98 protein-coding genes and 1 riboswitch (2 of these 99 running past the window's edge) are annotated in these 115,343 nt (G+C 67.6%); of the genes, 56 read left to right on the top strand and 42 right to left on the bottom strand.

Annotated features, from left to right (window positions below):
• The 4 genes in view from NRB20_RS03695 to NRB20_RS03680 are tightly spaced (at most 2 nt apart) and all read left to right on the top strand, a layout consistent with a single transcriptional unit that may run on beyond the window.
• A protein-coding gene (locus tag NRB20_RS03695) for an SCO2524 family protein (RefSeq protein WP_319944410.1) crosses the window boundary here: on the top strand, positions 1–275 show its 3' end. It extends 1,612 nt beyond the left edge of the window; the window shows 275 of its 1,887 coding nt (coding positions 1,613–1,887); the start codon falls outside the window, past its left edge; its stop codon occupies positions 273–275.
• On the top strand, positions 214–1,218 hold the full coding sequence (locus NRB20_RS03690; RefSeq protein WP_153407673.1) for an SCO2523 family variant P-loop protein: 1,005 nt from the start codon (positions 214–216) through the stop codon (positions 1,216–1,218). Before NRB20_RS03695 ends, NRB20_RS03690 begins: the two co-directional genes overlap by 62 nt.
• A gap of 2 nt (positions 1,219–1,220) precedes the next feature.
• The gene (locus NRB20_RS03685; RefSeq protein WP_153407672.1) at positions 1,221–2,246 is read left to right on the top strand and encodes an SCO2522 family protein; all 1,026 of its coding nucleotides are present in this window, start codon (positions 1,221–1,223) and stop codon (positions 2,244–2,246) included.
• Between the two features lies 1 nt (position 2,247).
• Complete coding sequence (locus tag NRB20_RS03680) at positions 2,248–3,261, top strand: SCO2521 family protein (protein ID WP_153407671.1); 1,014 nt, start codon at positions 2,248–2,250, stop codon at positions 3,259–3,261.
• Between the two features lie 79 nt (positions 3,262–3,340).
• Here NRB20_RS03680 and NRB20_RS03675 read toward each other — a convergent pair whose 3' ends face one another.
• Entirely contained in the window at positions 3,341–3,712 is a 372-nt protein-coding gene (locus tag NRB20_RS03675) for a PNPOx family protein (protein ID WP_227833121.1), read from the bottom strand.
• 134 nt (positions 3,713–3,846) lie between these two features.
• Here NRB20_RS03675 and NRB20_RS03670 point away from each other — a divergent pair, with 134 nt between their 5' ends.
• The 6 genes from NRB20_RS03670 (at position 3,847) to NRB20_RS03645 (ending at position 11,493) form a co-directional block, all read left to right on the top strand.
• Entirely contained in the window at positions 3,847–4,935 is a 1,089-nt protein-coding gene (locus tag NRB20_RS03670; RefSeq protein ID WP_153407670.1) for an LLM class flavin-dependent oxidoreductase, read from the top strand.
• Complete coding sequence (locus NRB20_RS03665) at positions 4,932–6,296, top strand: NtaA/DmoA family FMN-dependent monooxygenase (RefSeq protein ID WP_319944409.1); 1,365 nt, start codon at positions 4,932–4,934, stop codon at positions 6,294–6,296. Before NRB20_RS03670 ends, NRB20_RS03665 begins: the two co-directional genes overlap by 4 nt.
• Positions 6,297–6,606: 310 nt before the next feature.
• Positions 6,607–8,493, top strand: coding sequence for an SCO2524 family protein (locus NRB20_RS03660; protein WP_153407669.1), 1,887 nt, complete (start codon positions 6,607–6,609; stop codon positions 8,491–8,493).
• Between the two features lie 10 nt (positions 8,494–8,503).
• Positions 8,504–9,415 (top strand): SCO2523 family variant P-loop protein, encoded by a 912-nt coding sequence (locus NRB20_RS03655; protein ID WP_319944408.1) that lies wholly within the window; start codon positions 8,504–8,506, stop codon positions 9,413–9,415.
• A 4-nt stretch (positions 9,416–9,419) separates the two neighbouring features.
• Complete coding sequence (locus NRB20_RS03650) at positions 9,420–10,499, top strand: SCO2522 family protein (protein WP_194289705.1); 1,080 nt, start codon at positions 9,420–9,422, stop codon at positions 10,497–10,499.
• 1 nt (position 10,500) lies between these two features.
• Positions 10,501–11,493, top strand: a complete 993-nt coding sequence (locus NRB20_RS03645; protein WP_153407668.1) for an SCO2521 family protein — start codon at positions 10,501–10,503, stop codon at positions 11,491–11,493.
• A gap of 22 nt (positions 11,494–11,515) precedes the next feature.
• On the opposite strand, the gene NRB20_RS03640 is transcribed toward NRB20_RS03645, so the two are convergent.
• The 4 genes from NRB20_RS03640 to NRB20_RS03625 all read right to left on the bottom strand — a co-directional run bounded on the left by NRB20_RS03640 (position 11,516) and on the right by NRB20_RS03625 (position 14,453).
• Positions 11,516–11,794, bottom strand: coding sequence for a LysR family transcriptional regulator (locus NRB20_RS03640; protein WP_153407667.1), 279 nt, complete (start codon positions 11,792–11,794; stop codon positions 11,516–11,518).
• A 276-nt stretch (positions 11,795–12,070) separates the two neighbouring features.
• On the bottom strand, positions 12,071–12,469 hold the full coding sequence (locus NRB20_RS03635; RefSeq protein ID WP_153407666.1) for a hypothetical protein: 399 nt from the start codon (positions 12,467–12,469) through the stop codon (positions 12,071–12,073).
• A gap of 71 nt (positions 12,470–12,540) precedes the next feature.
• Positions 12,541–13,365 carry an SAM-dependent methyltransferase gene (locus NRB20_RS03630; RefSeq protein ID WP_153407665.1) on the bottom strand — a complete coding sequence of 275 codons (825 nt, stop codon included), beginning with the start codon at positions 13,363–13,365 and terminating at the stop codon, positions 12,541–12,543.
• 185 nt (positions 13,366–13,550) lie between these two features.
• Positions 13,551–14,453, bottom strand: a complete 903-nt coding sequence (locus NRB20_RS03625; protein ID WP_153407664.1) for a helix-turn-helix domain-containing protein — start codon at positions 14,451–14,453, stop codon at positions 13,551–13,553.
• 193 nt (positions 14,454–14,646) lie between these two features.
• Here NRB20_RS03625 and NRB20_RS03620 point away from each other — a divergent pair, with 193 nt between their 5' ends.
• Complete coding sequence (locus tag NRB20_RS03620; protein ID WP_153407663.1) at positions 14,647–14,832, top strand: hypothetical protein; 186 nt, start codon at positions 14,647–14,649, stop codon at positions 14,830–14,832.
• A 1-nt stretch (position 14,833) separates the two neighbouring features.
• Positions 14,834–15,025, top strand: coding sequence for a hypothetical protein (locus NRB20_RS03615; protein WP_153407662.1), 192 nt, complete (start codon positions 14,834–14,836; stop codon positions 15,023–15,025).
• A 115-nt stretch (positions 15,026–15,140) separates the two neighbouring features.
• Here NRB20_RS03615 and NRB20_RS03610 read toward each other — a convergent pair whose 3' ends face one another.
• Entirely contained in the window at positions 15,141–16,424 is a 1,284-nt protein-coding gene (locus NRB20_RS03610) for a PucR family transcriptional regulator (protein ID WP_153407661.1), read from the bottom strand.
• 310 nt (positions 16,425–16,734) lie between these two features.
• Here NRB20_RS03610 and NRB20_RS03605 point away from each other — a divergent pair, with 310 nt between their 5' ends.
• On the top strand, positions 16,735–17,772 hold the full coding sequence (locus tag NRB20_RS03605) for an alpha/beta hydrolase (protein WP_153407660.1): 1,038 nt from the start codon (positions 16,735–16,737) through the stop codon (positions 17,770–17,772).
• A gap of 200 nt (positions 17,773–17,972) precedes the next feature.
• Here NRB20_RS03605 and NRB20_RS03600 read toward each other — a convergent pair whose 3' ends face one another.
• The 4 genes from NRB20_RS03600 to NRB20_RS37465 all read right to left on the bottom strand — a co-directional run bounded on the left by NRB20_RS03600 (position 17,973) and on the right by NRB20_RS37465 (position 22,186).
• Positions 17,973–19,283, bottom strand: a complete 1,311-nt coding sequence (locus NRB20_RS03600; RefSeq protein ID WP_153407659.1) for a diguanylate cyclase domain-containing protein — start codon at positions 19,281–19,283, stop codon at positions 17,973–17,975.
• Positions 19,284–19,411: 128 nt separating this feature from the next.
• Positions 19,412–19,747 carry a histone-like nucleoid-structuring protein Lsr2 gene (locus NRB20_RS03595; RefSeq protein ID WP_153407658.1) on the bottom strand — a complete coding sequence of 112 codons (336 nt, stop codon included), beginning with the start codon at positions 19,745–19,747 and terminating at the stop codon, positions 19,412–19,414.
• Between the two features lie 330 nt (positions 19,748–20,077).
• The gene (locus NRB20_RS03590; RefSeq protein ID WP_153407657.1) at positions 20,078–21,820 is read right to left on the bottom strand and encodes an NRAMP family divalent metal transporter; all 1,743 of its coding nucleotides are present in this window, start codon (positions 21,818–21,820) and stop codon (positions 20,078–20,080) included.
• 189 nt (positions 21,821–22,009) lie between these two features.
• Positions 22,010–22,186 (bottom strand): hypothetical protein, encoded by a 177-nt coding sequence (locus NRB20_RS37465; RefSeq protein WP_194289704.1) that lies wholly within the window; start codon positions 22,184–22,186, stop codon positions 22,010–22,012.
• Positions 22,187–22,498: 312 nt separating this feature from the next.
• Positions 22,499–22,667: riboswitch (M-box (ykoK) riboswitch) on the bottom strand.
• Between the two features lie 247 nt (positions 22,668–22,914).
• Between NRB20_RS37465 and NRB20_RS03585 the strand changes: the two genes are divergently transcribed.
• Together NRB20_RS03585 and NRB20_RS03580 are read left to right on the top strand one after the other, a co-directional pair.
• A complete protein-coding gene (locus NRB20_RS03585) occupies positions 22,915–23,904 on the top strand; it encodes a cation diffusion facilitator family transporter (RefSeq protein WP_153407656.1) in 990 nt (329 codons plus the stop codon).
• Between the two features lie 168 nt (positions 23,905–24,072).
• Positions 24,073–25,065 (top strand): cytochrome c oxidase assembly protein, encoded by a 993-nt coding sequence (locus NRB20_RS03580; protein ID WP_153407863.1) that lies wholly within the window; start codon positions 24,073–24,075, stop codon positions 25,063–25,065.
• A gap of 77 nt (positions 25,066–25,142) precedes the next feature.
• Here the strand turns inward: NRB20_RS03580 and lexA are convergent, their stop codons facing one another.
• Positions 25,143–25,892: a transcriptional repressor LexA gene (gene lexA / locus NRB20_RS03575; RefSeq protein ID WP_319944407.1), complete on the bottom strand. Its 750-nt coding sequence runs from the start codon at positions 25,890–25,892 to the stop codon at positions 25,143–25,145.
• A gap of 347 nt (positions 25,893–26,239) precedes the next feature.
• On the opposite strand from lexA, the gene NRB20_RS03570 reads away from it, so the two are divergent.
• A complete protein-coding gene (locus NRB20_RS03570) occupies positions 26,240–26,737 on the top strand; it encodes a LysM peptidoglycan-binding domain-containing protein (protein ID WP_153407655.1) in 498 nt (165 codons plus the stop codon).
• A 126-nt stretch (positions 26,738–26,863) separates the two neighbouring features.
• Positions 26,864–27,355, top strand: coding sequence for a transcriptional regulator NrdR (gene nrdR / locus NRB20_RS03565; protein ID WP_153407654.1), 492 nt, complete (start codon positions 26,864–26,866; stop codon positions 27,353–27,355).
• Positions 27,356–27,506: 151 nt separating this feature from the next.
• Here the strand turns inward: nrdR and NRB20_RS03560 are convergent, their stop codons facing one another.
• Both NRB20_RS03560 and hrpA read right to left on the bottom strand, forming a co-directional pair.
• Positions 27,507–28,049, bottom strand: coding sequence for a hypothetical protein (locus tag NRB20_RS03560; protein ID WP_319944406.1), 543 nt, complete (start codon positions 28,047–28,049; stop codon positions 27,507–27,509).
• An 89-nt stretch (positions 28,050–28,138) separates the two neighbouring features.
• Positions 28,139–33,298 carry an ATP-dependent RNA helicase HrpA gene (gene hrpA, locus NRB20_RS03555; protein ID WP_227833120.1) on the bottom strand — a complete coding sequence of 1,720 codons (5,160 nt, stop codon included), beginning with the start codon at positions 33,296–33,298 and terminating at the stop codon, positions 28,139–28,141.
• 186 nt (positions 33,299–33,484) lie between these two features.
• On the opposite strand from hrpA, the gene NRB20_RS03545 reads away from it, so the two are divergent.
• The 3 genes from NRB20_RS03545 to NRB20_RS03535 all read left to right on the top strand — a co-directional run bounded on the left by NRB20_RS03545 (position 33,485) and on the right by NRB20_RS03535 (position 37,070).
• Positions 33,485–34,708: an aminotransferase family protein gene (locus NRB20_RS03545; protein ID WP_153407653.1), complete on the top strand. Its 1,224-nt coding sequence runs from the start codon at positions 33,485–33,487 to the stop codon at positions 34,706–34,708.
• 100 nt (positions 34,709–34,808) lie between these two features.
• Positions 34,809–35,417, top strand: coding sequence for a DUF5134 domain-containing protein (locus NRB20_RS03540; protein WP_194289703.1), 609 nt, complete (start codon positions 34,809–34,811; stop codon positions 35,415–35,417).
• A 171-nt stretch (positions 35,418–35,588) separates the two neighbouring features.
• Positions 35,589–37,070, top strand: a complete 1,482-nt coding sequence (locus NRB20_RS03535; protein ID WP_319944405.1) for an FAD-dependent monooxygenase — start codon at positions 35,589–35,591, stop codon at positions 37,068–37,070.
• Between the two features lie 86 nt (positions 37,071–37,156).
• Here NRB20_RS03535 and NRB20_RS03530 read toward each other — a convergent pair whose 3' ends face one another.
• Positions 37,157–37,696 (bottom strand): alkyl hydroperoxide reductase, encoded by a 540-nt coding sequence (locus tag NRB20_RS03530; protein WP_319944404.1) that lies wholly within the window; start codon positions 37,694–37,696, stop codon positions 37,157–37,159.
• 23 nt (positions 37,697–37,719) lie between these two features.
• Complete coding sequence (locus tag NRB20_RS03525; RefSeq protein ID WP_153407650.1) at positions 37,720–38,307, bottom strand: peroxiredoxin; 588 nt, start codon at positions 38,305–38,307, stop codon at positions 37,720–37,722.
• Positions 38,308–38,425: 118 nt separating this feature from the next.
• Between NRB20_RS03525 and NRB20_RS03520 the strand changes: the two genes are divergently transcribed.
• From NRB20_RS03520 to eccCb, 7 genes are all read left to right on the top strand, one after another.
• Positions 38,426–39,334, top strand: coding sequence for a hydrogen peroxide-inducible genes activator (locus NRB20_RS03520; RefSeq protein ID WP_319944403.1), 909 nt, complete (start codon positions 38,426–38,428; stop codon positions 39,332–39,334).
• Between the two features lie 72 nt (positions 39,335–39,406).
• Positions 39,407–40,225, top strand: a complete 819-nt coding sequence (locus tag NRB20_RS03515) for an MBL fold metallo-hydrolase (RefSeq protein WP_319944402.1) — start codon at positions 39,407–39,409, stop codon at positions 40,223–40,225.
• 58 nt (positions 40,226–40,283) lie between these two features.
• Positions 40,284–40,478, top strand: coding sequence for a hypothetical protein (locus NRB20_RS03510; RefSeq protein ID WP_153407649.1), 195 nt, complete (start codon positions 40,284–40,286; stop codon positions 40,476–40,478).
• The gene (locus NRB20_RS03505; protein WP_153407648.1) at positions 40,475–40,972 is read left to right on the top strand and encodes a gamma-glutamylcyclotransferase family protein; all 498 of its coding nucleotides are present in this window, start codon (positions 40,475–40,477) and stop codon (positions 40,970–40,972) included. The genes NRB20_RS03510 and NRB20_RS03505 overlap by 4 nt, the downstream gene beginning before the upstream one ends.
• 234 nt (positions 40,973–41,206) lie before the next feature.
• Positions 41,207–44,692, top strand: a complete 3,486-nt coding sequence (locus NRB20_RS03500) for an indolepyruvate ferredoxin oxidoreductase family protein (protein WP_153407647.1) — start codon at positions 41,207–41,209, stop codon at positions 44,690–44,692.
• A 100-nt stretch (positions 44,693–44,792) separates the two neighbouring features.
• Positions 44,793–45,161 (top strand): hypothetical protein, encoded by a 369-nt coding sequence (locus NRB20_RS03495; protein WP_153407646.1) that lies wholly within the window; start codon positions 44,793–44,795, stop codon positions 45,159–45,161.
• Positions 45,154–49,536, top strand: coding sequence for a type VII secretion protein EccCb (eccCb, locus tag NRB20_RS03490; protein ID WP_153407645.1), 4,383 nt, complete (start codon positions 45,154–45,156; stop codon positions 49,534–49,536). Before NRB20_RS03495 ends, eccCb begins: the two co-directional genes overlap by 8 nt.
• A gap of 21 nt (positions 49,537–49,557) precedes the next feature.
• Here the strand turns inward: eccCb and NRB20_RS03485 are convergent, their stop codons facing one another.
• The 5 genes from NRB20_RS03485 to NRB20_RS03465 all read right to left on the bottom strand — a co-directional run bounded on the left by NRB20_RS03485 (position 49,558) and on the right by NRB20_RS03465 (position 56,281).
• The gene (locus tag NRB20_RS03485; RefSeq protein WP_153407644.1) at positions 49,558–50,004 is read right to left on the bottom strand and encodes a hypothetical protein; all 447 of its coding nucleotides are present in this window, start codon (positions 50,002–50,004) and stop codon (positions 49,558–49,560) included.
• A 189-nt stretch (positions 50,005–50,193) separates the two neighbouring features.
• On the bottom strand, positions 50,194–51,411 hold the full coding sequence (gene speD / locus NRB20_RS03480) for an adenosylmethionine decarboxylase (protein ID WP_153407643.1): 1,218 nt from the start codon (positions 51,409–51,411) through the stop codon (positions 50,194–50,196).
• 8 nt (positions 51,412–51,419) lie between these two features.
• Entirely contained in the window at positions 51,420–52,553 is a 1,134-nt protein-coding gene (locus tag NRB20_RS03475) for a type III PLP-dependent enzyme (RefSeq protein WP_153407642.1), read from the bottom strand.
• Positions 52,554–52,684: 131 nt separating this feature from the next.
• Positions 52,685–55,201, bottom strand: coding sequence for a DEAD/DEAH box helicase (locus NRB20_RS03470; RefSeq protein WP_153407641.1), 2,517 nt, complete (start codon positions 55,199–55,201; stop codon positions 52,685–52,687).
• Between the two features lie 123 nt (positions 55,202–55,324).
• A complete protein-coding gene (locus NRB20_RS03465) occupies positions 55,325–56,281 on the bottom strand; it encodes a proteasome assembly chaperone family protein (protein WP_153407640.1) in 957 nt (318 codons plus the stop codon).
• Positions 56,282–56,568: 287 nt separating this feature from the next.
• Between NRB20_RS03465 and NRB20_RS03460 the strand changes: the two genes are divergently transcribed.
• Both NRB20_RS03460 and NRB20_RS03455 read left to right on the top strand, forming a co-directional pair.
• Complete coding sequence (locus tag NRB20_RS03460) at positions 56,569–57,285, top strand: sensor domain-containing protein (protein WP_319944401.1); 717 nt, start codon at positions 56,569–56,571, stop codon at positions 57,283–57,285.
• Positions 57,286–57,484: 199 nt separating this feature from the next.
• Positions 57,485–58,681: a DUF4192 domain-containing protein gene (locus NRB20_RS03455; protein WP_194289702.1), complete on the top strand. Its 1,197-nt coding sequence runs from the start codon at positions 57,485–57,487 to the stop codon at positions 58,679–58,681.
• Positions 58,682–58,707: 26 nt separating this feature from the next.
• On the opposite strand, the gene galE is transcribed toward NRB20_RS03455, so the two are convergent.
• Positions 58,708–59,688: a UDP-glucose 4-epimerase GalE gene (gene galE / locus NRB20_RS03450; RefSeq protein ID WP_153407637.1), complete on the bottom strand. Its 981-nt coding sequence runs from the start codon at positions 59,686–59,688 to the stop codon at positions 58,708–58,710.
• 3 nt (positions 59,689–59,691) lie between these two features.
• A complete protein-coding gene (locus NRB20_RS03445) occupies positions 59,692–60,378 on the bottom strand; it encodes a metal-dependent transcriptional regulator (protein ID WP_319944400.1) in 687 nt (228 codons plus the stop codon).
• A 246-nt stretch (positions 60,379–60,624) separates the two neighbouring features.
• Here NRB20_RS03445 and NRB20_RS03440 point away from each other — a divergent pair, with 246 nt between their 5' ends.
• The gene (locus tag NRB20_RS03440; protein WP_153407636.1) at positions 60,625–61,869 is read left to right on the top strand and encodes an acetoin utilization protein AcuC; all 1,245 of its coding nucleotides are present in this window, start codon (positions 60,625–60,627) and stop codon (positions 61,867–61,869) included.
• A 106-nt stretch (positions 61,870–61,975) separates the two neighbouring features.
• The gene (locus NRB20_RS03435; protein ID WP_319944439.1) at positions 61,976–64,594 is read left to right on the top strand and encodes a bifunctional acetate--CoA ligase family protein/GNAT family N-acetyltransferase; all 2,619 of its coding nucleotides are present in this window, start codon (positions 61,976–61,978) and stop codon (positions 64,592–64,594) included.
• A 92-nt stretch (positions 64,595–64,686) separates the two neighbouring features.
• Here NRB20_RS03435 and NRB20_RS03430 read toward each other — a convergent pair whose 3' ends face one another.
• Positions 64,687–65,196, bottom strand: coding sequence for a DUF3291 domain-containing protein (locus NRB20_RS03430; protein WP_153407635.1), 510 nt, complete (start codon positions 65,194–65,196; stop codon positions 64,687–64,689).
• Between the two features lie 108 nt (positions 65,197–65,304).
• Between NRB20_RS03430 and ppc the strand changes: the two genes are divergently transcribed.
• Positions 65,305–68,082 carry a phosphoenolpyruvate carboxylase gene (ppc, locus tag NRB20_RS03425; protein WP_153407856.1) on the top strand — a complete coding sequence of 926 codons (2,778 nt, stop codon included), beginning with the start codon at positions 65,305–65,307 and terminating at the stop codon, positions 68,080–68,082.
• A 24-nt stretch (positions 68,083–68,106) separates the two neighbouring features.
• Here the strand turns inward: ppc and NRB20_RS03420 are convergent, their stop codons facing one another.
• Positions 68,107–69,156, bottom strand: a complete 1,050-nt coding sequence (locus NRB20_RS03420) for a threonine synthase (RefSeq protein WP_153407634.1) — start codon at positions 69,154–69,156, stop codon at positions 68,107–68,109.
• A gap of 194 nt (positions 69,157–69,350) precedes the next feature.
• On the opposite strand from NRB20_RS03420, the gene NRB20_RS03415 reads away from it, so the two are divergent.
• Together NRB20_RS03415 and NRB20_RS03410 are read left to right on the top strand one after the other, a co-directional pair.
• The gene (locus NRB20_RS03415) at positions 69,351–69,731 is read left to right on the top strand and encodes an ArsR/SmtB family transcription factor (RefSeq protein ID WP_153407633.1); all 381 of its coding nucleotides are present in this window, start codon (positions 69,351–69,353) and stop codon (positions 69,729–69,731) included.
• Positions 69,707–70,153, top strand: a complete 447-nt coding sequence (locus NRB20_RS03410) for an SRPBCC family protein (protein WP_153407632.1) — start codon at positions 69,707–69,709, stop codon at positions 70,151–70,153. Before NRB20_RS03415 ends, NRB20_RS03410 begins: the two co-directional genes overlap by 25 nt.
• A gap of 180 nt (positions 70,154–70,333) precedes the next feature.
• On the opposite strand, the gene NRB20_RS03405 is transcribed toward NRB20_RS03410, so the two are convergent.
• From NRB20_RS03405 to NRB20_RS03390, 4 genes are all read right to left on the bottom strand, one after another.
• Entirely contained in the window at positions 70,334–70,768 is a 435-nt protein-coding gene (locus NRB20_RS03405) for a hypothetical protein (RefSeq protein WP_153407631.1), read from the bottom strand.
• Between the two features lie 46 nt (positions 70,769–70,814).
• Positions 70,815–71,102: a DUF427 domain-containing protein gene (locus NRB20_RS03400; RefSeq protein WP_153407630.1), complete on the bottom strand. Its 288-nt coding sequence runs from the start codon at positions 71,100–71,102 to the stop codon at positions 70,815–70,817.
• Positions 71,103–71,340: 238 nt separating this feature from the next.
• Positions 71,341–72,309 carry a sigma-70 family RNA polymerase sigma factor gene (locus tag NRB20_RS03395; protein ID WP_153407629.1) on the bottom strand — a complete coding sequence of 323 codons (969 nt, stop codon included), beginning with the start codon at positions 72,307–72,309 and terminating at the stop codon, positions 71,341–71,343.
• A gap of 163 nt (positions 72,310–72,472) precedes the next feature.
• Positions 72,473–73,990: a DUF7782 domain-containing protein gene (locus NRB20_RS03390; protein ID WP_153407628.1), complete on the bottom strand. Its 1,518-nt coding sequence runs from the start codon at positions 73,988–73,990 to the stop codon at positions 72,473–72,475.
• A 235-nt stretch (positions 73,991–74,225) separates the two neighbouring features.
• On the opposite strand from NRB20_RS03390, the gene NRB20_RS03385 reads away from it, so the two are divergent.
• The gene (locus tag NRB20_RS03385; RefSeq protein WP_153407627.1) at positions 74,226–75,302 is read left to right on the top strand and encodes an NAD(P)/FAD-dependent oxidoreductase; all 1,077 of its coding nucleotides are present in this window, start codon (positions 74,226–74,228) and stop codon (positions 75,300–75,302) included.
• Complete coding sequence (locus tag NRB20_RS03380; RefSeq protein ID WP_319944399.1) at positions 75,299–76,192, top strand: RNA polymerase sigma-70 factor; 894 nt, start codon at positions 75,299–75,301, stop codon at positions 76,190–76,192. Before NRB20_RS03385 ends, NRB20_RS03380 begins: the two co-directional genes overlap by 4 nt.
• 81 nt (positions 76,193–76,273) lie before the next feature.
• Here the strand turns inward: NRB20_RS03380 and NRB20_RS03375 are convergent, their stop codons facing one another.
• The 3 genes from NRB20_RS03375 to NRB20_RS37460 all read right to left on the bottom strand — a co-directional run bounded on the left by NRB20_RS03375 (position 76,274) and on the right by NRB20_RS37460 (position 80,182).
• The gene (locus NRB20_RS03375) at positions 76,274–77,530 is read right to left on the bottom strand and encodes an acyltransferase (protein WP_194289701.1); all 1,257 of its coding nucleotides are present in this window, start codon (positions 77,528–77,530) and stop codon (positions 76,274–76,276) included.
• A 483-nt stretch (positions 77,531–78,013) separates the two neighbouring features.
• Positions 78,014–79,570 (bottom strand): acyl-CoA carboxylase subunit beta, encoded by a 1,557-nt coding sequence (locus NRB20_RS03370; protein WP_153407624.1) that lies wholly within the window; start codon positions 79,568–79,570, stop codon positions 78,014–78,016.
• 75 nt (positions 79,571–79,645) lie between these two features.
• The gene (locus NRB20_RS37460; protein ID WP_194289700.1) at positions 79,646–80,182 is read right to left on the bottom strand and encodes a hypothetical protein; all 537 of its coding nucleotides are present in this window, start codon (positions 80,180–80,182) and stop codon (positions 79,646–79,648) included.
• A 329-nt stretch (positions 80,183–80,511) separates the two neighbouring features.
• On the opposite strand from NRB20_RS37460, the gene NRB20_RS37455 reads away from it, so the two are divergent.
• Complete coding sequence (locus NRB20_RS37455) at positions 80,512–81,330, top strand: hypothetical protein (RefSeq protein WP_194289699.1); 819 nt, start codon at positions 80,512–80,514, stop codon at positions 81,328–81,330.
• A 242-nt stretch (positions 81,331–81,572) separates the two neighbouring features.
• Here the strand turns inward: NRB20_RS37455 and NRB20_RS03360 are convergent, their stop codons facing one another.
• Positions 81,573–82,853 carry an MFS transporter gene (locus NRB20_RS03360; protein WP_319944398.1) on the bottom strand — a complete coding sequence of 427 codons (1,281 nt, stop codon included), beginning with the start codon at positions 82,851–82,853 and terminating at the stop codon, positions 81,573–81,575.
• Positions 82,854–83,017: 164 nt separating this feature from the next.
• Between NRB20_RS03360 and NRB20_RS03355 the strand changes: the two genes are divergently transcribed.
• Both NRB20_RS03355 and NRB20_RS03350 read left to right on the top strand, forming a co-directional pair.
• On the top strand, positions 83,018–84,517 hold the full coding sequence (locus NRB20_RS03355) for an aldehyde dehydrogenase family protein (protein ID WP_153407854.1): 1,500 nt from the start codon (positions 83,018–83,020) through the stop codon (positions 84,515–84,517).
• Positions 84,518–84,576: 59 nt separating this feature from the next.
• The gene (locus NRB20_RS03350; protein ID WP_153407622.1) at positions 84,577–85,530 is read left to right on the top strand and encodes an alpha/beta hydrolase; all 954 of its coding nucleotides are present in this window, start codon (positions 84,577–84,579) and stop codon (positions 85,528–85,530) included.
• Here NRB20_RS03350 and NRB20_RS03345 read toward each other — a convergent pair whose 3' ends face one another.
• The 4 genes from NRB20_RS03345 to NRB20_RS03330 form a co-directional block, all read right to left on the bottom strand.
• Positions 85,531–86,208, bottom strand: coding sequence for an HNH endonuclease family protein (locus NRB20_RS03345; RefSeq protein ID WP_319944396.1), 678 nt, complete (start codon positions 86,206–86,208; stop codon positions 85,531–85,533).
• 271 nt (positions 86,209–86,479) lie between these two features.
• Positions 86,480–91,945, bottom strand: coding sequence for an ATP-binding protein (locus NRB20_RS03340; protein WP_319944395.1), 5,466 nt, complete (start codon positions 91,943–91,945; stop codon positions 86,480–86,482).
• A 192-nt stretch (positions 91,946–92,137) separates the two neighbouring features.
• Positions 92,138–92,752 carry a DedA family protein gene (locus NRB20_RS03335; RefSeq protein ID WP_194289698.1) on the bottom strand — a complete coding sequence of 205 codons (615 nt, stop codon included), beginning with the start codon at positions 92,750–92,752 and terminating at the stop codon, positions 92,138–92,140.
• Between the two features lie 99 nt (positions 92,753–92,851).
• Entirely contained in the window at positions 92,852–93,472 is a 621-nt protein-coding gene (locus tag NRB20_RS03330; protein ID WP_319944394.1) for a TetR/AcrR family transcriptional regulator, read from the bottom strand.
• A gap of 205 nt (positions 93,473–93,677) precedes the next feature.
• On the opposite strand from NRB20_RS03330, the gene NRB20_RS03325 reads away from it, so the two are divergent.
• From NRB20_RS03325 to NRB20_RS03310, 4 genes are all read left to right on the top strand, one after another.
• Positions 93,678–94,607: a metal-dependent hydrolase gene (locus NRB20_RS03325; protein ID WP_319944393.1), complete on the top strand. Its 930-nt coding sequence runs from the start codon at positions 93,678–93,680 to the stop codon at positions 94,605–94,607.
• 9 nt (positions 94,608–94,616) lie between these two features.
• On the top strand, positions 94,617–95,765 hold the full coding sequence (locus NRB20_RS03320) for a hypothetical protein (protein WP_227833119.1): 1,149 nt from the start codon (positions 94,617–94,619) through the stop codon (positions 95,763–95,765).
• A gap of 106 nt (positions 95,766–95,871) precedes the next feature.
• On the top strand, positions 95,872–96,696 hold the full coding sequence (locus NRB20_RS03315; protein ID WP_153407618.1) for an SAM-dependent methyltransferase: 825 nt from the start codon (positions 95,872–95,874) through the stop codon (positions 96,694–96,696).
• A gap of 52 nt (positions 96,697–96,748) precedes the next feature.
• The gene (locus tag NRB20_RS03310) at positions 96,749–97,135 is read left to right on the top strand and encodes a VOC family protein (protein ID WP_319944392.1); all 387 of its coding nucleotides are present in this window, start codon (positions 96,749–96,751) and stop codon (positions 97,133–97,135) included.
• Between the two features lie 16 nt (positions 97,136–97,151).
• Here NRB20_RS03310 and NRB20_RS03305 read toward each other — a convergent pair whose 3' ends face one another.
• Complete coding sequence (locus tag NRB20_RS03305; RefSeq protein ID WP_319944391.1) at positions 97,152–98,510, bottom strand: SGNH/GDSL hydrolase family protein; 1,359 nt, start codon at positions 98,508–98,510, stop codon at positions 97,152–97,154.
• A 340-nt stretch (positions 98,511–98,850) separates the two neighbouring features.
• Here NRB20_RS03305 and NRB20_RS03300 point away from each other — a divergent pair, with 340 nt between their 5' ends.
• The 7 genes from NRB20_RS03300 to NRB20_RS03270 all read left to right on the top strand — a co-directional run bounded on the left by NRB20_RS03300 (position 98,851) and on the right by NRB20_RS03270 (position 105,267).
• The gene (locus NRB20_RS03300; protein WP_153407616.1) at positions 98,851–99,726 is read left to right on the top strand and encodes an oxygenase MpaB family protein; all 876 of its coding nucleotides are present in this window, start codon (positions 98,851–98,853) and stop codon (positions 99,724–99,726) included.
• 40 nt (positions 99,727–99,766) lie between these two features.
• Positions 99,767–100,642: an oxygenase MpaB family protein gene (locus tag NRB20_RS03295; RefSeq protein WP_153407615.1), complete on the top strand. Its 876-nt coding sequence runs from the start codon at positions 99,767–99,769 to the stop codon at positions 100,640–100,642.
• Between the two features lie 42 nt (positions 100,643–100,684).
• A complete protein-coding gene (locus NRB20_RS03290) occupies positions 100,685–101,650 on the top strand; it encodes an oxygenase MpaB family protein (RefSeq protein ID WP_406603772.1) in 966 nt (321 codons plus the stop codon).
• 3 nt (positions 101,651–101,653) lie between these two features.
• Positions 101,654–102,286 carry a TetR/AcrR family transcriptional regulator gene (locus NRB20_RS03285; protein ID WP_153407614.1) on the top strand — a complete coding sequence of 211 codons (633 nt, stop codon included), beginning with the start codon at positions 101,654–101,656 and terminating at the stop codon, positions 102,284–102,286.
• 156 nt (positions 102,287–102,442) lie between these two features.
• Positions 102,443–103,009 (top strand): hypothetical protein, encoded by a 567-nt coding sequence (locus tag NRB20_RS03280; RefSeq protein WP_153407613.1) that lies wholly within the window; start codon positions 102,443–102,445, stop codon positions 103,007–103,009.
• Between the two features lie 194 nt (positions 103,010–103,203).
• Entirely contained in the window at positions 103,204–104,046 is an 843-nt protein-coding gene (locus NRB20_RS03275; RefSeq protein WP_153407612.1) for an SDR family oxidoreductase, read from the top strand.
• A gap of 24 nt (positions 104,047–104,070) precedes the next feature.
• A complete protein-coding gene (locus NRB20_RS03270; RefSeq protein ID WP_153407611.1) occupies positions 104,071–105,267 on the top strand; it encodes a cytochrome P450 in 1,197 nt (398 codons plus the stop codon).
• 65 nt (positions 105,268–105,332) lie between these two features.
• Here NRB20_RS03270 and NRB20_RS03265 read toward each other — a convergent pair whose 3' ends face one another.
• Positions 105,333–106,115, bottom strand: a complete 783-nt coding sequence (locus tag NRB20_RS03265) for a spirocyclase AveC family protein (protein ID WP_153407610.1) — start codon at positions 106,113–106,115, stop codon at positions 105,333–105,335.
• Between the two features lie 236 nt (positions 106,116–106,351).
• On the opposite strand from NRB20_RS03265, the gene NRB20_RS03260 reads away from it, so the two are divergent.
• Both NRB20_RS03260 and NRB20_RS39490 read left to right on the top strand, forming a co-directional pair.
• A complete protein-coding gene (locus NRB20_RS03260; protein WP_153407609.1) occupies positions 106,352–106,993 on the top strand; it encodes a TetR/AcrR family transcriptional regulator in 642 nt (213 codons plus the stop codon).
• Positions 106,990–107,394 carry a helix-turn-helix domain-containing protein gene (locus NRB20_RS39490; protein WP_153407850.1) on the top strand — a complete coding sequence of 135 codons (405 nt, stop codon included), beginning with the start codon at positions 106,990–106,992 and terminating at the stop codon, positions 107,392–107,394. Before NRB20_RS03260 ends, NRB20_RS39490 begins: the two co-directional genes overlap by 4 nt.
• Before the next feature lie 131 nt (positions 107,395–107,525).
• Here the strand turns inward: NRB20_RS39490 and NRB20_RS03250 are convergent, their stop codons facing one another.
• Positions 107,526–107,759, bottom strand: coding sequence for a DUF3039 domain-containing protein (locus tag NRB20_RS03250; protein WP_319944390.1), 234 nt, complete (start codon positions 107,757–107,759; stop codon positions 107,526–107,528).
• 334 nt (positions 107,760–108,093) lie between these two features.
• Between NRB20_RS03250 and NRB20_RS37870 the strand changes: the two genes are divergently transcribed.
• The gene (locus NRB20_RS37870; RefSeq protein ID WP_227833196.1) at positions 108,094–108,393 is read left to right on the top strand and encodes a DUF3099 domain-containing protein; all 300 of its coding nucleotides are present in this window, start codon (positions 108,094–108,096) and stop codon (positions 108,391–108,393) included.
• A gap of 58 nt (positions 108,394–108,451) precedes the next feature.
• Here the strand turns inward: NRB20_RS37870 and NRB20_RS03240 are convergent, their stop codons facing one another.
• The gene (locus NRB20_RS03240) at positions 108,452–109,702 is read right to left on the bottom strand and encodes an MFS transporter (protein ID WP_153407849.1); all 1,251 of its coding nucleotides are present in this window, start codon (positions 109,700–109,702) and stop codon (positions 108,452–108,454) included.
• Between the two features lie 211 nt (positions 109,703–109,913).
• Here NRB20_RS03240 and NRB20_RS03235 point away from each other — a divergent pair, with 211 nt between their 5' ends.
• Both NRB20_RS03235 and NRB20_RS03230 read left to right on the top strand, forming a co-directional pair.
• Entirely contained in the window at positions 109,914–110,960 is a 1,047-nt protein-coding gene (locus tag NRB20_RS03235) for a GlxA family transcriptional regulator (protein WP_319944389.1), read from the top strand.
• Positions 110,961–111,033: 73 nt separating this feature from the next.
• Complete coding sequence (locus NRB20_RS03230) at positions 111,034–111,786, top strand: hypothetical protein (protein ID WP_153407606.1); 753 nt, start codon at positions 111,034–111,036, stop codon at positions 111,784–111,786.
• Between the two features lie 6 nt (positions 111,787–111,792).
• On the opposite strand, the gene NRB20_RS03225 is transcribed toward NRB20_RS03230, so the two are convergent.
• Positions 111,793–112,899 (bottom strand): YihY/virulence factor BrkB family protein, encoded by a 1,107-nt coding sequence (locus tag NRB20_RS03225; protein ID WP_153407605.1) that lies wholly within the window; start codon positions 112,897–112,899, stop codon positions 111,793–111,795.
• A 574-nt stretch (positions 112,900–113,473) separates the two neighbouring features.
• Between NRB20_RS03225 and NRB20_RS03220 the strand changes: the two genes are divergently transcribed.
• A complete protein-coding gene (locus NRB20_RS03220; RefSeq protein WP_319944388.1) occupies positions 113,474–115,186 on the top strand; it encodes a DEAD/DEAH box helicase in 1,713 nt (570 codons plus the stop codon).
• A 118-nt stretch (positions 115,187–115,304) separates the two neighbouring features.
• On the opposite strand, the gene bfr is transcribed toward NRB20_RS03220, so the two are convergent.
• Positions 115,305–115,343 carry the end of a bacterioferritin gene (gene bfr, locus NRB20_RS03215; protein ID WP_153407603.1) on the bottom strand. It continues 444 nt past the right edge of the window, so 39 of the gene's 483 nt are visible here — the last part of the coding sequence; its start codon lies off the right edge, out of view; it ends in the stop codon at positions 115,305–115,307.

The following is a 115,343-nucleotide window of genomic DNA, read 5'->3' as shown; positions in this document are numbered from 1 at the left end:
ATCGTGATCCGCCGCTGCGGTCACCTACTTCGGCTTCCCGCTCGCTCGACTTACTCAACGAGGCGGACCACCTGCTGAATCAGCGATTTCTCGAGTTAAGTGAGAAAGATCATACTCCAAATAGGAGGGCTTTGGAAAATATAGAGAAGAAATTGCTGCGTGCCAGGGCGTTCGTCGAGGAGCGTCCCGGCACCGCGCACAGCCTGTGCGCCGATGCACTACGTGAGCTGGACGAGCTCGATTTTGCCACTCGCGACGCGATGCGGGGAGAATGATTTGGGTTACAGCGGTCCGATACTTGTTGTCTCCACGTCCGACAAGGGTGGTGCCGGTCGTTCCGTGACGAGCTGCAATATTGCCTACCGGCTCAGTGTTCAGGGGTACAACGTCGCCTATCTGGATTTCGACTTCGGTTCCCCGACCGCTGGTGCTCTGTTCGAGATCGATCGAATGGATCGAGGCTCCACGGATGGTAACGGTTTGCATAAATTTCTGACCGGAAATAAATCTTTACCGGCACAGTGTGATATTCGGTCGGAGACCCGGCGTCCTGACCTCCGTGCGCCGCGTCACCCATACCGGCTCACGCTGTATCCGGGCGACCGCGGCGGCGGTGAATTCGGTACAACCGCCGATGTGGTGAAGCGTTGCGCCGAACTGCTGACGATTTGCAGGCAAGAATTCGACGTCACGTTCCTGGACCTGAGTGCTGGCAGGTCGGCGGCATTGGAGATCGTGCTCAGTGCCATGGCGACTCGGACGTTGCGGGATGCGGTGGTGCGGTGGCTCGTATTTCATCGCTGGACTCGGCAACATATTCTCGCGGCGAACGGACTGGTACACGGACCGAACGGCTTGCTCGACAACGGCGCGAAACTCGGTCACGACCCGGGACAGCTTCTCGATTCGATGCGTTATGTTCGTACCGCAGTTCCTTCCACCAGTGAGGTGCTGCAGGGGACCGGCGGCAGTGGCCCGCAGTGGGCGTGGCTCCGAAAGCAGAACGAAGCGTTGGATCAGCTCGCTCAGGCGAATCAGATGGGCCTGAGTGTGACTCTGGGGACGACTCCGGTCGAGCCCGTTCTGCAGTGGCGTGAACAGGTGATCCTGGACATCGACGTCGATGCGAAAATCGCCAATCAGGAGACCGTAGCAGCTTTCACGTTTTTGGCAGACGAACTCGTCAACGAGGAGACCTGGTCGAAGGAAGGCTTCTGATCATGGATTTCGGTGCCGTGTACAGCGAGACGGCCGAGCAGGTCAAGATCGCCAACATCGAGTTGTCACACCTTTCGATCGAAGCTGGGCACTTCTATATGAAGGACCTGGCCGGTGGCCTGGATTTGGTCCGGAACCAATTCCGGCGTGTGAAGAATTTGGTTGATCTCTACTCCGAAGCTGCCCGAGCTGAGTTCGGCGCCTCTGCGCGGGTGAGTACCTGCTTCTTGGTCGATGACTATTTCGGAGCGAAAACAGATCCGGTCGATGTGTTGACGAAAATTCTTGGCACGGCAGAGGAATTCGGCTTGGAGATCGATTATATTGCACGTGAGTCTGCTTGTTGGGAGTCGCCGCAATACGTGGATGGGCAGCCGACCGGGCATTCGCTTCCGCTTGCGGAGATAATTGGGTCGTCGATTGTGTCCGAGCCGGTGCCCGCGACCACGGGCGGGCGACCGCCGGACATCGAATCCGGCTGGCTGTGCAATGGTCGGCGATCCTCGGAATACGATTCGAAGCAAGCCATGCAATTGACGAAGTATCGTCCGCCGGAAGAGCTCGGTCGTCGCGAGCATTCGATCTTCCTGGATGTCGAACTGTGGGCCGAGAGTGTCGGAGGCGATGGGGAGAGACACATTCGTTGGTCGTGTCCTTATCTGGCATCGATATGGCAACTTCTGCGTCTGGGCATGGTTCGTTACGATGGTCGCCCGGTGGTGCAGCCCCAGCCGGTTGGTGACAAGTGGCCCGAAAGGTGGTGGGAGATGCCGGCGGTGATTCAGCTGAATCCGAGAGCTGCGCCGTTCGCCGCCTATCAGGCGTTGTCGATCCTTCCACAGAGCTACCTGAAGATTGAACACGCGGTTCGAACGATTCTCGACCACGTGCACCTTGACGAGGAGCTCGTGCGGCAGACGCTCGCACGTGGTGCGCGCGAAGGGGTCGAGATCCCCCGTGAGGTCACCAAGCGTCTACAGCATGTCTTCCTCAGTGAAGTCTCGGCCGCACCGGGCAATGGAGTGTGAGATGCCCGCTACAGACTTGGATTCGGACGAACCGGTCCTGTCCGTACTCGGGCAGATCCAGACCTGTCTGTTGCCGTCCCGTCAGGTGCTCGACGCCCCGGCGAGCGTCGAATTGCTCAGTGCGATGAAGTTCGGCAGACCAGTCGTCTCCCGGGAACGTCCTGTATCCCTTGCGATCTCGCCGGACAGGCTCGAAGGTGTCGACTGCAGTCTGGCTCAGTATCGCGCGGACCGGGCCGAGGGTAAGCGAGTGCACGTGATCGGCACCGTAGCCTCGCGGATGGTAGTGATCGGCGGCCGGATCCTGCAGAGCTCGTCGCAGACCACGGTGATTCGCGCGCGCAGATCCGATCGGCGGCTGTGGGCGCACTATCTGAGCAAGCCGGGAACGATCGAGGCGGTGAGTGGGGCCGCGTCCGGCGGTTCGCTGGTGGACGGATATCTGCGGCCGCCCGCCGAGGATCTACTGGATCTAACTTCGATCTGTGGACGCATGTCGAATTTGACCCGGGTGGATTTCAGGCTCGATCAGCGTGTTCCGATTCGCCGCACCGGCACCACGCGGTTGCGTTGGGCTGTCGAGGTGGGGGAACCCTCGAAGTGTCCGCTGTCCTTCTCCTTCCGGCTCGATGACGATACGACACGTTCGGTTCGAATCATATTGCCGCAGCAGCACATTGCCGCAGCACAACGCTTCTGCGAAGATCTCGCAACCCATGATTGGCTGCTGACTGCCGTCGGCAGAGTAGCCGAGAGCTTCCGTGCATTCGAGACCCAGCCGGATGCCGTACTGGACGAATTGTCCCCGGTGCTCGACGAGTTGGTACCGCTGTGGATGCCGGGCGCACACGCCTCGCCGCTGCTGCGGCCGATCTGGGAGGGACTGGAATTCGATCCCGGCTTCAGTCGGCAGTGGACCGCGCGAGTAGGCCAGCTGCGCGACCGGATGACGACCACGACGCTGAAAGCGTTGCAGCACTCCAAGGCTCGACATGCCGGGTCCGGCGGGCTCTAACGGTTTCACCGGTCGATCTCACCGCGCAGATCGGCACGGACTGAGTTGCCGGATCTGCTGAGCGCCCCGAAACTGCGACTCAGGCGAGCTGGTCGAACCGGACGGTCACCGTGACCGCACCCTTCTCATCACGGGAGGCGACCGCGTGCCCGGTCCGGTCGCCCTCCCGCAGATGGATGGTCAGCGGTGCGCCCTCACCGAGGAAGTTGCGCCACCAGCTCTTCTTGTCCGGCATGGCCACACCGATCACGATGTCGTCCCCGTCGCGGCGGTAGGCGATGGGGGTGCGGAAGGTTTTGCCCGACCGGCGGCCGACGTAGCTGATCTCGGCCATGGTGCCGCTCATCCGCTCGCCCAGCACGGGCAGCCGCATCAGGGCGACCATCCCGTTGTTGAATCCTCGAACCAGCCCCTTGAGCAGGCCGTTACCACCAAGGCCGGTGGAGCTCATCGCTGTCCTCCCGAATCGACGGATGATCCAGTGGCCACAGTAGCCGCTGACGCGCGGGATGGCTCTTCCCGGTGTTGCGATCACGGGGAGGGAAATGATGGTCGTCAGGGCGTACTGCGGTCATCGTCGTAGGTATGAGTCGCTTCGCTGTGGGGATCGAACTCGACGGTGCCGGATATCATCCCGCCGCGTGGCGCAGATCGCGGGGCGAGCCCGCCGGGCTGTTGTCCGCGCGGACGTTACAGGCGCGGGTGAGTGCCGCGGAGAACGCCGGATTCACCCTGGCGACCTTCGATGATTCGATACTGCCGCCCGTCGCGGGCCCGGCGGGGCGTATCGACGCACCGACTCGCGCGTCCTTCGTCGCCGCGACGACCAGCACCCTCGGGCTGGTGCCAGCCGTGGCGACCACGTACGCCGAGCCGTTTCATACCGCGTCCGCCCTTGCGACACTGGACTATTCCTCGCGCGGTCGCGCCGGATGGCTGGCCACCGTGGATCCCGGTGCGGCGGCCGCGTGGGGACGGGAACCACGGGTCACCGGGCCCGAAGTGCTTCGCGAGCAGCGGGATTCGATCGAGGTGGCCCGTCGGCTCTGGGACTCCTGGGAGGACGACGCGGTGATCCGGGACTGGCGTAGCGGTCGGTTCCTGGATCGAGATCGGTTGCACTACATAGATTTCGAGGGGGAGACGTTCTCGGTGAAGGGGCCGGCGATCGTGCCGCGGCCGCCGCAGGGACAGGTCGTGGTGTTCGCCGACGTCACGTCGGTATCCGACTCGGGCGCAAGCTCTTTCGGATCGGCCGATGTCGTGCTGGTGACCGGAGTCGATTCCGACGCCGCGATCTCGGCGGCCGAACGGGTGGCAGGGGATGCGCTGGTCTTCATCGATCTCGAAGTCGCCCTGGATACTCCGGATCACCGCGCCGCCGAACGCATTGCTGATCTGGAATCTCATATCGAGCTCGAACCCCCTGGCCGCCTGCACTTCTCGGGCTCACCGGACGATCTGGTGAGTCTGTTGACCCGTTTGTCCCGACACGTCGACGGTGTCCGCCTGCACCCCGCCGTGATCGACGAGGATCTGCCGGTGCTGGCCCGCGCGGTACTTCCGGTGTTGTTCCGCACCGGTGTCGCACACCGTCCCGTCCCCGGTGCGAGTCTGCGAGCCAATCTCGGCCTGACCCGCCCGGCCAACCGATACGCGCAGGAGCAGCTGTGAGTCAGGATCGATTCCCGGACAAGAAGATTCACCTCGGCATCTTCTTCCAGGGCGTCAACCACACGACGATCTGGTCCGATCCGAGCAGCGGTCCGCAGATCGATTTCGAGACCTTCCGGCGCATGGTCACGACCGCCGAACGCGGACTGTTCGACGCCTTCTTCCTCGGCGAGGGTCTGCGGCTGCGCGAACAGGACGGCCGGATCCTGGATCTGGACATCGCCGGACGCCCCGACGCGATCACCCAGCTCGCCGCGCTGGCCGGGATCACCCGCCACATCGGTCTGGTGGCGACCCAGAACATCACCTACAACGAGCCCGCCGATCTGGCCCGCAAACTGGCCGGACTGGATCTGCTCTCGGGTGGACGCGCCGGATGGAACGCCGTCACCACCGACAACGCCTGGACGGGCGCGAATTTCCGGCGCGGCGGATTCGCCGATCACGCGCTGCGCTACGAGCGCGCCGGTGAATTCCTCACTCTCGCAAGGCAGATCTGGGATTCCTGGTCCGACGACGCGATCGCCCTGTCGGCACACGGCTCCACCTGGCTCGCACCTGATTCGGTGCGGCCGGTACAAGCCGACAGCGACCACTTCCGCGTATCGATCACCCCGACCCTTCCACGCAGCCCGCAGGAACATCCGGTGATCTTCCAGGCCGGTGATTCTCCGGCGGGCCGGGATTTCGCCGCCGCGCACGCGGAGGTCATCTTCTCCAGGCACGGAACGGATTTCGACGAAGCCTCGGAGTTCGCCGACGACATCCGGGCCCGGTTGCGTGCGGCCGGACGTCCCGAGGACGACATCAGGATCCTGCCCGGAACCCAGATCGTATTGGCGGAGCAGGAATCCGAGGTCGAGGACAAGGTGCGCTGGGTGCTGGAGAACCAGATCACCGGCCCGACGGCGTTGTCCTTGGTCGGCCAGGTCTGGGGGATCGATCTGTCCGACCGCGATCCCGACGGCCCGCTGCCCGCGGAAGATCCCGCGCCGTCACCGATTTCGGGCACCCGCGGCGCCCAGCGTGACGGCCAGGACCGGATCGAGATCGCCCACGCCTGGCGCGCGCTGGCCGAGGCGAAGCACCTCACCCTGCGTCAGGTCGCCGTGGAAACCTCACACCGCTCCGGCTTCGCGGGCACCCCCGGCCGGGTCGCCGACGAACTCACCCGCTGGGTCCGTCGAGGGGCGAGTGACGGATTCAACATCTCGCCCTATCTGGTGCCGACCGGTCTGGACGACATCGTCGACCTGCTGATACCCGAACTGCAGGAACGCAATTCGTATCGCACCGAATACACCGGCAGCACCCTGCGTGAACATCTCGGACTGCGGCCGCCGCTCACCCGGCGGGGATGAGCGCCGACACGGTTATCGGAGAGCGGCGCAGTGGTAATGACAACCGTCCGGTTCGGGAAATTGTCCGAATCACGTGGTCCACTCCGGGTTTTCCAGGCACACTCTAGGTAGCGATCTATAGCGGTGACCGGATGCGGGGGCATGGGCGAGTGCGAAGATTCAACCGTAGGGTGCGACCGAACCTGCTTGCGCACACAGCCGTTGGACGCCGACGAGGGTGCGGCGGTCGGGTACGTGACGACCGATCGAGTCGTCGGCCCGGTCTCGTCAGCATGCGGACCGCGGTCGGCCGCGGCGCGGGAGTGATGTCATGAGAATCCGCCCGCGACAACAACTTCTGGACCTGTGGCGTTCGGTACTCGCTTACTGTTATCGCGAGGGCGAGGACGGCAAGAAAGAGTGGGTGTGGGGCGGGCGCGACGGTTCCAACTCGATCAGTGACGCCGAACAACTGCTCTGCCTGCTGTATCCGGCTACCACCCTGGACACCTTCGGAGTGGACAGGCCCGACAACGTGGCAACCGATGTGGCGACTGCACTCGCCCCGCTGGGCACCGATACCCGGATCGGCAGTTTTCTGGTCGATCGCATCGAGGAATATCTGGCCAGGCACTCCGACGCGGAGAACGACAACGAGCCGGTCTTTGCCATGGGCAGTTATCTGCGGGCCTTCGAGGACTACACGCCCACCGACAAAGCGCAATCGATCGAGATCGTCGATTCGTATTCGATGTCACTGAGTCTGTGTATCGCGGCGCTGCGTTTCGTCAGGGGGTATGAGCAGTCGATGTCCGGGCTGCTGCGGGACGAGGCCAAGGCGCAGTTCCAGGACCGGATGACGGCGGTGCGGCAGCAGCTCGGCAGGCGGCTGACCGCGGCGATGACGGGACTGGTGCGCAGTTTTGTCATTCACATCACCGAGCCGGAATCACCTGCGGGACAGGCGATCCTGGGTATGGTGAATCAGTCCGACGTCCCTGACGCGGAGATCGTGCGGTCGTTGTCGGCCCGGCTGGGACGGCTGCGTGTACGGGCGGCGAACGAGATGAAACTCGCCCCGCACGAGATGCGCGAGATCGCCAACGACCGAAGATTGTTCGAATGCGGCTGGGGCTGGGGCGTCGTACGTGATTCTGAGAAACTGAAAGATGTCGGCGGCGGGCATGTGGCCATCGCTGAGGGCCACGCCGAACCACGTCCCTACCTCTACTTCACGATGGTCGCGCTGGATGGTGTGCTGGATCTGTATTCACAGCGGACCATCGAGTTGGATCTGCTCGACGCCACCCAACTCGAACTCGCCAACGAACTGCAATTGCGGATGGAACTCGCGCAGCAGTACTGGTCCACCGTGGCGCGCTTCGTCAACGAGAAGTGGCCGCTCGAGGACATACCGTGGCGCACCTCCGATGGTGAGGAATCGGACTACTACAGCCTCGTCGTCACCGCGATCCTGATCCAGGATCTGGTCCGCCGCGACAGCACGGACGATCTGGAGCGGACGGTCGGGGTACTCGATCAGCTCGCTCGCCGTGGGCGAATCACCAGCCGGCCGACCGTGGAGGACCAGGCCGCGCGGCTGCATTTCCCGGGTGTCCGGCTGCGTCTGGCGGGCAGTGAGGATATCGACGGCGGTCAGCAATTGGCCTGGTACGTACCGGATTTCGCGACACTGCTGCTGAAGCGGACCATGCAGGCCGCGAGCGTCGCGGTGGAAGTGTCCGTGCGCGATCAGCTGATAGGGCTGGCCGAGACCACGATGGACCATATCGACAAGCGGGCCATGCAGGGCGGACCCGCGGCCGGTCTCTGGGACGACAGCGGACCGGTGCTGGGCCTACCTTCGCCGCTGCCGACCGATAAGCCGTCCTGGTTCCTCACCGAGCGCGTGATGGAATTCCTGGTCGGCGCCTACGACACGTTCCGGCGTCCGCCGCCCGCGCCGCAGCCGATGATCAACCGTGCCCAGGAATTGCTGCGCGAGGCCGATGACCTCCTCAACCAGGAACGTCTCGAGGTGAGTGAGGACGACCAGTCGGCCAAGCGCGCCGAACTGGACCGGATCGAACAGTCCCTCGACCGGGCACGGCAGCTGTGGCGGCTGCGTCCAGGTACGGCGTTCAGCCTCGCGGTGGGTGCGCTGGAACAGCTCGACGAGCTGGCCAACGCCCGCGAGGACGCGATCCGGATTCGGTGAGGGCGGCACAGTGCTGGTGTTCTCGACCTCCGACAAGGGTGGCACGGGACGGTCGGTGACGAGCTGCAATCTCGCCTACCGGCTGGGGTTGTCCGGCCGCACCGTAGCCTATGTGGACTTCGACTTCGGCTCGCCGACCGCGGGAGCGTTGTTCGAGATCAGCGGGGTGGAACGGGGTGTGCAGCACAACGGGGTGCACTCGTACCTGCTCGGCGAACACGATGCGGTGACCCGGGTCGACGTAGCCGCGACCACCGATCGACGGGGACTGCGGCGCGGACCCCGCCTGAGCCGGCTCGTGCTGTTGCCCGGTGATGAGGGCGGGGCGGAATTCCTCAGCCGTGACGAGGCCATCGTGGATCGCTGCGCCCGGCTGTTGCTCGAGCTGGAGCAGGAGTTCAAGGTCGTCATCGTCGATCTGAGCGCGGGACGTTCGGCGGCGCTGGAAGTGGCACTGCAGGCAACCGCGATCGCGTCGTTCGCCTCTCTCGAGGTGCGCTGGCTGGTGTTTCATCGCTGGACCCGTCAGCACATCATCGCGGCATCCGGTCTGGTGCACGGTAAGCACGGACTGCTCGAAATGGGTGCGGCGTACGGGCACAATCCCGATGAGCTGCTCGAATCCGTACGTTATGTGCGTACCGCGGTGTCCGGTAAGGAAACCCGCAACTCGCACCAGTTCCCCGCACAGTCCGCCTGGCTGGACGAGCAGGACAGGGCATTGCGGCAGCTCGCCAACGACAAGCAACTGGGTCTGACCGTCGTACTCGGCCAGACTCCGATGGAGCCGGTCCTGCAATGGCGTGAGCAGATCATTCTCGACGCGGATGTGAACGCCCATATCGCCAATTCGGAGACCGGGAAGGCATACGCCGATCTGGCTGAACGGCTGATCGAGCCGGCAACCTGGAGAAGGCTGTGATCGTGTGGTCGATGGGTACACCGAGGCTACCGAGCAGCCGAAGATCGCGCGGGTTCCGTTCTCGCACTTGTCGATCGAGGTCGGGCACTTCCAACTGAAGATGATCGCCGACAGACCGGACGAACTGCGTGAGGAGTTCCGCCGCATCAAACCTCTGGTGGACGCGTTCACCGAGTCGGCACGCATCCAGTACGGGCCGGACGCTCGGGTCAGTACCTGCTACCTGGTCGATGACTACTTCCAAGGCGACGACGTCCGCGGCCCGGATCAGGCACAGGACTCGGATTCTCCGGAGCCACAACCGGATTCGGATCCGCTGGAGCACGACTCGACGAGAAGCACGGATCACAATCCACGCAGGATCCTGTCCCGGTTGCTGACTGCCGCCGAGGAATGCGGGCTGACGATCGATTATCTGGCCCGTGAATCGGCGTGTGCGCAAACCCCGGAATATGTCGACGGTATCCGGCTGGACGAGCCGATTCCCTTGGCGGACATCGTCGCCGCCTGCATCGTTCCCGAACCGGCCATCGACGATACCGGGGGACGGCCGCCCACCGCGGAGTCCGGTTGGCTGTGCAACGGTCGGCGTTCCTCGCTGTCCGAGCCCGCCCAGGCCATGCGGACGCGAGCCTATCGGCCACCCCAGGTGTACAGCGCCACCAATCACGCGATCTTCATCGACATCGAGATGTGGAGCAAGTCGTCGGATGGGCAGACCAGCTGGTCGTGTCCGTTCCTGGCGGCGATCTGGCATCTGTTGCGCCTGGGCATGCTGGGGTATCACGGTGCGGCCGTTGTGGATCCGCAACCGCACGTCGCGCCGTGGCCGGACCGCTGGCAGGATCTGCCCGCGATCGTCCGGCTGAACCCCGAGGCCGAGCCGTTCGCGGCATACAAGACCCTGTCGATGCTGCCCAGGCGTTACATCGAGATCGAGCACGCGGTCCGGGTGATTCTCGATCACCTGGATCTGGACGAGAACGTCTTCGCCCAGGTCGTCGCCGCGGCGGCGACGGAGAAGATCGAGGTGTCGGCGAAGGTCGGGGAACGACTCTCGCATCTGCTGCTGGACGGATCGTGAGATGCCCTCGGCAGCACCACTGGTCGTCCTGGGTGAGGTGAAGACCTGCCTACTACCCTCGTCGACCGCCTTGCCCCGGGCTCAGGCACGAGAGCTGCTCGCGCTGATGCCCGGCCGCGACGTGTCCTGGCGTGAACGCCCCGGTTCCCTCGCGACCTCACCCACGATGGCGGTTGGCGTGGACTGTCGGGTGCGCATGGATTTCCCTGAGGCGGAACAACGTTCGACGCGCATCGTCGGTACGGTGGCGGCCCGGGCGGCGCTGCTCGGCGGTCGGATCCTGCAGTCCTCGGCGTATACCCGGATCGTGCGAGGGGAGGATCGACGTCGCCAGACGTGGTCGCATTACCTCAGCCGCAAGGGCATCAGCGAGGAGATCGAACTCTTCGCGCCCGATCGTGCGGCCGTCGCGGCGGCCATGGTCGAGGGCTATCACGGGGACCCGGCCGCGGCCGGTATCGGCAACGTGCTGGATCTGAATTCTGCCAGCGGCAGGTTGCTGGGCCGGATCCGCACCGATCCGAGCCTGGACCAGTCGCCTCCTGTTCAGGTCGGCACCACCCGCCTGCGCTGGAGCGCGATCGTCGGCGGTTCGGCCGGACCCGACGTGCGGCTCCACGTGGACGACGAGACTGTCCGCTCGGTGCGCGTGATCGTGCGCCAGGAAGCCGATCTCGATGCGGTGCAACGGTTCTGCGAGGATCTCGCCGCGCACGACTGGCTGCTCACCGTGGTCGCCGACGCGCTGGATCAGGCCGATCACTTCGATCCGGTCAGCGCGGACCGGCTCGATATTCTCGAACCGCTGGTGCGGCACTTCAGCGGAGTCTGGATGCCGGGGGCGCACACCCCGAAGGAACTACGCACGCTGTGGCGGGACTTGCAGGCCGAACCGGGCTTCACCCGGCAGTGGGCCACACTGCGCGAACGGCTTCGAGACGAAGTCGCCGTCGCCACGCTACATGCGTTGCGACACAAGGACACCGGCTGGTGAGCACGACAGCCCACGGGCAACCTCACCCGGTTCGCGGCCCCAGGCTTCGCGCCTGCTCGATCGCATCGTCCACCATCACCAACGTCGGCCGCACCGATTCCAACAGTGCCGCACCCGCCGGAGTGAGGCGCACCGAACGGGTCGTCCGTTCGAAAAGCCGTACTCCCACATCGCGTTCGAGCTGTTGGATGATCCGGCTCAGTGCCTGCTGCGAGATGTACAGGCCGCGAGCGGCCGCCGAGTAGTTCAGCTTCTCGGCGACGGCCACGAAGTATCGCAGATGTTTCAGCTCCACACCCATATCGAGTCCGTGTAACGCGCGGAGGGATTCGGCTATTTCCGGGGAAGGTGTCGAAACGGGATCGATGCGGCCGGACCTGGGGTGTCGTGTGAATTCGCCTGTGACGGCGCACGATCGGCGCGTCGGGGCGGTGGTGAGATCTTCGGAGCTGGGGTGCGCGCGGGCGGGTATGCGCTTAAAGTGTTTGGTGCGCAAGGGGTTTATCGGAGCGGTCGCGGGGGAACAGGCTGCGGCATTCGTCACCACGCGACCGCCGTCGACGTGTTCGGCTCGGCCTCAGGCGTGATCGAACTCGTGGTTGAACACACCGTCGTGGAAGGCGTCGAGTTCATCCTGATCGAAGACGAGTTCGACTTCGGTGTGTGCCGCATCCGACGACGTTGTCGTGATGCGGAAGATGTACATGCCGTCGGTGCGCCGGGTGACGTTCAGCGGTGAGCGGCCGCTGTCCCCGGCGCGCACGGCGGCCTGGAAATCGTCGAACTGGGTATCGGTGAGCAGGAGCAGTTCACTGTTCGGCAGCATCGTCGCCGGGGTGGTGGCGGCGGTGCTGCGCTTGTCGTCCCAGACGGCCGTCCAACCCTGCTTGCGGGCGACGCGCACACAGTTCTGATTCGGCGAGCTGCGTGCGGCCTTGCGGAATTCACCCACGGTGAACGTAGGTAGCAGCGTCATCGGTGTCCCTTTCTACGGAGTAAAAACGCAGATACGCGGGACCGGGCGTCCCACGTATCTACCAGGTGTATCTAACCCTTGTAACCAACCGCGGCGAAATTACACGGCCGCGCCGGATCCTCGAGGTCGACCGGCTGCTCGGGACGCCAGTCCGGGGCGTACACGATGCCGGGTTCGACCAGTTCGAAGCCGTCGTAGAAGGTGGCGAACTCGGCCCGGCTGCGCATGGTCGTCGGATCGGAGGTCTCGCGATACAACTCGGCCAGGGCGACCATCCGGGCGATGAGTTCCTCGGGTGCGTCGGTCATCGACGCGTGACTCATGCCCACATGGCTGCCCGCCGGCAGGGCGTCGCGGAGCCGGGCCATCACCTCGTTCGGCTTCGCGCTGTCCGGGACGAACGGCCAGACGCTGACGATCAGCAGACCGATCGGCTCGTCGAAGTTCAACAGCCGCTTGGTCTCCGGATGATCCAGGATCAGATCCGGATAGCGCAGATCCGCCTCGACGATCGCGGTGGTGTCCAGCGCGTCCTGTTCGCTCAGCAACTCGTGCGAGCGATTGACCGCCTCCAGATCGTTGTCGACGTAGACCACCCGGATCTCCGGGTCGAGCGTCCGCGCGACCTCGTGCGTGTTGCCGACCGTGGGCAGGCCCGAGCCGATGTCCAGGAACTGCCGAATGCCCTGGGACACCATGAATTTCGTGGCGCGCTGCAGGAATTCGCGATTATGGTGGGCGCCCACGTCGGCATAGGGGACGACCTGGAACACCCGCTCGCCGAACACCCGGTCCACATCGAACACGGCCTCACCGGACAGGTAGTAGTGGTACATGCGCGCTGCGGACGGGCGGGTCGCATCGATCTCGCGCGGTTCGTAATCCTCGGAACTCATCGCACTGCCTCACTCGTGGTCACCCCGGTGACCGGGGGACGGGTCTGCGGATACATCTGCTTTCTCCTGGTCGGACGGTCGGATCCGCGGCACGGCCGGATCCGGTGGAAGGGTCGAATCTCGTTGGGACGTCGAATTGTTCGCCGACGGGGTGGTCCGGCGAACTCGTGGTGGTGGATCGGTGCCTACGGGGTGTTGAACGTCTTGCGGCGGAACGAGCGTGCGACGTGTTCGATGAACTGGCGCGAGTCCTCGGCGCTGAGCGCGGCGGCGGACAGCCGCGCCCACACCGCCTCGCGGGCGGTGACGGCCGGTTTGTCGTCGATGTACCGGATATCGCCTTGGGATTCGACGATCGCCATGTCCAGATCGCCGGCCGCGCCGGGGGAGGCCACCCGGATCAGGGTGAACCTGTCCTCGGCGCCCGCGCCCCGGGTGGTGACGGTGAAGGGCAGCACCTGGATCAGGATGTTGGCCCGTTTCGACAGTGCCAGTAGATGTTCCAGCTGTTCGACCATGACCGTGCGGCCGCCGTATTCGCGGCGCAGACAGGATTCGGACAGGATCGCGTGGAACTCCGGCGGCCGCTGGGCCACCAGGATCTCCTGGCGGGCGAGTCTGGCCTGCACCGATTCCTCCACGGTGACCGTGTCGGGATCCGGATCGGGCGTGCCCTCGGGTTCGTGCAGCGCGCGAATGTAGGACTCGCACTGGAGAAGTCCGGGCATGATCTCGGCCTCGGCCACCCGCAACTGCCCGGCGTGCGCTTCCAGATCCACCAGCAGCCGCAGATCCTCGACGTAGGCGCGGCGGTACCCGGTATTCCAGAAGCCGCGCCGATGATTGTCCCGCCGAAGCTCTTTCAGCGATTCGAGGTAGGTTCGATCGGTGAAGCCGAGCTCGGTGGCCAGGCGTTCGAGGTCGCCGACCGTGATCGAACCCGTGCCGACGATCAGCATCGCGATGCGGCTCTGACTGGTCTCGATGATCTTGGCGGCTTCGCTCTGACTGACCCCGGCGGTGCTGAGCATGTGCTCGATCTCGCGGCCCAGCAGCAGTTTTCGTGCCGTGCGTAAACGTGTCCCCATGGCGCGTATCGGCGCTACCGGTGGAGCGCCTGAAACTCCTTCCGCGGCAACCGCTCCCGAAGCCGATCGCGCCCTAGCGGTCGCCTTCGGGTGATAATCACGCTAACATCTATCACGTTCAGATTATCATGTTTTCGGTATCACGGATGGCCTTGGCGGCCACCGGGATACGCCTCGGCGGAGGGTGAGTCGGATGACGACGATCACGCAATTGCGTTCGGCGCCTTGTCAATTCGGCGATGGTCGGGTCTGTGGTGACCATCTCGGTGAACTGACCGATCCCATCGCGCGCCGGATCCTCGGCGTCGAACACGCGCCCACGTGCGTCCGCTGGCTCGATGCCGTGGCGTACCTCTCCGCAGGTCTGGACGACGATTGACATGGATATCTCACTGTGGCCCGCAGGGTGGCCCCACGAGGCCCCGGAGGGGCCCTTGACCGTCGGTGAGGCGCATCTGACCATGCAGCGCCATCGTGGCTGCCTACGCGAGGAGTGCCCGCGCAAGGGCGCCGCGTACCGCACGCTCGTGGAGGCCGGACGGATTCGGCCGGACTCCGGACGCGCGCACTGAGCATCGGGTTCGCTCCCACGAACATCGAATCGAATTCGCCCGCAACATGATCGGGACCCGATCCGGGATTCGGATCGGGTCCCGCGCGCGTCCGGGTACCGGACCCGGCCCCGCGTCAGCTCCCGTAGGTCCGCGCGACCAGCGCCGAACGCAGGTACCACAGCCCACTGGCCTGCGTCGGATCGAAACCGGTGAGCTGACCGATCCGCTTGAGCCGGTAGTCGACCGTATTGGTGTGCACGTGCAACAGCCGCGCGGTGCGCTGACGGTTGAGGTTGTGCGCGATATGGGTTTGCAGCGTGTCGAGCAGTTCGGCGTGCTCGTCCAGCGGATCCAGCAGCGACCCGAGATATTCGCGGCCCGGCCCCGGACGGGTCAGCTGGTACTCCAGCGCCAGATCGTCGAAGCGGTACAGCCCCGGCACCGATTGCAGCCGCTGCACCATGTCCAGCAGTTGATGCGCCTGATCGGCCGCGGTCGGGATCTCCGCGGACGCGGTGGTGACGACCGCGGCGGTGACCGGCACCCGCGCGGCGTGCGAGAGCCGCCCGACCAGCTTCTCCAGCCCCTCGTCGTCGAACTGCTCGGCCGGGATCAACAGCGTGCCCCCGTCCACCGACAGCAGCGACAACAGCGATTCACCGCAGCGCAGCGCCAGTTCGGCCTGCACGCGCCGAAGTTTGCGCCGCGCCACCACCTTCGAGTCCAGCATCGGGCTGGCCTCCTCGGGATGCGGCGGAATCGCCACCGCGATGACGCGATACCGCTCGGCGATCTCGATCCCGCATTCGCGGGCCATCGTCGAGGTCGGATGTCCGCCCAGCAGCGCCGAGGTGAGCGTGTGCACCGCGGTGTGATGTTCGCTCACCACCGCCTTGAGCTCGCGCACATAGGCGACCGAGACCGCGGTGGTCATGGTGTCGAGCATCTCCACCACGCGCTTGGCCCCGTCGACGAGGTTCTCGTAGTCGGCGGTGTTCAGCGTGAGCATGGGCTCGCTCCCGGCGTCGCCGCCCCGGTCCGCGCCGAGCGACTGATGCCGCACCGCCGCGCCCGTGACCAGGTCCAGGCCGATCTTGAAACCCTCGTGGATGGCGTGATGGATGGTGTTGATGGGTACGCCCTCGCGGGCCCACTGCCCGGCGGCGTCCTCGAGCCGCTCGGTCTTGGCGCGCACGTCCTTGCCGTCCAGCATGCTGACGGCCAGCTCCAGACAGGTGCGCGTGATGGTGGTGACGTCGCCGTAGATCGCGTCGCCGGGTAATGTCCCGCACGGTGCCACGTTCTCGACGAAGTGGCCCACCATCTGACGCGATAGCGCCCAGACGTCCTTGAGCGGAAGCGACATCGGTCGCCCCGACATGGTCAGGCCCGGCCGGTCCGGAGTGGTGACAGACATTGGCGAACTCCCTTCCACCCCCGCGTTACTGCCCTGCCATGTCACCGTAATTGTTTCGAGATCCCGCAGGGCCGGTTTCCTGCACCGTCGTGATGTTTGGGAATGTGGTACCGGACGTTCATAGTGACTGATCACAATACCGGCCGGTAGTCGGGGAGTTCGGCCATGCGTCCCGGCCGACCGTGGTGACCTGCGCCGCAATCCCGCCGTTCGCGGAACTCCCGTGGGTAGCCCGCCCGTTGCCTGTGGGGTGCCACGCCGCTGTGGCGATGGTGCCGCACTCTGTTCGGGAACACGGTGAGGCGGCGGTATGAACGTTCACATCCGCGGGACGATCGGGCTACGCCTGGTCACGGTACTACGGTTCGCCGCGGCGGTCCTGACGTTCGCGGCCGTGCCGATACTCGCCCCGGTGTCCGCGAGTGCCGTGCGGGCCCCCGCCGCCGACGGTTCGCGCCTCGATCACCCCGACGGTTCGCACCTCGATCACACGGTGCGGATCGACGATCGGCGCAGCAGGCTCTACGTCTACTCCGCGGCGATGCGCCGGGTGATCGCGCTGGACTTCATCCGCGCCGCCGACACCGGCGCCCCGCGCCCGACGCTGTATCTGCTCGACGGCGCGGAGGACGGTATCGGCTGGGACGGCACCGAGACCTCCTGGGAGACCAAGACCGATCTGATCCCGTTCACCGCGGACAAGAACGTCAACGTCGTCACCGTGCTCGACGGCCGGTACTCGTACTACACCGATTGGCAGAGCGACGATCCGGTGCTCGGGCGCAACCGGTGGACCACCTTCCTGACCCGCGAGCTGCCGCCGATCATCGATGCCGCGTACGACACGTCGGGGCGCAATGCCATTGCGGGCGTGTCGATGTCGGCCACCTCGGCGCTGGCGCTGGCCGAGTCCGCGCCCGGACTCTACGCGGCGGTGGGATCGTTCAGCGGCTGCGCGCAGACCGGCGCGGATCCGGGACGACGCTATGTGCAGGCCGTGGTCGCCTCCGGCGGCGGCAATCCGTGGAACATGTGGGGTCCGGACGGTTCGCCCGCCTGGACAGCAAACGATCCCTCCACCGACGCGAACCTGCGCGCGCTGCGCGGGGTGGACCTGTACCTGAGCGCGGGTACGGGTGGTCCGGATGCGGCCGGGGTGACCCCGCCCGCGGGCGGAATGCTGGAGTCGGTGGTGGCGACCTGCACCCGCAAGCTACAGGCGTCGACCACCCGGTTGGGTATACCGGCAACCTTCCAGTACGTACCCGGCGGGCAGCACTCCTGGCCATACTGGCAGCAGTCGCTGCACGCGGCGTGGCCCGGATTCGCGCGGGCACTGGGCATCTGACGCACCGCCACACGCGTATCGCGGGTTGGCGGGATACAAACGGTTCGGGTGCCGCCACGGTGTAATACCGTGCACCGTGGTCGAATTCGAGCTACCGGCCAGCACTCTCGGCCGGGCGTCGACCTCGATCGACTCGAAAAGGCCGGAGCTGCCCGGACATCCAGCGCACCGTCGGTCGAAATGCGGTGCCGCGGATGGGATTATCGCGGATCGCTGAACCCGATCCCGGCCGTGATGTCCACACTGTGCAACACCCAGCGATTCGGCCCCGCCGCCTTGGCCCGGTACAAGCCCGCATCGGCGGCGTCGAGGAGTTTTTCCGCGTCCGCTCCGGATACCGGTGTCACCACCGCGCCGATACAGGCCGAAATGGTGAGCCGACGTTCGTCGACCGCAATCGGTTCGTCCAGTGCGGCCAGTAACGCCTCCGCGACCGAGCCGACCCGCGCCGCATCGCACGGCGGTGGCAGCAGGGCCACGAATTCGTCGCCGCCGACCCGCGCCAGGATCGCATCACCGATTCGTTCGGCCAATCGCGTCGCCACTGCGGTGAGCAGCCGATCGCCCACGCCGTGACCGTAGGTGTCGTTGACGGTTTTGAATCCGTCCAGATCCATGAAGCCCAGCCCGATCCGATCATCGGGATCGGCGTCGGCGATTATCCGCGACAATGTTTCGACCAGCTGCCGCCGATTGGCCAGCCCGGTCAGTGGATCGTGCCGTGCCTGCCGGTGCAATTCGGCTTGTAGCGCCCGGCGCTGGGTGGTGTCCTCGCCGACGACCAGGAGATAGGCCGCGCGACCCGCGGTCGCCGGTACCAGCGTGACCGCCCAGGACACCCAACCGGCGGTGTGGTCGGCGCGCAGATAGCGCACCTCCAACCGCACCGTGCCGGATCCGGTGGTGACGAGTTCGTCGAAGACGCGCGATCGCACCTGATCGTGATCGGCGGGGTGGACCAGCTCCCAGACCGGCATTCCGCGCAGCTCGGACAGGGGATGGCCGAGCATGGTGGCCAGCGCCGGATTCGCGTCCAGGACCCGGCCGGTGGTATCGCCGATGCCGATCGCGATCGCGGCATTGTCGAATACCACGCGGAATCGGGCCTCGGCGGCCATCCGGGCATCGGCCATGGCCGCGTGCAACATCTCCTGATCCCGCGCGCGGACGGCGAGTAATTCCTCGGTGTAGCCGCGCGCCATATCGCTCAGACCCGGAATCAATCGGTCCTGATACGGGGCGATCAGTTCGGCCAGCCGGGCCAGTTCGCGCGCGGAACGCGAGAGCACCCGCGGATCGGTCAGATTCGCGCGCACCAAGGCCGCACCGACCTCGGCGACCACTCGGGAATCGAAATAATCGCTGGTGAGCGCGCCGATCAAGCGATCGAGCAGAGCTGCGAGCAGCAGTTCGAGTTCGCGGTGCGACATCGGCACGAAACCGGTATCGACGACCGCGTCACGCCACTGGCGGGCGAGTTCCGCGATGCGGTGATCTCCTGTCAAACCCACCCCCGCTCGATCCGACGCTGCGACTTGCGGGAACGGCGTGTGCCGAACCGGAATCCCAGGTTACCGGAAACCACTGTGCCCCGGCGGTCGGGCGACCGCCGGGGCACAGGAGAAACACCGAACCGGGACTACTTGTCGGCTTTGTGATAAGCCTCGACGATCTCGGAGGAAATACGCCCGCGAGCCGACACGTTGTAGCCGTGTTTCTTGGCCCATTCCCTGATGGCGACGGTTTGCTCGCGATCCGCGGCCGACTTCGAGCGGGTGTTGCCACTCGCCTTCAGCCGTCCGACCTTGCGGGCCTTATCCGTCCAGGGCTCGAGCGAACCCCGCAGCTTACCGGCATTCAACGTGGACAGATCGATTTCGTAGGCCACACCATCGATCGAGAACTGTACGGTCTCATCCGCTTTGGACTTCCCGTCGTAATCGTCGATGAGTGTGACGGTGACCTTCTTGGCCATCACTGAGCCCTTTCGCACGGACACGGATCAACTCGGATTGCATATACCGTACCGCATTACCGGGGAATGCAGCGAATCCAGCGCTATTCGGCGCGTTTGCGGTGCCGGAATGCGGCTAAAGGTATTGAACAATCCCAGGGGTTGGAATTGTCCGGGCTGCGAGCATTCGGATATGTGAAACCTGTGAGCCCTCACCATCGCGACACCGCCGGCCGGTGTGGATGCCCAATGTTCGCCAATGCTCCCGGATGGAACCATCGCGGTGGTATCCGCGCATGCGGGATATTTGCCGAATGCGGTATTCGAGGTGTTCGGGAGGGTTTGCGGGGGCTATCCGCCGATCTGCTGGACGATCTTGATCACCACCAGCACGACCGCCAGGGCCAGATATCCGCGCAGCGCGATCATGCCCGCCGTCCGCACCGGCGAGAAGTTCGGCCGGGTCAGCGTTTCCAGTGCCGGGGTGCGCCACAGGTCCCGGTCCGCGGCCAGGATCGCGCGACGCTCCCGGCGCGAGCGCGGTGTCGCCTCCAGTTCCTCGACCTGATCGGGGTCCAGACCGCCCAGTTCCGCCGCGGTTTGCTCGGTGCCCCGACGCACACCGCGCTGCCGGGTGACGGTCAGGGCGATCCCGCCGAGCAGCCCGATCGCGGCGCCCACGCCGAATCCCAGTTCGAGGGTCGCGGTGGACAGATGCGGGAAGAACGTCGCCGCGGTCAGCGCCAGCGACAGCAGGACCAGCGCCCACACGATGACCCCCGCGACGATGTTCTGCCGGGTGGTGTTGACCCACGGCCCGAGGACCGCCCGGTCGTTGCACAGCAGCACCAGGAATACCGTCGCCGAGGGCAGCAGCACACCGGCCAGCGCCTGCACACCCTGCGTCAACAGGCCCAGCACGTGGTCGGGGCTGAACGAGACCGCCGCGGCCGCGGCCAGCAGCAGGGCGTATCCGGCGTAGAAGGCCGGCGCCTCGCTCATCTTCCAGTGCAGCGAGTGTCGCTTGCCCAGCGTGTCACCCAGGGTGTACGTGGTCGCCAGGCCGACGGCGTTCGCGCCGATCAGCGACGCGTCCAGCAGCAGGATCGCGAAGATCGCGCCGACCGTCGTGCCCAGGTGCGCGGACAGGCCGTGCGCGACGGTCCCGGCGTCGGCGAACGCGCCCCGCTCGGCCGGGCCCAGCCCGAACGCGGCCGTCGCCATGATCGCGACCGCGCCGATCATCACCACCACGATCCCGACCCACAGATCCACCCGCTCGTAGCGGATCCAGCGCGGGGTGATGCGCTTGTCGACGATGTTGGACTGCTGGAAGAACAGCTGCCACGGCGCGACGGTGGTGCCGACGATGGCGACGATGATCAGCAGCAGCGTCGAGTCGAGCCCGCCCGGGAACGACGGGAGCAGGCCGCCGACCGTCGCCGAGACGCTCGGATGCACCAGGAAGGCCAGTGGGAACATCAGGATGTTGATCGCGATGAGCGTGAACACCAGCCGCTCCCAGCGCCGGAACGACCCGCCCGCCACGACCGCGAACAGCAGTACCGCCGCCACCGGCACCGACACCCACTTGGGCAGCCCGAAATACCCGAGAGCCATTGAGACGCCGATGAATTCGGTGACGATGGTCAGCGCGTTCACGATGAACAGATCCCCGACGCTGAACGCGCCCCAGAATCGGCCGAAACGCGCGAAGATCAGCCGCGCGTGGCCGACCCCGGCCACCGCGCCCAGTCGCACCACCATCTCCTGGTTGACGTACAGCACCGGAATCAGCAGCACCAGCGTCCACATCAGGGCCATGCCGTAGTTCTGCCCGGCCTGCGCGTAGGTGGCGATGCCTCCGGCGTCGTTGTCGCCGACCATCACGATCAGGCCGGGGCCGAGTACGGCGAGCAGCATCCGCAAGCGTTGTCCACGGCTGCGGCCCTGGTCGGTGTCGTGTTGACGGATCGTGCCCAGCGCGCCGACGATATCGCCGACGTGCGCGCTGTCGAGTACGGCGGTGGTGGCGTCGGTCGAGACCGGCACGGTGGCGATGCGGCGGGGCGTGCCGTTGGAGAAGAAGGCCATGGCCGTTCCCTCCCTTTCTGGAATGCGGTGCGGTACTGCGGATTTCGTGGCCTCGGCGACGATGGCGGGCGACGCGGACGGGATGTGGTTCCCGGTGGCAGGGCGATGAACGCTCGTGTCCCTGGCGGCTACGAGTCGTGGTGGTGTATCTGATTGCGGGACAGGAACTTTCGCCCCACACGGCTGGGCCTATCCGCGCCTGGTGTGGCCGCCCAGAGACGCCGTGACGACTGCCAGCGGGGTGTGCGCGAGGCGTAGGTTGTGTTGTTCGGAGGGAGTGAGGGTGTAGCGCGCCCGGATGCGGCGAGTCAGGTCACCGAGCACGGCACGTGGGGTGGCGCGACGCGGGAAGATGGTGTGGGTCATGACGTGCTCCTTGCGGAAAGTCTACTGCCACAACGGGATTCGCGGAGACCTGGACGCAACGGAAACGGCGTCGAACCATCCGTGCGGAAGGTTCTCGGGGATGCCGATGGTTGATTCGCGTGTGTCGATCAGGCCGCGGAGTGGTTGCGGCAGTGTGGGAACGAACCGGGTTGTCGAACCGGACTCGGATACGGGCTGTCGCCGGATTGCATTTCGTCCCTCACCTCCTTGCCGCCGGGACGTACGCGCACGTCGTTGCTTCGAGCATCGGCACCACGACGAAAGGGGAGAACCCGGCCCGAAAGAGCGAGGTACGCACCCCTCTCGTCAGAGCTTCGGCACTGCACGACGTATCCCGATCGGGAAGCCACTTCGGATCACCCCTTAATCCGGGAAGATCTGTCCTAACCCTGGGCGTCTCTCGACGTCGTCGGATCAGTGGCCTGTGTTCGTACAGGAGCCTCGCCTAGCGAGGTGCTGACCCGAAAATACTCGACTCTTCGATGCGAGAAGTCAAGTCCGCCACGATCGGTCCGCTCGAATCTCGCGAAAGATACTGTCCGGCAACAGTTTCAGTGCGGACACCGGTCGGTCGGCCAATCGGCTCGATGGCGGAGCGGGGGTGTCGTGGTCGAGATTCGACCCACGGAATCGAAGGTCTTGCATACATAGCGATGTGTGCATAATATCGGCGGAAGGAAGATCGTTCACATCGGAAGGAGACGGGGATGGCGGCTGCGCACGCGGGGCATGCGCACGACCATGCGCACAGTCATGTACACGCGAATTCCGAGAGCGATCGGCGCTGGCTCGCCGGGGCGCTGGTGGTGATCGCGGTGTTCATGCTCGCCGAGGTCTTCGTCGGTATTGCCGCGGGTTCGCTGGCGCTGCTGTCCGATGCCGCGCACATGCTCACCGACGCCGCCTCCATCGCGCTGGCACTCTGGGCGATCCGGCTGGCCGCGCGCCCGGCCGCGGGTCGGATGACCTTCGGGTGGAAACGGGTCGAGATCCTCTCGGCCCAGGCCAACGGGATCACGCTGCTACTGCTGTCGGTGTGGCTGGCCTACGAGGCCATCCGCCGCCTGATCGATCCGCCGGAGGTGACCGGCGGCCTCGTACTCGGCACGGCACTGGTCGGTGTCGTGGTGAATCTCCTTGCCACCTGGATGATTTCGCGAGCCAACCGGACCAGCCTCAATGTCGAGGGCGCCTACCAGCACATCCTGACCGATCTGTTCGCCTTCATCGCGACCGCGATCGCCGGTGTGATCATCGTGCTGACCGGATTCGTCCGCGCCGACGCGATCGCGACCCTGGTGGTCGTCGTGCTGATGCTGCGGGCCGGTTTCGGCCTGGTGCGCGCATCGTGCCGGATCTTCCTCGAGGCCGCGCCGGACGACCTCGATCCGACCGAGATCGGGCAGGCGATGGCCGCGCGCGACGGCGTGGTCGAGGTGCACGATCTGCACATCTGGGAGATAACCTCGGGTTCGCCGGCGCTGTCCGCACATGTACTCGTCGAGGCCGGACGGGATTGTCACGCGGTGCGCGAGGATCTGGCGCACTGGCTCGATCACGAACATCACATCGCACACGCCACCTTGCAGGTCGAGCACGCCCATCCGGAGTTGATCGCGCTGGGCACCCCGCCCGAACCGGAGTGCGCGGAGATCCACGGACAGTCGCATTCGAGCCCGAAGGCAGTGCGTCACTGACCTTTTCGGTGCCGCGGTGCGCTGTGGCACCGCGAGCGCATTCGACCGGTTCGCGATCGGGCATCGATACTCGGCCGCCGGTGCGCGAGGCCCGGCCGCCCTCGTCGAGCGGGCGATCCGCGCCGGAGCATACTGGCTGCCGTGGGATGGATCGAAACGCCGCTGACCATGCAGTCCGCATTCGAATCCTGGCGCTGGGACACCTCGACGGTCGTACTGACCGCCGCGCTCGGGGCCGGATACTGGGCCGTGCGCGCCCGTGCGAAACGCCGCGGCGCGGTGATTCCGGGCGGGCGGCTGGCGGCCTTCGGACTGATGGGCCTGGGTATCTGGTTGCTCAGCGGGATCAGCCTGGTCGGCGTGTATTCCGACACGCTGATGTGGGTGCGGGCATTGCAGACGCTGCTGCTGCTGTACGTGGTGCCGTTCGGGTTGGCCAGCGGACGCCCGTTCACGGTGCTGCGGGCGGCGCTCGGCCCGGTCGGACAGGCCCGGCTCGACCGGATCCTGGCCTCGACCATCGCCCGCGCGGTGACCTTTCCGCTGGCACCCTCGCTGGCGATGCTCGCGGTGCCCTGGCTGCTGTTCCTGAGTCCCTGGTACGAGATCGTGCTGCGGCACGGCGCGGCGGACGCGATGACCCGGGTCGTGCTGGTGCTCATCGGATTCGTGTACTTCTACTCGCGCTTGCAGACCGATCCGGTGCCGCACCGCTATTCGCAGGGACTGTCGCTGCTGATCACGATCTTCGAATCACTCGCCGACGGCATCCTGGGCATCGTGCTGTGGTGGGGGCCGCTGGTCGCGCTGGACTACTACACCGAGGTCGGGCGGACCTGGGGGCCGGATCTGCGGATGGATCAGACCGTCGCCGCGGGCATCATCTGGGTGCTCGGCGATGTGCTGGGGCTGCCGTATCTGCTGGCCTTGATGCGGGCGTGGGCCTCGGACGAACGGCGTAGGGCCGCGGAGGTGGATGCCGAACTCGATGCGGAGGACGCCGCCGCGCCGCCCGCGCGCAGGCAGAAATTCAGTCGAGCCTCGGATACTTCTGATGGTTCGGGTATCGCTGACGCCGCGGTCGCAGCCGGGGCGGCGCCCGTGCAGAGCGGGCTGTGGTGGGAGAACGATCCGCAGTTGCGGCAGCGCTTCGGGCGCTGAGAACCCTCCGGACCGCTGCGCCGAGACACGAACCCGCCGTACCACCGAGGTGGTACGGCGGGCGCGTATGCCGGATCTCAGATCTTGCGGATCACCGTGACGACCTTGCCCAGGATCTGCGCGTCGTTACCCGGGATCGGCTCGAAATGCGGGTTGTGCGGCATCAGCCAGACGTCCTTACCGCTGCGCTTGAACGTCTTGACGGTGGCCTCGCCCTCGATCATCGCCGCGACGATATCGCCGTTGTCCGCGACATTCTGTTGACGCACGACGACCCAGTCGCCGTCGCAGATCGCCGCGTCGACCATCGACTCACCGACGACCTTCAACAGGAACAGCGAACCCTCGCCGACCAGCTCGCGGGGGAGGGGGAACACATCCTCGACCGCCTGCTCGGCCAGGATCGGACCACCGGCGGCGATCCGGCCCAGCACCGGGACGTAGGTGGGGGTCGGCTGATCGCCGGATTCGGTGTCGCTCGACACCGCGTGCAGGGCGGTCACACCGGTGACCGCGCGCATCGCGGTCTCGTCCAGCCCTCGCACGTCCACCGCGCGCGGCCGGTTCGGATCGCGGCGCAGATAGCCCTTGCGCTCGAGGGCGCGCAGCTGATGGGCCACCGAGGAGGTCGAGGTGAGGCCGACCGCGTCACCGATCTCGCGGATGCTCGGCGGATAACCGCGCTCGGAGACCGAGGAGCGGATGACCTCGAGTACCTTGCGCTGCCGGGCGGTGAGATCCGTTCCATTGCCGGGTGTTTCGACGCTCTCGTCGCCGGCGGCGGGGTCGGCCGGGGCGTCGCGGTGCTGGGCATTGCGCTCGTTCACGACCGCACCTCACCGCTGCTCGATCGGGCCTGCGCGGTGTCCGCGATTGCCTCGCTGCGCTCACTCACGGTCGTGGTCCTCCCGTTCATGGGTGTGCTTCGTCCTCCTCGGGTCGTGCGCCGACGCTGAGCCATCGTGTCGGCCTGATCCGCTCCAACCGGCCCGCGCCGGATCGCGTGCCACGAATGTAGTCCGGTCTCGGCCAGGTTTCAAACATCTGTTCGACGTATGTCGCCGATGGTCGTGACTTTGTCGGTGTCGCGTGGTAGAAATCGAACATCAGTTCTTCGAACGCATGATCGAAAACCGGAAATCGATCCTGCACACCGCCCCCGGAGGTCTGTCCGATGCGCACCACGATCAGCGAAACAGATGTCACCGCAAGAGATTCGGGGTACGACGCCGCGCTGCCCGGCCACCGTCCGCGAGCGGTCGCGCCGGTCCGCCGGAGTACCCGCGCCGGGCGTCCGCGCGCGGCGCGACCGCCCTCGGGCGTCATGCGGTACGACCGCCCGCGGGTCCGGTTCGCCGAGACGCCGCATCCGCAGGATCGGGTCGAGCAGGCGCGGATCGGTTTCGCGACATTGGCGGTGGCCGCGCTGCTCAGCGCGTTGGCGGTGGGCGGTCTGCTCGGGGTCGCCCAGCTGCGCGCGGGCGCGGTTCCCGCTCCGACCACCACGGTCGTGCAGGTGCGCGAGGGGGAGCCGCTGGCCGAGGTCGCCGCGCGGGTCGCACCCGGAGTTCCGGTGGCGCAGACGGTCGATCGGATCGTGCGGCTCAACGCGCTCCAGGACGCACAGGTCGCCGCGGGCGGGACGCTGATCGTGCCCACATCCGGGCGGTAACGCGTCGTGGACGGTGGTGGCGTCGACGCCGCATCCCGTTCCTGGCAGCCCGACAGGTATCCTCGACAATGCTGTGGAGATACAGCATGGCTATGGACGCTTGCAGGCATCGACGAAGGAACTCGGATGCATTGCCCATACTGTCGGCACCCGGACTCCCGGGTCGTCGACTCGCGTGAGGCGGAGGAAGGCACCGCCATCAGGCGTCGTCGTGCCTGCCCGCAATGTGGGCGGCGGTTCACCACGGTGGAGAACGCCATCCTATCGGTGGTCAAGCGCAGTGGTGTCACCGAGCCGTTCAGCCGGGAGAAGGTGATTCGCGGCGTCCGGCGCGCCTGCCAGGGCCGCGAGGTCGACGACGACGCGCTCAACCTGCTCGCCCAGAAGGTCGAGGATGCGGTGCGCGCCACGGGATCTCCCGAGGTGCCCAGCCACGAGGTCGGCCTGGCCATCCTGGGCCCGCTGCGCGATCTCGACGAGGTGGCCTACCTACGTTTCGCCTCGGTCTACCGATCCTTCAGTTCCGCCGACGATTTCGAGCAGGAGATCGCCGACCTACGCCGCCGCCGGGCCGAACAGGCCCTCGACGGACAACCGGTTCCCGCAGGTAAGGACTGAGGTTCGTTCCCGCGGGTCGACCGCTGCTGCCCAGGTGCCCATCCGGCATGAGTAGCGGTGCGATGCAAGCGGTTTCGACCTGGGTGTGCGTGGCCGAGGTGAGCACATCGCGGGTCAGTTCGATCGACTACTACGCCAGAGTCCTGATCGACTACCACGCGAGAGTTTCGCCGCCGTCGACGCGCACGGTGGCGAAGAACCGCCTGCCGATATCGGTGCCGTTCCTGTTGTAGCTGTTCATCAGGTCGGCCAGGGCCGCGGCCAACTCGCGCATCGACGGACTCGCGGCCTCGATACCGTCGGTGTCGTCCCAGCCCCAGGTCCGTGGCACGTTGCCGAGAGTGACTACGACACTGCCGTCGTGCGGGCTGGTGACCTCGAACGTGATCGCTGCGGGTGCGTCACGGATCGGATCGTGGCCGGACAGTTCCCCCGGTCCGGCGAATTCCGGGACGGGTGCCCGTGTCACCGTGATGTCGTCGCGGATCATCTCGGCGATCACGTCGAGATCGGCATGCCTGCCCGGGCGGTTGTGCCGCATTCCGTAGCTGCGGTCACCGGTCCGGACCGACGCGCCCTTGGCCAGGATCCGATCGAGTATCCGCTGCGCCGCATCACGTTCCGCGATACCGGTCCGCGGATGGTCGATCAACGCTCGCAGCCGCAGAATTCGCAGGCTCGCATCGGTAGCCACCGCTGGAGCCTAGCGTGCTCGTGTGCGCCTTCGGAGGACGGTGTCGCGCGTGGTCGGGTGATGCGACTGCGCGTGCTCGAAGCGGCGGATCAGCGGGCGGGGCGGGTTGGCGGGGTGGTGCGGACGGCGGTGATGGTTCGTTCTATTCGCTTGGCGGACACCGGGTACGGGGTGCCGAGTTGTTGGGCGAAGAGGCTGACCCGGAGTTCCTCGATCATCCACCAGATCTCGGTGACGTCGCGGCCGGTGCGGCGCGCCTCGGGGAGGGATTCGAGCAGGCGCTGATAGGCGGCGTGGACGCGGTCGAGTTCGGTCATGCCCTGGCGGTCGCGATTGGCCGAGGCGGGCAGCGCTTCCAGGCGCGCGGCCGCGGCCTGGAGGTAGCGGGGCACCTCGCGCAGGCGAGTGCTGCCGAATTCGGTGACGAACCCGGCGAAGACGAGATCGTCGAGTTGCTGGCGGACATCCTCGGCGATCTCGCGATCGGAGGTGCTCGCCAGGGCGCTGCGCACGTGGTGGGCCTGGGTGAGGACCGGGACCACCAGCCGCACGATGCGGGCCACGGCGGTGCCGAACTGCGGGCGGATCCGCTCGACCAGCGCCGTGAACTCCTCGGGTCCCCGGACCGGACCGCCGTTCGCGGCGATCAGTTCGTCCGCCGCACAGGCCCGGCAATCCTCGATCAGTGCCTCGAGCGAACCTGACGGATTCTGGCTCAGCGCAAGACGATCGGTGGGGGAGAGCCCGGCCGTGGCCGCGCGGGCCGAGGCGGGCAGCTGATTCAGCAGCAGCGCCCGGGTGCCGGTGCGCATGGCAGCGGCCTGTGCCGCGGGCGAGGCCAGCACCCGCACCGCGACGCCGGCGCCCTCGGAGACCAGCGCCGGATAGCCGGTGATGGTCTGCCCGCCGACCTCCCGGCGCACCGTCGGCGGCAGCGCGCCCAGCGACTCGGAGGTCCACACGGTGGCGGCGGGGCGTTCGGCGGCGGCGGTCGCGCGGGCGACGGACTTCGAAACCTGGTCGGCCAGACGGGTTTTCAGCGCGGCCAGGTCCTTGTCGCGATCCACGATCTTCCCGTCGGGGGAGGTCGCGGCGAAGGTCATCCGCAGGTGGTCCGGGAGAGCCGCGGGGTTCAGATCGGTGGGCCGGACGGTCAGCGATCCGAGCCGGGACAGTTCCCGGGCCAGTCCGGTGCGCAGCGGTTCGGCGCGCGGGGTCAGCTGCGACAGCGCCGCGCGGGCGAAGTCGGGTGCGGGAACCACGCTGCGGCGCAGATGTTTCGGCAGCGTCTTGATCCACGCCGCCGCGAGCTCTTCGCGCATGCCCGGCACCAGCCAGTCGAAGCCGACGGCCCGCACGTGCGCCAGTTGCGCGACGGGGATGTGCGCGGTCACGCCGTCATCGGCCTGTCCGGGTTCGAACTGGTAGGTGAGCGGGAAACTCAGCTCACCCTGTCGCCAGCTGTCCGGGTACGCGGCCGGATCCAGCACGGCCGCATCGTCGTTCACCACGGTCGAGGCGGTGAAGTCCAGCAGATTCGGATCCGTGCGCTGCGCCTTGCGCCACCAGCTGTCGAAATGCCGTACCGAGACGATATCGGCGGGAATCCGCTCGTCGTAGAAGTCGAACAGCACCTGATCGTCGACGAGGATGTCGCGACGCCGCGCCCGATGCTCCAGATCGGCGACGTCCTCCAGCAATTCGCGATTGCGCGTGAAGAATTCGTGCCGGGTCTGCCATTCGCCCTGTACCAGCGCGTGTCGGAGGAAAAGCTCGCGCGAGAGTTCGGGATCGATCCGACCGAAATCCACCCGCCGCTGCACGACCAGCGGAATCCCGTACAGCGTCACCCGCTCGTACGCCGCGGCCGCACCCCGTTTCGCGGACCAGTGCGGTTCGGAATACGTGCGTTTGACCAGATCATCGGCCAGCCGCTCGGCCCACTCCGGTTCGATCCGCGCGGCCGTCCGCCCCCACAACCGCGAGGTCTCCACCAACTCGGCCGCCATCACCCACCGCGGCGGTTTCTTCGCCAGCGACGACCCCGGGAAGATCATGAACTTGGCATTGCGTGCCCCGAGGAACTCCCGCGTCTCCGCCTCCCGCACCCCGATATGCGACAGCATCCCGGCCAACAGCGCCTGGTGAATCGACGTCACATCCCACGGCAACCCATCCGAATTCGGTGCCGCCGCAACCGCCGTCACCTCGGCCGCGTCGACGCGCTGCGTCCCACGCTGCCGCCGCCCGGATTCGGTTGTGCCTCTTCCTGATTCGTCACTGTTCCGTGCGCGGCCGCGACGTCCGGAACCGGCCGTACCCGGTGCCGAGTCGCCTGATGTTGTACCGCTGGAATGCCGTTTGCTGTTTTCGGTGGTTCCGTCTCTTCCTGATTCGTCACCGTTTCGTGCGCGGCCGCGACGCCCGGCACCTGCCGAACTCTGTGCCGAGTCGCCTGATGTTGTACCGCTGGAATGCCGTTTGCTGTTTTCGGTGGTTCCGTCTCTTCCTGATTCGTCACCGTTTCGTGCGCGGCCACGACGCCCGGCACCTGCCGAACTCTGTGCCGAGTCGCCTGATGTTGTACCGCTGGAATGCCGTTCGCTGTTTTCGGTGGTTCCGTCTCTTCCTGATTCGTCACCGTTTCGTGCGCGGCCGCGACGCCCGGCACCTGCCGAACTCTGTGCTCCGTCGCCCGATGTCGTACCGTCGGAACGTCGCTCGCGGTTTTCGGTGGTTCCTCCGCGATCGCTGGGCTGATTTGCCCGGCCACGGCCGTTGGCGGTCGCGCTGCGTTCGGATGCGTTGTCGGGGCTGGCTTTTCGACCGGGTTCGGAACCTGCGTTCCGGTGCTCGACCGCTCGGGCGTCGGATACCGTTGCGGTGTCGCCGGATTCGGTGTTCGACCGCTCGGCGTCCGGGTGCCAGCCGAGGCCGCGGGTGATGGTGCGGAGTTGGCCGTGCAGGTCCTGCCATTCGCGGATGCGCAGGTAGTGCAGGAACTCGTCGCGGCACATGCGGCGGAACTGGTTGGACGAGCGGGCTTTTCGCTCTTCCCGCAGGTAGTCCCAGAGGCGCAGGTAGGACAGGAAGTCCGAGCCATCGACGGTGAAGCGGGCGTGCTGGGTGTCGGCGGCCTGCTGATGTTCGACGGGACGTTCGCGCACGTCCTGGATGGACAGGGCGGCCACGATGACGAGCACCTCGGCCAGACAGCCGCCACGCTGGGCCTCCACCAGCATGCGTGCCATGCGCGGATCCACCGGGATCTGCGCCATCTCGCGGCCGATCGGGGTCAGCGCCAGGGCCGTATCGGACGCCGCGTCCGCGCGGTCGCGGTCGTCGCGGCGGGTCAGCGCGCCGAGTTCCTCCAGCAGCGCGATGCCGTCGCGGATCGCCCGGCCGTCGGGTGGTTCGACGAACGGGAAACTCTCGATATCGCCCAGGCCCAGCGCGGTCATCTGGAGAATGACCGCGGCCAGATTGGTGCGCAGGATCTCCGGTTCGGTGAATTGCGGACGCGCGTCGAAATCGTCCTCGGAGTACAGGCGGATCGCGATACCGTCCGCCACACGACCGCACCGGCCCGACCGCTGCCGCGCGGAAGCCTGCGAGATCGGTTCGATCGGCAGCCGTTGCACCTTGGTACGCAACGAATATCGCGAGATCCGCGCGGTGCCCGGATCGATGACGTAGCGGATCCCCGGCACGGTCAGCGAGGTCTCCGCGACATTGGTCGCCAGCACCACCCGTCGCCCGGTGTGCGGTTCGAACACCCGATGCTGTTCGGCCGCCGACAGTCGCGCGTACAGCGGCAGCACCTCGGTCCGCGGCAATCGCATATCCCGCAAAGTGTCTGCCGCGTCACGGATTTCACGTTCCCCGGACAGGAACACCAGAATGTCCCCGTCGCCCTCGGCGAGCAGTTCGCGCACCGCGTCACCGATCGCGTCGGTCGGATCGCGATCCACGATCTCGGTGTCCTCGTCGTCGGGATCCTCCGAGGTGACCGAAACCTCCAGCGACAGCGGCCGATACCGCACCTCCACCGGAAACGACCGCCCGGACACCTCCACGATCGGCGCCGCCACCAGCGCCTGCCCCGAATCCGACGGTGCCCCAGCCGGATCCGCGCTCTTGCGTCCGACCGATACCCCCGCCGGGATCCCAGCATCGTCCCGGTTCGAATCCACTTCCGGCCCAGTCGAACCGGAGCCCGAGCGAGCGTCGGTTCGCGGGGCCGATGCGGCAGTCGTCCGGGTGCCGTCCACGCTCGTGATGGCATTGCCGCTGGAATCGGAATCCGAATGGACGGTGCGAGCGGCGTCCGCTGTGGCGCTGTCCAGAGGATCGGTACCGCTCGGTGCGCCAGCGGCCAATTCGCCCCGGCGGGTCCGCGATTCGTGACGACCTGTGAGTTCGCCACTCGCAGTGCCGATTTCGTTCTGTCCGGGTTGCGACTGCGCGACATTCGCTGAGTCGCTCGTGCTCGAATCCGCCCGCTGAACTGTGGCACCAGGGATCGGCCGACGTTTCGCGGACTCCGGCGTGCCGAAATGCCGGGCGAACAACTCCGGATCGATGGTGGCCGAGGTGATGATGACCTTGAGGTCGGGGCGTTCGGGGAGGAGTTGTTTCAGGTAGCCGAGCAGGAAATCGATGTTGAGGCTGCGTTCGTGGGCCTCGTCGATGATGATCGTGTCGTAGCGGCGCAGCATGCGGTCGCGCTGGATCTCGGCGAGCAGGATGCCGTCGGTCATGAGCTTGACCAGGGTGCGGTCGCTGGCCTGATCGGTGAAGCGGACCGTGTAGCCGACCACGTCGCCGAGTTCGGTGCCGAGTTCCTGCGCGATGCGTTCGGCGACGGTGCGGGCGGCCAGGCGGCGCGGCTGGGTGTGGCCGATGGTGCCGCGGATGCCGCGACCCAGTTCCAGGCAGATCTTCGGGATCTGGGTGGTCTTGCCCGAACCGGTCTCACCGGCGATGACGACGACCTGATTGGCCGCGATCGCCGCGGCGATATCCTCCCGGCGCGCGGAAACGGGGAGCTGTTCGGGGTAGCTGATGTGCGGAACGGCGGCGCGGCGGGCGGCGATGCGGCCCTCGGCGGCGGTGATCTCGTTCTCGATCTCGGCGAGGTCTCCGCCACGGGCCTTGTCGAGCCGTCGCCGTAACCGGTGTTCGTCGCGGATCGAAAGTTCGGCCAGGCGGGTGCGGAGCTCGCGTGATGTGGCGGCGGTCCTGGTCATTGCGTCCCCCAGCCTAGCGAATCGACCGCCCCGGTCCGCCACCGGTTATTCGGTGCGGCCGCTCGGGGTGATGATCATGCTCGGTGGCGTTCGCACTGCTCGCGACGGTGTCGGTACCCGCGGGTAGTCTGGCCTCGCGTGGGCGGCGGCCGAGGACGCCCGGCGGGTCGGCGAGAGGAGCCGGATATGGGATCGCTGTGGCACGGATTCGCCGATATGGGCGCGGTCGAACGTGACGGCGCCTTCGTGGTGGCGCGCGGTGAGGGGGCGTACGTCTGGGATGCGGCCGGTACCCGCTACCTCGATGCCACGGCCGGGCTCTGGTTCACCAACGTCGGTCACGGCCGTCGCGAGATCGCCGACGCGGTCGCCGCGCAGCTCTCGACCCTGGCGCACTACTCCAACTTCGGCGATCTCACCGCCCCGGTCACCCAGCAGTTGGCCGAACGGCTGGCCGAGCTGGCCCCGGTCCCCGGCAGCAAGATCCTGTTCACCTCCGGCGGCTCCGATTCGGTCGACACCGCCGCCAAACTGGCCCGCCGCTATTGGCACGAGACGGGCAGGCCCGACAAGACCCTGATCGTCGGCCGCCGCCTGGCCTATCACGGAATGCATTACGCCGGAACGGCTCTGGGGGGTATCGCACCGAACCGCGCGGGTTACGGCGAACTGGTCCCCGACGCCCGGACCGTCGAGTGGGACGACGCGAAGTCACTGACCGCACTCGTAGAGGAGGTCGGCGCGGGCCGCATCGCGGCCTTCTTCTGCGAGCCGATCATCGGCGCGGGCGGGGTGTATCTGCCGCCGGAGGGTTATCTGGCCGAGGTGCGGCAGATCTGCCGGGACAACGACATCCTGTTCGTCGCCGACGAGGTCGTCACCGGGTTCGGCCGCATCGGCGGATCCTGGTTCGCCTCCACCCGTTTCGGGCTCGACCCCGATCTGATGACCACGGCCAAGGGGCTGACCTCGGGTTACCTCCCGATGGGCGCGGTGTTCGCCGCGCCCCGGGTCGCCGAGCCGTTCTTCGCCGGCGACGTCTGGTTCCGGCACGGCTACACCTACGGCGGTCACGCCGGCGCGGCCGCGGCGGCCATGGCCAACCTCGACATTCTCGAGCGCGAGAATCTGATCGACGCCAGCAAGAATCTGGAATCGCTGCTGCACGAACACTTCTCGCCGCTGGCCGCGCATCCCCGGGTCGCCGAGGTGCGCAGCGGCCTGGGCGCGGTCGCCGCGGTGCAGATGGCCGATCCGGCCGATGGGCCCGCGATGGTGAAAGCCCTTCGCGCCCAGGGCGTTTCCGGGCGGGCGGCGGGTCAGGGCGCATTGCAGATCTCGCCGTCCTTCGTCATCACCGAACAGCAGGTCGCCGACATGGCGGCGGCCTTCGGACGAGCCCTGGGCTGAGCCGCTACCACACCCCGCACCCGAAGGAAAGGGTGCCCATACCCGGCGCGGGATGCGAGCATGGAAAAGGCGTGCTCGCGTCGCGGAAAGGCGGTGGGGTGTGGGCGGTTTCGTGGCGGAATACACGGTGCTGCGCTGGGGAATCGTGGCGGGTTTCGTCGTGGCGGCGATTCTGGTCGCGGGCAGGCTCCCGGTCTTCGCGCATCGCGGCGGGGCCGATCGCACCGTGGGGCCGGTGGCCGATCACGCGTCCGATGCCGCCCATCTGCTGATGTGCCTGGTGATGTTCGCGATGCTGCTGTTCCCGATGGCCGCCGCACCGGATGCGCTGCGCGGCGTGCTCATCGCGATGCTGGTGGTGTATGCGGCGGTCCTGCTCGAACGAGTGTGGACCTGGTACAACGGCGACTGTCCGCCCGCACATGCCACCTCGATCGGCTACCACCTGGTGGCGGCCGCGGCGATGCTGTGGGCGATGTCCGGGCACGCGATGAGCATGACCACGGACCGCCCGCACACCGGATCGTCCGTCCCGATGCTCGTCTTCGCCGCGCTGTTCGTCCTCGACGCCGTTCTGATGTTCGTCCCGGGCCCGAAAGCGCTGCTGCGCCACGCGATCGGCCATACGATGACCCCGGCCGCGGTGATCCCACACGTGGTGATGAATGTCGGTACCGCGTACATGCTCGTCGCCGCGGCGTTGCGCTGAATATCCTCGTCGGGGCGGATCATGATTCGGCCCGGGGAATTTCGGGCGCACGTTGCCGATGGACCGCTCGTCACCGGCCGACGATCGGTCCGCATCCGATCGACCGGTACCGGACCCTGAAAGCCGTTCGCGGAGAGGAGATATCGTGCGAGGACCAGCGGAGGTGCGGTCGTGACGGTTCTGATCGCCGGTGCCGGTCCGACCGGGCTCGCGCTGGCGTGTGGCCTGCTCCGGCGCGACGTGCCGGTCCGCCTGGTCGATGCCGCCGACGGTCCCGCGGTCACCTCCCGTGCGCTGGGCGTGCAGCCGCGCGGGGCGGAGGTGCTGGATCGGCTCGACGCACTGGGCGATCTGCCCGAGCGCGGCATCCGGTCGATGAGCATGAGCATGCACGCGGGGGATCGGGACCTGTTGCGGGTGCGGGTCGGCGAGGCGGTCGTGCGGGGGCGCTATCCGATCCTGCTCGTCTCGCAGGCGGAGGTGGAGGCGACGCTGCGGCGCAGGCTCGCCGACCTGGGCGGCACGGTGGAATGGGGTACCGCGGTCACCGACGCGACGCAGTGTTCCGGTGGCGTGGAGGTGACTCTCGACGGCGTCGCACAGCCGGTTCGGGCCGACTGGCTGGTGGGCTGCGACGGTGCGCACAGCGCGGTGCGCAAACTCGCGAACATCGATTTCCCCGGCGTCCCGCTGATCGAACGTTTCCTGCTAGCCGACGTGCACGCAGATCTCCCGCTGGACCGCTCCGGCACCCATCTGTGGCCGCATCGCGACGGCCTGATGGCGGTCTTCCCGCTGCCCGGTGACGATCTGTGGCGGTTCATCGCCACCACCTCGTCCGAGGCCGACGACGCCCTGGACCAACTCTCCGGACTGCTCACGTCGCGCACGGGTATCCGGGCGGAGCTGGGTGAGCCGGAATGGTTGTCCACCTTCCGCATTCAGCGTCGGCTCGCCGAGCACTACCGCCGGGGCCGCATCGTGCTGGCGGGCGACGCCGCGCACATCCACAGCCCGTTCGGCGGCCAGGGCCTGAACACCGGCATAGGCGACGCGGAGAACCTGGCCTGGAAACTGGTCCTGATCGAACGTGGCATCGCGGGCGAGACACTCGTGGATACCTATGCGGCAGAACGTCGTCCGATTGCCGCCGAGGTCCTGGGCAGCACCACCCTCACCACCACGATCCTGCTCGGCAGCACCTTCGCGACCCGGCTGCTGCGGGACCGCATCGTGCTGCCGGTCATGCGCCGCCCGATCGCGCAGCGCCGATTACTCGCCGCCGCAAGCCAACTCGGTGTTTCCTACCGAGGCGGACCGCTGGCCCCGGCGAACCGGCTCGACCTGCTGCGCGCGGCCCGGCGCGGCGAGATGCCCGGCATCCGTCCGGGCGATCGGGTGCCGGACCTGAAATGCGTTCTGCCGGACGGCAGTACCACCATGCTGTACCGGCAACTCGCGGGCCGCTGGGTGCTACTCGGCCCGGATCACACTCGCCCACCGGCGTTTTCACGTCTGGGCACGGAAATCCACACTCTCGCAACCGATGTCCGCGAGCGGTATCTCATCCGCCCCGACGCACATCTGGCCTGGCGCTCCGGTCGCGGCGGCATCTCCCTGGACGCATCGCTGGACCTGCTCGCGGTGCCCTGACCCCCCGGAAAAGCCCGATGGCCGTGTACTCGAAACGAGTACACGGCCATCGCGAGATATCCTGCGGCGCTGGTAAACCCGCGAAATCAGACCCCGGCGGATTCGAGCGCCTGGGTCGACTGCACGGCCTGCCCGACGCCCGCGACGATCGCCGCCGCGCGCAACGCCTCGAAGATCACCTCACGCGAGACACCGGCCTCGCGCAGGGTGTTCTCGTGCGCCTCCAGGCAGTGCTGGCAGCCGTTGATCGAGGAGACCGCGAACGACCACAGCTCGAAATCGGCCTTGTCCACACCCGGATTGCCGATGATGTTCATCCGCAGCCCGGCGCGCAGATCGTCGTACCGGCCCTCCAGGAACGCCTTACCCCGGTAGAACACGTTGTTCATGCCCATGATCGAGGCGGCCCCGAGGGCGGCGTTGTACGCCTCCGCCGACAGCGTGTCGGCGGCCTCGTCGGCGATCTCGCGCAGCGTGACCGCCGAGCGGGTGGCGGCCGCCGAAGCGAGCAGCGTGCCCCACAGCTGCTGTTCGCTGAGCACGGTCGACCGCGCGATGGACGACAGGTTGAGCTTGAGGTCCTTGGCGTACTCGGGGAGCGAGTTCTTCAGGTTCTCGACGGTCACAGCCGGTAACTCCTTCGAATCGATCAGACGCTGGCGGCCAGCAGTTCACCGGCGTCGATGGTCGGGTCGCCCTTCTTCCAGTTGCAGGCGCACAGCTCGTCGGACTGCAGGGCGTCCAGCACGCGCAGCACCTCGTCGACGTTGCGGCCGACCGAACCCGCGGTGACCGAGACGAACTGCACCTCGTTGTTCGGGTCGACGATGAAGGTCGCGCGGTCCGCGACGCCGTCGGCGTTGAGAACGCCGGTGGCAGTGGCGAGTTCACGCTTGAGGTCCGAGAGCATCGGGAAGGGGAGGGTCTTGAGATCCTCGTGCTGGGCGCGCCACTGGAAGTGCACGAACTCGTTGTCGACCGAGGCGCCGAGCACCTGGGCGTCACGGTCGGCGAACTCCTCGTTCAGCTTGCCGAACGCGGCGATCTCGGTGGGGCACACGAAGGTGAAGTCCTTGGGCCAGAAGAACACCACGCGCCACTTACCGGCGTGGTCGTCGCTGCTGACCTGGGTGAAGTAATCATCGGGCTGCTTCGCGTCGACCTTGGACAGGTCACCGCCGATCACTGCGGTGAGGTTGTAGGCGGGGAACTGGTCGCCGATGGTCAGCAGAGCCATGCTGGGTGTCTCCTCAGTTGCTTCGTTGTCGGGATTGCCGTGCGGAAGTGCGTTCGCTGTGATCTTGCCCGCAGCACGGCTAAAGGTAAACGTGATCAGTCGCACTATACTGATAGGCGTGACTGATCAGACTTATCAGCCCACCCTGTCACAGCTGCGTGCGTTCGTGGCGATCGCCGAGTATCGCCACTTCGGTACGGCGGCTGCGCGATTGAGCGTGAGCCAGCCCACGTTATCGCAGTCGCTCGCATCGCTGGAAAACGGCCTGAAACTGCAACTGATCGAACGCAGCACGCGCCGGGTGCTGGTGACCGCGGCGGGCAAACGCCTGCTGCCGCAAGCGATGGCGACGCTCGAGGCAGCCGACCGGTTCATCGCCTCGGCGGTCGGCGACGGCCTCGGCGGTACGCTGCGATTGGGCATCATTCCGACGGTTGCGCCGTATGTGCTGCCGGCCGTGCTGCCGGAGTTGCGCCGCCGGTTCCCGGCGATGGTGCCGCACGTCATCGAGGATCAGACCGCGCGCCTGCTCGACGGGCTGCGCAGCGGCGTCCTGGACGTCGCGCTGCTCGCGTTGCCGTCCGATACCGGCGGCATGCTCGAAATTCCGCTCTACAGTGAGGAATTCGTGCTCGTCCTGCCCGAGGGGCACGAATTGTCCGGTCGCACCGGACTTTCGCCCTCGGCGCTGGACGACCTGCCGCTGCTGCTACTGGACGAGGGGCACTGTCTACGGGACCAGACCCTGGATCTGTGCCGGGCCAAGGACGTGCGCCCGGGTCCGGTCGGCGATACCCGCGCCGCCTCGCTCTCGACGGTCGTGCAGTGTGTCGCAGGCGGTTTGGGCGTCACGCTGATCCCGGAGATGGCCGTGGCGGCCGAAACCGCCCGTGGCCCATTGCAGGTCGCCCGATTCGCCGCTCCGGCCCCGGGGCGCACGCTCGGGCTGGTGTTCCGCGGTTCGACCGCGCGCACCGAGGATTACGAACATCTCGCCGAAGTGATTCGCACCCAGCGGCCGGTGTGACAATCCCGTCGATGCCGGGCGCCGCGGGCCGATCCGATTGACCGGCAGGGGAGCGTCTGGAACGCTCTCGGCGTGCGGATTCATCATCTCAACTGCGGCAGCATGGCACTGGGCGTCGTCGATCACTGTCTGCTCATCGAGACCCGGGCCGGACTGGTTCTGGTGGACACCGGATTCGGTCTCGGTTGCGTGCGTGATCCGGGCACGATGGTGGGCCCGAGTCGTTTCGTCATCGGCGCCGAACTCGCCGAACACGAAACGGCCGTCCGGCAGATCCAGGGCCTGGGATACGACCCCGCCGATGTGCGGCACATCGTGCTCACCCACCTGGATTTCGATCACGCGGGCGGACTCTCGGATTTCCCGGAGGCGACCGTGCACATCCACGGTCCGGAGTTCCGGGCCGCGACCGCGCGCCGGACGTTCTCCGAGCGGACCCGGTACCGGGCGCAGCAGTGGGCGCACGGGCCGCGCTGGATGGTGAACGAAATCGACGGCGGCGAGGAATGGTTCGGCTTCCGCGCGGTGCGCGATCTCCCCGGGGTGCCGCCGGAAATTCTGGTGGTGCCGTTGCACGGTCACACCCGCGGACATGTCGGCGTCGCGGTCGACACCGGCCGCGGCTGGCTGTTGCACGCGGGTGATTCGTTCGGTGTCGGCAGCGAAATCGATCCGGCACAACCACATACGCCGCTGCTGTGGCGGCTGTACGAGCTGGCCGCGGTGGCGGGAATGCCCTACCGCGACAACCGTCGTCGGCTGTTGGAACTCAATCGCGCACACGGCGCCGATATCACCATTTTCAGTGCTCATGACGGCGAAGCGTTCACCCGCCTGTCGTCCTCGACGGTGCGGCCCGCGCGCTGGCGCGGTGGCGAATCCGGAGCGTGAGTCAGTTCACCACCCCCAATATCATGTTTCCGGAGCGCCGATGAGGCACCATGGGTACATGACACGTAATGCGCCCCAGCTCGATTCCGATGTGCCGGTCGCGCGCCCAGATCAGATCGCGCGAATCGTCGCGGCGTTGGCCGCGCTCGAAACTCCGGCACCGCAAATAACTGGCGAACTCACCGGCGGCACCCGAATCCGCCTCGCCTACCGCGTTCTGCCCGACGGGCGGGTCGAACGCGGACTCGCGTGACCGGAGACGTCGCGGGCGGCCCACCGGGGCCGGGCCGCGATACCGCCGCGCCCGCGAGCAGGTTGAGTTCGCTGGCGGCGCAGTCGGACACGCTGTTCGCCTATGGCGTCCTGCAATTCGGCCCGGTGCTCGCGGAATTGCTCGGCCGGGTGCCCGAGGCCGAACTCGGTGTGGTTCGCGACCGGCGGGTGGCGGCGTTACCGAAACGTGCCTATCCGGGTCTGGTCGCCGAACCCGGCCGGATGGCCTCCGGTCTGGTGTTGCAGGGACTCACCGTCGAGGATTGGGAGATCATCGACGCGTTCGAGGACGAGCAATACGAATTGCGCACGGTCCGCGTGATCGGCCGGGAGGACCCGGTGCCGACCTATGTGTGGTCCGATGTCGTCGCCGAGCAGGATTGGCGTCCCGAGGAATTCGCCGTGGATCATCTGCACGGTTACACCACGCTGTGCGCGCGGTGGCGGGCGGATTTCGACCGCCGTATTCGCTGAGGGCGATTCATCGGATGAAAACCCCTCCCGTGGTTGATTTCCCGATGCGCTGACGGCGGGTGCGGGGAGGTCGCACGCTGCATAATCGATGCGCAGCCGAAGTGGTGATAACTGTGCACAATGCTCAATTTCGGATGCGAAGGTTGTTCATTCCGCGCTACGGGGACAGTATGGCGGCGTCGAATGCTCAATCTAGGCCGCATCGGATCGGTGTCGGCCGGACGGGTGGAACTGATGACCGAGCTCGCCGATCGCGCACTGATCCCAGCACCGTACGACCTGGCCGACCGTTATCGGGTCGGTGCGGGAACCGTCGTCCTGACCGGAGTGCAGGCGATCGCGCGACAGTTGGTGGAACAACACGTCCGGGATCTGCGCGCGGGCGCACGGGTGGGCACTTTCGTTTCCGGTTATCAGGGTTCGCCACTGGGCGGGGTGGATCGGTTACTGGGCGATATGCCCGAAGTATTGTCCGAGCACGATATTCATTTCGTTCCGGGCGTGAACGAAGAACTCGCGGCCACCTCGGTCTGGGGTTCGCAGGCCGATCTGCCCGCCGGGAATTCCACGCACGACGGAGTCGTCGGAGTGTGGTACGGAAAAGGCCCCGGACTCGATCGCGCGACCGACGCGCTGCGGCACGCCACCGTGTACGGCGTCAATTCCCGGGGCGGGGTACTGCTACTCGTCGGGGACGATCCGGCGGCCAAATCCTCGACCGTGCCCGCGGCCTCGGAACGGTCGCTGGCCGCGATGAACATTCCGGTGCTGTTCCCGCGCAACGCCGGTGAGATCGTCACCATGGGCCTGCACGGCGTGGCGCTGTCGCGGGCCTCGGGGTGTCCGGTGGCGTTGAAGATCGTCGCCGACGTGGCCGACGGCGCGTGGACGGTGCCCGCGACGATCGGCGACATCGATATCGTGGTCCCCGAAATCTCCTGGGAGGGTGCGCCGTTCACCTACCGGCGGCGGCCGATGGGCGCGCCCGCGGACAGCCTGCTCGGCGAGGCGGAGCTGCACGGTCCGCGCTGGGCGACCGTGCTGGCCTACAGCACGCTCAACAACCTGGACGTCATCGAGGTGAATCCGGAGCACGCCGAAATCGGTATCGCGGCAACGGGAACCGCCTACGACGCGATGCGCCAGGCCCTGACCGATCTCGGCGTGGACGACGCGGCCCTGCGTCGCGCGGGTGTGCGGCTGCTGCGCATCGGAATGCCGTATCCCCTTGCCCCCGAAAGGGTCCGCGAATTCGCCGCGGGACTGTCCCGGGTGATCGTGGTGGAGGACAAGACCGCCTTCGTCGAGACACAGATTCGCGAGATCCTGTACGGTGCACCGGGTTCCCCGCAGATTCTCGGCAAACGCGATGCCGGGGCCCGGCCGCTGTTCCCGTCCGACGGCGAACTCACCGCCGGACGGATCCTCGGACCCCTGCGCCGCGCGCTGGACGGACATCTGGAGTTGAAACGTCCACTCCCGCAACCGCTGTCCCTGTCGGTGCTGCCGGCCAAACGCGCCGCCTACTTCTGTAGCGGTTGTCCGCACAACCGCTCGACCGCGGTCCCCGAGGGCTCGCTGGCCGGTGGTGGCATCGGTTGTCACACGCTGGTGACCATGTCCGATCGCACCGACAGCAAGGTGGTCGGGCTGACCCAGATGGGCGGGGAGGGCGCGCAGTGGATCGGGCAGGCCCCGTTCACCGATGTGCCGCATCTGTTCCAGAACATCGGTGACGGAACGTATTTCCACTCGGGACAGTTGGCCGTGCAGGCGTGTATCGCCGCCGGGGTGAACATCACCTACAAGCTGCTCTACAACGATGTCGTCGCGATGACCGGCGCGCAGGATGCCGAAGGGGCGCTTGCGGTTCCGCGTCTGACGCACAAACTCACCGACGAGGGCGTGCGGCAGATCGTCATCTGCGCCGACGAACCGGGTAAGTACCGCAAACGCGACCTCGCGCCGGGAACCCTGCTGTGGCACCGGGATCGGCTGGACGAGGCCCAGCGCATGCTGCGCGAGATCCCCGGCGTCACGGTGCTGATCTACGACCAGCACTGTGCCGCGGACGCGCGTCGCAAGCGTAAGCGCGGCGCACTGCCGGTGCGGCGCACGCGCGTGGTGATCAACGAGGCGGTCTGCGAGGGCTGCGGCGACTGTGGCGTGCAGAGCAACTGCCTGTCGGTGCAACCGGTGCAGACCGAATTCGGTCGCAAGACCCGGATCGATCAGACCTCCTGCAATACCGATTACAGCTGCCTGAAGGGGGATTGCCCGTCGTTCGTCACGGTGGAGATGCCCGAACCGGGCCGGGGATCGACGCCGAAGGCCAAGCGTCGCAAGCAGGTTCGTCCCGAACCGCCCGTGCTGCCCGATGTCGGTGTGGAATCGTCGGGCGCCACGCAGAACGTCTTCCTGGCCGGAATCGGCGGCACCGGCATCGTGACCGTCAACCAGGTCCTGGCCACCGCCGCCATGCGCGCCGGATATCAGGTCGCGGGCCTGGACCAGATCGGGATGAGTCAGAAGGCCGGTCCGGTGGTGTCCCACATGCGTTTCGCCGCGACCGCGCTCGAACCCGCCAACCGGCTCACCCCCGGTTCGGCGGACTGCGTGCTGGCCTTCGATCTGCTCGCGGTCGCCGATCCGAAGAATCTTGCCTACGGGTCGGCGGATCGGACGATCTCGGTGGCCTCGACCAGCCCGACACCCACCGGTGCGATGGTGTACGACGCGGCGGTCGAATATCCGGCGACCGATGAGCTGCTGGCCCGGTTGTCCGGGGTGTCGCGCGCGGTGACCTCGTTCGACGCCCTGGCCGCCGCCCAGACGCTGTTCGGCAATGCCACCGCGGCCAACTTCCTGCTGGTCGGCGCGGCATATCAGGTGGGCGGATTGCGGCTGCCCGCCGCGGCGATCGAGGAGGCCATCGAGATCAACGGCGTCGCGGTCGCCGCCAATATCGCGGCCTTCCGCTGGGGGCGTGCGGCAGTGGCGCGTCCGGAGGAATTCGCCGCCGCGACCACACCACGATCCGGCACGCGGACCGCACCCGAGGCTCCGGCCGAACTGCTGGCAGGTCTGAGCGCGACCGGTGAGACCCGACGTCTGGTCGAGCGGCGGGCGGGCGAACTCGTCGGTTTCGGGGGCATCCGTATCGCCCGCGAGTACGTCACCTTCGTGCAGCGGGTGTGGGAATCCGAGCGAAGGGCCACCGACCGCACCGAATTCAGCGAGCAGGTGGCGCGCGGGCTGTACAAACTCACAGCCTACAAGGACGAATACGAGGTCGCCCGTCGCCTGACCGATCCGGCGTTCCTGTCCGAGGTCGCCGCCACCGTGCCCGACGGCGCGAACCTGACCTATCGTCTGCATCCGCCGCTGCTGCGCGCCCTGGGCCGGGACGAGAAGATCGGCCTGGGTCCGCGCGGTCACCTCGCCCTGCTTCTGCTGGCCAAGGGAAAACGCCTGCGCGGCACCGCATTCGACCCCTTCGGCCACACGCACGTGCGGCGCGTCGAACGCGCCCTGCTCGCGCACTACACCGAGATGATCGACACCCTGACCGGAACCCTGTCCCACGACTACGACCGCGCCGTCGCGGCCGCGGCCCTACCGGATGTGATCCGCGGCTACGAGCAGATCAAACTCGCCAATGTGGAGACCTATCGTGATCGGCTGCGGGAGTTGGACATTGCGCCGCCGGTGCTGCCGTAACCGGTGAATCGGACCGGCCCGATCGTTGTCGGTGCCGGTCCGGAGCACGCGGGATACAGTGTGCGGGTACCGCGTACGCGGTGGACAAGGGAGGGCACTGATGGCGGCAGTGGTGTTCAGCGTCGCGACATCTCGCGGCGACGCGGAGGAACTGGATCAGCTCGCGGGGGAACTGGCCGATGATCTGCGCGAGATCCGCGGGCTAGCCGTCGGCACGGTCGCCGCGCCCGGGCAGGCGGGGACGAAATCCGGTGTGGCGTTGGAGATCGGGCAGTTGGCGGTGTCGGGCGGCGCGCTCGGCACCGTCGCGTGGCTGATCCGGGACGTGGTGGTCCGATTCCTGGACCGCACCCGCGCGGAGTCGATCACGATCAGCGACGGTGAGCGGAGGGTGGAGATCAAGCGCCCCTCCGACGCCCAGGTCGAGAAGCTGATCGACCGATTGGGCGACGTCCTGCACGATGACTAGCCCGACCGGTCGCAGACTGGCGCTGTTCGTCGCGAACGACACCTTCCACTCACCGGGCATCCCCCGACTGCACGCGCCGGTCTCGGATGCCAACCAGCTGCGAGAGTTGTTGCGCGATCCGGAGATCGGCGCCTTCGCCCCGGCGGAGATCCTCGTCAACGAGTCCAAGGCCGAGATCGAACGCGGTATCGAGCGACTGTTCCGCGGGGCCGAGCCCGAGGACGTGGTGCTGTTCTACTTCTCCGGCCACGGCATCCGCACCCGCCACAATCTGTATCTGGCGACGAGCAATACCGACACCCAGCTGATCAGCAGTTCCGCGGTGTCGGCCACGTTCATCAAGGAACTCATCCGGGAATCCCCGGCCGCGGCGAAGATCATTCTGCTGGACTGCTGTTACAGCGGGGCATTCCTGGGCGGCGACGTCATCAAGTCCCAGCCCACGGTCGACGACGTAGGGCACGAACTGGCCGCGGGCGAGGGCATCTGCGTGCTGACCGCCGCCACGGCCGTGCAGGTCGCCGGGGACGGTGGCGCGGAGCGGTCCGCGCCGCTGTCGGTATTCACCTCCGCGGTCGTCAAGGGCATCGCGACCGGTCTGGCCGACAACGGCACCGGCGTGATCAATACGCACAGTTTGTGGAGTTACGTCAGCGCGGAGGTACGCGGCCGGACCAGCCGCCAGACACCCAGTCATTACGGGGTGCTGCAGGAGGAGGTGCACATCGCCCGCACCCGTCGCCGACTGCCCGTCGCGGTGGACGGCGGCGACCGGGTGGCGCTGGGCACTCTGCTGGGGCGGCTCGAACACACCCCCGACTACGGCCTGCGCGCGGAGAACTGGTGGGGCACCGGCAGATTGACCGTTCCCATCGGGCAGCAGCGCCAGCCCGACGGCGGCGCGGGCGAGACCGTCTGGCTCGATTTCTCCCGGGACGATCGCAACCTGCTGATCGTCGGACGCGCCGGGAGCGGTAAGAGCACGCTGCTGCGCACCCTCATCGGCTCCCTCGTCCTGACCCACACCCCCGACGAGGTGCGGATCATGGCGCTCGAGTCGAGCAACCGGGTGGGATCGCTGCGCGCCCTGCCGCATATCGCCCGCGTGGTGGGCGACGACGAGCCGGACCAGGTCGCCGCGCTGCTCGAGGAGATCGTCGGGGAGATCCGCGCGCGCAAGATCCTGTATCGGGAGCAGTCCATCGACTCGCCCACCAGCCTGCGCTCGGTCCGCGCGACGCTGCCGAATCCGGTGCCGGACCTGTTCCTGCTGCTGGACCCCTGGGACGAATTCGCGGACCTGCTGTCGCACATCGGCCAGACGCTCAAGCAGATCGCCGGTACCGGGCCCGAGTACGCGGTGCACGTCGTCGCGACCGTCCGGGACTGGCGGGATGTGCCGGATTGGCTGGCGGGCCCGATCTCCTCGCATATCGAACTGCGGTTGCAGCGTCCGGAGGAATCCCACGTGGATCGCGATCGCGCGCTGCGCCTGCCGGACGGCCCCGGCTGGGCGTTGGCGGCGCGCCAGCCCTTCCGGATCGCGCTGCCCGATATCCGGGATCTGCCCGACGCGGCCGCGGCACTACCCGAGATGACCGACGGTGCCGCGGATCTGGTCACCCGCGTCGCCCTCGCGCGTCAGGGTGTCAGCGTGACTGTCATCCCGCACGGTGTCGCGGTCGGCCGCGTCCCCGCGCTCGGTGTGGAGTCGCGCCTCAATGACTTCGCGGCGCTGTACCGGATCGCCGACCCCGCGAATCCGGAACTCGGCCGTCGGTGGCAGCCCAAGACCGGACCCGACCGGTTGCGAATTCCCATCGGGATCGACGGTGACGGTCGGCCGGTACTACTGGATTTCAAGTATGCCGCCGACGGGGGGATGGGGCCGCACGGATTGCTCGTCGGCGCAACAGGTTCGGGCAAATCGGAACTGCTGCGGACGATCGTGCTCGGACTCGCGCTGGAACATTCGCCCGAACAGGCGAGCTTCCTGCTGATCGAGTACAAGGGCGGCGGGACGTTCGGTGATTTCGCCGGACTGCCGCATCTCGCCGGATACATCGGTGACCTGTCGGCGGACCTTACGCTCGTGCAACGTCTGGGGGACGCGCTCGCGGGTGAGCTGAATCGACGTCAGGAACTGTTTCGCGCAGCCGGAAACGTCACCTCGATCCGGCAGTACGAACAGGAACGTGTCGCGGGGACGTCGCTGGACCCGCTGCCCGAGCTGTTCGTGATCATCGACGAGTTCAGCGAGTTGCTCTCCCAGGCACCGGAGTTCATCGACGTGCTGACCGCGATCGGCCGCATGGGTCGTTCGCTCGGCATCCATCTGTTGCTCGCCAGCCAGCGACTGGACGAAACCACGCTGCGCGGACTGGACGCCCATCTGTCCTACCGCGTCGCTCTGAAGACGTACTCGCTCAACGAATCACGGGCCGTGCTGGACACACCGCTCGCGTATCACCTGCCGAGCATCCCGGGGAGTGGATATCTGAAGACGGATTCGGGTGAACCGCTCCGATTCGTCGCCGCGTCCAGTTCCCGCGCGGAGCCGTCCGATCGCACGGCCGGTGTGATCGAGCCGGTCGATCTGCCGCTGGGCATATCGCTCGTGCATGCCATGGTCGCCACCGAAGGCCCACCGGTGCACCGGATCTGGCTGCCGCCGCTGGACACGTCGCCGACCCTCGGCAATCTGACGCGACCGCTTCCCGAGCCGATGCCCGTCGCGCTACAGCGTCAGCCCGGCCTGCGTCCCGCCGCCATCGGCATCGTCGATGCCCCGCGACTGCACACCCGGACGCCGTTTCAACTGGATCTGGCTGGCGCACAGGGCAATGTGGCCGTCATCGGCGGCCCGCAGAGCGGTAAGACGACCGCGTTGCGCACGCTGATCCTGGCCCTGGCGTTCGCGCACACCCCCGATCAGGTGCAGTTCTACTGTCTGGACTTCGGCGGCGGTGAACTCGCCGCGCTGTCCGGGCTGCCGCACGTCGGCTCGGTGGCGGGCCGTCTCGATACCGACCGGGTGCGCCGCACTATTGCCGAACTGACGGAATTGATCCAGCGTCGGGAAGAACTCTTCGGGCAACTCGACCTCTCGATGGCGGAATTCCGCAGGCACAAGGCGAAATTGGTGGATGTGACCCCGGAGCGCCGGGCCACCGACCCGCTCGGGGCCGATCGATTCGGCGATGTGTTCCTGGTGATCGACGGGTACGAGGCCGTCCGTCAGGACTACGAAGAGCTCGAACTCGCCCTCAACGGGATAGCCGCGCGCGGATTGGCGCTCGGCGTGCACATCGTGCTGGCGGCGAGCCGCTGGTCGGCGTTGCGGCCCGCGCTGCGGGATCTGCTGGGTTCCCGCGTCGAACTCCGGCTCGGCGACCCGGCCGATTCGAGCCTGGGACGCCGCCAGGCACTCGTGGTGCCGGAAGGTTCGCCCGGTCGGGGACTGACACCGGACGGGTTGCACATGCTCATCGCGCTACCTCGCCTCGGCAGCAGCGCTGATTCGGTGGGAATGGCCGAGGGTATCGCCGACGCGGTCCTGGTCATCAGCGCTCGCTCGGGAGATCTGCGTGCCCCCGAGGTGCGCATGCTGCCCTCGTGGGTGACCCACGAGGAATTGCTCCGGGCCGTGGACCGGGCCGGGCAGGTCGATCCGGGCACGGATCGCCTGAGCTTCCCGATCGGTGTCGACGAATCCGATCTGGCCCCCGTCCGGATCGACTTCGCCGCCACCCCGCACATGATGATCTTCGGTGACGCCGAATCGGGTAAGACGAATCTGCTGCGACTGCTGATACGCGGCATCTGCGCGTCGAACACGCCCGATCAGGCGAAGATCGTGCTGGTGGACCCGAGGCGCACCCTGCTCGCACAGGTGCAGTCCGGACATCTGGCCAACTACGCGGCGAGTGTGCCGAGCCTCGCCGAGTTGCTGGGCGAACTGGTCTCCGTCCTCGAAAAGCGTCTTCCCGCAGACGGAGTCACGCCGCAGCAACTGCGTGAGCGTTCGTGGTGGACCGGCCCGGAACTGTATCTGATCGTCGACGACTACGAACTCGTCGCGGGCTCGAACAACCCGATGACGATCATCCGGGAGCTGTTGCCGCACGGACGTGACATCGGCTTGCACCTGATCGTCGCCCGGCACACCGGGGGCGCCTCCCGTGCCCTGTACGACCCGGTGCTCGGCATGCTGAAGGATCTCGGCTCGACCGGACTGCTCCTGAGCGGCGACCGTAACGAGGGCGCGCTGCTCGGCACGGTCAGGCCCGCGCCCATGCCCGCCGGGCGCGGCACCCTCGTCGACCGCAGGAGGGTCGAACTCGTCCAGACCGCCTGGACCCCGCCGCTGGTGTAACCGGCTGCGGCGGAACGGGTCTCAGAACGCTCGCCGCTCGCGGGGCACGAGCAGACACAGCAGGGCGACGATCACCCCGCCGCCCACCGCGTACAACCCCCAGGTCCCGGAGAACAGCTGGTGGTAGTCCGCGCGGATCTGCTTGTCGAACGAGCTGTCCAGCCGCCAGGCCAGCACGCCGACGGTGGCCAGCCCGACCAGCACGGCCAACCACCCCAGCAGGCGCGAACCGAACAGCGTCGCCAGCAGCAGCACCGCGGCGACGCCCAGGATCACCACCGCCAGCGACGTCTGCAGGGTGACCGACTGGGCCTGGATCTGCTCGAGGCTGCGACCCGCCGGGAACCCGTCGCGTAGTTCGGTGAGCTGCACATGACGCGGCTCCAACGTGCCGATGAGCGGCCCGAAGGCTCCCACCGCCACCGCGACAGCACAAACCAGCAGCAGTAGATGAACGAAAGTGCGCATACTCCACGGTATTGCGAATCGGACGATTCCGCCCCCGACTTTCGAAGGTCGAGTCGGCGAGCAGCGCGTGAACGGATGGTCACCGCAGGTGTCCGGGCCGAACCGTGCCGCGGGCGACCTCGCCGGAAACCCGTCGTGCCCACCCGGACGACCGGCTGGGCACGACGCGAATTCGGTTGTGCGGCAGTCTCAGCCGACGCCGACGGGCGACCGCAGCGCATGCGGTTCGATGGCGCCGCGGATCAGCGCCCGCGCGTCGACCGTCTCGGCGCGATACGGCAGCGTCGGCAGGGTCGCGGTCATCTTCGCCACCGGATCGTCGAGCACCTTCGGCGTGCCGAACAGGAACGTCCACTCGTGCTCGTCGCTGACGTACGGCACCACCGTCGGGAACAACGCGTGGAACCGCGCCCACGACCGCTTGAGCGTCTCGTTGCGCCACATCGTCTGACAACCCGCCTGGACGGCCAGCACCCCGCCCTCGGTGAGCAGCGTGCGACATCGCTCCAGGAACTCGTCCTCGTACAGCCGGTTGTGCTGCGCCTCCTCCACCCGCTCGTCGGGCAGATCGATGCAGATCAGGTCGTATCGCACCCCGGCGGCCTCGGCCTCGGCCAGGAAATCCCAGCCGTCGGCGTAATGCATCTTGATCGGGCCCGACTGCGCGACCGCCGCGGCCAGATCCGCGGTCGAATAGCCATAGGGGAGGTGCTCGGCGCACAACTCCACCTCCTGGCGATCGATGTCCACGTGATCCACGATCGAGGCGCCCGCGGCCACCGACATCTGCGAGGCCACCCCCTCGCCGGAGCCGACGATCAGCACCCGGTCCAGCTTCTCGGCCAGCGCGTAACCGGGCACGAGCATCGCCTCGTGATAGGTCAGCTGGGAGAACTCGGTGGACTGGCGATCCTCGTCGGAGAACAGGCTCACACCCTGCTCGGTGCGCGCGATCACCATGTGCTGGAACGGAGTTCGGGTATCGACGATGACGTCGTGCAGATCCCACACCCGCGTCGTGCCGGGGCCGACCGGTTCGTGGATGCGCCGGGCGCCGCGACCGCGCTGGATGATCTCCGTGTGCACCAGCGCGGGGGAGAGCTCCTGCTCCAGCAACTCCACCGCCTTGGTCGCGCCCGCACCGATACTTCCGCAGGTGAACACGTCGACGAAGATGTCGCCGGACTCCGGGTAGGTGTGAATGGACGCGTGCGACTCGGACAGCAACGCCAGCACGGTGACACCCTGCGGATCGAACTGCTTGTGCACCACATCGCAGATGGTCACCCCCGCGGCGACCAACGATTTTCGAAGGGCAGCTTCGAGGCGTTCGAGGTCGTTGCAGAGGGCTACGTCGACACCACCGAACTCGGCCAGCACGTGCCAGCCGGTGAATTCTGCTGTCATTGCTGAACTCACTCTCGCTCAGCGCCGATGACATGAACAGTCAAAGGCGGAAAACCGTTGAAGGACACCGACGAATAACTCGCCGTATAGGCGCCGGCATCGAGGATCCGAACGGGATCGCCGGCTCGCAGCGTGGTCGGCAGAAGGACCCGCGTGCGTTGATAGAGTACGTCGTCACCGTCGCATGTCGGACCGGCGATCACCGCATCGTCCGCGATGTCACCGTCTCGTAAGGTTGTGATCCGGTAGGCGATGTACTCGTTCTCGGTTTCGGCCATTCCGTTGTAACGGCCTATGTCGAGGTATACCCAGCGCCGCCCGTCCGGCGCGATGCGCACGTTGACGACCTCGGCGTGGATCACTCCGGCGCTGCCCACCAGGGCGCGGCCGGGCTCCACGACGATGTCGGTGTGCTCGGGAAGGTGGCGTGCGGCGGTCTCGGCGATCACCGCACCCGGTACGGACAGCTCCGGTGCCGGATCGGCGTACGAAATCGGCAGTCCGCCACCGATATTCACCGCGCGCACCGGAATGTCCTTGACCGCCAACGCTTCTGTGATCGCCGCGGCCTGTTCGATGCCGATCCGCCACGCGGCCGGATCGAGCTGTTGCGAACCGACGTGGAAGTAGGGCCCCACCGGCACCAAGCCCAGGTCGCGGGCGCGCACCAGCAGCCGCACCGCCTCACCCGGGGCACAGCCGAACTTCGTGCCGAACGGCGTGCGCGACTGCGGCGTCGAGGCCAGGAAGCGGCACTCCACCTCCGAACCCGGTGCGTATTCGCTGATCCGGGTCAGATCGTCCTCGGTGTCGAAGGCGTAGCGTCGCACCCCGGCCGCGTAGGCCGCGGCGATGTGCGCGGCCTTCTTGATCGGATTGCCGAAGCACAGCGTCGCGGGATCCACACCGAGCGCGAGGCACTGCTCGATCTCGCCGACACTGGCGACGTCGAACTCGGTGCCCTCCTCGGCCAGCAGCCGGATGATCTCCGGCACGGGAGATGCCTTGACCGCGAACCGGATTCGCGTCGGATGCCGGTCCCCGAGACCGCTCAGGGCGGATCGCAGTGCGTGGAGGTTGTCGCGTACCCGGGAGAGGTCGATGACCAGACAGGGCGACTCGGGCGCGTGTGGACCGAACAATCTGAGGGAACTCTCTTTCTTCCGGGCAGCCTCCCACGGCGGACAGCGAGCGAGAGCGTATCAGCGGGAGGCGGCAGAAAACGAACTGGAGCGAGGTCGTCTCGATCACGCTCGCGCCGGTGTCGCGGTGCTTATCCCGCGGTCACCGTGATCTCGTCGAACACCACTTCACCGGCGGCGTCGGAGGCGGGCAGATCGACCACGGCATCGATCGACCAGCCGTGGTCACCGGCCGGATCGGCGAGTACCTGGCGCACCCGCCACAGCTCGGGCTGCTGTTCGATCTGGAACAGCCGCGGGCCGCGGGCTTCGGGGCCGGTGCCGATCTCGTCGTACTCGGCGAAATACGGGTCCAGCTCGGCTTCCCAGTCCGGGCCGTCGTCCAGCTCGTCCAGGGCCGCCCAGCGGCCCAGTGCCGCGAGCTCCACGCGCCGGAACATGGCGTTGCGCACCAGAACTCGGAACGCGCGCTCGTTGGCGGAGATCGGCCGCACGGTCTCCGAACCGAACGCCAGCTGCTCCGAATCGTTCTCCGCGCCCGGATTGGTGAGCTGCTCCCACTCGTCCAGCAGACTCGAATCCACCTGTCGCACAAGCTCACCCAGCCACTCGGTGAGATCCTCCAGCTCCTCGGTGCGGGCGGATTCGGGCACCGTGCGGCGCAGCGCGCGATAGGCGTCGGCCAGATAGCGCAGCACCACGCCCTCGGAGCGGGCCAGCTCGTAATTGCTCACCAGTTCGGCGAAAGTCAGTGAGCGCTCGATCATTTCGCGCACCACGGACTTGGGCGAGGGTGTGAATTCCGACACCCACGGATGGCCGCCGCGATAGGTTTCGAAGGCGGGCTCGATCAGTTCGGCCAGCGGTTTGGGCCAGGTGACCTCTTCGAGCAGTTCCATCCGCTCGTCGTATTCGATGCCGTCGGCCTTCATCTCCGCGATGGCCTCCCCGCGCGCCTTGTGCTGCTGGGCCATCAGCAGCTGGCGCGGATCCTCCAGGGTGGATTCGATGATGGAGACCACGTCGAGGGTGTAGGTGGGCGTGGAGTCGTCCAGCAGGTCCAGCGCCGCGAGGGCGAACGGGGACAGCGGCTGATCGAGGGCGAAATCGCGCTGCAGGTCGACGGTCAGGCGCGCGCGCCGACCCAGGGCGTCGGGTTCGTCGAGTTGCTGCACCACTCCAGCATCGCGCAGCGCGCGGTACAGGCGAATGGCCTTGACGATATGTTTGCGCTGCGCCGGACGGGGTTCGTGATTGTCCTCGAGCAGATGCCGCATCGCGTCGAAACAATTACCGGGCCGGGCGATGACATTGAGCAGCATCGCATTGGTCACCTGGAATCGCGACACCATCGGCTCGGGCTGCGCGGCGACCAGCCGGTCGAAGGTCTCCTCCGACCACGACACGAAACCCTCGGGGGGTTTGCGCAATTGGACGCGGCGTTGTTTCTTGGGATCGTCGCCCGCCTTGGCGCGCAGCCGCGCGTTCTCCACCTCGTGTTCGGGGGCCTGCACCACGACGGTGCCCATGGTGTCGTAACCGGCGCGTCCGGCGCGTCCGGAGATCTGATGGAATTCGCGGGATTTGAGCCTGCGGGTGCGCACGCCGTCGAATTTGGTCAGGCCGGTCAGCAGGACCGTGCGGATCGGCACGTTGATGCCGACGCCGAGAGTGTCGGTGCCGCACACCACTTTCAGCAGCCCCTCTTGCGCGAGACGTTCCACCAGGCGGCGATATTTCGGCAGCATTCCGGCGTGATGCACGCCGATTCCGTGCCGGATCAAACGCGAGAGCGTCTTGCCGAAACCGGTGGCGAACCGGAATCCACCCAGCGCCTCGGCGATCGCCTCCTTCTCCGCCTTCGAGGCGAAATTGACGCTGGTGAGCGCCTGGGCGCGTTCCAGTGCGGCGGCCTGGGTGAAATGCACGACGTAGACCGGGGCCTGGCTGGTGGTGACCAGATCCTCGAGGGTTTCGGTGATCGGTGTCCGCACATACGAGAACATCAGGGGCACAGGACGTTCGGTACCGCTGACGATCGCGGTCGAGCGCCCGGTGCGGCGGCGCAGATCCTCGGCGAAGAAATCCACCTCGCCCAATGTCGCGGACATGAGCAGGAATTGGGCGCCCGGCAATTCCAGCAGCGGCACCTGCCAGGCCCAGCCGCGATCCGGATCGGCGTAGAAATGGAATTCGTCCATCACCACCTGGCCGACATCGGCGTTCGCGCCCTCGCGCAACGCCAGATTCGCCAGGATCTCCGCGGTCGCGCAGATGATCGGCGCATCCGGATTCACCGCCGCGTCACCGGTGACCATGCCGACCCGGTCCGCGCCGAACACCTCGCACAGGGCGAAGAACTTCTCGCTGACCAGGGCCTTGATCGGCGCGGTGTAATAGCTGCGCTGGCCGTTGTTCAGGGCGGCGAAATGCGCGCCGATGGCCACCATGGACTTACCGGAGCCGGTCGGGGTCGACAGGATGACGTTCGCCCCGGTCATCAACTCCAGCAGCGCCTCCTCCTGCGCCGGATACAGCGTCAGACCCTGCTCCGAAGCCCAGCCCGAGAACGACTCGAACAGCCAATCGGGATCCACGTCGGGTACGACACGGTCGGGGATCAGTTCGGACAGCTGCACTGTGCCCATTCTGCCTGCGTGCGCGTCCGGGGTGCGAACGGCCCCCGGGGATGCCGTCGGACCGGCGGGCGACGCCGCCCGGTCACCGGGCTCGCGCTGATCTCCTGCCGTCGGGTCCGATCACGAACGGGCTCAGCGGAACTCGCCGTTCTCGGGGGTATCCGAATCGCCGAATCCGGTCTGCTCCGCCAGGAAACGCTCGAACTCCGCGCCCAGCTCCTCACCGGTCGGCAGATCGGCGTCGCTGGCCAGCAGGCTCGACTGCCGCTCCTGCGCGGTGACGAAACTGTCGTACTGCCGCTCCAGCGCCTGCACGACCGTCTCCACCTCGGTATTACCCGCGATGTGCTCGTTCACCTGCTCGCGCACCCGCGCCGCGGACTCACCCAGGGCCGCCAGTGGCAGATCCAGCCCGGCGTTGTCCGCGACGTTCTCCAGCAGCGTCTGCGCGGCCTCGGGATACGCGGTCTGCGCCAGATAGTGCGGCACGTGCACCGAGAAACCGATCGACTCGTGACCGTGCTGGGCCATCCGGAACTCCAGCAGCGAGGACGCGCTGCCCGGCACCTGCAATTCGCCCGGCCAGCGCTGATGCTCACCGATCAGATCGCGGTCGCTGGCGTGCGCGGTGACGCCCAGCGGGCGGGTGTGCGGAATCGCCATCGGGATCGCGCTCAGGCCGATCGTGCGGCGCACCCCGAGCTGCTCGGCCAGCAACCGCACCGCGGTCACGAACTTCTCCCAGCGCAGATCCGGTTCGAGCCCGGCCAGCAGCAGGAACGGGGTGCCCGCGGTGTCCTTGACGGCCCACAGCGTCAGCTCGGGTTCGGCGTAATCGGAGAAGTGGTCGGTCTTGAACGTCATGAGCGGGCGGCGCGAACGGTAGTCCAGCAGCTCGTCCACATCGAAGGAGGCGACCAGTTCCGCCTCGAGACTCTCGCGCAGATGGGTGGTGGCCAGACGCACCGCGTGGCCCGCGTCGGTGAAGCCTTCCAGGCCGTGTACCAGCACCGGACCCGCGCCGTCGTCGTTCGACAGCTGCGGAGCGGGGAACTCCAGCTCGTACATCCTCGACTCGTAGTCCTCCATCGCTTACTCCTTCCAAGGGGGTCCGCCACAACCGGTCGGCGGCGGGGCGGTGGCGAACCGTGCGCCGCCTGCCGATGTGGTCTCCGCGGACCACCTTCCATTGTCGTTCATAGCGTTCCGGGGCGACGTCATCGGTCTCGCTTCGCGAGGCCGTGCCTGCCTGACAACATGTCGGTGGGCGATCTCATTCCGCGAAGGTGAGGCGGATCTCGTTTTCGGCATACCGTCGGCGTGCCGACCGGCGTGGCGGCACGGACCGGGTGCGGGCATTGGGCATAGTGTGCCGAGTGAACGTGCCGGAGGCTCCGGAGTCGCGGTCGCGCCGATTCGGGTGCGTCGCCGGGTGCGCGGCGCTGGGGTTGCTGTTGGCCGGCTGCGGGTCGACGATATCCGGACATCCCGTCGCGGAATTGCCGCAGATCACTGTGACCAGGCATATCACCGCGGATCTGGCGGCCATGCTGCCGACGGTCGCACAATTTCCCGATACCTATCCGCCCTCGGTGCTGTCCGGGTCCGATGCCCTCGGCGCCGACGCTGATCTGCGCGGAATTCCCGCCGGGGCGACGGTCGATCCGGCGGATTGCGCGGGCTCGCCGCCCTCGGATCCGCAACGGATCGCCGCGACGGTCGGCACCGACGACGACACCCGCGCGAGTATCACCGTCGAACTGATCCGCACCACCGATCCGCTGGCCCGGTTGCGCGGCCTGCTGCAACGGTGCGGCACGGTGCGCGCGCAGTCCGGGCCGAACATCAATACCGTTGTCACCCAACTGGATCCGGCCGCGCCGGTGCACGCCGACGATTCGCTCGCGTGGCGGCGCACGGTGAGCGGTCAGCGCGGCGGGCCGGGGCTGACCCGGTCCATGCGCGCGCTCGCGGCGCAGATCGGGGATGTGCGGATCGTTGCCACCTATCTGACGTTCGGGGAGGATCAGCCCGATATGACGGCGCTGGACCAGGTGTTCGGCGCGACGGTCGAGAACGTCGGCAAGGGCTGACACTGGAGCGCGGTCGGCGTCGGCGGGAGGTGCGCTCAGCGTCCCCCGACCGGGACCGTAGCAGGCGGGTCCGACAGGAAACGGGATCCGGGTGGCTCGATCAGGTGGCTGATACACAGGCCGAGAGTTGTCCCCAGGCCCATTGAAAGCCCTGGTCGCCCAGATTTCGCGGAGTCGGCGGGAGGTCATGGTTGGACGCATGACGACCGCCATCGAACCCACCCCGGCCGACGACGAGTTCGCCGGTATGCCCGTCGAATCGTCCGCCGATCCCGCCCGGCGCGCGAATCCCGATCGGCCCGCGCTACGGGCCGACGATCCGCGCGAATGTATTGCCGCGGTACCCGCGCTGCTCGGATTCGTCCCGCGCCGATCCCTCGTGGTCTACCTGCTGCGCCAACCGGCCGGGGGGACCGGTCCGGCATCGCTGAGCGCGGTGGCCCGCCACGATCTGGAACCGCCGGGCCGCGGCGGCTGGGCGCGGCTGGCCACCCACCTGACCGCACTGTGCGTGCGGGAGGACACCGCGGCCGTGCTGGCGTTGATCGTCGACGATCGCGCCGGTGCGCCCCATGCGGGTAAGCCGGGGATGCGCGCGGGCCGACATCGCCACCTGATGCGCACCCTCGAACGAGCTCTGGCCGCCGAACACGTCATGCTGGACGAGGTGTGGGCGGTTCGCGAGATCGCCGCGGGACAGCCGTGGTGGGCCGTCGAGGATCCCGCCGTGACCGGCGTGCAGTCCGATCCGGCCGCCTCACCCATCGCCCTGGCCGAAGCCGTGGACGGCTATCGGATCAAGGCGTCCCGCGAGGATCTGGAGAGCCTGGTCGCGGTGGACGACCGCCTGTGCGAACAGGTCCGGCCGGAGGTGGATCGGGCGGGAATCCTGGCCGGACAGCGATTCCGGACCGCGATCTTCCGCGACGAACTGGACCGCTACCGCAGAACCCTGCTGAACCGGGTGCTCGATCGAGTCGCGACGCTGGCCGCCGCCGGCACAGTGGATGCCCGCGCCCTCGCGGAAACCACTGTCGCACTGCGGGATCCGACCGTTCGCGACGCGGTGTTCGCGCTGGCGGGCGGTCATCGGGCCGAGGCCGCCGCGCGGCTTTGGGCACAGCTGTGCCGCGCGCTGACCGGATCAGATCGGGCCGAGGCGGCCACCCTGTTCGGGTACAGCGCCTACACCCGTGGTGACGGTGTGCTGGCCGGGATCGCGCTGCGGGCCGCGTTGGACGCGGACCCGGACCACACCATCGCCCGGCTGCTCGACACCGCCCTGGGCACGGGTATGCCGCCGCACGAGATCCGGAAACTCGCGTACAGCGGCCGGGCCAAGGCGGCGGAACTCGGCGTCGAATTCGACCTGCGAGCCGATTGGCTGCAACCGTGAGGGGCCCGGGGACGGTCGTGCCGGAGTTACCGGGCGCTGTGCGCGCGGTCGCCCAGCGACTGCAGGAAAGCCCAGGCGTCGGTGACGATCTCGTCGAGATCGTTGTGCTCCGGCTGCCAGCCCAGTTCGGCGACGGCGCGCTCGCTCGACGCGATCAGCACCGCGGGGTCGCCCGCGCGCCGCGCGGTGTCGACCGAGGCGATCGCCCGGCCGGTGACCCGCTCGCAGGCCGAGATCACCTGGCGCACAGAGAAACCCGTGCCACTGCCGAGGTTGAAGATGCGGTGTTCGCCCGGCCGGGACTGTGCCAGCGCCAGCAGATGGGCCTGCGCCAGATCCCGGATGTGGATGTAGTCACGCACCGCGGTGCCGTCGTCGGTCGGGTAGTCGGTGCCGAAGACGGAGATCGACTCGCGGTGGCCCAGGGCCGTTTGCAGGACGAGGGGGATGAGATGGGTTTCCACGACGCGGTTTTCGCCGAGCCCGCCGTAGGCGCCGGCGACGTTGAAATAGCGCAGGCTCGTCGCCGCGAGCCCGTGCGCCACCGCGTAGGAGGTGATGGCGTGGTCGATCGCGAGCTTGGACGCGCCGTAGGGGTTTGTCGGGCGGGCCGGGGAGTCTTCGGTGATCGGCACCTGCTCGGGCTCGCCGTACACCGCGGCGGTCGAGGAGAACACCAGCCGTGGGGTCTGCGACCGGCGGACCGCCTCGAGCAGGGCGAGTGTCTTGACGACATTGCCGTGCCAGTACTTCTCCGGTTTCTGCACCGATTCACCGACCAGCGATTGCGCGGCGAAATGCAGCACACCGTCGAAGGATTCGGATTCGACGAGCTCCACACCGACGGTGGCGATATCACCGTCGACGAACTTCGCACCGCTGGGCACGCCCTCGGCATTGCCGGTGGACAGATCGTCGACCACGACCACGTCGTGACCGTCCTCGATCAGGACCTGGGCGCAGACGCCGCCGACATAGCCCGCGCCTCCGGTGACCAGAAGTTTCATATTTCAGACCAGCCTCACCTGGATGGCGTGCGCCATCTCGTCCGACAGTTCGAATCCACCATGACCGGGCACCGAGATCACCACCACACCGGGGCGGGTCTCCACGGTGACACGCGCATCGGGCACCACGCCCACCTCGCGCAGCTGACCGATGACATCCGGATCGGTCTGGATGTGCTCGGACAGCCGCCGCACGACCACCGCCACGATCTGTCCTGCGGGCAGATCCGAGAGGCGGATCAACTTCTCCTCCGCGGAACCCGCGCCGAGCACGCCCAGCTCGTCCAGGCCCGGAATCGGGTTGCCGTACGGGGAGGTGGTGGGATTGTCCAGCACCTCGACCAGGCGGCGCTCGACGTCCTCGCTCATCACGTGTTCCCAGCGGCACGCCTCGGCGTGCACGTTCTGCCAGTCGAGTCCGATGACGTCCACCAGCAGTCGTTCGGCCAAACGGTGCTTGCGCATCACCGCGACCGCCATGGAACGGCCCTTGTCGGTCAGCTCGAGGTGGCGGTCGCCCGCGACCAGCAGCAGTCCGTCACGTTCCATGCGGGCAACGGTCTGGCTCACCGTCGGGCCGCTCTGCTCGAGGCGTTCGGCGATACGTGCGCGCAGCGGTGTGACACCCTCCTCCTCGAGGTCGTAAATGGTACGGAGATACATCTCCGTGGTGTCGACCAGATCCTTCACCTGTTACCCCTTCGTCGGCAAAGATTCTACCCACGCGCGCTGGTGGATTGGTGCGCGAGGATATTCGGGTTGTGCTGCGGAAACGCCGGGCTACCCGGGCACGGCCCGAGGGCGGCGGAACCCGGCGCGCCGCACTTGCATGCATTTGTACTGCATGCCAACGACAAAAAGGGTTCGTCCGTTCCCGTGTTCGGTTGTGCGTCACAGCACGACCGCCCGTCTCGGAGGTGCATTAGCGTGATATTCATGGCGAACGCACTGCCCGGCGCCCCTGCGGTCGTGTGGACCGACCGGTTCCTGGATTACACCTGGACCCCGGAACATCCGATGAAACCCGCACGGCTGCAATTCACGATGGCGCTGGCGTGCGGGCTCGGTCTGCTGGAGGGCGTCGAGACGCTCGCGCCCGCGACCGCGGGTGAGCCGGATCTGCTGCGGATTCACACACCGGCCTATCTGGACGCGGTCCGCCACGCCGTGCCCGCCCCACCGGGCACCCCGCCGCCGCCCACCGCGCCGTACGGGCTGGGCACACAGGACAATCCGGTGTTCCCGCACATGCACGAGGCGGCGTCGGTGATCGTCGGGGGCACCCTGGCCGCCGCGGGGGAGATCGCCGCGGGCCGCACCCGGCGGGCGGTGAGCATCGGCGGTGGCATGCATCACGCGATGGCCGATTCGGCCGCGGGGTTCTGCGTCTACAACGATGTGGCCGTGGCCATCTCGTGGTTGCTGGACCATGGTTTCGACCGCATCGCGTATATCGATGTCGACGTGCATCACGGCGACGGCGTGCAGCGTGCCTTCTACGGTGATCGGCGGGTGCTGACCATCTCGGTGCATCAGCATCCGGCGACGCTGTGGCCCAACACCGGATGGCCCGAGGAGACCGGCGCGGGTGCGGGCGAGGGGTCGGCGATCAATCTGGCCATGCTGCCGGGGACCCGCGATGCGCAGTGGCTGCGCGGATTTCACGCCGTGGTGCCCGGTGCGCTGGCCGCCTTCCGGCCGCAGCTGCTGATCAGCCAGTGCGGGGTGGACACGCACCGGGAGGACCCGCTGGCGGATCTGGAGTTGAGCGTCGACGGGCAGCGCGCGGCTTTCCGCGCGATGCGCGAGTGGGCCGACCGATATGCCGACGGTCGGTGGCTCGCGGTCGGCGGCGGCGGTTACGGCCTGGTCCGGGTGGTGCCGCGGGCCTGGACCCACCTGCTGGCCGCGGTGCTGGACCGCGACATCGATCCGGCGACCGAAACTCCCTCGGACTGGCTCGACCAGGTGCGCGCCTACGCGCCGACGGTCGAACCGCCGCGCACCATGAGCGACGGCGTCGCGCCGGACTTCACCCGCTGGGACGGTCCGGGCGGCGCGCCCGATTCCGGTGACGCGCGCGCGGATCGAGCGCAGCGCGCGGTGGACACCGCCGTACTGGCCACGCGCCGGGCAGCGTTCCCGCTGCTGGGTCTGGATCCGGAGGACCCTCGTGACTGACGCCGAGCACACCCCGCCCACGCCAGCGCCACCCGCGTGGCTCGCCGAATTCGGGCCCGACACACCGCAGCACCCACCGCCACCGCCGCAGCACTGGCTCGCCGATGTGCTCGCCTCGGACGGCGGTGTGGTGCGGCTGCGCCCGATCACCTCGGACGATGCCGCGGCGATGGAGGAATTCCATTCCTGCCTGTCCGACCGGACCCGCTACCTGCGCTACTTCGGCCCCTACCCGCGCATGACCCCCAAGGACCTGTACCGGACCACGCACGTGGACTATCACGACCGGGTGGGCCTGGCGGTCGAGCTGGGCGAGGTGATCATCGCGGTCGGCCGCTACGAGTTGCTCCAGGATCGGGAGGGGCCGCGCGCGGCAGAGGTGGCGTTCGTGGTCGCCGACGCGCATCAGGGCCGCGGCCTGGGCTCGATTCTGCTCGAACATCTCGCGGGCGCCGCGGCGGAGAACGATATCGACACCTTCGTCGCGGAGGTGCTGGCCGAGAACAACACGATGGTGACGGTCTTCCGCGACGCGGGATATCAGATGCAGCGCAGCCGGGACGGGTCGGTGCTGCACCTGGAATTCGCCATCGATCCCACCGAAGCGCTGCTGTCGGTGCGGGATTCGCGTGAACGGGCCTCGGAGGCGCGCAGCGTCGGCAATCTGCTGCACCCGAAGTCGATCGCCGTCATCGGCGCGACGCCGTCCGCGGGGCGGGTCGGCGGCGCGGTACTGGCCAATCTGCTGTCCGGGGTGTTCCAGGGCCCGGTCTTCCCGGTGAATCCGAATCGCAGTTCGGTGCGCGGCGTGCGGGCGTACGGCACGGTGCGCGATATCCCGGACGAGGTGGATCTGGCGGTGGTCGCGGTGCCGTCCGCGGAGATCTCCTCGGTGCTCGACGACTGTATGGCCAAGGGCGTCAAGGGGTTGGTGGTGTTGACCGCCGGATTCTCCGAGACCGGCCCGGCGGGTTATGCGGCCGAACGTGAGTTGGTGGCCGCCGCGCGTGGACACGGTATGCGAGTGGTGGGGCCGAGTGCGCTCGGAATCGCCAATACCGATCCGGCGGTCTCACTGAATGCCACGCTGGCCTCGGTGATGCCCGGGCGCGGGCGGGTCGGATTCTTCTGCCAGTCCGGGCCGCTGGGCGCGGCGATCCTCGGTGAGGCCGCGGCGCGGCGGCTCGGGTTGTCCACCTTCGTCTCGGCGGGCAATCGGGCCGACGTCTCGGGCAACGACCTGTTGCAGTACTGGGACAGCGACCCGGACACCGATGTGGTGCTGCTGTATCTGGAGACCTTCGGCAATCCGCGCAAGTTCTCCCGGATCGCGCGGCGGGTCGCGCGCGCGAAACCCATTGTGGCCGTGAGCAGTGGCCGCAATGCCACCCGGACCACACCGCCGTCCTCGCTGGAACGCTCGGTGGAGCGGGATCTGTTCGCGCAGGCGGGCATCGTGCAGGTCGACACCATCTCCGAACTGTTCGACTGCGCGATGCTGCTGGCCTACCAGCCGCTGCCCGCGGGGCCGCGTCTGGCGGTGATCGGCAACAGCGCCGCGCTGGGCTGGCTGGCGGTGGACGCGGCGCGCGGCGCGGAGCTCGAGGTGCGTGATCCGGTGGATCTCGGGCCGCAGGCCGGACCGGAGGATTTCCACGCGGCGGTGGCCGTGGCCGTGGCGTCCGACGAGGTCGACGCGGTGATCGTGATCTTCGCCCCGCCGGTGCCCACGGCGGTGCCCGCCTACGCCGAGGCGATCCGGTCGGGCGCGGAATCGGCCGCCAAACCGGTGCTGACCACGTTCGTCGCCGATCACGGCATGCCCAATCTGCTCGCCACCCGGGGGACCGGCGGGGTGGTCGGCAACGGGTCCATCCCGTCCTATCCGGATCCCGAGCGCGCGGCGCGGGCACTGGGCCGGGTGCAGCGCTACGCCCAGTGGCGCGACACCCCGGTCTCGGCCACCCGGCGGCCCCCGGGACTGGATACCGAGCTGGCCCGAAATCTGGTGCAGCAGTGGATGACCCGTTCACCCGAAGGGGACTGGCTGGGCGATCTCGAGGCGGTGCGACTGCTGGACTGCTACGGCATCGGCGTCGTCGAGTTCCGGGAGGTGCGCGATGCCGCCGGGGCGGTGGCGGCGGCCGCGGAACTCGGCTATCCGGTGGCGGCCAAGGCCACCGGCGAATTGTGGCGCAACCGTTCGGATCTCAACGGTGTGCGACTGGATCTGTGGCGGCCCTCGGCGGTCGAGCGCGCCTACGCCGACCTGGCCGAGGTGTCGGGTGATGAGGTCGTGCACATTCAGCGGATGGCCACCAAGGGCGTCGGCTGTGTGCTGCGTGTTCAGGACGATCCGTCGTTCGGCTCGGTGATCAGCTTCGGATTGTCCGGCACCATCATCGATCTGCTGGGCGATCGGGTCTATCGCGCCCTGCCACTGTCGGAGGCGGAATCGATCGCACTCATCGATGCCCCGCGCGCCGCCCCGCTGCTGGACGGCCGAACCGGTTCGGGCAGAACCATCGGCGAGCCGGTGGACAAGAGCGCTCTGTCCGAACTGGCACAACGCATTTCGGCCCTGTGCGACGACCTGCCGGAGGTGCGTGAGCTGGCGATCGAACCGATCCTGGCCTCACCCGAGGGTGCGGCCGTCCTGTACGGCCGCGTCCGCATCGGCCCCGAACCCAACCACTTCGACCTCGGTCCACGTCGTTTGGGGTGAGTGGGTGAATGAGCTGATCGCCTGCGTGTGTCGGACCGGAGCCTCGGGACGTCGAGTCCGTTCCGCGGTAGTAGGCGGAGCCGGTCGCCCGATCAGGCGGGGCAGGTCAGGTCCTCGCCGACCGAATGGGTCTCGGGCATCGAAGGTTGCGGTGACGACGGGGACGCGAACGAATCGCGGAAGGTGAAGGCGTATTCGGTCGGGCCGTGTGCCCGCAGATGGGTGATGCGCTGCTCGGCCTCGGCGACGGTCGCCAACTGACCCGCCGGTACCCACCACAGTGCCTGATACGCCTCGGCCATGGTCTCGAACCAGGTGCGGCGCTGCCGCATGATCCGCACGTGGTCGCTGCGGTAGACGAAGTCGGTGAGTGATGCCATCGAGGACCAGACGCTCATATTGACGATCAGCCGGTCGTCGTCGAGGAGCCGGATGGCGGTCGCGTCGCCGTCCTCGGTCTGCAGGCGCCAGACGAAACCCGGTGCGGCATCGGCCAGTGCGTTGATCTCGTCCAGGGCTGCGACGAAGCCGGACAGCCGTGTGGAGGTGAGTGGTTCGAGGGGGCGGGCGATGTTCACTTGGGCGAGGTGATGACCGGGCATGAGACGAGCGTAACCGAGAAATGAGGAGATCTTCTCAGTATGACGATTGCGTTATATGCCGGGCCCGGCAACGGAGTGCGGGCCGGATGGTGGTCGATACTGGAGCCCATGCGCGAAGATCGGATCGAAACTGCCACTGCGCCGCTGCGGGACGATATCCGCTTCCTGGGAGCGATCCTGGGCGAGACGATCAGGGATTGCGAAGGGCCCGAGGTGTTCGATCTCATCGAACGGGTCCGGGTCGAGGCATTCCGGGTCCGGCGATCGGAGGTGGGGCGCAGCGCGGTCGCGGATATGTTGCGCGACATCGACATTCGCACCGCGCTGCCACTGATCCGGGCGTTCAGCCACTTCCTGCTGCTGGCCAATCTGACCGAGGATCTGCAACGCGACCGGCGGCGCGCGGTGCACGTGGCGGCCGGGGAGCCGCCGCAGGAGTCCAGCCTCGCGGCCACCTACGACAAACTCGACGCCGCCCGTCCCGACGGTGCGGTGGTCGCGGATCTGCTCGACGACGCGGTGATGTCACCGGTTATCACCGCCCATCCGACCGAGACCCGCCGCCGGACCGTCTTCGACGTGCAGTCCCGCATCACCGATCTGATGCGGCAGCGACAGCGGTACACCGAGTACGAACCGCAGTACGCGGAGGTGGAGACCAAGCTGCGCCGCCAGGTGCTCACGCTGTGGCGCACCGCGCTGATCCGCTTGGCGCGCTTGCGTATTCAGGACGAGATCGAGGTCGGCCTGCGCTACTACGATCTGACGCTGCTCGAGGTGATGCCGCGGATCAACGCCGATGTGCGCGCCGCGCTGCGCGCCCGCTGGCCGCAGTACGAACTGCTGCGACGCCCGATCCTGCGGCCCGGTTCGTGGATCGGCGGTGATCGGGACGGTAATCCGAACGTCACCGCCGAGGTCGTGCAGCGCGCCACCCACCGCGCCGGCGCGGTGGCCTTCGGGCACTATCTGACCGAATTGGTCGGTCTGGAGAAGACCCTGTCGCTGTCGGCGCGGTTGGTGGCGGTGAGCGATGATCTCGCGCGCCTGACCGCCGCGTCGTTCGAGGATTCGCCGCAGCGCACCGACGAGCCGTATCGCCGGGCCGTGCACGGCATCCGAATTCGCCTGACCGCCACCGCGTTTCGAGCGCTGGGGGAGATCCCCGCCGACGGCGTCGATCTCGGGGCGCTGACCGCCGAGGTCGAGCCCTACGCCACGGCCCAGGACCTGCTGGATGATCTGGCCGTGGTGGATGCCTCGCTGCGTGCCTCCGGCGACGGTCTGCTCGCCGATGATCACCTGGCCGCCCTGCGCGGCGCGGTCGAGACGTTCGGTTTCCATCTCCAGGGCCTGGACATGCGGCAGAACTCCGATGTGCACGAGCAGGTGGTCGCCGAACTGCTGGCCTGGGCGGGAGTGCACCCCGACTACGCGAGCCTGTCCGAGGACCGGCGGGTGGAGTTGCTGGCCGCCGAACTCGGCACCCGCCGCCCGTTGCTGGGGCCGGGCGCGCGGCTCAGCGATCTGGCCGCGAAGGAACTGGGTGTGCTGCGCGCGGCCAAGGCCGCCCTGGACGATCTGGGCCCGGACACCGTGCCCAACTACATCATCAGCATGTGCACCTCGGTCAGCGATCTGCTCGAGGCCGCGCTGCTGCTGAAGGAGACCGGCATCCTCGATCCCGGTGACGCGGACACCCCGCCGAGCAGCCCGGCCGGGGTGGTGCCGCTGTTCGAGACCATCGAGGATCTGCGTCAGGGTGCGCAGACCCTCGTCGCGGCGCTCGAGGTCCCGGCCTATCACCGGCTGGTGGCCGCGCGCGGAATGCGGCAGGAGGTCATGCTCGGCTACTCCGATTCCAACAAGGACGGCGGGTATCTGGCCGCGAACTGGGCGCTGTACCGGGCCGAGCTGGATCTGGTGGAGGCCGCGCGCAAGACCGGAATCCGGTTGCGGCTCTTCCACGGTCGCGGTGGCACGGTCGGTCGCGGCGGCGGTCGCAGCTACGACGCCATCCTCGCGCAACCGGCCGGGGCGGTGCGCGGCGCGCTGCGGCTGACCGAGCAGGGCGAGGTCATCTCCACCAAATACGCCGAGCACGGCACCGCCTACCGCAATCTGGAGGCACTGGTCGCGGGCACGCTGGAATCGACGCTGCTGGACGTGGAGGGCCTGGGCGCGGACGCCGAACCTGCCTACGAACTGTTCGACGAACTGGCCGAGCTGGCCCGGCGCGCATACGCCCGATTGGTCCACGAGACACCGGGTTTCGTGGAGTATTTCCGCGCCTCGACGCCGGTCGCCGAGGTCGGGGATCTGAATCTGGGCAGCCGTCCCGCCTCGCGCAAACCGACCAGCTCGGTCGGTGATCTGCGGGCGATCCCGTGGGTGATGGCATGGAGCCAGTCCCGGGTGATGCTGCCGGGCTGGTACGGCACCGGCACCGCGATCGAGCAGTGGGCGGGCGAGGATCCCGAGCGGATGGCGATCCTGGCCGATCTGTATCGCCGCTGGCCGTTCTTCCGGACCGTCATGTCGAACCTCGGACAGGTGATGGCCAAGGCCGATCTGGACATCGCCGAGCGCTATGCGGAACTGGTCGAGGATGTCGCGTTGCGCGACACCATCTTCGGCATGATTCGCGACGAATTCGACCGCACCGTCCGCATGCACGCCGCGGTCACCGGCAGCGACCATCTCTTGGCCGACAACCCGGCCTTGGCCGAATCCATCCGCAACCGCTTCCCCTACCTCGAACCCCTCAACCAGATGCAGATCGAACTGCTGCGCCGCCGCCGCGCGGGCGACGGATCCGAACTCGTCGAACGCGGCATCCTGCTCACCATGAACGGCCTCGCCACGGCACTGCGAAATTCGGGATAGCGCGGGCAGGCTCGCGCGACGCGGTCAGGTTTTCGGCGAAGTGATGAGTTCGGCCATGCGTTGAGCGGCTTTGAGGCCGGAGCCGCTCAGGATCAGGACAACAGTATCGTCGTGGTCGACGTGCCCCTCGGCGTGGAATCGGCGCAGTGCGGGAAGCACCTGCGCGCTGGTGGGTTCGACGAAGACCCCGGCGCGGGCGAGTTCACCGACAGCGGGCATCAGCTCGTCTTCGGGGACGCAGGTACCGGCCCCGCCGCTGTGCCGGATCGCCTGTAGGGCTTCGCGATCGCGCACGGGTTGCGCGATCGCGGTACCTTCGGCCAGCGTCGGCTGCCAGGAATGTGTGGCAACCGAGTCCTCACCCCGGGCCAGGGCCTGCACGAGCGGGCAGCAGTGTTGCGGCTGGCTGATGAGAATCCTTGGCGGCCGGTCGATTTCGCCCGCGCGCTGCAACTCGGCGAAACCGGTGGCGCAGCCCAGCACGAGGCTGCCCGCGCCCGCCGGAACCACGACCGCCGATGGCGCGACGAAACCCAGATCCTCCCAGATCTCGTAGGCGATCAACTTCACGCCCTCGAGGAACTGCGGATGCCAGTTGTGGCTTGCGTAGCAACGGGTTTCGGAGCGCGCGACCGCCTCGTCGGCGACGTCCTGACGGGTTCCGGCGACGAGGTCGACCGACGCGCCGTGCAACCGACTCTGCACGATCTTGGCCGCGGAAGTGGTTGCCGGAGCGAGGATCTGCGCATCGATTCCGGCGACGGCGCTGTAGGCGGCGACGGAGGATCCGCCGTTACCGCTGGAATCCTCCAGGATCCGATCGACGCCCTGCTCCCGCAGCGCGGTGATCATGACCGACGTGCCGCGATCCTTGAAACTGCCGGTGGGATTCATGGATTCGACCTTGAGCGCGACCTCGTGACCGCCCAGAGTGCGCGTCAGCAGCGGTGTGCGCCCCTCGCCCAAGGTCACCGGATCGGTGTGCGGCAGCGGTAACGCCGCCCGATAACGCCACTGCGAGTTGACGTCCGTGTCGATCTGCTGCCGAGTGATCCCAGGCAGTGGCTCGGTCATCAGTGGTGACCCGTCGTCACCACGCCACCGAGACCGGTCCAGTGGATAGCGTCGGCCACTCCGATCGACGAGTTGGGCGCGGTACTCGGTCACTGGCGGCTCCTGGATCGGTTGGATCGTCGAATCGTGCGGCAGGTAGGTAGGAGATTACCTACGTTTGACAGGTAGGGAATTACCTACCTATAGTGGCGGCCATGGCTCAGCTGGAACACGCCACCGCGGATCGAGTCTTCGCGGCCCTGGCGAACCCCACCCGGCGCGAGATCCTGGAAATGCTGCTCGAGGGCGAGCGGACCGTCCAGGCGATCGCCGAACGGTTCGAGATGGCCCGGCCGAGTGTGTCCGAACATCTGCGGGTACTGCGTGAATCCGGGCTGGTCGGCGAGGACAAGCGCGGCCGCTACCGGTACTACCGCGTCGAACCCGAGCCGCTGCACGAGTTGCAGAGCTGGCTGAGCCCGTTCGAGCGCTACTGGCGTGCCCGGCTGCGCGCCCTGGGCGAGGTGCTCGACACCATGCCCGACCACCCCGAGAACCCCGAGGAGCAACCATGTGCGACACCGCGACCGCGATAGAACTGGACCACTACTACCCGCACCCGCCCGAGAAGGTGTGGCGCGCCCTCACCGCCCCGACGCTGATGGCGCAGTGGATGATGGAACCGATCGGCTTCGAACCGTTGGCGGGCAACACCTTCGAGATGAGGACCCGCCCCATGCCCGGCCAGGACTTCTCCGGCCACATCCACGGCGAGGTCCTCGAGGCCGTCGCCCCCGAACTGCTCCGCATGACCTGGAACGACGCCCGGTCCGACACTCCGACCGGCTGGATCATCACCTGGCAGCTGCGCCCGGAGGGCCACGGCACCCGAATCTTGTTCAGCCACACCGGCTTCGCCCCCGACTACCCGCTCATGCAACGTGCCCGCTCGATCATGAGCCCCGGTTGGGCCGCCATGCTCGACAACCTGGACACCGTATTGACGCGGGCGAATTGAGACAGGGGCGACCCTGACGGGTCACCCGCCCGCCTCGCTGCGCCGACTCATCGAGGTGCCCGCTCGCCGAGGCGAATGTGCCAGGAAATTGTCATGTCGAATCGGACAGCGGCCGAGTGTTTCCTGCGGCAGTGCACGTATACCGGATTCGAGCGGCCGGTATGCGACGCTCGAATCCGGTCAGGACCCCGAAACCGGGACGATCTCGGCGACGATCCGGTGGATGGTCCCGTCCGGTATGTCGAAGGTCTCGGTGATGTCGACGGTGACCAGACGCTGCCCGGCCACACCCGAATCCAGGTGGTAGCGCGCGGTCACGACGGTGCCCGCAGTGCTCAGCCGCACGTCGTAGATGCGTTGCACGAGTTGATACTGCGGGCCGGTGTCCAGGTCGTGGGTGAGCTGCGGGCCGGAGTAGCCGGTCTGGATACCGGCCTCCACACGGGTGCAGTCCGGCGCGAACGGGACGTCGTCGGCATTGTGCGAGGTCAACGCGTCGAGATAGGCCATGGCGATCGCCTCGCGCGCGTTCGGGAGGGTGGCGGTCGCGTTCGGTGCGGTGGCCAGCGCGGCGAGCAGCGGTAGCGCCAGAACTGAAACCCGTTTCAATCGCATGGGGTGATCGTAGGAGATCGCACCCACGCGGAACAGTCGAGGGCACTCAGCCCTCGCGCACCTCGACACCACGCCAGAACGCGACGTAGTCCTTGATGTTCTCCGCCTCGGCCAGCGGTTCGGGGTAGTACCAGGCCGCGTCGACGTTCCGGGTGCCCTCGACCGTGACGGTGTAGTAGCTGGCCTCGCCCTTCCAGCTACAGGTGGAGTGTGTGCCGGTCGGCTCGAAGAACTGCCGATCGATCGAATCGGGCGGGAAGTAGTGATTGCCCTCGACGACGATCGTCGCGTCGCTGGCGGCGAGCTGCTGTCCGTTCCAGATGGCTGTGGTCATGAAATCCATTGTGCCGCAACCGAACATCGCCGCAACAGATATCGCCTCGAGCAGAACGCAGCGCCGGTCGGTTCGCACTTCCCGGAGGGGTGGGACGCGCGTCGCCGACCGGCGCTTCGGGTGACCGGATGAGCACGGTCACCACGGGGAGCTGGGCCGGATTCCGGACGGCCCAGCGTCTGTGAGTACTGCGACGCGTAGCGTCTCCGTACAAGGGGGTGGCGGGGACGAGGTGGGCTCAGCTGGCGTAGGCGCGCAGGCGATCGGCCCGCTCACCCTTGCGGAGCTTGGCCATGACCTCGCGCTCGATCTGCCGGACGCGCTCGCGGGACAGGCCGAACAGCTTGCCGATCTGATCCAGCGTGCGGGGCTGACCGTCGTCCAGGCCGAAGCGCAGGCGGATGACCTGCTGCTCACGCTCGTCCAACGTGGCCAGCACGCTGCGGACGTCGTTGTGCATGATGCCGGCGATGACGGCGCTCTCGGCGGAGGTGGCCTCGGAATCCTCGATGAAATCACCGAGGGGCGCCTCTTCGTCGTTGCCGACCGGCATGTCCAGGCTTACCGGATCGCGGCTGTGGTCCAGCAGATCGGCGATCTTCTCGACCGGGATGCCCGACTCGGTGGCCAGTTCCTCGTCGGTGGCCTCGCGGCCGAGCTGCTGATGCAGTTCGCGCTTGATCCGGGCGAGCTTGTTGACCTGCTCGACCAGGTGGACGGGCAGCCGGATGGTGCGGCTCTGATCGGCCATACCGCGGGTGATGGCCTGCCGGATCCACCAGGTGGCGTAGGTGGAGAACTTGAAGCCCTTGGCGTAGTCGAACTTCTCCATCGCCCGGATCAGGCCGAGGTTGCCCTCCTGGATCAGGTCCAGCAGCGGCATGCCGCGGCCGGTGTAGCGCTTGGCCAGCGACACCACCAGGCGCAGATTGGCCTCGAGCAGGTGCTGACGGGCGGCCTGACCGTCCCGGACCAGGATCGCGAGGTCGCGCTTGCGAGTGGCGGCCATCCGCTTACCGGTCTCCAGCAGGTGCTGGGCGTAGAGGCCCGCCTCGATGCGCTTGGCCAGCTCGACCTCGTCGGCGGCCGTGAGCAGCGCAGTCTTGCCGATTCCGTTCAGGTACACGCGTACCAGGTCGGCTGCGGGGCTCGTGGCGTCGAGGTCCTGATCGCTGGCGCGCACTCCAGTGGTGGCGGGGCTTGTCATGACTTGCCTCCTGTCGGTGGTGTCTCACTCCGATCAACGGACCCGACACTGGGAAAGTTCCCCGCCACCCCGGCGATAAACCGTGCTGAGCTGCGGCTTTCACCGTACCCATCTGAGAAGTTCCTAAGAAGGGCGTAGCCGGGGAACGCCGCGGGGTGGCGGACTACGCCGGGTGGATCAGGCCGTGCCGAACCAACCCGGTGACGATCGACAGTGCGGCGGCACGGAATTCGGCTGTCGCCTCCGCACCGGTGTGACCGACCGCTAGCAGGTCGATCAGTTCGTGTAACGGCAGGCCCGCGACCTGCATTCCCGCGAGCAGGGCGGCGGTGGAGTCGTCCACCTCGTGCTGCCAGCGCGGGCCGTTCCCGCGATGCAGCCGCGCCACCTGCTGGGCCCAGCCGTCCGTTCCGTGCAGGTAGACGCGTTCCAGCGCGGTCGCCGCGTCCACGCCGAATCGGGCGGACCAGGCCAGCTCCGGATCCGCCGCCACCGCGCGCAGCCAGGCCGAACGTTCGAAGTAGGCGGTGGCCTCGGGTCCGAGCGGATCCTCGAAACCGTGGGTGAGGTCCTCGGCGAGCAGTTCGGTCGGCCCGTCGATCGCCCGGAGATAGACGAATCCGAAACCGATGCCCTCGACCTCGGCGTGCTCGAAGGCGTCGAGCCAGACCCGCGCGCGTTCCTGGGCCTCGCGGTCGCGCGGATCCAGACCGGCGTCCCGCAGCCAGGTGCCCACGTAGAGGGCGGGATCGGCGATGTCGCGCTGCACGATCCACGCGTCGACGCCGTGGTCGGGCAGCCACGACGACACCCGGGCCCGCCAGTCCTCGCCCTCGCGATGCACCCAGGAGGCCAGCATCGCCGCGGTGCCGCCCGGCGCGAGCAGTTCGGGAGCCCGGGAGACGACCAGTTCGCTGGCGCCGTCCAGGGCCAGACCCGAATCGCGGTAGGTGTGCTCGATCCGCGCGGGGCCGACCACGAACGGGGGATTGGCGACGACCTGATCGAATCGGCGTCCGGCGACCGGCTCGAACCAGGAACCTCGCAGCAGTTCGATATCCAGGCCGTTCAGCGCGGCCGTAGCATGGGCCAGCCACAACGCCCGCTCGCTGACATCGGTTCCGGTCACCGTGCGCGCGTATCCGGCGGCGTGGACCGCCTGCACGCCGCATCCGGTGCCCAGATCCAGCACCGAATCGACGGGCGCGGTCGGGGTGGCGCGCAGCAGCGACAGCGACGCCTGGCCGACGCCCAGCACGTGATCGGCGCTCAGGGTGCGACGCTGGATCGAATCGTCCAGATCCGAGAGCACCCAGCGGGTTCCGCCGCCGAGATCGAGCGGACGCAGATCCAGGGCGGCCCGCATGTTCCCGCCATCGCGCTCGAGCAGTCCGGCGCTCACCGCGCGATCCAGATCCAGCGGTGCGAGCGCGGCCGCGACCTCGCGTTCGGGTTCCGGATCGCCGAGCAGCAGCAGCCGGACCAGCGTGCCCAACTCGCCCGCGTCGCGGACCGCGCGGCGCACCGGCACCGGTTCGGACCGGCCCAGGGCGGTGTGCGCGTCGTCGCCGAGCACCTCGAGCAGGGTGTCCGCGTCGTAGCGGGCGCGGGTGAGCGCGGCGCGCAGATCCGGTGCCAGGGCAGCCAGCGGTGAGATGACAGACGTCGGGTTCGGGGGCATGACTGGCAACTCTGCCAGGATCACCGTCCAACACCTGCTGGTGGGGCCGCTCGCGAGCGTCCGGAGCCGCCTGGATCGCGGTGCGGCGCGAGCTGCCCTGTGTGGGTCGGCCTCAGGACCGGCATCAGCGCGACCAGAGGTTTCACGGGGGTGATGTATGTCACGATCGAGGCCCATCACAGATTCGCGCCGACCGGCATCTCATCTACGACCCGTCAACGACAGGAGACTAGAGATGAAGGTCCTGGTGATAGGTGCCGGATATGCGGGCACGATCGCGGCGAATCGGCTCGCGCGCAAGGTCGCCGACGCCGAGATCACGGTGATCAATCCGCGGTCAGAATTCGTCGAACGGGTGCGGCTGCATCAGCAGATCGCCGGTTCGGGTGCGGCCGCGACGCCGCTCGCCGAGATGCTGCGGCCGGGAATCACCACCCGGATCGGCGCCGTCGAGAAGATCGGCGACGGCAGCATACGACTGGACGACGGCGCGGACCTCGCCTTCGACCATCTGTTCCTGGCCGTCGGCAGCAGCGTCGAACCGCTGCCGGGCGCGATCGCGGTGGGGACGTGGGAGGGCGCGCAGACCGCGCGCACGACGCTGGCCGGGCTCACCGCCGGGCAGTCGGTGACCGTCATCGGCGGCGGGCTGACCGGTATCGAGACCGCCGCCGAGGTCGCCGAGGCCCGGCCCGATCTGCGTGTGCGCCTGGTGGGTTCGACGATCGCGGCGAGTCTGTCCGAGGGCGGGCGGCGTCGGGTGCGCACGGGTTTGGCACGCCTGGGCGTGGACATCGTCGAGGACGTCGTGGCGAAGGTGGGCGAGGACACCGTCGCACTGCGCTCGGGACCGCACCTCGCCTCGGATCTGACGCTGTGGGCGATCGTGGCCGAGGCGCCCGATCTGGCCGCGCGCAGCGGATTGACCGTCCGCCCGGACGGCCGCGCGGTCGTGGACGACTACCTTCGAAGCGTGGACGATTCGCGCATCTTCGTGATCGGTGACTGCGCGGCGGTTCCGGGCGCCCGATTGGCCTGTGCCACAGCCGAACCGCAGGGCGCACACGCCGCGAACACACTGGTCCGGCTACTGGCCGGACGCACACCGCAGCCGTATTCCATGGGCTACACCGGTCAGGGCCTGAGCCTGGGCCGCCGCGACGCGGTGATCCAGGTCGGCCGCCGCGACGATTCGCCGCGCCGGATGTTCCTGGCCGGACGCACCGGCGCGGTCATCAAGGAGAGCATCTGCCGTTTCGCGAAATACGGTTCGCGGACGGCCAATTACGCCTGGTTGCCGGGACCGAAGTGAGTTCGCCACCGGACGCGGAGTTCACCGCGCATCGGCCGCTGCTGTTCTCGATCGCATACGAGATCCTCGGCTCGGTCGGTGACGCGGAGGACGTTCTCCAGGACAGCTATCTGCGCTGGCGCACCGTCGACATCGCCGAAATCGACAGTCCGCGTGCGTATCTCGCGCAGATCGTGACCCGGCAGGCGATGACGACACTGCGTTCGGCCGCGCGCCGCCGGGAGAGTTACGTGGGCCCGTGGCTGCCCGAACCGCTGGCCGCGGACGGTCCGGAGCCGTCCGAGGGCATCCGGCACGTGCTCAGCGGCGAGGCGGTCACCACCGCGATGCTGTTGATCCTCGAGACGCTGACCCCACTGCAACGCGCGGTGTTCGTGCTGCGGGAGGTGTTCGAATTCGGCTACCCGGAGATCGCCGCGGCGGTCGGCAGATCCGAACCCGCTGTGCGGCAGGTGAATCAGCGCGCCCGCGACCACGTCCGCGCCCGGCGTGACTCGGTGTACGGCACGGTCGCGGTCCCCGCCGACGCGGCCGCGGTCGCGGAACGGTTCGCCATCGCCGCCGCCACCGGAAACGTGCAGTCCCTGATGGACGTCCTCGCCCCCGACGTGGTCTTCCTCGCCGACGGCGGTGGTGTCGTCAACGCGGCCCGGGTCCCCGTGCACGGCCCGGACAAGGTGGCTCGCCTGCTGATCGGGCTGATGACCAAGGGCGAGCGGATGGGCGAGTTGGGCATGCGCCTGGCGGTATACAACGGGATGCCTGCCGTCGCGGTCTCGATCGACGGCGTACTGGACCAGGTGAGCTGCATCGAGGTGCGCGGTGGCGTGGTCACGGCGATCTACTGCGTCCGTAATCCGGAGAAGCTGACGATGGTCGTGAACTCGTAGCCACGCAGACCCCACCGGAAGCGGACTGCTCCGACCCGATACGCATGGGTCGGAGCAGTCCGTTCGGTCGATTCCGCCGCGCTAGGCCGCGGGAGTCTTCTCCGGTTCGAGGCTTTCCTCGACCGCGCGGCGGCCGAACAGGGCGCGGAAGTCGGTGTGCACCATCGGACGGCCGTTGAGCCAGATACTGCCGGGGACCCGGCGGGTGATCTCGGCTCCGAGCAGCGACATCGCCATGACCGCCGCGTACACCACCACGGTGCACCACAGTGAGCCGATCTCGTCGCGCATCGGGATGATCCACGGGGCGATGAGCTGAAGTGCGAACGGATGTATCAGGAACACCCCGAACGAGCGGTCCGAGCCGTAGGTCAGCGCTCGGGCCTTCAGCGAGCCGGGACGCTGATTCGAGGTTCCCCAGGTGCCCAGGGTGTACAGGGCGGCGATGATCAGGACGAAGAAGATGACCAGGTGCGGCATGAAGATATTGCTGGCCGCGGCGGGCGGCATCCCGCGACCGGTCGTGCGCGCGAATTCCCAGACCGAGTAGACCGCGGCGGCGACCGCGCCCAGCACGATCAACGGCCCGAACCGTTTCACCGTGCGATTCACCGCGTCCAGATGCCACGCGGCGACCGCGCCGAGGATCACATAGAACTGGTAGGCGAAAACCACCGCGTAGATGTGCGCCCAGATATCCGCGGCGATGCCCTCGAATGCCGGCGGATGCATGGCCAGATACAGGAAGCCCAGTTGCAGCGCGCCACTGACCGCGAGCACCCAGCGGTGATGTCCCTCGGTCGCGCGCAGCAGCTTCAGCAGCAACGGGAACAGCAGATACACCTGCATGGTGACCAGCAGGAAGTACATCTGATACCAGGCTTGGCCGGTCGCGATATCCACGACCAGACGCCACAGCGCGTGCGGGATCGGCTCCTGGAAATTCCCGAGCACGATCGCGTAACCCCAGTAGAACACCGACCACACCACGTACGGGATACCGATCAGCATGAATCGACGTCGCCAGAACGTGCGCGCGGAGAACGGTTTCCGCGCGGATTGATAGATCAGCACGAACGCGGTCAGCGCGAAGAACGCCAGCCGGGTGAAGTGCAGCAGGGTCTGTACCGCGTTGGACGCCATGTTGTCGGGGAGGGTGCATCCGCTCGTCACGTGATCCAGGACGACACACGCGAAGGTGAGAATTCGGAACAGGTCCACCTGATACAGGTACGGCCGCTTGGTTTTTCGAGGCTGCGCCGATTCCGGGGGCTCCGGCTTCGGGTCGGCGATCGTGAGCGTCGCAGTGTCCACGGTGCCGCGATCGTCCTGCGTCATCTGCCTCCTCGTCTCTTGCGGATCCTGGTCCCGACCGCGACTCATGGTGTCAGGCGATGCTGTGAATTCTCTTCACGCACTCTCCGAAACACCTGCGCCGATCATGGTGCGGCCCAGTGAACTCCGGCTGCGCCCCTGTCTCGTATCGCGCCATCGACGACTCGACCGGATGCGGCATCCGGGAGATTGTCGGGATTCACCGTCGGTTCCGGCCGGAAGCGTAGCAGGTCCCAGCCGAATCGGACACGTGTCGCGGTGATTCCGGAAGCCGTGATCGTTGCTCGAGCTAACTTTCCGTGGTCCCCGGGAACAGGTTTAGGCGCAGTTCACAGCGCGTGTCGGTGATCATCGGCGGATGCCGTCCGGACGTTGCGGAATACGGCCGAATTCGCAGGGCTGGGGACGGGGATCGGGCCGTGCGGACCGCCCTGCCGGGTGGTCCGAGGAGGGGTGACCGACCGGGCAGGGTGATCGCGCGACCGGTTACAGCGGCATCAGGTGATGCTTGCGGGGGCCGAATCGAAGTGACTTGTCGCGCAGCAGATTCAGGGCCTTGCGGATCTCCAGGCGGGTGTGCGCGGGTTCGATGACGGCGTCGATGTAGCCGCGTTCGGCGGCGGTCCAGGGGGTGGCGATGGTGGCGTTGTAGAAGTCGACCAGTTGCCGGCGCAGGATCGGGCGCTGCTCGTCCGAGGCCGCCTCGAGCTGTCGTCGCTGGGTGAGACCGACCGCCGCCTCCGCGCCCATGACCGCGATGCGCGCGGTGGGCCAGGCGAAATTCAGGTCGCCGCCGAGCTGTTTGGACCCCATCACCGCGTAGCCGCCCCCATACGCCTTGCGCACCACGATGGTCACGATCGGCACGGTGGCCTCCACGACCGCGTAGAAGAAGCGGCCGCCGCGCTTGATCACGCCGATCTTCTCCTCCTCCACACCCGGCAGTACGCCGGGGGTGTCCACGACGAAGATCAGCGGCAGCCCGAACGCATTGCACAGCCGGATGAAATGCGCCGCCTTGTCCGAACACCGCGCGTCGATCGCACCGCTGGAGACCAGCGGCTGATTCGCCACCACGCCGACGCTCCGTCCGTCCACGCGGGCGAAGCCGGTGATCAGATTGCGCGCGGCGTTGTCGCCCATCTCCAGGAAATCGCCGTCGTCGAAGATCCGCAGCAGGATGTCGTACATGTCGTACCCGCTGCGATCCGAATCGGGGATGATCGCGTTCAATTCCCGGTCCGAGTCGGTGATCTCGGGTTCCAGGCCCGGATTGAGAACCGGTGAGCGGCCGAAGCAGTCGTCCGGCATGAAGCTCAGATACCTTCGCGCCCAATCGAATGCGGCCTGTTCGTCCGCGGCCACATGGTGGATGTTGCCGTTGTGCGCCTGGTTGAACGCGCCGCCGAGTTCCTCGAGGGTGACCTCCTCGCCGGTGGTCTCGCGGATGATGTCCGGTCCGGTCACGAACATGTAGGCGGCCTCGGTCGCGATCAGCACATCGGTGTTGATCGGTGAATAGACCGCGCCCGCAGCGCATTTGCCGAGCATCAGGGAGATCTGCGGTACCGCGCCGGAGAGGCGTTGCTGGCGTCGGCTCATGGCCGCGTACCAGGCCAGGGAGGTGACCGCGTCCTGCACGCGCGCGCCGCCGGAATCGTTGATGGCGATGAACGGGCAGCCGATATCGGCCGCGGAGTCCATTGCCGCCGCGACCTTGCGGCCGAACATCTCGCCGACCGAACCGCCGTAGACGGTCTGATCGTGCGAGATGATCACCACGGGACGCCCGTCGATGCGGGCGCGTCCGGTGACCACGCCGTCGCCGTACAGCGCGTCGGGGGAGCCGGGCTGTCGCATCAGCGCGCCGAATTCCAGGAAGCTGCCCGGATCCACCAGCATGTCGATCCGCTGTCGCGGGCTGGGGATGCCTTTGGCGGTGCGTTTGGCCACGCCGACGGCTCCGGCCGGTTCCCGGGCGTCGGCGAGGTTCTCCTGCAGCAGCGCGAGTTTGGCTGCGGTGGTTTCCACAGATTTCCTCATTCGGTCGACCCTAGCCGGAATAGACGCGTTCACAGCTCTGTGCACTGCAATAGACTCCTCGTCGTGTCGTCCATGTCAATACATTCCGGTTCCTCCAGTTATCAGGCGCGAGCAGGGCGGACGCTCGAGGAGCGGACGCGGCTGATGATCGTCGCCGCGGCCGAGCAGGTGATGCTCGCGTGGATCGCCGCACCCGCCGCGGGGGTCTCGATCGAACGACTGACCACCGCCGACGTCTGCGCGCAGGCCCGTGGATATATTCGGCGCGACGGCGGCGAGGGACCGATTCCCAAGGCCACCATGTGGAAACATTTCAAGACCGTCGAGGCGCTCGCGGCCGCGGTGGTGGAGAACATCACCGCGCAGAACCGTCCGGTGCCCGAGCCGATCGCCGAACTGGCCGCGCGCGGTGGTCGTGGCGAGGGCGCCGCGAGTGACGGTGTGGACGCGCAACGTCTGGAGGCGCGGTTCTCGGCCCGCCACTTCGACATCGCGGGTCTGCGGGAGCGGTTCGCGGAGGCGGCGGCGCGCGAGGATCGGCCCGACATGGTGTTCTGGTCCGCCGAACTGGCCGAACGGTATCTGCAACGTCATCGGCGGGGTGAGCGGCATCCCGCGACCACGGCCGGGGAGTGGGCGCGGCGCGGGATGAGCCTTGTTGATCCGCGCTCGCGACTGGACTGCATGATGGGCATCCGCTGCACCCGGGCGGCGGCGCATGCCGAGACGGTGTTGTCCCGGAGTGCGGAGTACGAGCCGACCGGGTTGAGCCGGATACGGTCGGTCAAGGAGACCGAGGCGAGGTTCGCCGACGCGCTGGGCTGGGTGTTGCACGGTGAGCTGGCCCGATTCCACGCCGACCATGCCCGCGCGCTGTGCGAGGAGGATCCCGAGCGGGAGATGCGGTCGCTGTGCGCGGTCGCCGCCGCGCTGGTCGAATTGTGCGCACCCGACGCGACCGCGGCCCGGGACCGGGGGACACGCTGCGCGCGGGCGAACTCGCCGACGTCATCGCCGGACTGTGCCGGATGGAAACGGCCTACGCCACCAATCCCGCACATCGGGAGACGTACGCCGCGATCTTCGGAAAACGCATGGCGGACACCAGAACCGGGCTACTCGCCTGCTTCGCGGCCACCGCCACCGAACGGCACCGGCACGAGGACGACATTCGCGCACTGCTGCGCCTGGATGCCTTCGCGCGCCGCCTGGACCGTATCGACCCGGCGGCCGCACCGGACGAGATCGCCGGCGCCGTCGAGGATTACGAGCAGGCGTCCATCGATCTGCTGCGCACCACCGAATACGGCACGATCCGCGACATCCTGGTGGCGCGCTACCTCACCGCGAAGGCCCGCACCCTGACCCATCACGACACCCGATCCGACATCTCGCCCGACACCGCCCCGGACCGCGCGGCCGGTTCGCTGGTACATCCGCATCCGGCCGCGCTGATCCAAGGCGCGATCCACTTCTACAACCACGCGGCGACGGCAGGCAGCTCCCGCGGCTCGACCGGTGTCCTACGGGCCCTCGCCGCCGCGGGCAGTGCCGAGCTGCGACGGGCGAATCCTCTGCATCGCAAGGGAAATGGCGAGATATCACCGGCGGACAGCGAATTCGACACCATCGCCCAGACGATCAACGATCTGGTCCTGATCACCGTCAGCCGCCGAAACCGCTTCACGGACAACGAGATCGAACATCTACTCGCCATGGTCGACCCGATGTACTACTACATCACCTCCGGCCGGAACTGACCGGATCGCTTGCCGGTCAACCTGTTCGGCGTGGCCGCTGTTCTGCCGCCTGTCGGCGCGGCGGGTGGCCCGGGGGATGTCGGCTGAATTTGAGGTGAGGATCGACGCCTCGGCCCGTCGGCGGCCAAACGTTCTGCACCGAAACGGCAGGGATGACAGTCGATCTCGCGGCTGACCAGACAAGCCGGGATCGCTTGCCGGACAGTGGTTTCCGCGGCTGGATCACGGTCTCGGTGGGGTGGTCACCCCCGGTCGGCGACCAGCTCGGGTTCGGCCGGGGCGGGGTGTTCGCGGCGCGGTAGGAGCAGGGGAGTGGCCAGCATCAGGATTCCGGCCACGGCGATGGTGGTGCGCGGGGTGGTGAGCGAGGCCAGGACGCCGCCGAGGGCGGTGAGGCTCGCTATGGTGGCGCGCTGCGTGATGGTCCAGGCCGACAGCGCGCGGGCGACGCGGTCGGGCGGCAACTGCTCGAGACGGTAGGTCGCCAGCAGCGGCATGAATACGCCGATGCACAGGATCAGGCCGAATTGGAGCACCGCGATCAGGACCAGACCGGGGATGCCGGGACCGACGAAGGCCAGGCCGACCGGCCAGCAGGCGCGCAGGCTGCCGGCGGTGAGCATCACCCGATGACGGCCGAAACGCCGGGTGAGCGGGCGGGACAGCCGCGAGCCGATCAGTCCGCCGGTGCAGGGCAGCGCGAAGGCCAGCCCGTATTGCCAGGGAGCGAAGCCGAGGTGGCCGACCATGAGCACGATCAGCGGTGGTTCGGCGGCCAGGAGCAGGCCGCCGGTGAGTGCGCTGTTGGCCAGCAGCAGGCGCAGCTGTCGATGTCCGAGCAGGTAACGCCAGCCGTCCACCAGTTCGCTCAGCCGCATGCCCGCGGGGCGTTCGTGCGCGGGATGCGGTTCGCCGCCGCCGATCGCCCGGAGACTCAGCGCGGACAGCAGATAGCTCGTCGCGTCCATGATCACGGTCACCACCGGACCCAGCAGGCCCATCGCGGCGCCGCCCAGCGGTGGCCCGACCGTCGTCGATGTCCAGGTGGCCGATTCGAATCGGGCGTTGGCGATGATCAGGTTCTCCTGCGGGACAATGCTTTTCAGATACGCGCCACTCGCGGCCTTGAAGGTGATCTCCGCGGCCGCGGTCACCGTCGAGACGATGAGCAGCTGCGCGAAGCTCAGCAGGCCCAGCGCGAAGGTCAGCGGGATCGTGGCCAGGACCGCGAACCGGGCCAGATCCATCGTCATCATCACCGGGCGTTTGCGCCGGAACTCCATCCACGGCCCCAGCGGCACCGCGATCAGCGCGCCCACCGCCGGGCCCGCGGCCGACAGCGCCGACACCTCGCCGGGCCCGGCGTGCAGCACCCGCACCGCGATCAGCGGCAACGCGCCGAAACCGAGCCCGGACCCGTAGGCGCTGATCACATACGCCGCCCACAACCATCCGAATCGTCGCCCCAGCGACCTGTCACCCGAACCGCGCACCGGCGCATCACCCCATTCGCACAACCTCACGTTGACCAGCGGAATGAAACCAGTCCGGGCACGAGCGAATCAAACAACCGCGTCGTCGGCGCGCCACAACGATCGGTTGTGTCGAGTGGGTGAACCGGTAGACCGATCCGAGCCGCCGACCATTCTGCAACATTGCAATATATTTTGTGGTCTTGTACGGTCGCCTGGTGACCAGCACCACGGCAGAGTCGCCGTCCACGCAGCTCCGGTTCGATGTCCGCGATCCGGCGACCGGCGCGGTCGTCGGCCGCTATCCGGTGCACACCGAGGTCGATGTCGCGGCCGCGGTGGCGCGCGCCCGCGAGGCGGGAACATGGTGGGCCGCACTGGGATTCGCCGAACGCGCCCGCCGCCTGGATCGCTGGCGCGCCGAGGTGACCCGCGGCCGCGACGATCTCGCCCGGATCATGCGGCAGGAGATGGGCAAACCGCTCTCGGACGCCAAACTCGAGATCGCGATGGCGCTGGAACACCTGAAGTGGGCCGCGCGCAATGCCGAACGGGTACTCGGGCCGAAGTCGGTGCACGCGAGTCTGCTCACGATCAATCAGTCCTGCCGCGTCGAGTACCGGCCGTACGGCGTGGTCGGGGTGATCGGGCCGTGGAACTATCCGGTGTTCACCCCGCTGGGCTCGATCTCGTTCGCGCTCGCGGCGGGAAACGCGGTGGTGTTCAAGCCGAGTGAGTACACCCCGGGCGTCGGTGCCTGGCTCGCCGAGGCATTCGCGCGCGCGGTGCCGGAAAGCCCTGTGGTGCAGGTGATCACCGGTGACGGTGCAACCGGGGCGGCGCTGTGCCGCAGCGGCGTCGGCAAGATCGGTTTCACCGGTTCGACCGCGACCGGCAAACGGGTGATGGCCGCCTGCGCGGAGACGCTCACGCCGGTGCTGATGGAATGCGGCGGTAAGGACGCGCTGGTCGTCGATGCGGACGCCGATCTGGCCGCCGCGGCCGATGCGGCCCTGTGGGGCGGCATGTCCAACGCCGGGCAGACCTGCCTGGGCGTGGAGCGGATCTACGTGCATACCGACGTGTACGACGAATTCCTCGGCAGGCTGGTCGATCTCGCCCGCGAGGTGCACGCCGGTCGCGGCGCGGCCAAGATCGGCCCGATCACCATGCCCAAACAGCTCGACGTGATCCGCCGCCATCTCGAGGACGCGGTGCTGCGCGGCGCGCGGGTGCTGCTCGGCGGTCCGGACGCGATCGAGGGGCAGTTCGTGCAGCCGACGATCCTGGCCGATGTCCCCGAGGACGCCGCGGCCGTGGTCGAGGAGACCTTCGGCCCCACCCTGACCGTGGCGCGCGTCGCCGATATGGACGAGGCCGTCGCACGGGTCAACGCCAGCGTCTACGGCCTGGGCGCGACCGTGTTCGCCCGCCGCGACGGCCGCGCGATCGCCGATCGCATCGAATCCGGCGGTGTGTCGATCAACGCGTTCGTCGCCCACGCCACCATCCCGACCCTGCCGCTCGGCGGTGTGCGGGAGTCCGGCTTCGGCCGGGTGCACGGTCCGGACGGGCTGCGCGAATTCGCCTACGCGAAATCCACCACGCGCCAACTGTTCTCGTCGCCGCTGGCACTGACCACCTTCACCCGCAGCGCCCGCGTGGACGCTGTTGTCGATCGGCTGGTCTCGGTGCTGCACGGGCGATCCGGGTGAGCGCGATCCGCCGTCGAGGCGAACGGCCGTGAATTCACCTGCGGGATGGAGTAATTCCGATGAGTAGGTCCGATACCGATCGTGGCTCGGTGCGCGCGCGGGCGGTGCGGCGCGGCTGCGCGCTGACGGTTCGGCCGCTGGCCGCGCTCGCGCCGGTGGACGCCCGCACATTGCAACTCGCGCGTCCGGTGATCGATCAGATGTTGCGTACGGCCGCACCGATGCTGCGCGGTACGCAGCTCGAACAGCTCCGGATGATCACGGCGGACGGCAAGCAGATCCGCGGTGAATGGGTGCGCGGACCACGGGTGACGGACGCCGACCGCGTCGTGTTGTACGTGCACGGCGGTGGATTCGTCGCGGGTTCCGCGGCCGCCTATCGAGGTGTGGTGTCGCGGCTGTCCACGGCCACCCGCATGCCGGTTTTCAGCGTCGACTACCGGCTCGCCCCGGAATATCCGTTTCCCGCTGCGGCACAGGATGTTTCGGCCGCCTATCGGCAACTCCTCGCGCGGGTGGGCAGCGCGGATCGAATTGTCGTGGCCGGTGATTCGGCGGGTGGATTCCTCGCCGCGCAACTCGCCATCGAACTCGCCCGCACGGGTCAGGCCCCGCCCGCGGCGCTGGTGCTGTTCTCCCCGATGACGGATCTGAGCCTGAGCCTGGCGGCCGATCATCCCGGCGCCCGCCGCGAGGGTCTGCTCTCGATTCCGGTGTCCCGCAAGGCGATAGCCCAGTTCACCAGCGATCCGCTGGATCTGCGCCCCGAACCGGGCATGCGGCTGCCCCCGGCGCTGATCCACACCAGCGACGCCGAATTCTTCGGCGCCGACGCCGCCGTGCTCGCGCAACGCTGGAGTGCGACCGGAGCGCCGTGCGACCTGCAGATCTGGCCGGACCAGATGCACGTCTTCCAGGCGCTTCCGGCGCTGATCCCCGAATCCCGCCTCGCCTACCGGGCCGCCGCCCGGTTCATCCGATCGGTGCTGCCCCCCGAGGCCCTCGCCGTCTGATCACTTGGCGCAGCCGGTGAGCACCTTCTTGATCGCGTCGTGTTCGGCCTGATCGATGGTCAGCTTGTATTTGGTCTTGGTGGCCACCCATTTGATGGTGTACGCGCACTGATCCTTCTCCGGCAGCCAGTGCGCCGGATCCTGATCGCCCTTCTGCCGGTTGGAACGCGCCGACACGACCTGGAGTTGGTCGAGGTCGTTGGCGAAGTTCTTGCGCTGCTCCTTGGTCCATTTACTGGTGCCCGAGCGCGCGGCCTCGGCCAGCGGGACGACGTGGTCCAGATCGGTCTCACCGGCGTCCTTGATGACCACCCCGTCGTAGGCCGAGACCCAGGTGCCCGAAACAGCACGGCACTTGTCGTCGGTCTTGACGTCGGTGCCCTGGTTCTTCAGCGCGACCTCGCGGGTGTCGCAGCCCTTGCCCTGGCCGATCCAGTGCGGCCAGTCCTCACGGTTGTAGTTGACCTTCTCCTCGGCGGCGACGGTCAACTTGTCCAGCTGTGTCAATGCCGTGGACGCCTGAGCGGTGCTGGCACCGGTGCCGGAGCCGGACTTGGCACCGGAGTCCGAGGTCCCTCCTCTGCTGGCCCACCACGACGCCGCGGCAATCACCACGACCACGACCAGAATCGCCAACTTCGCCCAGACCGAGGACAGGACCGACTTCGAACTCGCCACTACCCACTCACAACTCTCGAAATACGAACCAGCAAAACGTGATCCCATCATGACGGATCGGGCCGAGTTATGCGTGAGCAACCCCCGGGGTCTTGCTCACATCGTTGCCAGGATCCGTAGGCGCAGAGGTGTTTTCATGCGCTGATCAGTGATTATCCTGTGGCACAGCGCTTTCGACACCGAAAACGGCGTCGCGCCCATCGAATCGGATTCGATGGGCGCGACGCCGGGTCTTGCGGACGCGGTTCTCACCGCGTCCGGGCGACGGATCTCAGTTCGACAGCCGGGCCTCGATCGCCTCGATGATGCGCGGCCGCAGTTCCTCGGTACGCACGATCGCATCGACCGAACCGACCTCGACCGCGCGTTGAATGCTGTGCACGCGATCGAATTCCGCGGCCACCTCGCCGAGCTTCTCGGCCCGGACCGAGGTCCGGGTCTCGTCGAGTTCGGCGGTCAGCGCCGCCCGGTCCGCACCGGTCGCGTTGCTCGCCCGCGACTCCATTTCGCGCACCCGGGGATCGGTCGCGGTGCGGGTGTCCACCTCGCCGGAGAACACCACGGCCGCGGCCGGGGCGCCACCGAGCACCGAGGCGAACGAACCCTCCAGCGCCAGCACCGTCATATTCGGGTTGAGCGCCTTGGAGAACACCACGAACGCGCCGCCGTGGTACCGCGAGATCACGGTGAACACGATGGGACCCTCGAAGTTGACGATCGCACGGCCGATCTCGGCGCCGTATTCGAGCTGCAACTTGCGCATCGACTCGGGCGATCCGTCGAAGCCGGACAGGTTCGCCAGCACCACCAGCGGCCGGTTGCCGCTGGCCGCGTTGATCGCCCGCGCCGCCTTCTTCGAGGACTGCGGGAACAGCGTGCCCGCGGTGTAGGTGTCCGGGCCGTCGGTCGGGGTGTAACCGCGCCGCGGCACACCGCGCGACTCGATACCCAACAGGCACACCGGAATTCCGCCGAGGTGTGCGTCCTGCACGACGGCGGTCTCCGCGTCGGCCATACCCGCCCAGCGCTCCAGCACCGGGTGGTCCTGATCCGACAGCGCCCGCATCACGGTCCGAATATCGAAGGGCTTCTTGCGATCCGGGTTCTTCGCGCTGGAGAAGATCTCCCCGACGGTGCCGAAATCGCTGTCCGCCAACACATGCGGGTATCCGGAGACGTCACGATCGACCGGGTCGCCGGTCGACGCCCGCCGCGGCGACTGCTCGCCGGGCACGACGTAGGTGTGATCGTAGTGCGACATCAGAATGGCCCGCGCCGCAGTCAGATTCGGCGCCCAGTACTGCGCCTGACCGTTGGGACCCATCACGCGGTCGTAACCGCCGATGCCGAAGTTGTCCTCGGCCGACACGCCACCGGAGAAGTCCAGTGCCTGCTTACCGGTCAGCACCATCGTGGAATCCGGTGTCATGACCAGGATGCCGCGCGTGTGCATCAACATGGTGGCCTCGGCGTTCCAGTACGGCTGCGCGCCGACGTTGATGCCGGTGACCACGAGGTTGATCTCGCCGCCGTCCTGGGTGAACTCGACGATCCGCTTGAGCGCCGCGGCCACCCAGTCCATGTTCTCGGTACCGGACTTCATCGAGATCCGGGCGCCCGAGGACAGCGTGTACCACTCCAGCGGCACCCGCATCTGCTCGGCCAGATCCAGCGCCGCGATCACCCGGCGGCACTCCGGTTCCGACAGTGCGCCGAGGGATTTGGTCGGATCGCCGAGCAGCACGACACGGGTCAGGCCGTCGGGATAGCGCTCGGTCGCGGTGCTCACCACACCCGCGACCATCGCCGCGGTGTTGTGTCCGCGCGGCCGGTCCACGCGCACCAGCGCGTGGTTCTCGTCGAGGTCGTACTCGGTGAAATCGCCCAGCAGACCGGTCAATTCGTACGGGTAGACGGTGTTGCGGCTGCTCGCGCGCAGCACCTTCTGCCGGTACTCGTCCAGCGGCTCGACCGCCTCGTCGGTGCGTTCGCCGACGATCGTCTCCGTGCCGCCGGTCGGATCGAAGCAGATCCGGATGGCGACCTTGGTCAGCTCACCGGTCTCCTGGTCCCGCTCGCGGGCGATGATCAGGATCTCCTCCAGCCCCGCGCCGATCGTGGTCGGCTCGACGCGCGCGACGATCGTCGCGAACTCCGCGGCCGTCAGATCGATCGGCGGCCAGATGTACATGACGATGCGGTTGGTGTTGAACCGCTTCGCCGAACGTCGCCGGGACTGCGCGCGCCGGATCGAGTCCAGGCAGGTGGCGATCGTCGCCTCGGCGGTCGGCAGCGCGAGCAGCCGGCCGTCGTGTTCACGCAGCGGGGTCAGGTCGCGGACCTGGGCGAAGGCGATCAGCCGCTCATCGGCCGGGTTCTCCTTCGCGACACCGCGGAACAGATACACCTCGTCGTCGTCCGAAGACGGCAACCGGGTCAGATCGAACTTGCGCAGCCGCTTCATCTGCATCCGCTCCGCGATGTACGGGTGCAGACCGCGGATCAGCCGCTCCTCGGCCATACCGGTCGAGGTGGGGCGGAAGGTGAAGTGGTGGTGCATGACCGCGCCGCCGCTACCGGCGACGGTGGTGGTGATGCGGTGCACCTGGTTCGGCAGCGGATGCGCGGCCAGCACTTCCTGCAGGGCCACGGCCATCGCGTCGAAGTCCTCGGGCTGGTGCTCCCAGCCGAGGTAGATGTCGGCCTCGATGGACATCGTGCCGGTGGCCAGTTCGGCCAGGCCGCGCAGCGCGGTGTCCAGGGCGTCGAAGCTGACCGCGGCCGAAACCAGGCTGGTGCCACGACGTTCGGCGATCACGAAGGAGCAGTCGCCGACCTGCTGGGTGCGCACATCGCTCAGACCCTTGTTGCCGTAGTAGCGGCGGGTCAGCACCTCGAGCATCACCGAGTTGTCCAGGCTGCCGCGGACCAGACGCTGGCCCAGCAGCCGCACCAGCGGCTCGGTGCTGCGCACGGTCTCGGCGATCCGCTCGGCGCGATCCGCCGAATCCGGGTGAGCGTCCAAGTGCCGCAGGTGTTTCCGGACGTTGGTGTAGACGCGCGCCCGGTTGCGGCGCAGCAGCGGCTGGCCGTACCAGGCGTACACCAGACCGCGGGTGAGGTCGGCGACCACCGGGAAACGCACCTGCGTCGCGGTGACCAGGCGCTCGAGCGCCAGGCCGACCGGCTCGCGCAGCACCCGGTCCGGCACCGGCTCGCGCAGCCACTCGCGCAACAGTGTGGTGATCACGGTGACGGTGTCCGCCGGACGCTGCTGCGCCAGGAAGATCCGGAACACCGCGCCCTCGAGGTCGGGGGTGCGGTCCAGATCGCTGATCCCATAGTGCGCCAACGCATTCGACAGCCGCGTCCGGTACGCCTCGGGCAGGCCCGCCCGCTCGACGTCCAGGCTCTGCAGGTAGGTGTGGAAGTACTCGCGGGCGCTGTGCACGTGGCCGTGCTCGCCCTCCTCGTCCCACGACCGGTTGTGGCTGAGTTCGGCGAGGTCCGCGAACATCTGCACGAGTTCGAGTTCCTCGGCCAGCGGCCGGTGGTTGTTCGCGATCGAGGCCCGGCGCGCGGCCAGGTAGTCCTCGACCACGCGGCTCTCGTCGTGCGGGTCGACGTCGAAGCCGAGCAGCAGACTGCGCAGATCCTGCAGTCCCCGCGCCAGCCGCTCGTCCGGGCTGACCGAATCCGATTCGCTGGGCAGATCCAGTTCGACGGTGGCGCTGGTGGTGTCCTCGGTCTCCTCGCCCTCGTCGGCGAGCGGCTCGAGCCGCAACAGCGGGGCGCCGGTCTCGACCTGACTGCCGACCGAGACGCCGCACTCCTTGACCCGGGCGCGGAACGGCGCGCGCAGCACCGTCTCCATCTTCATGCTCTCCAGCACCAGTACCGGTGCGCCCGCCTCGACCTCGTCGCCGACCGACAGCGGCATCGCGACGACCAGCGCGGGCGCGGGGGAGCGCACGACGCCGCCCTCGTCGCGGCTGATCCGGTGGGTGACGCCCTCGACGTCGACCAGGTGGGTCGGCCCGTGTGTGCCGGTGATCAGCCGGTAGCGGCTGCCGTTCACCACGACATGGCAGGTGTGGCTGTCGAAACGCTCGAGATCGACTGCGGCGGTACGGATCTCGTCGCCGACCTCGATGCCGATCCGGAACCGGTGCGCACCGATGCGGGCCACCCGCACGCGGTAGGTGACCCCGCGCAGCTTCAGATCCAGCGGACGGCCACTCTCGTGCTGCACCTGCGGACGTCCGCCCGACGCGGTGGACAGCAGCCGGTGCCGCTCGACGCGCTCCTCTTCCTCGTAGGCGTCGATGGCCGCGGCGGCCAGCGCGACCGCGGAGTGCCGGTGCGAGATCAGGCGTCCCTCACCGCGCACGCGGTCGATCCAGCCGGTGTCGGCGCTGGCGTCGATGACCTCGGGCTGGTTCAGCAGATCCAGCACGAAACTCTTGTTGGTCGCGCCGCCCTCGATGACGACGCGGGTCTGCCCGACCGCGCGCCGCAACCGGCCCAGGGCCTCGTCGCGGTTGCGGCCGTAGGCGATGATCTTGGCGATCATGGAGTCGAAGGCGGCCGGAATCGTGTCGCCCTCGCTGACCCCGGTGTCCACCCGGATGCCCGGTCCCGCAGGCAGATCCAGGCGTTCGATGCGGCCCGGCGCGGGCGCGAAGTCGCGATCGGGATCCTCGGCGTTCAGGCGTGCCTCGATGGCGTGACCGCGCTCGACCGGCGGCTCACCCTCCAGCTTGCCGCCCGAGGCGACCAGCAGCTGCGCGCGCACCAGATCGAATCCGGTGGTGGACTCGGTGATCGGGTGCTCGACCTGGAGGCGCGTGTTGACCTCGAGGAAGGCGAACAGTTGCTCGCCCGGGTGGTACAGGAATTCGACGGTCGCCGCGCCGCGGTAACCGACGGTGACCGCGAGCCGTTCGGCCGACGCCTTGAGGTCGGCGGTCTGCTCGGCGCTCAGCACCGGCGAGGCCGATTCCTCGATGATCTTCTGGTTGCGGCGCTGCACCGAACAGTCGCGCACACCCAGCGCCCACGCGGTGCCCTGACCGTCGGCGATCACCTGGACTTCGACGTGCCGGGCGCCGGTGACCAGGCGCTCCAGGAAGACGACGCCGCTGCCGAAGGCGCGCGCGGCCTCCTGGCTGGTGCGCTCGTAGGCGTCGACCAGGTCGGCCTCGTTGGTGATGACGCGGATACCGCGCCCGCCACCACCCGCGGTGGCCTTGAGCATCAGCGGGTAGCCGATCTCACCGGCGGCGGTCACGGCCGCCTCGACGGATTCGACCGCGCCGCGGCTCCACGGCGCGACCGGGACGCCGACCTCCTCGGCGATCAGCTTCGCGCCGATCTTGTCGCCGAGTTTGCGCATGGCGTCGGCGCTGGGGCCGATGAAGGTGATGCCGATCTGGTCGCACAGTTCCGCGAAAGCGGGATCCTCGGCGACGAAACCCCAACCGACCCAGGCGGAATCGGCCTTGGTCGCGACCAGGGCGCGCTCGAGGGCCTTGAGGTCCAGGTACGGGCGGGCCGAGGCCGGGCCCAGATCGTAGGCGACGTCGGCCTCGCGCACGAATGTCGCGTTCCGGTCGACATCGGTGTACAGGGCAATGGTTTGGATCGCCTGCCCCGTTTCCGCGGCCAGATCTCGAGCGGCGTGGATGAGGCGCATGGCGGCCTCGCCCCGGTTCACGATGGCGATGCGGCTGAACACTCGCCAACTCCTTTCATGGGCCTTGAGACGGGTGTGGTTGTGCGTAGTCTGCACCCAATAGAGGGATATGTGCACGGCGTATGAGTGTTACTCGCACGTATCCTCGAACTTTGCCCCGTCGGAGGCATGTGACGCCGCATCGGAGTGTCCGGGCAGTTGGTGCGAATCGCCGCCCGCGAGACTCGAATCGGCTCACGCGGCGAGCAGTACCGGTGCGGCCGGAGCGATGGTCGGTGGTTCGGCCTCGGCGTGCGTCGGGACGGGTTCGCCCGCGGTCTGCCGGTGCAGTACCAGTCGCGCGACCAGTCCGACGCCGATGGCGATGATCAGCGAAATGCCAAGTCCCGCCAGGGGATTGCCGGTGACCGTGCTGCCGAGGTAGCCCAGCGCGGTGGCGTAGCACGACCACAGCAGCGATCCGAGCAGCGAGGCGGGGGTGAACCGGCGCAGTCGCCAGCCCAGGGTTCCGGCCAGTGCCGCGCCCGCGGTGCCGCCCGCGGGCAGCCAGCGCCCGCCGATGAACGCCGCCGCGCCATAGCGTTCGGCCCGCTCGAGCAGCCACGTCGTCACGCGGGCGGTGGCGCGGCCGCGCGCGAGCGGGCCGAGCAGTCGCGTGCCGCCCCAGCGTCCGGCCGCGTAGAACAGGTGATCGGAGATCGAACAGCCCAGCGTGGCGATCAGGATCACGCCGATCGGGGAGGCATGGGTCACCGCGGCCAGTGCGCCCAGGCCGACCAGTGTCGGCTCGGTGGGTGCCACCGGAACGACGGCAACCACGAACGCGGTGATCAGCGCTGCGAGGGTCATGATGATCAGCATGCGCGGCGCCGCTGGTAGCTCCCTGTGAGCGAACTGTGGGATCGCTCGCGGTGTGTGCCCGCTCGGGAAGAGAGCCGAAATGGCTTGTCAGTCCGGGCAACCCGAATCGGTCTGCGCCCGGATCGCGGTGCCCATCCAGCGCCGCAGATAACGCCGGAGTTCGGTGTCGGTGCGCGGGGGGTTACCGGGTGCGAGGAAGAACGACTGCATGGTCCGCAGCACGTATTCGACCAGTTCGGCCAGGGCGGGATCGTCGTAGCCGTGCTTGTCCCAGTCCACGTCGAAACGCCGGATCATGGTGACGCCGAACGCCTGTGCCTCCTCGGAGGTCAGGCTCTCGGGTTGCAGATTCGAGTAGGTGCTCGACAGCAGAATCCCCAGATGCGGCGTGGACCGCACCTCGGACAGTGTGAAGACCACGCCCTCGGTGAGCGCGTCGACCGGATCGTCGATCCCGCTGACCTGCTGCGCGAGCCGATCCAGGAAGCCGTCCACCGACGCGAACGCCGCGGCCCGCATCAGCGCGTCCGAACTCGGGAAGTACCGGTACACCGTCTGCCGGATCACCCCGAGCGATTCGGCCACCTCGGCGATATTGACCTCCGAGCCGGTCCGCCCGATCAATTCCACGGCCGCCGCGACGATCCGCCGCGCCGCCTCCTCGTCACTGTCCGGTGGGCTCCCGCCCCACCCGCGTCGTCGTGCCACTGCCCTGCTTCCTCGGCTCGGACCGGTGTCGCGGGGTGTTCCCCCCGATCGAATCGGCCCTCGACGCTACCAGGAAACCGTTCGATGCCTGGTGGCGGCATTGTTCGCGAATCCAATCATACAAACATACGTGCCTATGTATGATCGTCTTGTCTAACGGCCTGCGCGGGCGACGATGCCCGGACGAACGATGGAGGTAGTGCAGGTGACCGACCTACACGTCCGCAAGATGCGATTCGCATTCGCGGACTACGACGTGCCGTTCCTGTGGAACGAGCGCAATCCCGCGTTCTCGTCGATGGCCAATGCGGTGTCGTTCCTGGCTATCGGCTTCGAGAAGATGATCGTGAACATGATTCGCGAGGCGATGCCGCGGATCACCGATCCCGAGGTGGCCGCGGAGGCCGACGCGTTCGTGCGGCAGGAGGGGCAGCACTCGACCGCGCACCGCCAGCACGTCAACGGCCTGATCCGGCGTTATCCGCGGCTGCGCGAGACGTTGGACGAGGTCATCGGCGAATTCGACTCGCTCACCGTGAACACCTCGCTGGACTACCGCCTCGCCTACACCGCCGACCTCGAGGCCACCTTCACCCCGGTGTTCAAGCTGATGCTGGACAACGACGCCTCGCTGTTCGCGCCCGGTGACGACCGGGTCGCCTCGCTGTTCATCTGGCATTTCGTGGAGGAGGTCGAGCACCGCAGCTCCGCGCTGATCATCTTCGATTCGATCGTGGGCAGCGACGTCTACCGGATGCGCATGGCGCCCTCGATCTTCCGGCACGTGATGAAGGTGATCCGGATCGCGTGCGTGGGCTTCAACGCCCATGTGCCGCTGGCGGATCGGCAGGTCGACGCGCTGTCCATGTTCGCGATGCACCGGCACCGTCGCCGGCTGGGCCGGTTCATCCCGCCGCTGCGGGTGCCCGACAACGGCGCCATGCCGCGCGCGTTCACCGAGTTGCCGCTGCGTGAGCAGTTGGTCGCGCTGGGCGGCATCGTCCGCAGCCAGATGCCCAAACACAATCCCGAGCACGAGAATCTGCCGGATCTGGCCGATCTGTGGTTCCGGCGGTACGACGAGGGTTATGACGTAACCCTGTGGTACACAGCCGAACTGGCCGATTCGAAGTAAGGGGTCCGCATGTCCGATCACTGTTCGCCGACGTTCTCCCGGCTGGCGACCGAGATGGGCTTCTCCTGCCGGACCGAGGGCGGGCTCGTCGCGTTCCGCAATCCGTTCGGGCTGGAGAACTGGACGTTGCCGGTGCTCGAGGTGCTGATCATCCTGGGCGCGGTGCTGACGCTGGTGCACGCGATCCGGCGGCTGCGTCGCGAGGGTGATCCCACCAATCTGGTGCTCTGGCTGGGTGCGACGGCCTATCTGTTCATCATCGAACCGCCGCTGTACTTTCCGGCCGCGTTCGGGATCGACGGATATGTGGACACGATGTTCGCGCACAACGTGTTCACGGTCGATTTCCTGTGGGGCCGGTTGCCGCTGTACATCGTGGCGATCTATCCGTTCATGGCCACGATCGCCTACGAGATCGTGCGCATGCTCGGGGTTTTCCGGCGGTACGGGGTGCTGCTGGGGGCGATCTGCGTGGGCTTCGTGCATCACGCGTTCTATGAGATCTTCGATCATCTCGGCCCGCAGTTGAAGTGGTGGGAGTGGTCCACCGGTAATTCGCTCAATCAGCCGATGTTCGATTCGGTGCCGTTGTCGAGTGTGGTGGTGTTCGCCGCGCTGTGGCCGATGTCGCTGGCCTTCTTCGTGCAGCTGTTCGTCGGGCGGCATGTGGATGCCGGACGCAAATTGAGTGCGCCGCAACTGATTTGGCGGACGATCGCGATCGGGATCCTGGGTTCGGCGGGTACCGGGGTGCTGCCGATTCCGGCCACGGTGCTCGGGGCGAACAACATCACCGTGCGCGGCTGGCTCTATGCCGCGGAACTGGTGGTGTTGAGCGCCATCGCGATTCCGATCCTGGTGCGGCAGTGGCTGCGGCTGCGGCGCGGTGAGGTTCCGGCCTACTCGGACAACGTCGTTCGCGTCTACAGCGTGGTGTACCTGGTGGTGCTGGCCGTGCTGTGGATCGCCGCGCTACCGGATTTCCTGCACTCCTCGCACGGCTGGGCGCGCAATGCCGGTCCGGTGGGCAACATCTGGTACACGATCGCCTGCTTCGTCATCGGGATCCTGTGTGCGGCAGCGGTATCCGGCACATCGCGGTCGCGGGACGCGGCATCCGCCGGGACTTCGCGGGAGGTGGCCGCGGCGGCCGGATAGCGCGGGAGGGTCCTCGGGGCGACGGCCCGTGACTCCGAGGACATCTTTCGCCGGGGCAACCGTGAAGCGGCAGTGCGGGATTCGTCGCGGGACTACGATGTGCGGCATGACGGACGATGTCGCGCTCGATGTGAATCAACCCTCGAAGGCTCGGATATACGACTACTTCCTGGGCGGCAAGGACAACTATCCGTCCGATCGGGCCGCGGCCGCCCAGGTGGAGAAGGCGTTCCCGAATATTCGGCGGGCCGCGCGCGAGAACCGGAACTTCATGGTGAAGGCGACGAAGTTCCTGGCCGGTGAGCGCGGCATCCGGCGTTTCCTGGACCTGGGCACCGGCATTCCCACCGCGCCGAATCTGCATCAGGTGGTGCACGAGATCCAGCCCGAGAGCCGCATTGTCTACGTCGACAACGATCCGGTGGTGCTGGCCCACGCGCAGGCCTTCGGCAGTCTGGACGGCACCGCTGAGGGGCTGGTCGACTTCCTCAACATCGATCTCACCGACATCGATCGGCTGATCGAATCCGAGGAATTCCGGAATCTGCTGGACGAGCCGGTCGCCGTGTCCTGCTTCGGCATCCTGCATTTCTTCCCGGACCCGGTGCCCTACACGATCGTGGACAAGATCATGGCCGCCGTTCCGTCCGGCAGCTACCTGTCCATCACGCACGCGACTCCCGACCTCAATCCGGCATTGGCCGAGGTCGGGGAGGTGTATCGCAGTAACAAGATGGACGCCTTCCCGCGCACCCACGCGGAGATCTCGCATTTCTTCCGCGATCTCGAGCTGATCGAGCCCGGAGTCGTCGTCAGCCGGGTATGGCCGACCCCGGACGAGACGCCCGCCGGGGAAGTGGGCAATGCCAAGACCGCGGCCGAGCTCGACGCCGAGATCGCGTTCTTCTGCGGGATGGCGCGTAAGCCGTGAGCCATTTCGCGCGCGACTAGAATCGATCCCGGACCCTAGCCGGGAGGTCGTCGTGCGAGTCGTGGATTTCGATCACGTGGTGCTGAATGTCGCGGATGTCGAGCGATCCCTCGAATTCTATTGCGGCACATTGGGGTTGACTCCGGAGCGGGTCGAGGAATGGCGGGCCGGCCGGGTCCCGTTCCCGTCGGCCAGGGTGACCGAGCGGATGGTCATCGACCTCCAGCACCTGCCGCGCGGTGCGGCGAACGTCGATCACATCTGCCTGGTGGTCGAGCCGCTGGACTGGCAGGAGGTCATCGACTCCGGCGTGTTCACGGTTCGGGAGGGGCCGGTTCCGCGCTGGGGAGCCCGCGGGCGGGCGACCTCTGTCTACGTCGCCGACCCGGACGGCAATACCGTCGAATTGCGTTGGTATCCACAGGATTCCACGGACTGAACGGATATCGCGAGTATCAGCCCGTGTGGCAAGGACTTTCGGCGGTCGAGGTGGCGAGCAGCGACGGATCGACCGCGTCGGCCATGGCCTGATAACCCACCGGACCGGGATGCAGATGATCGGCGCTGCTGTCCACCGCGCCCAATACGCTCGGGTCGGCCGGGTCGCGCAGAGCGGCATCGAAATCCACCACGCCGTCGGCGATGTGCTGGGTGCGGATCCAGGCGTTGATCCGCTGCCGGGTCGCCTCGCTGTCCGGCGCGAGGACCGTCCCGTCGACGATGGCGTTCGAGGCGGGCAGCAGCGTGCCCAGCCAGATCTTGACGCCGCGGGCGTGCGCACGTTCGATGAGCTGGCGGTATCCGGCGATCATCTGATCGGCGTCGGGGCGGGGCAGCAGGCCCAGGTCGTTGATGCCCTCCTGTAGCAGTACTCCGGCGACTCCGGCCTGATCCAGGACGTCCCGATCGAAACGGGTCAGCCCGCTCGGTCCGAGCATGAGCGGTTCGCCGCTGTAGAGCAGGCGATTGCTGCCGATTCCGGCGTTCACCACCGAGATCGGGATCCCGGCCCGGTCCAGCACGTGTTGCAACTGGTCCGGGTAGCGCCCGTTGGTATCGGCGACGCCGCGATCGGCCGGAACGCTGAGCGGGGTGGACCCGACGAAGCCGTCGGTGATCGAGTCGCCGAACGCCACGACCGCGCGTACCGAACCGGGGGCCGCGACATCCACGCCCGAGACGTAAAGCCATGAGCCCGTGGTGGATCCGAATCGCCGACCGCTCGCCTGGGCGGTCAGATCGCCACTGCCTGCCGCCGAATAATAGGAGGTGGCGTTGGCATTCCAGTGCTTGGTCGGCGGACCCGCCGCGCCGGGCACGTAGACGCTCACCGCGAGCGGTTCGAATGCGTTGAACCGCAAGGAAACCGGGTCGCTGACCACATCGCCGCCGGGCGGCACGGTGATCGAGGGTTTTCCGCCGAAACGCACCGGTCGCGGGTCGCGAACCGCCGCCGCCGAGGTCCGCGCGCCCACACTCACCCGCCCGAAGGTCACCGGGGTGAGCCCGAACCGATTGGTCAGATGGATCCGCACCTCGGACCCGTCCAGATGCGGGGTGACGATCATGCGGAAGGTTTGATCGGTGACCTGGAGGGGGACCGGTCCGCCCGACGCGTCGACGGGCGCGATCGCATCGGTGGGACTCGCCAGCCAGCTCGCGACGAAATGGGTACCGCAGGTGCCGGGCGTCGCCGTGCTCGGCGGCGCGGCGGCCACCGTACCCGCGATCAACGCGCTCACGGCCGCGACCACTCCCGTGACACGCTGCCGCCGACCACCGAGCACGTCTCCGATGACGTTGCCGGAACCCACAATTCGCACCTTTCGTCGACTTCCACCACCTGCGTCCCGGACCGGGTGCCGTGCTGCCCGAGGGTTCCGGACGTCGACATTCGGAACGCGCTCTCAGCACCGCCACCCCGGTAAAACTGGACACTTTGCGGCGAAAGTGTCTACTAACCTAGATGCTGCAACTCGGTTCGTCCAGAGGATCCGGTACCGGCTCGGCGTCGCCCGTCAGTCGAGTGAACTCCGATGAGAGACTTTGCAGTTGGATCTATCAAACTCTCATCATCTGTGACATCATGAGTGATAGTTGGGGCAGAAATTTCTATCACCAAAGGCGTCGCGATCGCCGGGAGAGAGGCCGAGGATGTCCATCGAGGAGACGGCATCGACTTCCCCGCTGCGCCCGGTCGGTCCGGGCTCGGCGACCTGGCGCTGGGGCGTGGACTGGCGGTCGGTGCTGGCGAGCCGGGCGATCCTGCTGCTCGAGGTGGCGCACCCGGTGGTGGGTGCGGGCGTGCTCGACCATTCCGAATTCCTCAGTGACAGATGGGAACGCATCACCCGCACGCTCGCCTCGGTGCGCCGGATGAACGGTTTCCACGGCGCCGACGCGGCAGTGGCGGAAGGGTTGCGGCTACGGCAGCTCCACCGCGACATCTCCGGCACCGACGCGCAGGGGCGCCGCTACCACGCCTTGAATTCCGATGCCTACCTGTGGGTGCACGCAACCGGCTATGCCGGGCCCGCCGACGTCCGCCGGATGTTCGACGGCCGGATCGACGCCGAGCGGGAGGACGCGCTGTTCCGGGAATGGCGGGATATGGCCGCGGTGCTGCGGATTCCCGAACGGGTCGTCCCGGCCACCCGCGCGGAGTTCTGGGACTACTACCGGCATACGGTCGGCGACGTCCTCGAGCGCAACGCCGCCACCGACCTGCTGATCGACCTCGACCGCAAGCCCCTGCCGGTGCCACCGAAACTCACTGTGCCGCAACCGGTATGGAATGGTTTCGCGATCCCGTTGGCGGCGTTGCTGCGGCTGACCACCGCCGGTGTGCTACCGCCGCGATTCCGGGAGCGGATCGGGCTGGACTGGAATCGCGCGCGAGCGCGGCGGTTCGACCGCGCCGTCGGCACGGTCCGGGCGCTGGATCGGGTACTGCCGGACCGCGTCCGCCACCCGTTCGCCCATCGCGTCGAAGTACTGCCGGAAGGTCGAACGATCGCCGGAACACGCTGAAATCCGCTGCCCCGCCGACGAAGCCGGGAAGGACACCGATATGACCCAGCCGCCCGAGGATCGCGCGCCGCTGCCCCGCCGCACCGCCCGGCAGGACACCGACGCCGTGGACACCCGGTTCCTCGCCGACGAGATGTCGGCGTGGCTCTCGCCCGCTTACGGTGCGGCGAATGTGGTGATGCAGCTGGCGCGCGCCGGAATCGCCTACGGGGTGATGGAGAGCCGGGTCGACAGCGGCAACCTGCACAAACATCCGATCAAACGCGGCCGCACCACCATGACCTACATCGCGGTGGCCGTCGCCGGCACCGCCCGGGATCGGCGGATCTATCGCGAGGCGATCGACGCGGTCCACGCCCAGGTCCGCTCGACGCCGCGAAGTCCGGTGTCCTACAACGCCTTCGATCCGGACCTGCAACTCTGGGTCGCCGCGTGCATGGCCGCGGTGTTCCGTGACACCCGCCGCCTGCGGGGCGGTCGCACCTATCACGATCCCGACGACATCCACCGGGCCGCTTCGGTTTTCGCGACCACGCTGCAGGTGCCGCCGCGGCTGTGGCCCGCCGATCGCGAGGCGTTCGACCGCTACTGGAACGAGCAACTCGACGGGCTCGACTTCGACGACCGAATGCGCGAATTCCTCATCGGCATAGCGCGATTGGACTTCCTGCCGCGTCCGGTGCAGCTGCTGCTGGGGGACTGGGACCTGTTCATGACACTCGGCTACCTGCCGCCGCAACTGCGCGCGAAGCTGGGTTTCGACTGGACCGCGGCCGAACAACGCCGCTTCGACCGCTGGCAGCGCGGTCTGGCGGCCCTGGACCGGCTCACCCCGCGCGCGGTGGTCCGGCTGGGCATGCTCGCCACGATCTGGGATATGCGGCTGCGCTACGTCATCGGCGCGACCATCGTGTGATTACTTGTCCGACAACAACTCTCACCACAGGAACGAGGTACCGTGACCACCACTGAATCCGCCGCGGACGACATTGTCCCGTCGTCGGAACAGCCTGACGCACAACTCGATTCGCGCGAGCGGGCGCTGGCCGAGGACGTGCGGTGGTTCCTCGGCTCACCGCTGGGCGGCGTCTTCGGCGGGCTGGCCCTGGACCAGGTCGCCTACCGCCGGATCGCCGCGGCCGTGGACCGCACCGGACGTTTCGCCGACAATTTCACCGATCGCGGCGTGCGCAGCGCGGCCTTCACCGCGCTCATGGCATTCGGCGATCCGACCGACCGGGAGACGTTCCGGGGCGATCTCAAGCGCCTGCACGCGGACGTGAAGGGAACGGGCCGAGGCGAATTCGCCGAAGACCGCTACAGCGCCCTGGCTCCCGAACTGTGGATCTGGGTGGCGGTCAGTTCGCTGCACGTGTTCTACCGGGCCTACCTGACCATCGGCGCGCCGCGACTGGACGAGCGGGATCGGGAACTGGTCTACCGGACCATGCGCGCGGAGATGGCGTACCTCGAATTGCCCAGTCGCGCGGGCAAACTGCCCGAGACGGTGCGGGAGATGCTCGACTACTACGACCAGGTCGCCGCCACCGAACTGGCCGACAACGAGTTCCTGCGCTTCGCCCGCCGCGGCTTCCTCGCGCCACCGCCGTCGAAGATCCTGATCCCGCCGGGCCTGCATCCGGTGCTCGCCCCGATCTGGCGAGTCCTGGTGAAGCTGGCCGCCCGGCCCACCATCGTCTGCTCGGACGCGGTGGCCCATCCGCGGATGCGGGAGCTGTTCGGGGTCCGCGCCACCGCCCGGGACCGGCTGGAGTTCGCGATCTACGTGCGGATCCTGCGGGTCGCGTGGCGGCGGCTGCCGCGCCGGTTGGCACTGTCGCCGTTGGCCTACAACCGTTATCGGTACGAGCGCATCCGGCGGCGGTATCGCAATGTCCTGCTGGACTCCTTCGCCGCGCCCTGAGCGATGCCGGATATCGAGGGTCTGCTCGGCACGTTGGTGGACGGACTGAGCCGGCTGGATCCCACCTCCCGCAGGATCGTCACCGCCGCCCGAATCTGCTTCACCGACAACGGTTTCGGCGAGACCACCATGCAGCGCATCGCCGATGCCGCGGGCGTCGGCGTGGCGACGGTGTACCGCCGCTTCGGACACAAACAGCACCTGGTGCGCCTGGCGATCATGGACGAGGCGCTACGCCTGGCGACCCGGCTGGCCGAGGTCGCCGAGCACACCACCGGCCCGGAACAGACCATGACCGAGGTCTTCGTGGCCTTCGTGCACGAGGCCGCCGCCCCGAAACTGCTCACCCGCAGCATCCGCGAATCACCCGCCGCCGGTGAGCTCACCGATTTCCTCACCGACGCCGACGCCGTCACCATGTCCCGGATGCTGGTCACCCCCCATCTGCAACGCTGGCAGACCACCGGCCAGATCCCCGCAGACCTCGACATCGCGATCGTCGCCGAACTCATCGCCCGCCTGATCATGTCCCTGATCGAAACCCCCACCTCGGTCATCCCGTTGCAGGACACCGACAAGGCCCGCGATTTCGCCCGCGGCTACCTGGTCCCACTCCTACAGACCTGGCGGGCCTGACAATTCCCACGGCCGCCCGGCCGAATCGGGGCACAGTGGACGGAAGCGACTGATTGCCACGGTTTTTCGGCCGCGGACCGGAAATCAAATGCGGCGTGTCCGCTGTGGCGCGCCGGATAGCCTCAATCGCGAGGGGGCATTCCGCGATGGATCGGTATGACGAATTTTCCCGGCTGGCAGGTGACCGCCGAGCGGATGCGCTCGGCGGCCACCTCGGTGGAGGTGTCGGTATTCGGGTATCGGTCGGGCGGGACGGCGCGCGACCCGCGCCGGTGCGGCGGTCGGCTATCGCCCGCTCCCGCCGACGTGGAGGGGACGTCGGCGGGTCTGGCCGGTATCCCGGTCGGACATCCGGTACTGGCCGCGGTCGAATGGTTCGAGGCCCACCGCGGCCCGGCCGGGGCGTATCTGGCGGCGTTGCGCGCGACACCGATCCTGATCACCAGCGTCAACACGGACGGATTCGCCTCCCGCCTCGGCGAGGGCGGGTGCCCGGGGGAACGCTGGCTGGTCAATTGGATGCCCGAACTCGTGCTGACCCGCAAGCAGGTCTACAGCGTCATGGTCTTCCACGAGATCCTCCTCGCGCACGACTTGGACAGCGGCACGATGCTGGCCATGCTCCGCGACCTCGCCGCCGATGTCTACGTTCCGATGGAGAAGATCCTGCGGCGTCTGAACCATATCGGCCGACCTCGGGGAATAACATTGCGGGAGAGCTGATTTCGGGTGAGCCGTCGATCGGCCGCTCGCGGCGTGATCGCCCTCGGTGGGTGGGCGAGGGTCGGGGAGTGCGGTGAACTCCTCGACCCGGGCGAGCCGGGTTGTGCATCCGCGGCCGCGGCTGGTGTATTGACCAACCGCGCCCCGCTCGCTAGTTTGGAACAAAAGTTAGGTTCGTTCGATCCGGAGGAAGTATGAGTGCGATCGACAAGTTCCGGTACGACGGCAGGCGCGTCCTCGTCGTCGGCGGTGCGACCGGAATGGGCGCTGCCGCCGCACATCTCGTGAAAGATCTGGGCGCCGAGGTCACGGTGATGGACAACGCGCCCGTCGACTACGCCACCGATCGGGTCGTCCCGATGGATCTGCGCGATCCCGATTCGATCGATGCCGCGGTCGACGCGCTGGCCGGTCCGGTGCACGCGGTCTTCGCCGCGGCGGGTATCGCGGACGGTCCGGATATGATGCGCGCCAACTTCATCGGCCATCGGCATCTGCTGGAGCGGCTGCTCGCGGCCGGGAAACTGCCGCGAGGCGCGGCGATCTGTTTCATCTCCTCGGTGGCCGGGATGGGCTGGGAGAACAACCTGCCGGTGGTGCTGGAGTTCCTGGACACGCCGGATTACGCGGCCGCGCACGCCTGGGTACAGGAGCGCGAGTCCACCGGCGCGATGCACTACGGCTTCAGCAAGCAGGCCATCAACGCCTACGTCGCGACCCGCGCGTATCGCCTGCTGGAGAAGGGGATTCGGATCAACGCCATCTGCCCCGGCCCGACCGATACCCCGCTCGCCCGAGCCAATGCCGACAGCTGGCTGACCTTCGCGCAGGACTATCGCGACGCCACCGGTGCGGCACTGCACGTCCCGGAGCAGATGGGCAACGCCATGGTCTTCCTCAACAGCGCGGCGGCCAGCGGCGTCAGCGGGATCACGCTCATCGTGGACAGCGGCCACGCGATGTCCTCGCTCACCGGCGCATACGCCCCGGGCAAACCGCTCATGGACATCATCACCGGGCGCGTTCCGCTCGGTTAGCACGGTGTGGAAAGGCGGCGACCCATGTCCGAGACCCTCGCGGCGGATCCGTATTACGACCCCTACGATTTCGCCATCGACGACGATCCCTATCCGATATGGCAGCGGCTGCGCGCGGAATCGCCGCTGTATCACAACGACCGATACGATTTCTATGCGCTGAGCCGATATTCGGACGTCGCGAAAGGACTGCACGACTGGCGCACCTTCCGTTCCGGCCGCGGCACCGTGCTGGATATCATTTCCAGCGGTGTGGAAATGCCGCCGGGGCTGATCCTGTTCGAGGATCCGCCGCTGCACGATATCCACCGCAAGATTCTGGCGCGGGTCTTCACGCCCCGGCGGATCGCGGCCGTCGAGCCCATGGCCAGGCAGTTCGCCGTCGAGGCGCTGGATCGGCTGCGTGGCGCGGACGGTTTCGATTTCATCGCCGATATCGGCGTCGCGATGCCCATGCAGACCATCGGTGCGCTGCTGGGCATTCCGCAGCAGGACCAGTCGCGGATTCGCGATACCACCGACAGCATCATCACGCTCGAATCCGGTTCGCCGGGGGAGGGGATGAAGGTCGAACCGCCGAATCTGGAACTCATCGCCGAATACGTCGACTGGCGCGCCCGCAATCCGACCGACGATCTGATGACCGATCTGATCAATGCGGAAGTCGAGAGCGAGGACGGCGGCACCCGGCCGCTGACGCGCACGGAGATATTGACGTACATCAGCATGATCTTCGGCGCGGGCAGCGAAACCACCACGCGGCTCATCGGATTCATCGGGCAGTTGCTGTCCGAACATCCCGGGCAACGACGTGAACTCGTCGCGGATCACTCGCTCATCCCCGACGCCATCGAGGAGGTGCTGCGTTACGAGCCGCCCTCCCCGGTGCAGGCCCGCTACGTCGCGACCGCGACCGAGTTCTACGGCTACCCGGTTCCGGAGGGGGCGTCGATGCTGCTGCTCAACGCCTCGGCCAATCGCGACGAACGGCAGTACACCGAGCCGGACCGATTCGACATCCACAGGCAGGCAGGTCATTTGAGCTTCGGCTTCGGATTGCACTTCTGCCTCGGGGCCGCGCTGGCACGCATGGAGGCCCGCGTCGCGCTCGAGGAGGTCCTGCTGCGCTGGCCGGATTGGGAACTCGATCGGACCGGGGCGGTCCGGGCGCACACCTCGAGTGTGCGGGGATGGGCGAAACTTCCGGTCACCGTACCGTGAGTGACGAGGCGTTCCGCATCGCGCGGAACGCCTCGTATCACGTTGTGCGGCAACATTTTCAAGCTCTACCGAGGCTGATTCGGTATCCCCGGGAACAGTTCCGCCGTCGGCCCTGCGGTCACCCGGCCCTGAAGTTTGGTCACCAGATGCGGCGCGAAGACCGCGCCGTACAACGCGGTACCCAGGACGACGATCCCCACCACCGACAGGATCGACGACCGCACCCGATTCGCCGAAATCCGTTCCGCCAGTAGGTCGATGACCGTGCGCCCCGCGGTATCGGTCCGGCCCGACACATAGGTGAAGACCATCATCTGCACCCCCATGGCGAGCGCGTCGTACAGCGGGTACTGATGTTTGGTCCCCTCCCACAGCGCCAGCCCGTGGATGACGCGGCCGTAGTAGAACACCCCGAACCGTGCGCCCAGAATCGCGTTGAACAGGAAAGCCCACACGAAACCCGTCGCGAGCCCGGTGATGAGCAGCGTCTGCGGCCGCCGCCACCCGAACCGGCCGATCAACCAGCGCCCGAGTGCCGTGCCGAGTACGGCGGGCAGCACGAAATAGGAGATGTACCCGGGCGGCACCGCGGCCGGCAGCCCGCCCCAGGTCATGTTCAGCGGCCACCAGGACGGCATCCGCGGGATTGCGGGCGCGAACTGCGCGTAGACGGCCCAGTCGTAGGGCGCCTCGATCCAGGAGAACGAGATCGCCGAAATGCACAGCAGCACAAGCGGATGCAGTCGGCGACGGCGATACGACAGGTAGATCCCGGCGGCGAGGAACCCCAGCCCGCCGAGATAGGCGAACCCGATGGCGATCTGCAACAGCGGCGTCGACTCGGTCATCGCGCACGCTCCCGTTCGCGGCGGCGGGCTTCCGGATCGAACCGGCACACCACACCGAAGATGACGACGACGAGCCCGAACAGCGTGCCCAGCATGATGCCTGCGCCCACGTCCGCACCCCCTTCGAAACGAGCTTCGCGAAGCTTTGGATAGTGCTCACTATCCTAAATCAGGACAGCGGGCACTGTCCTATGATCGGATCGAAACCGCCGGCGCCGTTCCAGGAGCGAACGACCATGTCTCAGAAGCCTTCCGACCGTCCCGCCCCGGCGCGCCGCCCGCGCGGCGAACCGCGCCGGCTGCTGCTCGACGCCGCCCGCACCCTGTTCGCCCGCCAGGACTACCGCAGCACGACGACCCGCGAGATCGCCGAGGCCGCCGGGGTGAGCGAACATCTGCTGTTCCGCAACTTCGGTTCCAAGGCGGCGCTGTTCCGGGAGGCCGTGGTGCTGCCGTTCACCGGTTTCGTCGACGATTTCGGCCGCATGTGGCGCGCGGTCGTCCCGGACGAAACCGACGAGCGGGAGTTGGCCGGACGGTTCGCCGGACAGCTCTACGACCTGTTCGTGGAGAACCGGGGACTGGTCGTCACGCTGCTGGCCTCGGAAACTCTCGGCCCGGAGGAGATCGAGGACACCGGCATCGCCGATATCCGCCGCGCCCTGGACGCGCTCGGCCGGATCAGCGCCGAAGGTATGCGGTTGCGCGGGGTGCGATCGGATCATCCTGCGCTGGCGGCACATTCGACGGTCGCGATGATCGCCGGGATGGCCGCGCTGCGCTCGACCTACTTCGGCGCCGAACAGCCGCCGCGGTCCGCGATCGTGGCCGAACTCACCCAGGCCATCCTGTACGGCTTCCTGCACAGGCACGGCTGAGCCGCGCGCCGCCCGATTCACCCGAGCGGCGATGGCGAGCCTGCCGGCCGGCTCCGCCGGCATCCACCAACTCCCCGACAACCCCACTCAGCGACCTGATCACCAACGACCCCGGCGGCACCCGTGCCTTCGCCCGCCGCGTCCTACGCTCGATCCTCGAACTCCCCGACGACGACCGCGTCATCCACCTCGACACCGCCCAGGCCTGGCTCGACGCCAAGGGCTCCGCCGCCGAAGCGGGCCGCGTACTCCACTGCCACGAGAACACCGTCCGCTACCGAATTCGCCGCCTCGAAGAACGCCTCGGCACCGACCTGGACAACCCCCTCGACCTCGCCGAACTGGCCGCCGCCCTCCAAGCCGTCCGCACCTTCCCCGACCTGGCCGCCCCACAGTCCTGACGCGATTTCCGCAGCTGGCGTCGGTGACGTCCGCACAAACCGACGACGCGGCACCCGGCAACGACGACCAGTGCCGGTGGGGCTTGATCGCGGCCGCGGTGACGTGGGCTCTGCTGTTCTTGCCGAGGTGGTCAGTCCCGCTTCATCATTTCGTAGACCTGCTTGCAGTCCGGGCAGACCGGGGAGCCGGGCTTGGCGGAGCGGGTGACGGGGAAGACCTCGCCACACAGGGCCACGACGTGGGTGCCCATGACCGCGCTCTCGGCGATCTTGTCCTTCTTGACGTAGTGGAAGTATTTGGGGGTGTCGCTGTCGGTCGACTCGTCGGTGGTCGAATCCGGGCGAACGAGGGTATCGGTGCTCACCCCTCCATGATGCCGCATCCGGTCTCCGGATCGCGTGGTGGTGCTCGCGATCACCGCGTGTGCATCCGATCTCCGGGAGTGGAAGACTCGGGGTATGCAGCGTGACGGCGAAACTCCCGATGCCGATATCCGCGACCAGCCGGTCGACGGTGGTGAGGCGCGTACGGAGGCCGGGCGCACCGACAGCGCCGCGCCGCACGACCCCGATCCCGAGGTACAACTCCCACCCACCGGCGCCGTCCCGCCGCCGCGCAGCGAGGGATTCTTCCGCGGCGCTCAACCGGACGGGGGTGGCGGTGGTTTCTTCCGCGGGCCCAAACAGGACGCCGCGGTCCTGATCACCGAGGCGGCCCCGTCCCTGGAACAGCAGCATCGGGCCCGGGTGCGCCGGTACTCGCTGTTGATGGGATTCCGTATACCCTGCTTGATCCTGGCCGCGGGCGCGTACGGGCTGTGGCACAACGCGCTCATCTCGCTGGCCATCATCGGCGTGTCGATTCCGCTGCCGTGGATCGCGGTGCTGATCGCCAACGATCGGCCGCCGCGTCGCAAGGACGAGCCGAGTCGCTGGGACGGGCGTCGCGCCGAACACAAGGCCATCGAGTCGGGGCAGCATCCGTCGATCGACGGGTGAGTTTTCGCCCCGCGCCCGGCCGTCACGATGCGGCCGGGCGATTCCCGAGGCATGCCCTTCACGCCGCCGCGGCGACCGTCCTGCGGGAACGAATGAATCCCGACATCACCATCGCGATCGCACACAATCCACCCGCGATGTACCAGGCCAGGTCGTAACTGCCGCGCACGTCACGGATGATCCCGGCCCCGGTGGCGGCCAGCGCGGCCCCGATCTGGTGGGAGGCGAACACCCACCCGAACGCGACGGGTCCGTCTTCGCCGAAGTACTTGCGGCACAACGCAACTGTGGGCGGCACGGTCGCGATCCAGTCGAGCCCGTAGAAGACGATGAACACCCACATACTCGGTTTCGTATCCGGCGCGAGCAACGACGGCAGGATCACCAGCGACAACCCGCGCAGCCCGTAGTAGGTCATCAGCAGATATCGCGAATCGACGCGATCGGTGAGCCACCCCGACGCGATCGTCCCGGCGACATCGAAGATGCCGACCGTCGCCAGCAGCCCGGCCGCGGTGGTCGGCGGCATGCCGTGATCGTGCGCCGCACTCACGAAATAGGTACCGACCAAACCATTGGTCGACGCACCGCAGACCGCGAAACCGCCTGCCAGTAACCAGAACTGGGGTTTGCGCGCGACCCGCGACAGCACCGTCACCGCGCGCGCCGCTCCGCCCCGCAGCGCCGTGCGCACTCCGGTCCGATCGCCGGGCTCGGCCCCGTAGGCCCTGACATCGATATCACTCGGAAAATCCCGGATCAGCAGCAGCACCAGCGGCGCCACGGCCAGCGCCGCACCCGCGACCACCAGCGAGGGCATCCGCCACCCGTACGCCTGCGCCAGCGCGGAGATCAGCGGCAGGAACACCAGCTGCCCGGTCGCTCCGGCCGCGGTGAGCACGCCGGTGACCAGCCCGCGATGTCGGACGAACCAGCGTCCGGTGATGGTGGCCACGAACGGCATCGACATCGACCCGACACCGACTCCGACCAGGAACCCCCATGTCGCCAACAGCTCCCACGGTCGGGTCATGAACACCGTCAGCCCGCTGCCTGCCGCCACGAGCACCAGCGCGCACGCCACCACCCGACGGATGCCGAACCGATCCATCAACGCGGCCGCGAACGGTGAGATCAGCCCGTACAGCAGCACATTCAGCGATACCGCGGCCCCGATCGTCCCGTGCGACCAGCCGAATTCCCGATGCAGCGGATCCATCAGCACACTCGGCACCGACCGGAATCCCGCCGCCCCGATCAACGCCACGAATGCCGCGACGGCCACGAACCACGCCGGATGAACCGGCATCCGGGCGAGCCGGGACGCCCGTCCCCGAGCTGCCGTTCCGGACTCCGGCACGGCACGTCCGTCCCACTCCGAGGTGGGCTCCCTCAATTCGGTCACCACAAGAGCGTGCCCGAGGAGGTGTTGCACCACGAGTGGCCTGAATGCCACAATCCGTCAATATCTGGCCAACTCGGCGTCGACGTCATCGCGCCGGTACGGAGAGGAGACGACGGTGACCGCGGTACACACCGTGGCCGTGCTGGCGCTCGCGCCGGTGGTGGGTTTCGATATGACGATTCCGCCGACCGTGTTCAGGTCGGTGCACGGGCCGGACGATGCCGCGCTGTACGACGTGCGGGTGTGCGGCCTCGATCCTGCGGGGGTGGAGTCCACGGCCGGATACACGATCGTGCCGCAGGCCGGGCCGGAACTGCTCGCCACCGCGGATACCGTGATCGTCCCGGGGACGCAGTACCCGCGGTCCCGATACGACGGCGTGCTGTCCGCCGACGTGGCCGAGGTGTTGGCGACCATCCGCGACGACGCGCGCATCGTCTCGATCTGCACCGGCGCGTTCGTCCTGGCCGCCGCCGGTTTGCTGGACGGCCGCCGCGCCACCACGCACTGGGCGCACGCCGAGGACTTCCGCCGCCTGTACCCGCGCGTGCGGCTGGACGAGAACCTGCTGTTCGTCGAGGACGGAAACCTCTACACCGCAGCGGGTTTGGCCGCCGGACTCGATCTGTGCCTGCACCTGCTGCGCATCGATCACGGCAGCGAGGTCGCCAATCGCGCCGCGCGCTACTGCGTGGTGCCACCGTGGCGCGACGGCGGCCAGTCGCAGTTCATCGATCGGCACATCCCCGACGACGGCACCGACGGCACCGCGCCCACCCGCGCCTGGATGCTCCGGCACCTGGATCGCGAGCTGGATCTGGCCACCGCGGCCGCGCACGCGCGAATGAGCGTGCGCACCTTCACCCGCCGCTTCAAAGCCGAAACCGGTCAGGCGCCCGGCGCGTGGTTGCAGCAGCAGCGGCTGCGGCACGCCCGGCATCTGCTCGAGACCACCGACCTGTCGATCGACGAGGTGGCCCGCGCCGCCGGGATGGGCACCGCCTCCTCGCTGCGCCATCACATGCGGGTCGAACTGGGTGTTCCGCCGCTGGCCTATCGCCGCACGTTTCGTGCCGAACAGCCGTCCGGGACGCGCCGGACCAGTGAGTTCGGACAGGTTCCCGCCATGGATTCGCCGCCTGTGGCAGGCTCGAAGGCGTGAACCAGCCTGCGAGCGAGCCGATGGCACAGTAGGCTCGACGCAGGACGGAGCCGAGCACGGGCGAGGTGAGGTCGTGAGCGACGAAATCGATCTGTCAGTAACCCTCGAACAGTATTTACAGGTATTCCGTCAACCAGGGCTGCGGCGCGAGGAATTACAGTCCCTGCGCGAGAGCGTCGGCCATTTCCTCGATATCGCCTCCCCGCCGGAGGGGCAGGAGTTGTTGCGGGGCGCGATCGCACCGGATTCGCTGTCACTGGCCCTGCAACTCGAGCGCGCGCTCGATCACGCACTGGCCGAACGTGATGCGGCCGAGCGGGAGCATCAGCGCCGGGTGGACATCCGGGCCAGGATGATCGCCGCGATGGACGCCCTGGACGAATTCATGCGCGATATGCCGGGCCTGGCGAAGAAGGAGATCGCGGTCGGCACCCTGGTCCTGGACGAGGGTTTCGAGTTGCTCGAGGGCGGGCTCGTGCGCATCACCGAGGCGCAGGAGGCCGCCTCGGACCTCGCACCCGGCGCGCTGGAGGATCGTCGCGCCGAGTTGGAGGATCGGATGAGTGCGGCGGTCGCCGCCCGCGCGGAGCTGATGCTCTCCAGCATCGCCGCCCTGCGCGAGGCCCTGGGTTATTCCGCCGACGGCACCGGGATGCCCTGGGTGATAGCCGAATTGGCGGCGGACGGACTCGACGTGGCCGAACCGTTCGCCGGTACCGCGGCGATCCTGCCCGACTGCCCGCTCAAGGAGCTGCTCACCCAGATCATCGCGGATGCGGCTCTGGCACAGGCGTTTCCGAACTCGCACAGCACCGAGGGCGGCTGATCCGGGTCAGGAGGACAGGTGTAGCGGATTCGTCTCCTGCGGGGGCGGTCCGGGCTCGGTCTCCGCATCGTGTCGTGCGGTTTCGGAGGCGGAGTCGAGCGAGCGACGCAGCCGGAACGAGAGCCAGCGCCGGATGATGTCGAACCGGGTCCTGCGGGCGGGCCAGAACTCCTGCACGGTCGCGTTGAATTCCGCCCCGAGGATCACCGCGAACGCGAGGAAATAGGTGAACAGCAGGAATGCGATCGGCGTGGACAACGCCCCGTAGCTGATGCCGGTGCGGGTCACCCAGGCCAGATACCGCCGCAGGACGACGCTGGCGGCCATGAAGAACGCGCCCGCCACCAGCGCACCCCCGAAGAGCCGGTGCCACGGCAGCGACCGGTGCAGCGCGAACTTGTAGAGCGTGGTCAGCCCGACGATCAGCAGCAGCCCGGTGCCCGGATAGTAGAACGAGTCGATCAGCCGCAGCCCCGGCTCGCGCCACGCCTCGGGCAGTATCCGTCCGATCAAGGTCGGCCCGACCGCGACCAACGGCAGCACGAACACCGCCACGATCAGGAATCCCACATACAGCAGCAGCGCGAAGATGCGCTGCCACACCGGGTTCCGCGCGTCCTGCTGATGGTGCGCGGCCACGATGGCGTCCACGAACGTCGCCATCGCCGAGGATCCGGCCCACAGCGACAGCACGAATCCGATCGACACCACCGCGCCGCGTCCGCGTTGCAGCACGTCCCGCACGGTGGGGGCGATCAGATCGTCGACCACGGTGGAGCTGAACAGATTCCGGCTGAACGTGATGATCTTGCTCTCGACGATGTGCACCGTATCGGGCCCGAACCACCCGCCGACGTACCCCAGACACCCCAGCAGTCCCAGCAGCAGCGGCGCCAGCGACAACATTTGCCAGAAGGCCGCCGCCGCCGATTTGGTGAATATCGAGTCGTCCCAGGCCCTTACGACCACCCGGGCCACCAACGCCCAGGTCCGCAGCAGTGCGTGCACCACCCGCCCGATGACCACGATCAGCCACCGCCCGACCCCACGCACCCCCGACTCGACCCGCGTCGGCCGTTCCCCGTCCGCGCGCGGCACCCTCTGATCATTCATCTCGCCTAACAGCATCGCCTACCGCCGCCCGAAACGCGCGCCCACCACCCCCACCCCCTCCGGTGTCGCACCCCCCATACCCACCCGATGGCCGAAACGTTGCTCGCGGGTGCAGACGGCAACTCGGGCCATGGACGCCCGGCGCTCACGGGTATTGGGTCAGCCGAGCCCACGTCCACCTCGTGCCGCCCGCCCGAACAACACCGACCGAGACCTCGTGGCCCAGTGTGATTTCGGACTCCGCCCACCTCCGGCAAGACCAATTCCGAACGTCGCAGCCAGGGCAGATTCCGGACCACCGGACAGATCCTCGAGAGCCGCCCGGCACACCCATCCGATGATGCAAAACAAGCCCGAGGTCACCCAGTTCCGCCAACTCCGGATAACGCCGACACCAAATAACGCCGACAGCAAGGGTCGGGGCCCGGCTCGATTCTGGACTGACGGAGCGGGGGAGCGGAGCGGAGGAGGGAAGAATCGAGCCTTGGGGCCCCGACCCGCCGGGGCGGAGCGGAGGCCAAGGATCCAGTGTCGGATTGGATAGTTGTCGGTGGGGGTCGGTACGCTTCATCGAGTGACTTCGGGTGGTGGCGGTTCTTTACGTGCGTGGCAGCGCAGGGCTCTGACCAGGTATTTGACGACCAAACCACGCGATTTCCTCGCGGTGGCTACGCCGGGAGCAGGTAAGACGACGTTCGCGCTGCGGGTGGCGGCCGAGCTGCTGGGCGATCGGACTGTGGATCAGGTCACGGTGGTCGCGCCCACCGAGCACCTCAAGCATCAGTGGGCGGCGTCGGCATCGCGGTCCGGGCTCGCCCTGGATTCGAACTTCTCGAACTCCACCGGCGGCACGTCCGGCGACTATCACGGCGTGGTCGTCACCTACGCGCAGGTGGCCTCGCACCCGTTCAAACATCGCGTGCGCACCGAAAACCGCCGCACCCTGGTGATTCTCGACGAGATCCACCACGCGGGCGACGCCAAGAGCTGGGGTGAGGCGACGGCCGAGGCGTTCGGCGACGCGACCCGGCGCCTCGCGCTGACCGGTACCCCGTTCCGCAGCGACGACAGCCAGATCCCGTTCGTCACCTACGAACCCGACGAGGCCGGATTTCCGCGTTCGCGCGCCGATCACACCTACGGCTATTCCGAGGCACTCGCCGACGGCGTCGTGCGGCCGGTGGTGTTCCTGGCCTATTCCGGTGAGGCGCACTGGCGCGACAGCGCGGGCGAGGAGTACTCCGCACGCCTCGGCGAACCGTTGAGCGCCGAGCAGACCGCCCGTGCCTGGCGCACCGCCCTCGACCCCGCGGGCGACTGGATGTCGAAGGTACTGATCGCCGCCGACACCCGGCTGCGGCAGTTGCGCGCCACCGGGATGGCCGACGCGGGCGGCCTGGTGATCGCCACCGATCAGGAGAAGGCGCGCGATTACGCCGATCTGCTGGAACATATTTCGGGCAGCAAACCCGCGGTCGTGCTCTCGGACGATCCGGGTTCCTCGGATCGGATCGACGCGTTCGCCCGCAGCACCGATCCGTGGATGGTCGCGGTGCGCATGGTGTCCGAGGGCGTCGACGTGCCGCGTCTGGCGGTCGGCGTGTACGCGACCAGTGCCTCGACGCCGCTGTATTTCGCGCAGGCGATCGGTCGTTTCGTGCGTGCCCGGCGTCCCGGCGAGACCGCGAGTGTGTTCCTGCCGTCGGTGCCGGTGCTGCTGGATCTGGCCGCGCAGTTGGAGGTGCAGCGCGATCACGTCATCGGCAAACCGCATCGCGAGAAGGACGCCCTCGACGACGAGTTGCTGATCGAGGCGAACAAGCAGGAGGACGAGCCGGGCGAGGAGGAGAAGAAATTCGTCGCACTGGCCGCGGACGCCGAACTGGATCAGGTTATCTACGACGGTGATTCGTTCGGCACCGCGACGTTCTCCGGCAGTGACGAGGAGGCCGACTATCTCGGCATTCCCGGCCTGCTCGACGCCGATCAGATGCGCGCGCTGCTGCGCGACCGGCAGACCCGCCAGATCCAGGAGCGCAGTGCCGCCGCCACCGCGGTCGATGACGGCCCGAGCGCGTCGGCGGCCTCTGAGCGGGTCGCGACCGCGGACAAACTGGGGGAGTTGCGCCGCGAACTCAACAGCCTGGTCGCCATGCATCATCACCGAACGGGTAAGCCGCACGGCGTGATTCACGGTGAGCTGCGTCGGGAGTGTGGCGGCCCGCCCACGGCCCTGGCCACGGTCGACCAGCTGACCGAGCGCATCGCCGCGTTGCGGCGGATGTGATCGGCCGACAGATACGGCGAAGCCGCGCTACGGCCGATGAACTCGGCCGCATCGCGGCGGAATCGGGCACCGTGGCACCCGTCCGGTCACCTGCGCGACCGGACGAGTGCGAACGGGATCAGTCGCCTTCGGGAGTGTCGGTGAAGCGCTGGAGGTA

The organism is Nocardia macrotermitis, from assembly GCF_009604405.1.
Taxonomy (GTDB): Bacteria; Actinomycetota; Actinomycetes; order Mycobacteriales; family Mycobacteriaceae; genus Nocardia; species Nocardia macrotermitis.
Note: the sequence above shows the minus strand (reverse complement) of the source record. Positions and strands in the feature narration are given on the sequence as shown.

What these genes read in the sequence shown, in the direction of transcription:
- NRB20_RS03595 (WP_153407658.1), bottom strand. Translation starts at nt 19,747, where the DNA reads ATGGCCAAGAAGGTCACCGTCACACTCATCGACGATTACGACGGGAAG.
- nrdR (WP_153407654.1), top strand. Translation starts at nt 26,864, where the DNA reads ATGCATTGCCCATACTGTCGGCACCCGGACTCCCGGGTCGTCGACTCG.
- NRB20_RS03295 (WP_153407615.1), top strand. Translation starts at nt 99,767, where the DNA reads ATGACCCAGCCGCCCGAGGATCGCGCGCCGCTGCCCCGCCGCACCGCC.
- NRB20_RS03605 (WP_153407660.1), top strand. Translation starts at nt 16,735, where the DNA reads ATGAACGTTCACATCCGCGGGACGATCGGGCTACGCCTGGTCACGGTA.
- NRB20_RS03570 (WP_153407655.1), top strand. Translation starts at nt 26,240, where the DNA reads ATGCGCACCACGATCAGCGAAACAGATGTCACCGCAAGAGATTCGGGG.
- NRB20_RS03610 (WP_153407661.1), bottom strand. Translation starts at nt 16,424, where the DNA reads ATGTCTGTCACCACTCCGGACCGGCCGGGCCTGACCATGTCGGGGCGA.
- NRB20_RS03660 (WP_153407669.1), top strand. Translation starts at nt 6,607, where the DNA reads ATGAGAATCCGCCCGCGACAACAACTTCTGGACCTGTGGCGTTCGGTA.
- eccCb (WP_153407645.1), top strand. Translation starts at nt 45,154, where the DNA reads ATGACTAGCCCGACCGGTCGCAGACTGGCGCTGTTCGTCGCGAACGAC.
- NRB20_RS03455 (WP_194289702.1), top strand. Translation starts at nt 57,485, where the DNA reads ATGACGACCGCCATCGAACCCACCCCGGCCGACGACGAGTTCGCCGGT.
- NRB20_RS03420 (WP_153407634.1), bottom strand. Translation starts at nt 69,156, where the DNA reads ATGACCGAGCCACTGCCTGGGATCACTCGGCAGCAGATCGACACGGAC.
- NRB20_RS03615 (WP_153407662.1), top strand. Translation starts at nt 14,834, where the DNA reads ATGGATATCTCACTGTGGCCCGCAGGGTGGCCCCACGAGGCCCCGGAG.
- NRB20_RS03225 (WP_153407605.1), bottom strand. Translation starts at nt 112,899, where the DNA reads ATGAATGATCAGAGGGTGCCGCGCGCGGACGGGGAACGGCCGACGCGG.
- NRB20_RS03385 (WP_153407627.1), top strand. Translation starts at nt 74,226, where the DNA reads ATGAAGGTCCTGGTGATAGGTGCCGGATATGCGGGCACGATCGCGGCG.
- NRB20_RS03300 (WP_153407616.1), top strand. Translation starts at nt 98,851, where the DNA reads ATGTCCATCGAGGAGACGGCATCGACTTCCCCGCTGCGCCCGGTCGGT.
- NRB20_RS03320 (WP_227833119.1), top strand. Translation starts at nt 94,617, where the DNA reads ATGTCCGATCACTGTTCGCCGACGTTCTCCCGGCTGGCGACCGAGATG.
- NRB20_RS03415 (WP_153407633.1), top strand. Translation starts at nt 69,351, where the DNA reads ATGGCTCAGCTGGAACACGCCACCGCGGATCGAGTCTTCGCGGCCCTG.
- NRB20_RS03430 (WP_153407635.1), bottom strand. Translation starts at nt 65,196, where the DNA reads ATGCCCGGTCATCACCTCGCCCAAGTGAACATCGCCCGCCCCCTCGAA.
- NRB20_RS03675 (WP_227833121.1), bottom strand. Translation starts at nt 3,712, where the DNA reads ATGAGCTCCACCGGCCTTGGTGGTAACGGCCTGCTCAAGGGGCTGGTT.
- NRB20_RS03525 (WP_153407650.1), bottom strand. Translation starts at nt 38,307, where the DNA reads ATGGCTCTGCTGACCATCGGCGACCAGTTCCCCGCCTACAACCTCACC.
- speD (WP_153407643.1), bottom strand. Translation starts at nt 51,411, where the DNA reads ATGACAGCAGAATTCACCGGCTGGCACGTGCTGGCCGAGTTCGGTGGT.
- NRB20_RS03590 (WP_153407657.1), bottom strand. Translation starts at nt 21,820, where the DNA reads ATGGCCTTCTTCTCCAACGGCACGCCCCGCCGCATCGCCACCGTGCCG.
- ppc (WP_153407856.1), top strand. Translation starts at nt 65,305, where the DNA reads ATGCGCGAAGATCGGATCGAAACTGCCACTGCGCCGCTGCGGGACGAT.
- NRB20_RS03390 (WP_153407628.1), bottom strand. Translation starts at nt 73,990, where the DNA reads ATGCCCCCGAACCCGACGTCTGTCATCTCACCGCTGGCTGCCCTGGCA.
- NRB20_RS03500 (WP_153407647.1), top strand. Translation starts at nt 41,207, where the DNA reads ATGACCGAGCTCGCCGATCGCGCACTGATCCCAGCACCGTACGACCTG.
- NRB20_RS03470 (WP_153407641.1), bottom strand. Translation starts at nt 55,201, where the DNA reads ATGGGCACAGTGCAGCTGTCCGAACTGATCCCCGACCGTGTCGTACCC.
- NRB20_RS03545 (WP_153407653.1), top strand. Translation starts at nt 33,485, where the DNA reads ATGGGATCGCTGTGGCACGGATTCGCCGATATGGGCGCGGTCGAACGT.
- NRB20_RS37465 (WP_194289704.1), bottom strand. Translation starts at nt 22,186, where the DNA reads ATGACCCACACCATCTTCCCGCGTCGCGCCACCCCACGTGCCGTGCTC.
- NRB20_RS03315 (WP_153407618.1), top strand. Translation starts at nt 95,872, where the DNA reads ATGACGGACGATGTCGCGCTCGATGTGAATCAACCCTCGAAGGCTCGG.
- NRB20_RS03270 (WP_153407611.1), top strand. Translation starts at nt 104,071, where the DNA reads ATGTCCGAGACCCTCGCGGCGGATCCGTATTACGACCCCTACGATTTC.
- NRB20_RS37460 (WP_194289700.1), bottom strand. Translation starts at nt 80,182, where the DNA reads ATGCCGCTCACCCCGCCGATGACGTTGCAGATACCGTTCGGCCAGTTC.
- NRB20_RS03635 (WP_153407666.1), bottom strand. Translation starts at nt 12,469, where the DNA reads ATGACGCTGCTACCTACGTTCACCGTGGGTGAATTCCGCAAGGCCGCA.
- NRB20_RS03580 (WP_153407863.1), top strand. Translation starts at nt 24,073, where the DNA reads ATGCAGTCCGCATTCGAATCCTGGCGCTGGGACACCTCGACGGTCGTA.
- NRB20_RS03370 (WP_153407624.1), bottom strand. Translation starts at nt 79,570, where the DNA reads ATGAGGAAATCTGTGGAAACCACCGCAGCCAAACTCGCGCTGCTGCAG.
- NRB20_RS03350 (WP_153407622.1), top strand. Translation starts at nt 84,577, where the DNA reads ATGAGTAGGTCCGATACCGATCGTGGCTCGGTGCGCGCGCGGGCGGTG.
- NRB20_RS03395 (WP_153407629.1), bottom strand. Translation starts at nt 72,309, where the DNA reads ATGACAAGCCCCGCCACCACTGGAGTGCGCGCCAGCGATCAGGACCTC.
- NRB20_RS03405 (WP_153407631.1), bottom strand. Translation starts at nt 70,768, where the DNA reads ATGCGATTGAAACGGGTTTCAGTTCTGGCGCTACCGCTGCTCGCCGCG.
- NRB20_RS03285 (WP_153407614.1), top strand. Translation starts at nt 101,654, where the DNA reads ATGCCGGATATCGAGGGTCTGCTCGGCACGTTGGTGGACGGACTGAGC.
- NRB20_RS03440 (WP_153407636.1), top strand. Translation starts at nt 60,625, where the DNA reads ATGGCGAACGCACTGCCCGGCGCCCCTGCGGTCGTGTGGACCGACCGG.
- NRB20_RS03690 (WP_153407673.1), top strand. Translation starts at nt 214, where the DNA reads ATGCACTACGTGAGCTGGACGAGCTCGATTTTGCCACTCGCGACGCGA.
- NRB20_RS03240 (WP_153407849.1), bottom strand. Translation starts at nt 109,702, where the DNA reads ATGCCGGTTCATCCGGCGTGGTTCGTGGCCGTCGCGGCATTCGTGGCG.
- NRB20_RS03620 (WP_153407663.1), top strand. Translation starts at nt 14,647, where the DNA reads ATGACGACGATCACGCAATTGCGTTCGGCGCCTTGTCAATTCGGCGAT.
- galE (WP_153407637.1), bottom strand. Translation starts at nt 59,688, where the DNA reads ATGAAACTTCTGGTCACCGGAGGCGCGGGCTATGTCGGCGGCGTCTGC.
- NRB20_RS03645 (WP_153407668.1), top strand. Translation starts at nt 10,501, where the DNA reads ATGCCCTCGGCAGCACCACTGGTCGTCCTGGGTGAGGTGAAGACCTGC.
- NRB20_RS03400 (WP_153407630.1), bottom strand. Translation starts at nt 71,102, where the DNA reads ATGACCACAGCCATCTGGAACGGACAGCAGCTCGCCGCCAGCGACGCG.
- NRB20_RS03275 (WP_153407612.1), top strand. Translation starts at nt 103,204, where the DNA reads ATGAGTGCGATCGACAAGTTCCGGTACGACGGCAGGCGCGTCCTCGTC.
- NRB20_RS03485 (WP_153407644.1), bottom strand. Translation starts at nt 50,004, where the DNA reads ATGCGCACTTTCGTTCATCTACTGCTGCTGGTTTGTGCTGTCGCGGTG.
- NRB20_RS03410 (WP_153407632.1), top strand. Translation starts at nt 69,707, where the DNA reads ATGTGCGACACCGCGACCGCGATAGAACTGGACCACTACTACCCGCAC.
- NRB20_RS03630 (WP_153407665.1), bottom strand. Translation starts at nt 13,365, where the DNA reads ATGAGTTCCGAGGATTACGAACCGCGCGAGATCGATGCGACCCGCCCG.
- NRB20_RS03375 (WP_194289701.1), bottom strand. Translation starts at nt 77,530, where the DNA reads ATGACGCAGGACGATCGCGGCACCGTGGACACTGCGACGCTCACGATC.
- hrpA (WP_227833120.1), bottom strand. Translation starts at nt 33,298, where the DNA reads ATGACCAGGACCGCCGCCACATCACGCGAGCTCCGCACCCGCCTGGCC.
- NRB20_RS03495 (WP_153407646.1), top strand. Translation starts at nt 44,793, where the DNA reads ATGGCGGCAGTGGTGTTCAGCGTCGCGACATCTCGCGGCGACGCGGAG.
- NRB20_RS03685 (WP_153407672.1), top strand. Translation starts at nt 1,221, where the DNA reads ATGGATTTCGGTGCCGTGTACAGCGAGACGGCCGAGCAGGTCAAGATC.
- NRB20_RS03680 (WP_153407671.1), top strand. Translation starts at nt 2,248, where the DNA reads ATGCCCGCTACAGACTTGGATTCGGACGAACCGGTCCTGTCCGTACTC.
- NRB20_RS03625 (WP_153407664.1), bottom strand. Translation starts at nt 14,453, where the DNA reads ATGGGGACACGTTTACGCACGGCACGAAAACTGCTGCTGGGCCGCGAG.
- NRB20_RS03260 (WP_153407609.1), top strand. Translation starts at nt 106,352, where the DNA reads ATGTCTCAGAAGCCTTCCGACCGTCCCGCCCCGGCGCGCCGCCCGCGC.
- NRB20_RS03265 (WP_153407610.1), bottom strand. Translation starts at nt 106,115, where the DNA reads ATGACCGAGTCGACGCCGCTGTTGCAGATCGCCATCGGGTTCGCCTAT.
- NRB20_RS03510 (WP_153407649.1), top strand. Translation starts at nt 40,284, where the DNA reads ATGACACGTAATGCGCCCCAGCTCGATTCCGATGTGCCGGTCGCGCGC.
- NRB20_RS03335 (WP_194289698.1), bottom strand. Translation starts at nt 92,752, where the DNA reads ATGACCCTCGCAGCGCTGATCACCGCGTTCGTGGTTGCCGTCGTTCCG.
- NRB20_RS03640 (WP_153407667.1), bottom strand. Translation starts at nt 11,794, where the DNA reads ATGGGTGTGGAGCTGAAACATCTGCGATACTTCGTGGCCGTCGCCGAG.
- NRB20_RS03280 (WP_153407613.1), top strand. Translation starts at nt 102,443, where the DNA reads ATGACGAATTTTCCCGGCTGGCAGGTGACCGCCGAGCGGATGCGCTCG.
- NRB20_RS03670 (WP_153407670.1), top strand. Translation starts at nt 3,847, where the DNA reads ATGAGTCGCTTCGCTGTGGGGATCGAACTCGACGGTGCCGGATATCAT.
- NRB20_RS03465 (WP_153407640.1), bottom strand. Translation starts at nt 56,281, where the DNA reads ATGGAGGACTACGAGTCGAGGATGTACGAGCTGGAGTTCCCCGCTCCG.
- NRB20_RS03585 (WP_153407656.1), top strand. Translation starts at nt 22,915, where the DNA reads ATGGCGGCTGCGCACGCGGGGCATGCGCACGACCATGCGCACAGTCAT.